Annotated in this window: 107 protein-coding genes, 5 tRNA genes and 1 riboswitch (2 of these 113 running past the window's edge); of the genes, 48 read left to right on the forward strand and 64 right to left on the reverse strand. The window is 69.7% G+C overall.

Annotation, left to right across the window (positions count from 1 at the left end; genetic code table 11):
- The 4 genes from ACFO6S_RS07375 to ACFO6S_RS07390 form a co-directional block, all read right to left on the reverse strand.
- Positions 1-701, reverse strand: partial view of a DUF6226 family protein gene (locus tag ACFO6S_RS07375; RefSeq protein ID WP_378415539.1) — the 5' portion only. It extends 40 nt beyond the left edge of the window; only the first 701 of its 741 coding nucleotides appear in the window; the start codon lies at positions 699-701; the stop codon falls past the left edge of the window.
- Positions 702-1,000: 299 nt separating this feature from the next.
- Positions 1,001-1,207: a hypothetical protein gene (locus tag ACFO6S_RS07380; RefSeq protein WP_378415541.1), complete on the reverse strand. Its 207-nt coding sequence runs from the start codon at positions 1,205-1,207 to the stop codon at positions 1,001-1,003.
- 339 nt (positions 1,208-1,546) lie between these two features.
- On the reverse strand, positions 1,547-2,668 hold the full coding sequence (locus ACFO6S_RS07385; protein WP_378415542.1) for an LGFP repeat-containing protein: 1,122 nt from the start codon (positions 2,666-2,668) through the stop codon (positions 1,547-1,549).
- Between the two features lie 1,270 nt (positions 2,669-3,938).
- A complete protein-coding gene (locus ACFO6S_RS07390; protein ID WP_378415544.1) occupies positions 3,939-4,559 on the reverse strand; it encodes a TetR/AcrR family transcriptional regulator in 621 nt (206 codons plus the stop codon).
- A 125-nt stretch (positions 4,560-4,684) separates the two neighbouring features.
- Between ACFO6S_RS07390 and ACFO6S_RS07395 the strand changes: the two genes are divergently transcribed.
- The 4 genes from ACFO6S_RS07395 (at position 4,685) to ACFO6S_RS07410 (ending at position 9,032) form a co-directional block, all read left to right on the forward strand.
- Entirely contained in the window at positions 4,685-5,866 is a 1,182-nt protein-coding gene (locus tag ACFO6S_RS07395; RefSeq protein ID WP_378415546.1) for a phosphotransferase family protein, read from the forward strand.
- The gene (locus ACFO6S_RS07400; protein WP_378415547.1) at positions 5,863-7,026 is read left to right on the forward strand and encodes an Rv3169 family protein; all 1,164 of its coding nucleotides are present in this window, start codon (positions 5,863-5,865) and stop codon (positions 7,024-7,026) included. The genes ACFO6S_RS07395 and ACFO6S_RS07400 overlap by 4 nt, the downstream gene beginning before the upstream one ends.
- 85 nt (positions 7,027-7,111) lie before the next feature.
- Positions 7,112-8,059, forward strand: coding sequence for a tyrosine-protein phosphatase (locus ACFO6S_RS07405; RefSeq protein WP_378415549.1), 948 nt, complete (start codon positions 7,112-7,114; stop codon positions 8,057-8,059).
- A gap of 538 nt (positions 8,060-8,597) precedes the next feature.
- Entirely contained in the window at positions 8,598-9,032 is a 435-nt protein-coding gene (locus ACFO6S_RS07410; RefSeq protein ID WP_378415551.1) for a DUF6632 domain-containing protein, read from the forward strand.
- 92 nt (positions 9,033-9,124) lie between these two features.
- Here ACFO6S_RS07410 and ACFO6S_RS07415 read toward each other — a convergent pair whose 3' ends face one another.
- A complete protein-coding gene (locus tag ACFO6S_RS07415; protein ID WP_378415552.1) occupies positions 9,125-10,258 on the reverse strand; it encodes a nitronate monooxygenase in 1,134 nt (377 codons plus the stop codon).
- Between the two features lie 314 nt (positions 10,259-10,572).
- Here ACFO6S_RS07415 and ACFO6S_RS07420 point away from each other — a divergent pair, with 314 nt between their 5' ends.
- From ACFO6S_RS07420 to ACFO6S_RS07440, 5 genes are all read left to right on the forward strand, one after another.
- Positions 10,573-11,658, forward strand: coding sequence for an alpha/beta fold hydrolase (locus ACFO6S_RS07420; RefSeq protein ID WP_378415554.1), 1,086 nt, complete (start codon positions 10,573-10,575; stop codon positions 11,656-11,658).
- A gap of 170 nt (positions 11,659-11,828) precedes the next feature.
- Positions 11,829-12,266: a MarR family winged helix-turn-helix transcriptional regulator gene (locus tag ACFO6S_RS07425; RefSeq protein ID WP_378415556.1), complete on the forward strand. Its 438-nt coding sequence runs from the start codon at positions 11,829-11,831 to the stop codon at positions 12,264-12,266.
- A 60-nt stretch (positions 12,267-12,326) separates the two neighbouring features.
- Positions 12,327-12,755 (forward strand): organic hydroperoxide resistance protein, encoded by a 429-nt coding sequence (locus ACFO6S_RS07430; RefSeq protein WP_378415558.1) that lies wholly within the window; start codon positions 12,327-12,329, stop codon positions 12,753-12,755.
- Positions 12,752-13,753: an NADP-dependent oxidoreductase gene (locus ACFO6S_RS07435; protein ID WP_378415560.1), complete on the forward strand. Its 1,002-nt coding sequence runs from the start codon at positions 12,752-12,754 to the stop codon at positions 13,751-13,753. The genes ACFO6S_RS07430 and ACFO6S_RS07435 overlap by 4 nt, the downstream gene beginning before the upstream one ends.
- An 86-nt stretch (positions 13,754-13,839) precedes the next feature.
- Positions 13,840-14,781 (forward strand): oxygenase MpaB family protein, encoded by a 942-nt coding sequence (locus tag ACFO6S_RS07440; RefSeq protein WP_378415562.1) that lies wholly within the window; start codon positions 13,840-13,842, stop codon positions 14,779-14,781.
- 10 nt (positions 14,782-14,791) lie between these two features.
- Here ACFO6S_RS07440 and ACFO6S_RS07445 read toward each other — a convergent pair whose 3' ends face one another.
- The 3 genes from ACFO6S_RS07445 to ACFO6S_RS07455 all read right to left on the reverse strand — a co-directional run bounded on the left by ACFO6S_RS07445 (position 14,792) and on the right by ACFO6S_RS07455 (position 16,748).
- Positions 14,792-15,322, reverse strand: a complete 531-nt coding sequence (locus ACFO6S_RS07445; protein ID WP_378415563.1) for a VOC family protein — start codon at positions 15,320-15,322, stop codon at positions 14,792-14,794.
- Positions 15,323-15,420: 98 nt separating this feature from the next.
- Positions 15,421-15,666 (reverse strand): hypothetical protein, encoded by a 246-nt coding sequence (locus tag ACFO6S_RS07450; protein ID WP_378415564.1) that lies wholly within the window; start codon positions 15,664-15,666, stop codon positions 15,421-15,423.
- Between the two features lie 203 nt (positions 15,667-15,869).
- Positions 15,870-16,748, reverse strand: coding sequence for an oxidoreductase (locus tag ACFO6S_RS07455; protein ID WP_378415566.1), 879 nt, complete (start codon positions 16,746-16,748; stop codon positions 15,870-15,872).
- Between the two features lie 900 nt (positions 16,749-17,648).
- On the opposite strand from ACFO6S_RS07455, the gene ACFO6S_RS07460 reads away from it, so the two are divergent.
- From ACFO6S_RS07460 to ACFO6S_RS07470, 3 genes are all read left to right on the forward strand, one after another.
- Positions 17,649-18,746 carry a Gfo/Idh/MocA family protein gene (locus ACFO6S_RS07460; RefSeq protein ID WP_378415567.1) on the forward strand — a complete coding sequence of 366 codons (1,098 nt, stop codon included), beginning with the start codon at positions 17,649-17,651 and terminating at the stop codon, positions 18,744-18,746.
- Positions 18,747-18,805: 59 nt separating this feature from the next.
- Positions 18,806-19,708 carry an RluA family pseudouridine synthase gene (locus ACFO6S_RS07465; RefSeq protein ID WP_378415569.1) on the forward strand — a complete coding sequence of 301 codons (903 nt, stop codon included), beginning with the start codon at positions 18,806-18,808 and terminating at the stop codon, positions 19,706-19,708.
- 92 nt (positions 19,709-19,800) lie between these two features.
- Positions 19,801-21,024, forward strand: coding sequence for a globin domain-containing protein (locus ACFO6S_RS07470; protein WP_378415571.1), 1,224 nt, complete (start codon positions 19,801-19,803; stop codon positions 21,022-21,024).
- A gap of 82 nt (positions 21,025-21,106) precedes the next feature.
- Here ACFO6S_RS07470 and ACFO6S_RS07475 read toward each other — a convergent pair whose 3' ends face one another.
- The 6 genes from ACFO6S_RS07475 to ACFO6S_RS07500 all read right to left on the reverse strand — a co-directional run bounded on the left by ACFO6S_RS07475 (position 21,107) and on the right by ACFO6S_RS07500 (position 22,965).
- A complete protein-coding gene (locus ACFO6S_RS07475) occupies positions 21,107-21,406 on the reverse strand; it encodes a hypothetical protein (RefSeq protein ID WP_378415573.1) in 300 nt (99 codons plus the stop codon).
- 213 nt (positions 21,407-21,619) lie between these two features.
- A tRNA-Asp gene (locus ACFO6S_RS07480) sits at positions 21,620-21,693 on the reverse strand.
- Between the two features lie 92 nt (positions 21,694-21,785).
- A tRNA-Phe gene (locus ACFO6S_RS07485) sits at positions 21,786-21,862 on the reverse strand.
- 37 nt (positions 21,863-21,899) lie between these two features.
- Positions 21,900-21,973 (reverse strand) — tRNA-Asp (locus ACFO6S_RS07490).
- 78 nt (positions 21,974-22,051) lie between these two features.
- Positions 22,052-22,124, reverse strand: a tRNA-Glu gene (locus ACFO6S_RS07495).
- Positions 22,125-22,242: 118 nt separating this feature from the next.
- Positions 22,243-22,965, reverse strand: a complete 723-nt coding sequence (locus tag ACFO6S_RS07500; protein ID WP_378415575.1) for a TetR family transcriptional regulator — start codon at positions 22,963-22,965, stop codon at positions 22,243-22,245.
- A 313-nt stretch (positions 22,966-23,278) separates the two neighbouring features.
- On the opposite strand from ACFO6S_RS07500, the gene ACFO6S_RS07505 reads away from it, so the two are divergent.
- The 3 genes from ACFO6S_RS07505 (at position 23,279) to ACFO6S_RS07515 (ending at position 24,705) form a co-directional block, all read left to right on the forward strand.
- A tRNA-Lys gene (locus ACFO6S_RS07505) sits at positions 23,279-23,351 on the forward strand.
- Positions 23,352-23,788: 437 nt separating this feature from the next.
- Positions 23,789-24,154 carry a hypothetical protein gene (locus ACFO6S_RS07510; protein WP_378415576.1) on the forward strand — a complete coding sequence of 122 codons (366 nt, stop codon included), beginning with the start codon at positions 23,789-23,791 and terminating at the stop codon, positions 24,152-24,154.
- Between the two features lie 131 nt (positions 24,155-24,285).
- Positions 24,286-24,705, forward strand: coding sequence for an SPW repeat domain-containing protein (locus ACFO6S_RS07515; RefSeq protein ID WP_378415578.1), 420 nt, complete (start codon positions 24,286-24,288; stop codon positions 24,703-24,705).
- A 1-nt stretch (position 24,706) separates the two neighbouring features.
- Here ACFO6S_RS07515 and ACFO6S_RS07520 read toward each other — a convergent pair whose 3' ends face one another.
- Positions 24,707-25,294, reverse strand: coding sequence for a hypothetical protein (locus ACFO6S_RS07520; RefSeq protein ID WP_378415580.1), 588 nt, complete (start codon positions 25,292-25,294; stop codon positions 24,707-24,709).
- 136 nt (positions 25,295-25,430) lie between these two features.
- On the opposite strand from ACFO6S_RS07520, the gene ACFO6S_RS07525 reads away from it, so the two are divergent.
- The 5 genes from ACFO6S_RS07525 to phoU all read left to right on the forward strand — a co-directional run bounded on the left by ACFO6S_RS07525 (position 25,431) and on the right by phoU (position 31,267).
- Positions 25,431-26,033, forward strand: a complete 603-nt coding sequence (locus tag ACFO6S_RS07525) for a DUF937 domain-containing protein (protein ID WP_378415582.1) — start codon at positions 25,431-25,433, stop codon at positions 26,031-26,033.
- Between the two features lie 244 nt (positions 26,034-26,277).
- A complete protein-coding gene (locus ACFO6S_RS07530; protein ID WP_378415584.1) occupies positions 26,278-27,231 on the forward strand; it encodes an acyl-ACP desaturase in 954 nt (317 codons plus the stop codon).
- A gap of 69 nt (positions 27,232-27,300) precedes the next feature.
- Positions 27,301-28,443, forward strand: coding sequence for a tRNA dihydrouridine synthase DusB (dusB, locus tag ACFO6S_RS07535; RefSeq protein ID WP_378415585.1), 1,143 nt, complete (start codon positions 27,301-27,303; stop codon positions 28,441-28,443).
- A gap of 105 nt (positions 28,444-28,548) precedes the next feature.
- A complete protein-coding gene (locus ACFO6S_RS07540; protein WP_378415587.1) occupies positions 28,549-30,474 on the forward strand; it encodes an LCP family protein in 1,926 nt (641 codons plus the stop codon).
- Between the two features lie 118 nt (positions 30,475-30,592).
- Entirely contained in the window at positions 30,593-31,267 is a 675-nt protein-coding gene (phoU, locus tag ACFO6S_RS07545) for a phosphate signaling complex protein PhoU (RefSeq protein WP_378415589.1), read from the forward strand.
- A gap of 70 nt (positions 31,268-31,337) precedes the next feature.
- Here phoU and ACFO6S_RS07550 read toward each other — a convergent pair whose 3' ends face one another.
- The 8 genes from ACFO6S_RS07550 to ACFO6S_RS07585 all read right to left on the reverse strand — a co-directional run bounded on the left by ACFO6S_RS07550 (position 31,338) and on the right by ACFO6S_RS07585 (position 39,208).
- Positions 31,338-32,549 carry a trans-sulfuration enzyme family protein gene (locus tag ACFO6S_RS07550; RefSeq protein WP_378415591.1) on the reverse strand — a complete coding sequence of 404 codons (1,212 nt, stop codon included), beginning with the start codon at positions 32,547-32,549 and terminating at the stop codon, positions 31,338-31,340.
- Positions 32,550-32,656: 107 nt separating this feature from the next.
- A complete protein-coding gene (gene pstB / locus ACFO6S_RS07555) occupies positions 32,657-33,433 on the reverse strand; it encodes a phosphate ABC transporter ATP-binding protein PstB (protein ID WP_378415593.1) in 777 nt (258 codons plus the stop codon).
- Between the two features lie 41 nt (positions 33,434-33,474).
- Positions 33,475-34,380, reverse strand: coding sequence for a phosphate ABC transporter permease PstA (pstA, locus tag ACFO6S_RS07560; RefSeq protein WP_378415594.1), 906 nt, complete (start codon positions 34,378-34,380; stop codon positions 33,475-33,477).
- A 1-nt stretch (position 34,381) separates the two neighbouring features.
- Positions 34,382-35,431, reverse strand: a complete 1,050-nt coding sequence (gene pstC, locus ACFO6S_RS07565; protein ID WP_378415596.1) for a phosphate ABC transporter permease subunit PstC — start codon at positions 35,429-35,431, stop codon at positions 34,382-34,384.
- A 55-nt stretch (positions 35,432-35,486) separates the two neighbouring features.
- The gene (pstS, locus tag ACFO6S_RS07570; protein ID WP_378415598.1) at positions 35,487-36,611 is read right to left on the reverse strand and encodes a phosphate ABC transporter substrate-binding protein PstS; all 1,125 of its coding nucleotides are present in this window, start codon (positions 36,609-36,611) and stop codon (positions 35,487-35,489) included.
- A 168-nt stretch (positions 36,612-36,779) separates the two neighbouring features.
- Positions 36,780-37,490 (reverse strand): lysophospholipid acyltransferase family protein, encoded by a 711-nt coding sequence (locus tag ACFO6S_RS07575; RefSeq protein ID WP_378415600.1) that lies wholly within the window; start codon positions 37,488-37,490, stop codon positions 36,780-36,782.
- Positions 37,491-37,498: 8 nt separating this feature from the next.
- Positions 37,499-38,416, reverse strand: a complete 918-nt coding sequence (gene mshD, locus ACFO6S_RS07580) for a mycothiol synthase (protein ID WP_378415602.1) — start codon at positions 38,414-38,416, stop codon at positions 37,499-37,501.
- 18 nt (positions 38,417-38,434) lie between these two features.
- Entirely contained in the window at positions 38,435-39,208 is a 774-nt protein-coding gene (locus ACFO6S_RS07585) for a winged helix-turn-helix transcriptional regulator (RefSeq protein ID WP_378415604.1), read from the reverse strand.
- A 150-nt stretch (positions 39,209-39,358) separates the two neighbouring features.
- On the opposite strand from ACFO6S_RS07585, the gene ACFO6S_RS07590 reads away from it, so the two are divergent.
- The 7 genes from ACFO6S_RS07590 to ACFO6S_RS07620 all read left to right on the forward strand — a co-directional run bounded on the left by ACFO6S_RS07590 (position 39,359) and on the right by ACFO6S_RS07620 (position 43,488).
- Positions 39,359-40,138, forward strand: coding sequence for an LmeA family phospholipid-binding protein (locus tag ACFO6S_RS07590; protein ID WP_378415606.1), 780 nt, complete (start codon positions 39,359-39,361; stop codon positions 40,136-40,138).
- Complete coding sequence (locus ACFO6S_RS07595; protein WP_378415608.1) at positions 40,135-40,605, forward strand: thioredoxin family protein; 471 nt, start codon at positions 40,135-40,137, stop codon at positions 40,603-40,605. The genes ACFO6S_RS07590 and ACFO6S_RS07595 overlap by 4 nt, the downstream gene beginning before the upstream one ends.
- A 22-nt stretch (positions 40,606-40,627) precedes the next feature.
- On the forward strand, positions 40,628-40,714 hold the full coding sequence (locus ACFO6S_RS07600; protein WP_378416109.1) for a putative leader peptide: 87 nt from the start codon (positions 40,628-40,630) through the stop codon (positions 40,712-40,714).
- A 130-nt stretch (positions 40,715-40,844) separates the two neighbouring features.
- Positions 40,845-41,330 (forward strand): DUF4395 domain-containing protein, encoded by a 486-nt coding sequence (locus tag ACFO6S_RS07605; protein WP_378415610.1) that lies wholly within the window; start codon positions 40,845-40,847, stop codon positions 41,328-41,330.
- 71 nt (positions 41,331-41,401) lie between these two features.
- Positions 41,402-42,235: a sulfurtransferase gene (locus ACFO6S_RS07610; protein ID WP_378415612.1), complete on the forward strand. Its 834-nt coding sequence runs from the start codon at positions 41,402-41,404 to the stop codon at positions 42,233-42,235.
- A 2-nt stretch (positions 42,236-42,237) separates the two neighbouring features.
- Entirely contained in the window at positions 42,238-42,543 is a 306-nt protein-coding gene (locus ACFO6S_RS07615; RefSeq protein ID WP_072843030.1) for a DUF1416 domain-containing protein, read from the forward strand.
- Positions 42,544-42,798: 255 nt separating this feature from the next.
- Complete coding sequence (locus ACFO6S_RS07620; protein WP_378415614.1) at positions 42,799-43,488, forward strand: heme-binding beta-barrel domain-containing protein; 690 nt, start codon at positions 42,799-42,801, stop codon at positions 43,486-43,488.
- Between the two features lie 300 nt (positions 43,489-43,788).
- Here ACFO6S_RS07620 and cydC read toward each other — a convergent pair whose 3' ends face one another.
- From cydC to ACFO6S_RS07645, 5 genes are all read right to left on the reverse strand, one after another.
- A complete protein-coding gene (cydC, locus tag ACFO6S_RS07625) occupies positions 43,789-45,471 on the reverse strand; it encodes a thiol reductant ABC exporter subunit CydC (RefSeq protein WP_378415616.1) in 1,683 nt (560 codons plus the stop codon).
- Positions 45,468-47,180, reverse strand: coding sequence for a thiol reductant ABC exporter subunit CydD (cydD, locus tag ACFO6S_RS07630; RefSeq protein ID WP_378415618.1), 1,713 nt, complete (start codon positions 47,178-47,180; stop codon positions 45,468-45,470). Before cydD ends, cydC begins: the two co-directional genes overlap by 4 nt.
- Positions 47,181-48,224 (reverse strand): cytochrome d ubiquinol oxidase subunit II, encoded by a 1,044-nt coding sequence (cydB, locus tag ACFO6S_RS07635; RefSeq protein ID WP_378415620.1) that lies wholly within the window; start codon positions 48,222-48,224, stop codon positions 47,181-47,183. It abuts the gene before it with no gap.
- Between the two features lie 9 nt (positions 48,225-48,233).
- Positions 48,234-49,736 carry a cytochrome ubiquinol oxidase subunit I gene (locus tag ACFO6S_RS07640; RefSeq protein WP_378415622.1) on the reverse strand — a complete coding sequence of 501 codons (1,503 nt, stop codon included), beginning with the start codon at positions 49,734-49,736 and terminating at the stop codon, positions 48,234-48,236.
- Positions 49,737-49,892: 156 nt separating this feature from the next.
- Entirely contained in the window at positions 49,893-50,765 is an 873-nt protein-coding gene (locus ACFO6S_RS07645; protein WP_378415623.1) for an aminodeoxychorismate lyase, read from the reverse strand.
- 67 nt (positions 50,766-50,832) lie between these two features.
- On the opposite strand from ACFO6S_RS07645, the gene ygfZ reads away from it, so the two are divergent.
- From ygfZ to ACFO6S_RS07665, 4 genes are all read left to right on the forward strand, one after another.
- A complete protein-coding gene (gene ygfZ / locus ACFO6S_RS07650) occupies positions 50,833-51,960 on the forward strand; it encodes a CAF17-like 4Fe-4S cluster assembly/insertion protein YgfZ (protein WP_378415625.1) in 1,128 nt (375 codons plus the stop codon).
- On the forward strand, positions 51,957-52,640 hold the full coding sequence (locus ACFO6S_RS07655) for an MOSC domain-containing protein (RefSeq protein WP_378415627.1): 684 nt from the start codon (positions 51,957-51,959) through the stop codon (positions 52,638-52,640). Before ygfZ ends, ACFO6S_RS07655 begins: the two co-directional genes overlap by 4 nt.
- Positions 52,637-53,593, forward strand: a complete 957-nt coding sequence (locus ACFO6S_RS07660) for an asparaginase (RefSeq protein ID WP_378415629.1) — start codon at positions 52,637-52,639, stop codon at positions 53,591-53,593. Before ACFO6S_RS07655 ends, ACFO6S_RS07660 begins: the two co-directional genes overlap by 4 nt.
- A 137-nt stretch (positions 53,594-53,730) precedes the next feature.
- A complete protein-coding gene (locus ACFO6S_RS07665; RefSeq protein WP_378415631.1) occupies positions 53,731-53,940 on the forward strand; it encodes a DUF3073 domain-containing protein in 210 nt (69 codons plus the stop codon).
- Between the two features lie 235 nt (positions 53,941-54,175).
- On the opposite strand, the gene purM is transcribed toward ACFO6S_RS07665, so the two are convergent.
- The 9 genes from purM to ACFO6S_RS07710 all read right to left on the reverse strand — a co-directional run bounded on the left by purM (position 54,176) and on the right by ACFO6S_RS07710 (position 65,656).
- Positions 54,176-55,264 (reverse strand): phosphoribosylformylglycinamidine cyclo-ligase, encoded by a 1,089-nt coding sequence (purM, locus tag ACFO6S_RS07670; RefSeq protein WP_378415633.1) that lies wholly within the window; start codon positions 55,262-55,264, stop codon positions 54,176-54,178.
- A gap of 130 nt (positions 55,265-55,394) precedes the next feature.
- A complete protein-coding gene (gene purF / locus ACFO6S_RS07675; RefSeq protein ID WP_378415635.1) occupies positions 55,395-56,996 on the reverse strand; it encodes an amidophosphoribosyltransferase in 1,602 nt (533 codons plus the stop codon).
- Between the two features lie 116 nt (positions 56,997-57,112).
- Positions 57,113-57,502, reverse strand: coding sequence for a sterol carrier family protein (locus ACFO6S_RS07680; protein WP_378415636.1), 390 nt, complete (start codon positions 57,500-57,502; stop codon positions 57,113-57,115).
- Positions 57,499-58,137, reverse strand: coding sequence for a CPBP family intramembrane glutamic endopeptidase (locus ACFO6S_RS07685; protein WP_378415638.1), 639 nt, complete (start codon positions 58,135-58,137; stop codon positions 57,499-57,501). Before ACFO6S_RS07685 ends, ACFO6S_RS07680 begins: the two co-directional genes overlap by 4 nt.
- A gap of 13 nt (positions 58,138-58,150) precedes the next feature.
- Entirely contained in the window at positions 58,151-59,917 is a 1,767-nt protein-coding gene (locus ACFO6S_RS07690) for an alpha/beta hydrolase (RefSeq protein WP_378416111.1), read from the reverse strand.
- A gap of 21 nt (positions 59,918-59,938) precedes the next feature.
- Entirely contained in the window at positions 59,939-62,212 is a 2,274-nt protein-coding gene (purL, locus tag ACFO6S_RS07695; RefSeq protein ID WP_378415640.1) for a phosphoribosylformylglycinamidine synthase subunit PurL, read from the reverse strand.
- A gap of 181 nt (positions 62,213-62,393) precedes the next feature.
- On the reverse strand, positions 62,394-63,653 hold the full coding sequence (locus ACFO6S_RS07700; protein ID WP_378416113.1) for a DUF4185 domain-containing protein: 1,260 nt from the start codon (positions 63,651-63,653) through the stop codon (positions 62,394-62,396).
- A gap of 308 nt (positions 63,654-63,961) precedes the next feature.
- Positions 63,962-65,248, reverse strand: coding sequence for a M18 family aminopeptidase (locus ACFO6S_RS07705; protein ID WP_378415642.1), 1,287 nt, complete (start codon positions 65,246-65,248; stop codon positions 63,962-63,964).
- Between the two features lie 54 nt (positions 65,249-65,302).
- The gene (locus ACFO6S_RS07710) at positions 65,303-65,656 is read right to left on the reverse strand and encodes a VOC family protein (protein ID WP_378415644.1); all 354 of its coding nucleotides are present in this window, start codon (positions 65,654-65,656) and stop codon (positions 65,303-65,305) included.
- 139 nt (positions 65,657-65,795) lie between these two features.
- Between ACFO6S_RS07710 and ACFO6S_RS07715 the strand changes: the two genes are divergently transcribed.
- Positions 65,796-66,734, forward strand: coding sequence for a Dyp-type peroxidase (locus ACFO6S_RS07715; protein WP_378415646.1), 939 nt, complete (start codon positions 65,796-65,798; stop codon positions 66,732-66,734).
- A gap of 139 nt (positions 66,735-66,873) precedes the next feature.
- On the opposite strand, the gene ACFO6S_RS07720 is transcribed toward ACFO6S_RS07715, so the two are convergent.
- The 4 genes from ACFO6S_RS07720 to purS all read right to left on the reverse strand — a co-directional run bounded on the left by ACFO6S_RS07720 (position 66,874) and on the right by purS (position 69,465).
- On the reverse strand, positions 66,874-67,353 hold the full coding sequence (locus ACFO6S_RS07720) for a carboxymuconolactone decarboxylase family protein (protein WP_378415648.1): 480 nt from the start codon (positions 67,351-67,353) through the stop codon (positions 66,874-66,876).
- Entirely contained in the window at positions 67,350-68,429 is a 1,080-nt protein-coding gene (locus ACFO6S_RS07725) for an NAD(P)H-dependent amine dehydrogenase family protein (protein WP_378415650.1), read from the reverse strand. The genes ACFO6S_RS07720 and ACFO6S_RS07725 overlap by 4 nt, the downstream gene beginning before the upstream one ends.
- Positions 68,430-68,554: 125 nt before the next feature.
- Positions 68,555-69,232 carry a phosphoribosylformylglycinamidine synthase subunit PurQ gene (gene purQ, locus ACFO6S_RS07730; protein WP_378415652.1) on the reverse strand — a complete coding sequence of 226 codons (678 nt, stop codon included), beginning with the start codon at positions 69,230-69,232 and terminating at the stop codon, positions 68,555-68,557.
- The gene (gene purS, locus ACFO6S_RS07735) at positions 69,229-69,465 is read right to left on the reverse strand and encodes a phosphoribosylformylglycinamidine synthase subunit PurS (RefSeq protein WP_378415654.1); all 237 of its coding nucleotides are present in this window, start codon (positions 69,463-69,465) and stop codon (positions 69,229-69,231) included. Before purS ends, purQ begins: the two co-directional genes overlap by 4 nt.
- Positions 69,466-69,739: 274 nt before the next feature.
- On the opposite strand from purS, the gene ACFO6S_RS07740 reads away from it, so the two are divergent.
- Positions 69,740-70,387 carry an MBL fold metallo-hydrolase gene (locus tag ACFO6S_RS07740; RefSeq protein WP_378415656.1) on the forward strand — a complete coding sequence of 216 codons (648 nt, stop codon included), beginning with the start codon at positions 69,740-69,742 and terminating at the stop codon, positions 70,385-70,387.
- 28 nt (positions 70,388-70,415) lie between these two features.
- On the opposite strand, the gene ACFO6S_RS07745 is transcribed toward ACFO6S_RS07740, so the two are convergent.
- The 3 genes from ACFO6S_RS07745 to ACFO6S_RS07755 form a co-directional block, all read right to left on the reverse strand.
- A complete protein-coding gene (locus ACFO6S_RS07745) occupies positions 70,416-71,117 on the reverse strand; it encodes a DUF2334 domain-containing protein (protein WP_378415658.1) in 702 nt (233 codons plus the stop codon).
- A 118-nt stretch (positions 71,118-71,235) separates the two neighbouring features.
- Entirely contained in the window at positions 71,236-71,730 is a 495-nt protein-coding gene (locus ACFO6S_RS07750) for a glutathione peroxidase (RefSeq protein ID WP_378415660.1), read from the reverse strand.
- A 42-nt stretch (positions 71,731-71,772) separates the two neighbouring features.
- Positions 71,773-73,158, reverse strand: coding sequence for a cation:dicarboxylate symporter family transporter (locus tag ACFO6S_RS07755; RefSeq protein ID WP_378415662.1), 1,386 nt, complete (start codon positions 73,156-73,158; stop codon positions 71,773-71,775).
- Positions 73,159-73,306: 148 nt separating this feature from the next.
- Here ACFO6S_RS07755 and ACFO6S_RS07760 point away from each other — a divergent pair, with 148 nt between their 5' ends.
- Complete coding sequence (locus tag ACFO6S_RS07760) at positions 73,307-74,875, forward strand: sensor histidine kinase (RefSeq protein ID WP_378415664.1); 1,569 nt, start codon at positions 73,307-73,309, stop codon at positions 74,873-74,875.
- On the forward strand, positions 74,872-75,561 hold the full coding sequence (locus tag ACFO6S_RS07765; RefSeq protein ID WP_378415666.1) for a response regulator: 690 nt from the start codon (positions 74,872-74,874) through the stop codon (positions 75,559-75,561). Before ACFO6S_RS07760 ends, ACFO6S_RS07765 begins: the two co-directional genes overlap by 4 nt.
- Positions 75,562-75,572: 11 nt before the next feature.
- On the opposite strand, the gene ACFO6S_RS07770 is transcribed toward ACFO6S_RS07765, so the two are convergent.
- On the reverse strand, positions 75,573-76,640 hold the full coding sequence (locus ACFO6S_RS07770) for an NAD(P)H-dependent amine dehydrogenase family protein (RefSeq protein ID WP_378415668.1): 1,068 nt from the start codon (positions 76,638-76,640) through the stop codon (positions 75,573-75,575).
- Positions 76,641-76,689: 49 nt separating this feature from the next.
- On the reverse strand, positions 76,690-77,472 hold the full coding sequence (locus tag ACFO6S_RS07775; RefSeq protein ID WP_378415670.1) for an SDR family oxidoreductase: 783 nt from the start codon (positions 77,470-77,472) through the stop codon (positions 76,690-76,692).
- Between the two features lie 86 nt (positions 77,473-77,558).
- On the opposite strand from ACFO6S_RS07775, the gene ACFO6S_RS07780 reads away from it, so the two are divergent.
- Entirely contained in the window at positions 77,559-78,188 is a 630-nt protein-coding gene (locus ACFO6S_RS07780) for a TetR/AcrR family transcriptional regulator (RefSeq protein WP_378415672.1), read from the forward strand.
- Between the two features lie 14 nt (positions 78,189-78,202).
- On the opposite strand, the gene ACFO6S_RS07785 is transcribed toward ACFO6S_RS07780, so the two are convergent.
- From ACFO6S_RS07785 to ACFO6S_RS07800, 4 genes are read right to left on the reverse strand one after another with little or no spacing between them, the layout of a single operon-like run.
- Positions 78,203-79,378, reverse strand: a complete 1,176-nt coding sequence (locus tag ACFO6S_RS07785) for a PrsW family intramembrane metalloprotease (protein ID WP_378415674.1) — start codon at positions 79,376-79,378, stop codon at positions 78,203-78,205.
- Positions 79,375-80,043 carry a hypothetical protein gene (locus ACFO6S_RS07790; protein WP_378415676.1) on the reverse strand — a complete coding sequence of 223 codons (669 nt, stop codon included), beginning with the start codon at positions 80,041-80,043 and terminating at the stop codon, positions 79,375-79,377. Before ACFO6S_RS07790 ends, ACFO6S_RS07785 begins: the two co-directional genes overlap by 4 nt.
- Positions 80,044-80,072: 29 nt before the next feature.
- Positions 80,073-82,211, reverse strand: coding sequence for a S9 family peptidase (locus ACFO6S_RS07795; protein ID WP_378415678.1), 2,139 nt, complete (start codon positions 82,209-82,211; stop codon positions 80,073-80,075).
- A gap of 36 nt (positions 82,212-82,247) precedes the next feature.
- Positions 82,248-83,129 (reverse strand): phosphoribosylaminoimidazolesuccinocarboxamide synthase, encoded by an 882-nt coding sequence (locus ACFO6S_RS07800; RefSeq protein ID WP_378415680.1) that lies wholly within the window; start codon positions 83,127-83,129, stop codon positions 82,248-82,250.
- Between the two features lie 68 nt (positions 83,130-83,197).
- Positions 83,198-83,381, forward strand: a riboswitch (cobalamin riboswitch).
- A 31-nt stretch (positions 83,382-83,412) separates the two neighbouring features.
- Between ACFO6S_RS07800 and ACFO6S_RS07805 the strand changes: the two genes are divergently transcribed.
- The 7 genes from ACFO6S_RS07805 (at position 83,413) to ACFO6S_RS07835 (ending at position 90,698) form a co-directional block, all read left to right on the forward strand.
- Complete coding sequence (locus ACFO6S_RS07805) at positions 83,413-84,399, forward strand: ABC transporter substrate-binding protein (protein WP_378415682.1); 987 nt, start codon at positions 83,413-83,415, stop codon at positions 84,397-84,399.
- Complete coding sequence (locus ACFO6S_RS07810; protein ID WP_378415684.1) at positions 84,396-85,454, forward strand: FecCD family ABC transporter permease; 1,059 nt, start codon at positions 84,396-84,398, stop codon at positions 85,452-85,454. Before ACFO6S_RS07805 ends, ACFO6S_RS07810 begins: the two co-directional genes overlap by 4 nt.
- Positions 85,451-86,263: an ABC transporter ATP-binding protein gene (locus tag ACFO6S_RS07815; RefSeq protein ID WP_378415686.1), complete on the forward strand. Its 813-nt coding sequence runs from the start codon at positions 85,451-85,453 to the stop codon at positions 86,261-86,263. Before ACFO6S_RS07810 ends, ACFO6S_RS07815 begins: the two co-directional genes overlap by 4 nt.
- Positions 86,260-87,006: a (2Fe-2S) ferredoxin domain-containing protein gene (locus ACFO6S_RS07820; protein WP_378415688.1), complete on the forward strand. Its 747-nt coding sequence runs from the start codon at positions 86,260-86,262 to the stop codon at positions 87,004-87,006. Before ACFO6S_RS07815 ends, ACFO6S_RS07820 begins: the two co-directional genes overlap by 4 nt.
- Entirely contained in the window at positions 87,003-87,290 is a 288-nt protein-coding gene (locus tag ACFO6S_RS07825; RefSeq protein WP_378415689.1) for an Rdx family protein, read from the forward strand. Before ACFO6S_RS07820 ends, ACFO6S_RS07825 begins: the two co-directional genes overlap by 4 nt.
- 180 nt (positions 87,291-87,470) lie before the next feature.
- A complete protein-coding gene (locus ACFO6S_RS07830) occupies positions 87,471-88,883 on the forward strand; it encodes an aldehyde dehydrogenase family protein (RefSeq protein ID WP_378415691.1) in 1,413 nt (470 codons plus the stop codon).
- Positions 88,884-88,916: 33 nt separating this feature from the next.
- Positions 88,917-90,698 (forward strand): AMP-dependent synthetase/ligase, encoded by a 1,782-nt coding sequence (locus ACFO6S_RS07835; protein ID WP_378415693.1) that lies wholly within the window; start codon positions 88,917-88,919, stop codon positions 90,696-90,698.
- Between the two features lie 6 nt (positions 90,699-90,704).
- Here the strand turns inward: ACFO6S_RS07835 and ACFO6S_RS07840 are convergent, their stop codons facing one another.
- Entirely contained in the window at positions 90,705-91,715 is a 1,011-nt protein-coding gene (locus tag ACFO6S_RS07840) for a 1-aminocyclopropane-1-carboxylate deaminase/D-cysteine desulfhydrase (RefSeq protein ID WP_378415695.1), read from the reverse strand.
- Entirely contained in the window at positions 91,712-92,176 is a 465-nt protein-coding gene (locus tag ACFO6S_RS07845) for an HIT family protein (RefSeq protein WP_378415697.1), read from the reverse strand. The genes ACFO6S_RS07840 and ACFO6S_RS07845 overlap by 4 nt, the downstream gene beginning before the upstream one ends.
- Before the next feature lie 109 nt (positions 92,177-92,285).
- Between ACFO6S_RS07845 and ACFO6S_RS07850 the strand changes: the two genes are divergently transcribed.
- Complete coding sequence (locus ACFO6S_RS07850) at positions 92,286-93,758, forward strand: FAD-dependent oxidoreductase (protein WP_378415699.1); 1,473 nt, start codon at positions 92,286-92,288, stop codon at positions 93,756-93,758.
- Between the two features lie 13 nt (positions 93,759-93,771).
- Here ACFO6S_RS07850 and ACFO6S_RS07855 read toward each other — a convergent pair whose 3' ends face one another.
- On the reverse strand, positions 93,772-95,637 hold the full coding sequence (locus tag ACFO6S_RS07855; RefSeq protein ID WP_378415700.1) for an ABC transporter ATP-binding protein: 1,866 nt from the start codon (positions 95,635-95,637) through the stop codon (positions 93,772-93,774).
- A gap of 119 nt (positions 95,638-95,756) precedes the next feature.
- On the opposite strand from ACFO6S_RS07855, the gene ACFO6S_RS07860 reads away from it, so the two are divergent.
- Positions 95,757-96,200: a MarR family winged helix-turn-helix transcriptional regulator gene (locus tag ACFO6S_RS07860; protein WP_378415702.1), complete on the forward strand. Its 444-nt coding sequence runs from the start codon at positions 95,757-95,759 to the stop codon at positions 96,198-96,200.
- A gap of 85 nt (positions 96,201-96,285) precedes the next feature.
- On the opposite strand, the gene purB is transcribed toward ACFO6S_RS07860, so the two are convergent.
- The 7 genes from purB to ACFO6S_RS07895 all read right to left on the reverse strand — a co-directional run bounded on the left by purB (position 96,286) and on the right by ACFO6S_RS07895 (position 106,222).
- Positions 96,286-97,707, reverse strand: a complete 1,422-nt coding sequence (gene purB / locus ACFO6S_RS07865; RefSeq protein WP_378415704.1) for an adenylosuccinate lyase — start codon at positions 97,705-97,707, stop codon at positions 96,286-96,288.
- 17 nt (positions 97,708-97,724) lie between these two features.
- On the reverse strand, positions 97,725-98,336 hold the full coding sequence (locus tag ACFO6S_RS07870; protein WP_378415706.1) for a TetR/AcrR family transcriptional regulator: 612 nt from the start codon (positions 98,334-98,336) through the stop codon (positions 97,725-97,727).
- Positions 98,337-98,384: 48 nt separating this feature from the next.
- Complete coding sequence (locus ACFO6S_RS07875) at positions 98,385-99,554, reverse strand: pyridoxal phosphate-dependent aminotransferase (protein ID WP_378415708.1); 1,170 nt, start codon at positions 99,552-99,554, stop codon at positions 98,385-98,387.
- A 92-nt stretch (positions 99,555-99,646) separates the two neighbouring features.
- A complete protein-coding gene (locus ACFO6S_RS07880) occupies positions 99,647-101,224 on the reverse strand; it encodes a GMC oxidoreductase (protein WP_378415710.1) in 1,578 nt (525 codons plus the stop codon).
- 375 nt (positions 101,225-101,599) lie between these two features.
- Positions 101,600-102,853: a phosphoribosylamine--glycine ligase gene (purD, locus tag ACFO6S_RS07885; RefSeq protein WP_378415712.1), complete on the reverse strand. Its 1,254-nt coding sequence runs from the start codon at positions 102,851-102,853 to the stop codon at positions 101,600-101,602.
- Positions 102,854-102,863: 10 nt separating this feature from the next.
- On the reverse strand, positions 102,864-104,990 hold the full coding sequence (locus tag ACFO6S_RS07890; RefSeq protein ID WP_378415714.1) for a glycosyltransferase family 39 protein: 2,127 nt from the start codon (positions 104,988-104,990) through the stop codon (positions 102,864-102,866).
- Positions 104,987-106,222 carry a bifunctional glycosyltransferase family 2/GtrA family protein gene (locus tag ACFO6S_RS07895; protein ID WP_378415715.1) on the reverse strand — a complete coding sequence of 412 codons (1,236 nt, stop codon included), beginning with the start codon at positions 106,220-106,222 and terminating at the stop codon, positions 104,987-104,989. The genes ACFO6S_RS07890 and ACFO6S_RS07895 overlap by 4 nt, the downstream gene beginning before the upstream one ends.
- A 190-nt stretch (positions 106,223-106,412) precedes the next feature.
- On the opposite strand from ACFO6S_RS07895, the gene ACFO6S_RS07900 reads away from it, so the two are divergent.
- The 3 genes from ACFO6S_RS07900 to ACFO6S_RS07910 are packed head-to-tail and all read left to right on the forward strand — an operon-like array spanning position 106,413 to position 108,343.
- Positions 106,413-107,249 (forward strand): alpha/beta fold hydrolase, encoded by an 837-nt coding sequence (locus ACFO6S_RS07900; protein WP_378415716.1) that lies wholly within the window; start codon positions 106,413-106,415, stop codon positions 107,247-107,249.
- A gap of 37 nt (positions 107,250-107,286) precedes the next feature.
- Complete coding sequence (locus ACFO6S_RS07905; RefSeq protein WP_378415718.1) at positions 107,287-107,910, forward strand: dihydrofolate reductase family protein; 624 nt, start codon at positions 107,287-107,289, stop codon at positions 107,908-107,910.
- Between the two features lie 7 nt (positions 107,911-107,917).
- Positions 107,918-108,343: an HIT family protein gene (locus tag ACFO6S_RS07910; RefSeq protein WP_378415720.1), complete on the forward strand. Its 426-nt coding sequence runs from the start codon at positions 107,918-107,920 to the stop codon at positions 108,341-108,343.
- Between the two features lie 75 nt (positions 108,344-108,418).
- Here the strand turns inward: ACFO6S_RS07910 and ACFO6S_RS07915 are convergent, their stop codons facing one another.
- The 4 genes in view from ACFO6S_RS07915 to ACFO6S_RS07930 are tightly spaced (at most 6 nt apart) and all read right to left on the reverse strand, a layout consistent with a single transcriptional unit that may run on beyond the window.
- Entirely contained in the window at positions 108,419-109,159 is a 741-nt protein-coding gene (locus ACFO6S_RS07915) for an ABC transporter ATP-binding protein (protein WP_378415722.1), read from the reverse strand.
- Entirely contained in the window at positions 109,159-110,961 is a 1,803-nt protein-coding gene (locus ACFO6S_RS07920) for a branched-chain amino acid ABC transporter ATP-binding protein/permease (RefSeq protein WP_378415723.1), read from the reverse strand. Before ACFO6S_RS07920 ends, ACFO6S_RS07915 begins: the two co-directional genes overlap by 1 nt.
- A gap of 2 nt (positions 110,962-110,963) precedes the next feature.
- The gene (locus ACFO6S_RS07925; protein WP_378415725.1) at positions 110,964-111,821 is read right to left on the reverse strand and encodes a branched-chain amino acid ABC transporter permease; all 858 of its coding nucleotides are present in this window, start codon (positions 111,819-111,821) and stop codon (positions 110,964-110,966) included.
- 6 nt (positions 111,822-111,827) lie between these two features.
- Positions 111,828-112,853: the 3' portion of an ABC transporter substrate-binding protein gene (locus ACFO6S_RS07930; RefSeq protein ID WP_378415727.1), read on the reverse strand. It continues 189 nt past the right edge of the window; only the last 1,026 of its 1,215 coding nucleotides appear in the window; its start codon lies beyond the right edge, outside the window; its stop codon occupies positions 111,828-111,830.

The raw sequence follows: 112,853 nt of genomic DNA on the forward strand, positions 1-112,853 counted from the left end.
GTCCAATTTGGGGGCCATGGTGCGGCCGTGAATGCCGACGGTACGCGGCGACCCTGGATTCCCCCGCCTTTGACATTGAACGATGTGCGTACCCAGTAGCGGTCGTCTCCAACGTCAACGTCGAGGGAACCGTCGACGACAGACAGGACAAGCATGTCCATGTACTTGAGCAGACCAGCGGACCCGCTGTCGCATCCGTCGCATGCACAGTCGGGGACTGTGTCCAACCGCACCGCAGGGTCGCCCGCGGCGATCGTGATGTTGAAGGGATGGTCGCTGTCCATGGGTGTATGGGTCGTCAACACCAGTGGAACCGCGCCGTCGGCGGCAGGCTGGAGGACTGTGTCTGCTCCACCGAGCTCCATGGGAGGAAGCGCCCAGTCCACATGCGATGCTTCTCGCGCCCAGCCGCGGTCGAGAAGTACCTGAGTCCAAGCCTGCGCTCTGGCCACCACGATCCGGAACTTGTCGGGGTTGCTAGAACGCTCGTACGCCGCTTCGTCTGGGCCGGGGCCATCCTTGTAGGGGTTCGGCCACCCAGGAGTGTTCGCCCCGGTGACCGAGAAGGCCGCGTCGACGTCATCGAGCAGTTCGCGCATCTGTCGTGAGAGCAACGGCGCTTCCCCGCCCCAGCCGCTTTCGCGCGAGCGCAGAATATTTTCGTTGAAGCTTTCCCACCACGACTTTTCAACATGTGTCACCACGTAGACGCTACCGGCGCGTGATAGATCACGCAATCGCAATTACGGACACAGCGGGTTAACTCCGGCTGCGATTTTCACAGCAGACAGTCGCTGGAATGGGACTTCATAGGCGGATGTTCGGTCGTTAGCGTAATGCACTAGTTCGCGAAAACCTCCTCGCCACAATTAGCTGGAAGGATTATCCAGTCCCTTGCGGCGAGGAGGTCTTCGTGGCTTAATCTATGCGAAACGCGTCTGGTTGATTGCATCCACTAGCCCGGATGATTCCGAGGCTCGGACCGAATTCAGGCGCGCCTTCATACCTCGCAGTTGAAGGACTTTTGTGGGGGATAGACGATCGCCCAGTAGTTCTTACCCATGTAGCTGATCTTGCCGGTGACGACACCCCAGAAAAGGGTTTTGACTTCACCTGTGCAGGCGTGGGCTACATTCTTTGACTCCAGAAAGGTCGCAGATTGTCCGGGCAGGGAATTTTCGAAATCGGTTATCCCCGAGGTCGTCATCCACACAGTGTAGTACTTGTACTTCAACTGCGTTTCGTGGGTGATAGACGCTACCGGCATCGTGCAATCAGTCGTGGGCTTGAACCCGACCACCCCGTAGCCCTTCCCTGGGCCACTCTTGGTCCGCCAATGAATCCAATTTGGCTTGAGTTCACAGGGGCCGAGATTTATCCCCATCGGGCTGAGTTTCTCTGGCTGCGGCGCGCCAGGATCAGATTGTCCGTTTTGGAGGCCCCCGAAATATGCCACCGCCTCTTCGCGGGTGTCGAATTGAACGTATTCAACTGGAGGGGGACTGACGGGTACACTGATCTCGCCCGCGGCTGATCCATTGCTGAATTATTGCGTGAACCATCCAGTTCCGTCGCCAATTCCCTCGTTCGTCGGGTACCCGTAAGTGCTCTTTTCGTACCCGGCCAGGGCCCACTGTGTGAGTATGTCGCCACGGACTGAATGCGCTCCGGTGGCGGGAGACCAATAGATGACACCATTTTGGAATCGGTTCATCCGGCCTTCGCCGTTGTGGCCGACCACAAGTTCATCTTCCGTGGGCCAGCCGAGCCAGCCGCCCTCCCAACCCGTCTGAGCCCACCGGTCACGGATAGCGCCGCCAACAGGGTGCGCGCCCGTGAGTACGGTCCAGTAGATGGTCGCTCCCTGGAAGTCTTGGAGTCGGCCCCCGTTGAGGACGACCTCGTCGGTCTTCGGATAGCCGAGGAACCCGCCCTCCCAGCCCTTTTCGCCCCACTTCTGATGGAAGACGTTGACGACCGGATGCGCGCCGGTGGCGGCCGACCAGTAGATAGGTCCGTTGGCAAAGTGACTTCTGCGTCCAAATCCGTCCGGGTTGACCAGCTCATGGGATGTCGGGAGGAGCAGGAAGCTCAGGGGTCCACCGAGAGCGTTGTACTTGTCGCGGATGGCGCCGCACACGTTCCAGTCTGTCGGCCAGTAGTTCTCGCATCCCGGAGGCGGCACCCCGAGCAGGCCACCACGAGCCGTTCGCTCCTGCTTCTGCGTCCGGGCTTCCTTCATCTCGGCCTTGTCGGCCTGTTCCTTGGTGTAGCCCCCGGGGATCTCCTCGCGATCAGACCGCATCTTGCCCGGGACGATGGTCTCGTTCGGATTCTCGGTCGGCTTGCCTGTGTACGGGATCTTCTTCCCGTTCGCCGCCGGTGCTGTGGCAGCACTAGGCGTCGGCTCGGGCGTCGTCGTGGCCGGCGCATTGGTCTCGAGTTGAGCACTCGCCGAAGGCTCGGGGGGCACGGTCCGCGGGGAGGCGGTCGGCGCGGTGGTCGTTTCCCCGACCACGGGATCGGTTACCTCAGTGGTGGGGGCCAGCACCGTGGTGGTGGTGGTTGTTGTTGTCGGGGCTGCCGATGATGTTGTCTCAGCAGTTTCCTCAACCGCGGAGGGTGTCGGCGTCGGCGTGGTGGAGGGGGCGGCGGACGCGGTGCTCATCCCGGTGATCGCGACGGTTGCCGCTACGGCGATGGCTCCGAGCGCCCGTGCGGCGCCCCTCCGATGTCGGCGCCGGCATTCCTGCCCGCGCCATGAACTTTGGTTCAACCTGCACCTGCTTCCTGGGAAATTCCTGGGAGCTAGCTGTGAACGGGATCGTTCATTGCTGAACCTAAAGGTCAACTTCGCATTTCGGACTCAGGTAACAAGTCTCGTTTTGGTCACAAAAGATACTGGTCGGTACTTTGAGGTGGAATTCCAATTTGGCGAGGGCCGTCCTTGGGTTCGGAAACGGTATGCCGTCCCGCCTTCCCCCGACGCGATCCGTTCAACCGGGGCAGCGGCAAACAACTCGACGAAGCCCTGATGCCGGGCACAGCTTCGCTGACCGTGCTCCCCTGCGGACGGTGTCTCGCATCGCCGGGTTCGGCGAAAATAGGGAGGCCACCGCCGAGGCATGGCGGAGGGTGTTCACGTTCTTCGGCGACCACCTGCGGTAGCCGGGGTTCCGGTAGTCACGGCGCAGACGACAAGAAGCTCGCGTAGCGGCTGGTCGGGGTGATTTGCCGTTTCGCCGGTCCAGTCGACAGCAAACAGCGCCCTCGGACCTGGAGGGACTGCCCCCGCTTCGGGTGATTGGCACCTCAGCAAGATCTTCTCCAAGCGTAACCGCGCGCAGCCAGCTTCAGCGTTGACGCGGTCTCACACTCCGAGGGTATCCCTGCGCGTCAGGGTGAGTTGAGTCCCGCGGTTCACAGCAACCCCGCCCGCAGGGGCGAGATACGGATCAACCCGACGATGACGATTTCCGGCCTGGCCGTAGCCGGGATGTCATCTTCGGCGCCACCTGACGATGTGAAATCACCGCCACCTATCGCCGTGATTCACACATGGTTCGGCCAACGAACGGCCGCGAACAATTGCCAACTATCCTGACAACGATTGCGATCGGTCGTGGTCAGGATAGTTGTCACACCGCAGGTCAAAGCGTCGGCAACTGCCAACTATGTTGGCGATTCACACCGCCTGCGAACGGTCACCGTAGATGGCCAATTTGCCAACCAGTTGGCACGGCTGTCACCTCAGTTTGGCAATTTGCCAGATCCGTGACGAACGATGACCGAACAACGATCCAGTTCGAACCCACAGGTGTCGCGCCCGGCCCCGAGGTGTCCGGCGGCGCAGCTTCGCATACTTCTCGTGGCGCTCGCGGCCGGAGAGCGCACGCAACCGCTTCCTGATCCCGACGGGCTCGGCGCCCGCCCTCACCCTACGCGGGGGGCAGAATGCCGCGCAGGACGATGTCAGCCAGCGAGTCCGCGAACGGCCCGGGCTCGCCGACATCGCGAACGGACATCGCGAAGATGGCCGCGCCCGCCAAGATGTCGAGGAGGGTGTCGGCGTCGACCCCGTCCCGGATCTCGCCCCGTTCCCTCGCCGCGTCGAGGCGGCGCTTCAGCTCGATCCGGACCCCGGCGAGCTGACGCACGACCAGGATCTCACGCAACTCCTCATTGGTCCGGACCTCGCTCATCAATGCCGGGGCCGCAACTCGGGTGGCCGGGGCGGCGAAGAGGTCGACCGCGCCGCGGACCAACGTGAGGATCTGCTCGTCCATCGCAACCTCGGAGCCGAGTTCGGTGCCGATGTCAGCACCCTGCTGCGCGTCCAACAACGGGTAGATCGCGTCGTTGACGATGTGCGCCTTCGACGGCCACCGACGGTAGATCGCCTGGCGCCCAACTCCCGCGCGGGTGGCGATGCCATCGATCGACGTCCCGGCGTACCCCTTCTCCATGAGCAATTGCCTGGTGGTCTCCAGAACGGCCGCGTCGATCGCAGGGTTTCGCAGCGGACCGAGCCGATGCTGGGCCTCGGATTCCTTCGTCATTCTCTCCAAACCCCTTGCGTCCTCGAGTGATGGCCGTTACATTCTGTCACGGCTCTAGTCCATACAAAGTGTATGGACTAACGCCTTGTGCGCACCGGCGCCACCCGATCCACCAAGGAGTGGTGATGACCCCTGAAACCGTCGGAGCAGATCCCGACTACGCCGAACTCGCCCGCCCCGGGGAGTCCCGCAACGACCCCGCCGAGATGCTGGCAAGCCTCGAGCGCTGGCTCGGTACCGTGCTCGATCTCGGCGCGAACCCCGAGGTGACGTCTCTCGATGTCCCGTCGGCGAACGGAATGTCCAACGAGACCGTGCTGTTCGATGCGACCTGGACCGAGAACGGCACCCGATCCGAGCACCGCCTGGTGGCCCGGATCGCGCCGCCGGCCAGCGCGGCACCGCTCTTCCCGTCCTACGACCTGGACCAGCAGTTCCAGGTGATGCGGGCCGTCGCCGCCCACACGTCGGTGCCGATCCCCCGGGTGTACTGGTCGGAGTCCACGTCCGATGCGCTCGGCGGCGAGTTCTTCGTCATGGAACGGCTCGACGGGGAGGTCCCGCCCGACGTCATGCCGTACACCTTCGGATCATGGCTGTCCGAGGCCCCCGCCGAGGACCGGGCCCGCCTCCAGCACGCATCGGTCCGGGTACTCGCCGAACTGCACGCCATGGCCGACCCGCACCGCGCGTGCCCGAGCCTGGCCACCACCGACAGCGAACCGACCGGCGCCTCGGCGTTGCGCGCCCACGTGGAGGGGCAACGGCGCTACTACGAGTGGGCCACCGCCGACGGACCGCGGTCCCCGCTGATCGAGCGGGGACTCGACTGGATCGAGGCGAACCTGCCCTCCGACGCCGGGCCGGCGGTGCTGTGCTGGGGCGACTCCCGGATCGGCAACATCATGTACCGGGACTTCGAGCCGGCGGCCGTGCTCGACTGGGAGATGGCGACGATCGGGCCGCGCGAACTCGACCTCGGCTGGATGATCTTCCTGCACAGGTTCTTCGAGGACCTCGCAGCCATGGCGGGCCTGCCCGGCATGCCCGACTTCCTGCGCCGCGAGGACGTGGCCCGCAGCTACCTGGAGCTGACCGGTCACCGGCCCGAAAACCTGGACTTCTACACCCTCTACGCCGCCCTGCGGCACGCCGTGATCATGTTCCGCGTGCAGTGCCGCGCTGTCGTGTTCGGCCAGGCCGAGCTGCCCGCGAACCCGGACGAGATGATCCTGCACCGCGCGACGCTCGAGGCCATGCTCAACGGCACCTACTGGGCGTCGATCACCAAGGGAGACACCGAATGACGCTGTCACCGCTCGACGACTACCCGGTGCACCAGATCGCCGAGACGATCCGGCACGTCGGCACCTCCGATCGCAACTTCTACGACCGGTACTACTTCAACTGCCACGCAGGCGTCAACGGCGACGCCGACCCGCTGTTCCTCATCATCGGGCTCGGCCAGTACCCCAATCTCGGTGTGTGCGACGGCTTTGCGGTGCTTCGGCGCGGCGACGACCACATCGTCTTCCGGGCCTCCCGGGCGCTGGGCGACGATCGTATGGACCTGTCCGTCGGGCCGCTGCGGATCGAGATCCTCGAGGGCCTGCACAGCCTGCGGGTGGTGCTGGACCCGAGTACCGAGGCACCCGACCTGAGCTTCGACCTCCTCTTCGAGTCCGACGGGCCCGCCAACCTCGAGGCCCGGCACTTCCACCGCCAGCTCGAGCGGGTCACGTTCGACACCCAGCGGTTCGTGCAGACCGGCACGTGGTCCGGGTCCCTCACCGTCGACGGCGAGGTCCGGCCCGTCACCCCGGACACCTGGCGCGGCAACCGTGACCGCTCGTGGGGTGTCCGACCGGTCGGTGAGGCGGAACCGCCTGGGCGCAAGGCGGATCCGGAGTTGGCCGGGAGCCAGAACTTCTTCTGGATCTACTCGATAATGCAGTTCGGCGACTACAGCATCGTCACGGTCATCCAGGAGGACCAGCAGGGCCGCCGCATCGTCGAGGACGCGACCCGGGTCTGGTCCGACCGCGCCCGGGAATCGGAGTGGCTGGGCCGACCCGACCACGAGCTGACCTTCACTCCGGGCACCCGAGAGGTCGCCACCGGAACTCTGCACTTCCGACGCCCGGGCGCACCCGGCGAGCCGGACCTGGTCCTTTCCGTCGCCTGCGAACCGGTGCTGCCGCACTACCTGGGTGTCGGCACCGGCTACGGCCTCGAGCAGGACTGGCGCCACGGCATGTGGCAGGGCGAGCTGGTGGTCCAGGGGCTGCGGGAGAAGGTCTCGGAGATCGAGCCATGGAAGAAGATGCTGTGCCCAGTCGACAACCTCGCCCGGTTCACAGTCACCGAGGACGGCGGAACCCGCACCGGGGCAGGCCTCTTCGAGGTCGCGGTCATCGGCCCCCACCAGCGTTACGGCTTCACCGGAATCGGTGACGTCGCCCCCTGACCGGCTCCGGCCCTCGCCGGGTACGACAACCGTCCGTCAATCCCTTCGGTCGGTTCGTTCCATGCAGACAGAGAGGTTCCGTCACATGTCCACACGATCCCGAACGCTGTCCACCCGTACCGCGAGGGCCGCCGCCCTACTCGTCGCAGGCGGTCTGCTGTTCACCGCTCCCGCCACCGCGGGCGCCGTCGACCTCAGCTCGATCGACACCGGCTCACTCGGCGGGTCGCTCGACCTGGGTTCGAGCAACCCGGTCCTCGCCCCGACGCCGAGGCTGGCGTCCGTGGACAACTTCCGCGACGTGGCGGGCAACGTCGGCGCCGGCTACGCCACCGCCGACGGCAGGCACCTCAAGCGCGGCGCCATCTACCGATCCAACGCGCTCACCAAGACCAGCGAGACCGACAAGGCGACCCTCACCACCCTCGGCCTGGCCGACGTCTACGACCTGCGTGGCGTGGCCGAGATCGCGAACCCACTGGTCGGCGGCGCGGACAAGCTGCCTGACGGAGCCACGTACAAGAGCATCCCGATCGAGTTCGTGGACCTGGTCCAGCTCGCCCAGACCATCCAGTCACCCGAACAGGGCCGCCAGTTCATGGTGGACACCAACCGAAGCTTCGTCACCGACCCCGCGCGTCGGGCGGGCTTCGCACAGGTGCTGACGGACATCGCCAGCGGCGACGGCGCGCAGCTCTTCCACTGCACCTCGGGCAAGGACCGCACCGGCTGGACCGCCATGCTGCTGCAGTCGATCGCCGGGGTCCCCGCCGCCACCGTCATGGACGACTACCTGCTGAGCAACAGCTACCTCGAGGTGACCAACCAGAAGACCTTGGCGCAGATCACCGCGGCCCTGGGCGCGCAGGCCGCCGCCAACCTGACTCCTGTCCTCGGTGTCGACCAGAGCTTCCTGGAGGCCGGGCTCGACCAGATCACCGCCGACTACGGCACCGTCGGCAACTACCTGGCCGAAGGCCTCGGCCTGGGCTCGGCGACCATTACCGCACTGAAGGCGAAGCTGGTCGGCTGATCTGAGTTGAGTCAGTCCTTCACGAACACCTCCGGGGGTGTCAGGACGGGAACGTCCAAAGTTCCCCTCCGAGGAGTGGAGCGTTGCCGCGCTTCGGTTCTCGCTGACACCGCCGGAGGTATTTGCGTCTGTGCATGCCTGACCCGGATGGGGCGATATCGCCACTGGCAAATTCCAGCGTGGTTGTTCCGGCGGGTGTTCCGCATCAACACGTCGGTGGTGCCGCCGGCCGGCAGCGAACCGCTGGGTGCCGGACCGATCGAGGAAGCACTTCCCGGTCGGCACTCACGGCTGGTGGTCGACCTCGAGGCGATCGGCCAGGAGAGCAACCCTCCGTTGGATGAGCGACTCATTCGGTACCGCCTGCGAACGGTCACCCGGGCGTCTCAGCCCCTACGTTGCGTAGGTGACGGGTCGCGAACCCCGAGCCGTCTGCCCTCGCGCCGACGCTGTGCTGCGCGATACTGTGAATTGCACTTTTGCCGTGGAAGTTCTGGAAACGGAACCCGCTTGGAGCCCAAATCCCTGGGAGCACGCAATGGCACACTCATACACCTACAGACTCCTGCAGATCGCTCTCGTGGTCTTCGGCGCGGTGATGGTTCTGCTCTATCCGCTGGCCGTGGTGTGGCCCTCGGGATGGGCGTGGCATTCCGGCGCTCCCTACCAGTCCGACTACTTCATGATGATCGTCGGCCTGTACGCGACGCTGGGCGTCTTCCTCTGGAATGCGGCGCGATGCCCCGAGAACAATCTCAGCCTGATCTGGTTCACCGTGTGCTCAAGCGTCGTCCACGCCGCGGTGATGGCGGTGCAGTCCTTCGGCAGCGGCCATCACATGGGACATCTGTGGGGAGATGTCCCAGCGCTGCTTCTTGCGGCAATCGTGCTGGCGGTCCTCGTACGGTCGTCCGGGCTCGAGCATCGTCCGCCCGACCGAGTTACGGACCACGTGGCCGGTGGTCAGATCTGAGGGTCCGGCGCCGAGTTCGACGTCCGTGACCGTGCACCGATCGGGGAGGATCGCGGTGACACGACCCCGACTCCTCCCCGGTCGAGCATGCGTCAGGCGTTCGCGGCAGCGTTCAACTGCTCGAGGGTGCCGGTCGCCTCGAGGTACTCCCCCACCCAGCGTTCGATGACCGCAGAGGTCTTCTCGACCTTGGTGAATTGGCCGACGACCTGGCCGACCGGGTTGAACGCCACGTCGACGGTCTCGTCCGGGTACTTGTGGGTGGCCGCCACGGCCATCCCGGAGACCATGTACTGCAGCGGCATGCCGAGGGGCTCGGGGTTGCCGTCCTCCTCCCACGCCTCGGTCCAGTCGTTACGCAGCATCCGGCACGGCTTGCCGGTGAACGAGCGACTGCGCACCGTGTCGCGGCTGGACGCATCGATATACGCCTGCTGCTGGACGGTGGTGTTCTCGGCTTCTTCGACCATCAGCCACTGCGAGCCGGACCAGGCGCCCTGCGTGCCCAACGCGAGTGCCGCGGCAATCTGCTGGCCGCTGCCGATACCGCCCGCCGCGAGCACGGGGACGGGTGCGACCTCCTTGACCACCTGCGGCCACAGCACGATCGAGCCGACCTCGCCGCAGTGTCCGCCACCCTCGCCGCCCTGCGCGATGATGATGTCGACGCCGGCGTCCGCGTGCTTGCGGGCCTGGTACGGCGAACCGCACAGCGCCGCGACCTTGCGGCCGGCGGCGTGGATGTGCGCGATCATGTCTGCCGGCGGGGTGCCGAGCGCGTTGGCGATGAGCGTCACCTTGGGATGCTGCAGTGCGACCTCGACCTGCGGGGTGGCGGTCGCCTCGGTCCAGCCCAAGAGCTGCAACGCGTTCTCGCTGCCGTCATCGGGCAGCGGCACGCCGTGGTCCGTCAGGATCTTGCGGCCGAAGTCGAGGGTCTCCTTGGGCACCATGTTCTGCAGCATCGTGGTGAGTTCGTCGGCGGACAGGTTCGAATCCATGCCCTCGTACTTGTTCGGGATGACGATGTCGACGCCGTACGGATGGTCGCCGATGTGCTCGTCGATCCAGTTCAGCTCGATCTCGAGCTCCTCGGGCGTGAAGCCGACCGCGCCGAGGACGCCGAAGCCTCCCGCCTTGCTGACGGCCACCACGACGTCGCGGCAATGGGTGAACGCGAAGATGGGGAATTCGATGCCCAAGTCGTCGCAAAGGGGGGTGTGCATGCGGCACTCCTACACTGTGAGCGGGGAAAAACCGTAACAAGTTCCACCATAAGTGGGAGCGTCCCGATATGTGGCCGACTACCGAATCGCGCGATCGGACCGGGTCGAGACGGAGCCCCGCACGCTCTGACATCCGCAGAGAGGTCACGCCTTTCGGCCACGGGCAACCACTCCGGTCGCCACAGCCCGGCCGCTGCCGTACCGCCCTGTCGCACACACACTCCATCAATTACTACGCATTGTAGTAAAATCCCGCGCCATGCGAGAGGCGTCGGTTACGTTGACCGCATGGGGAGTACCGAGGGCATGATCCGATGACCGTCGACATGGAATCGGGAGGGCAGACCGACGACCGTCGGCTGAGCGGAGGGCCGGGTTCGACGCCCCCGAAGCCGCGGCGCCGGGCGCTTCGCGTCGTGCGCTGGATCTCCGTCGGCCTGGTCTCGGCAGTCGTTGCCGTGATTGCGATTTCAGCAGGCTTCCACTGGTGGCAGACGCCTCGCGACAAGGCCGCCATCGAGGAGGAGATCGGATCCGTCCACCGCTATGTCGAGGTGGACGGGCACCGGATGAGCGTCGCGGTCCAGGGATCCGGTTCGCGGACCATCGTCCTGATGCCGGGCCTGGGCACCCCGGAACCGATCCTCGGCTTTGCCCCGCTCGCGCAGCGCCTGGCGGAGCAGAACACGGTCGTCACCGTCGAGCCCTTCGGGCTGGGCCTCAGCGACGGCACCGACGCCCCGCGCACCAGCGAGGCGATCGTCGACGAGACCCGGTCGGCGCTCCGAGAACTGGGACTGGGCGGCCCCTACGTCCTGATGCCCCACTCGATCTCGGGGCTGTACGCGATGCGGTGGGCCACCCACCACCCGGACGAGGTCGCCGCAGTGGTCGGCCTGGACGACGAGCGCTACACCTCCGATGGCGCCCAGGGCACTCCGGACTGGCCGAGTTGGATGTCCGCCGTCACGGCGGCCGGCGGCCTCCGGGACCTGATCGCCGTGGACAAGAGTACCGACTACCTGGGCCTGGTGGCCGACTACCGAGAGAGCCTCGGCCAGTCCGCCGACTACACCCCGGACCAGCAGGACCTGTACCTGCGGGCGTACTCGTGGGTGTTGAACCCGACAGTGCTGGACGAGATAGCCCGCGGGGCGGAGAACGTGCGGGCGGCCGAGGGCGCGGTATTCCCGCCGACGTTGCCGGCCCTGTCCATCCTCGCCGACTCCTCGCTCGAGGTCGAAGCGGAATGGGAGTCCTCGCACCACGCGGCGATCAGCAACCCGGCGATCCAGCAGGTCACGATCATGGACGGCCACCACTACCTGTTCCACGCCCACGCCGAGGCGATTGCCGAGAAGACACAGAGGTTCCTCGACGAGCAGGTACCGGCTCAATAGCGCTGGGCGAGTTCAGGTTCGGGACGGACGTCGCGGCGTGCCGTCAGCCGATGCTGCACACGGTTCGGCATCCTGGAGCGCTGGCGATTCACGCCGCCTCGGGCAACCCCACGGTGTGCGACTGCACACATAGGTTGCACACAACTTAACTGGGCACTACCTTTGTTCTGGTGACCAACGATCTCGCACTCGACCGACAGGTGTGCTTCGCCCTCTACTCGGCCTCGCGGGCGGCGACCGCGGCGTACCGGCCGCTGCTCGACGACCTGGGCGTCACCTACCCGCAGTACCTGGTGCTCCTGGTCCTCTGGGAGCGCGACGGCCGCGGGGTGCGCGAGATCTGCGACGAGCTGGGTCTCGACACCGGCACTCTCTCGCCGCTGCTCAAACGGCTCGACGGCCTCGGCCTGGTCGAGCGGCGACGCCTGAGCAGCGACGAGCGACGCGTCGAGATCCACCTCACCGACGTCGGCGCGGCACTGCAGGCGCGCGCAGCGGACATTCCCGGCAAGCTCGCGGCAGCCACCGGCATGTCGGAGGAGGAGCTACTGGAGCTCCGCCGGTCCCTGCTCCGGGTCGTCGCGGCCCTGCACGGCTCCACCTCCTGATCGCCTGCCGGCACACAGATTGCACTACCAACACCGAATCCCCCATCAAGGAGAAACACCATGAAGGCTCTCTACACCGCGGAGGCACTCGCCACCGGTGACGGCCGCAACGGGCACGCACGCTCGTCCGACGGCCGGCTCGACTTCGACCTCGCGATCCCGGTCGCGATGGGCGGCACCGGCGACGGCACCAACCCCGAGCAACTGTTCGCAGCCGGCTACGCCGCCTGCTTCCACTCCGCACTGCAGGTGGTCGCGCGCCAGGCCAAGGCGAACGTCGCCGACTCCGCGGTCGGCGCCCGGGTGGGCATCGGCTCGCTCGAAGGCGGCGGATTCGGCCTCGAGGTCACCCTCGAGGTGTCCCTGCCGCATCTCGCCCCCGCCGAGGCCGAGGAACTCGCGGCCAAGGCCCACCAGGTGTGCCCGTACTCGAACGCCACCCGCGGCAACATCGACGTCACCCTCGTGATTGCGGAGGCCGGCGAATGAGCATCACCAGCAAGGAAATCCAGCTCGCCTCCCGGCCTCAGGGCTGGCCGACGGCGGAAAACTTCCGGCTCACGGAGACCGTCATCCCCGAGCTCGAGGACGGCCAGGTCCTGGTCCGCAACATCGTGATGTCGGTCGACCCGTACATGCGCGGACGGATGAACGACGTCAAGTCCTACCTTCCCCCCTTCGCGCTCGACGCCCCGCTCGACGGCGGTGCGGTCGGCGAGGTGATTGCCTCCCGCGCCGAGTCGCACCCGGTCGGCACCACCGTCGTCCACGGCCTGGGCTGGCGCGAGCTGGCGGTGGTCCCCGCGGCGACCGCCCGTCCGGTGGACGTCACCGTGGCGCCCGCCTCCGCCTACCTCGGTGCGCTCGGTATGACCGGACTCACCGCGTATGCGGGGCTGACCTCGATCGCCCAGTTCCGTGAGGGCGACACTGTCTTCGTCTCCGGCGCCGCCGGAGCGGTCGGCTCCCTCGTCGGTCAGATGGCCAAGCTTCTCGGTGCCTCCCGCGTGATCGGCAGTGCCGGCTCCCCCGCCAAGGTGGCGCGCCTGCTCGAACTCGGCTTCGACGCGGCCTTCGACTACCACGACGGCCCGGTCGCGGACCAGCTCGCGGCGGCGGCCCCGGACGGGATCGACGTCTACTTCGACAACGTCGGCGGCGAGCATCTCGAGGCAGCCATCGGCGCGATGAACCACGGCGGACGCATCGCCATGTGTGGCGCGATCGCCCAGTACAACAGCACCGAGCCCCCGGCGGCGCCGCGCAATCTCGCCGCGGTGATCGGAAGGGAGCTCACCCTGCGCGGCTTCCTGGTCGGCACCCAGCAGCACCTCGCCCCGGAGTTCCGCGACCACATGACGCGGTGGCTGACCGAGGGCCGGATCCGGTTCGACGAGACCGCCGTGCACGGACTCGAGAACGCGCCCGCCGCGTTCATCGGACTCATGCGGGGCGAGAACACCGGGAAGATGGTCGTCACCCTCTGACGAGGCACCCGACCGCCGGCCCCGCCCGCCATTGACAACACACGTTGTCACTCCTAGCGTCGAGCCCGTCGAGGGTCGGACCGAACATGGGAGTGTCGATGGCGCACGGGGCCGCGGTACCGCTGGACGAGACGTCGCTGACCTGGAAGTACTTCGGCGACTGGCGGGGCATCCTGCTCGGGCTGTGGGCCGGCTCGATGCAGAACATGCACCCCCAGCTCGGCGCGGGCGTGGAGGAGCACTCGCTCTTCTTCGATGAACGCTGGGAACGGCTCTACCGCTCGCTCTACCCGATCTACGGCGTGGTCTACGACGGCGAACGGGCCGAGCAGACGGCCCTGGAGATCCGCGGCTACCACCGCACCATCAAGGGGATCGACAAGGCGGGCCGGCCGTACAGCGCGCTCAACCCCGAGACGTTCTTCTGGGCGCATTCGACCTTCGCGATGGGACCGATCGCGGTCAACCGGTACTTCGGCGACCGGCTCACCGAGTCGGACAAGGAGCGGCTCTACGCGGAGAGCATCCAGTGGTACCGGCTGTACGGCATGACGATGCGCAACGTCCCGCCGGACTGGAAGTCCTTCCAGGACTACTGGAACGACATGTGCGCCAACGTACTCGAGGACAACAAGGCCACCCGCGACGTCCTCGACATCTGCCGGCTCGAGCGCCCGCCGTTCCTGCCCTGGCTGCCCCACCCCCTGTGGCGCCTGGTCCGCATCCCGGTGGCCCGCGGCTACGTCTGGCTCACCGTCGGGATGTACCCGGATCCAGTGCGTAAGCGGTTGGGCTACAAGTGGTCCCGCGCCGACGAGCTGGTACTGGTCGCACTCGGCCGGGTGGTGGCGTGGTCCTGGAAGCTGCTGCCCACCGACCGACGCTTCCACCCGCGGGCCCGGGCGGCGTGGCGGCGCTCGCGCGGCGAGCTACCGGCCGGCGCACTACTGGTCCAGACCCCGGCCCGCAACCTGCCGCCGGTCGAGCGTCGCGACCTGCCCCAGCACTACTCGCCGACGCTGCCGTGATCGGCCGCACCTAGCGTCCGGCGAACAACCTCGCCCACACCGCGTGGTCGGTGCGCGGGCCGCTCGGGGTGTCCGCGCCGTACCGGGCGATCTCGGCGGCGATGTCGAGCGGTCGGGTCGGCGGCATCCCGGGCACCAGTTCCTCCTCGATGCGGCTGTCCGGAACCAGCCAGCACACCTCGAAGTCGATGCCGTCGGGATCCTTGGCGTACAGCGCCTTGGTGGATCCGTGGTTGCTCGCGCCCACCAGCGCCCCTGCCGCGGAAAGTCTTTCGTGCATCGCGGCGAGGTCGGTCAGGGTGTCCACCTCCCACGCCAGGTGGTAGAGGCCGACGTCGCCCTGACGCGCCCGGCTCGGCCCGTTGGGGCTCTGAAACAGGCCGAGGTCGTGGTCGTTGGCCGAGTTCGCGGCCTGCAGGAAGGCCGCGCCGGGGAATCCTCCCGGCAGCGGACGGAAGCCGAGCACCTCGACGTAGAACGCGAGACTGCGCTCGAGGTCGGCGACGAACAGCACAGCGTGGTTCAGGCGACGGATCGACATGCGCTCAGCATACGTCTCGGCGCGGGCAGGGACCCTCTCAAATCCGTGCCCGCGCCGGAACATACAACGGGGCGAGCAAGCCGCCCCAGCAGAGATCTCTAGCCCGTAAGCGACTCGAACAGCGCCGTGAAATCGGCGAGATCAAGACCGACGATGCTCGAGCCGTTACCCACTTCCCCATTCACGTCCGTGCTGCAGCTCAATCCGTTCTCGGTCTTTGTCTCGCCGGACCCGCAAACCACCTGGCCGGGTCCCGACACCTCCGCCGAGGCAATGCCGACTGCGGGCGCCAACAAAATTCCCGCGGTCACAACCATCACACCCGCAGCAAGACGACGACTCATCAGCTATCTCCCCTAAATCTGTCCGATGCCGACAATCAGCACCGGCTCCCGGAGCACGGATGCTACCCCAGCGAGCTATGCAGTTCAGAAGAACTAAAACATCGTCACCCCAACACTTTTGATGGAATCATTTGACGATAGTCATGAATCTCCGAGCGTGAATATTCAAGAATTCGAATCCGCCGCGCCCACCGGGTCGGCGCTCAGCTTCCGAACCCGTAGGTGACGCCTGTCATCGACTCGGACTCCGCCCACAGCGCGCGTGCCACCGACCGGTCCCGAGACCTACCACTCGATCCCACCACCCTCGGGTAACCTCGCAGCCCGAACGGCCCGCGCGGACCTATGTAGCTGCCACCGGCCACGTCGGGCACCGTCGCCGCGTACAGCTCCGGGAGCGCACCGATCTTCGCGCGCTGCGTGAACAGGTGGCCCACGCCGATCACCAGCCCCCAGAACGACTCCGTGTGCGTCTGCAGGTTGGTCGACGCGTAGCCCGGGTGTGCGGCAACGGATTTGATCTCCGATCCTGCCGCCGAGAGCCTGCGCTGCAATTCGTACGCGAACATCAAGTTGGCGAGCTTCGACTGCGCGTACGCCGACGAGCGCCGGTAGCGCCGGTGCTCGAAATTCGGATCGTCCAGATTGATCCGGCCGAACCGGTGAAGCAGGCTGGACACGGTGACCACCCGATCCGTGACCCGGTCGAGCAACAGTCCCGTGAGCGCGAAGTGTCCGAGATGGTTTGTGCCGAAATGCATCTCGAATCCGTCCGCGGTGGAGCGCTTCGGCACCGCCATCACGCCGGCATTGTTCACCAGCACGTCGACCCTGTCGATCCCCGCGGCGAACTCACGCACCGAATCCAGGTCGGCGAGGTCGACTCGGCGCACCTCGGCGTTGCCGCCTATCTCGGCGGCCACCGCCGCACCCTTCTCGACGTCCCGACACGCCAGCACGACGTGCGCACCGGCCGAGCCGAGCGCCCGAGCCGCCACCGCGCCGAGGCCACTGTTCGCGCCGGTGACGACGAAGGTCCGGCCCTGCTGGTCGACGATGTCCCGCGCTGTCCACTTCGGCATTGGCTCAGACTACGACGAGCGCGGCCGCACATTCGAGTGGAATGGCGGTGGAAGTGTTGCCAACTCCCTCGTTCTCCGAGGTCAACTCCGTGGATGAACCGGATCCGACAGCACGTTCATCCTCGCGCTGGCCACACTCAGCACATGCCCTCACTAGAAGCGGCCGTCACGCTGCGGCACCGTGCGTCTCGGCGCGGGCAGAGATCCATTCGGATCCGCGCCCGCGCCGAGACAGGCCGAAGTACGAATCACCCCACCTGCCGCAGCTAGCTGACAACCGACTCGAGTAGCGACACCAAGTTGTGTCCGCCCTGACCGACCAAACCCGGACAGCCCACCGTGTCCGCCCCGAAGACGGGCGTGGGTGCAGATCCAACGGATCTACCCCCGGCCCTTCCTCCGGTTGCAGCCAGTTCCCTGAATTTAGCCAACCAGGGAGTTGATCAGCACCTCGATCTCACCGAGACCGAAACTGCTGGAACCGCTGTTGACCCCATCGTTGACCGACGTCGGGGTCGATGTGGACCCCTTTCCACAGCCAATCCCGCTCTGGGTTGGGGTGTTGACAGAGGTGCAGCCGTCAACAATCTGCGTGTCTGCCTGTGCAACTGCGGGCGCCATCAGCATTCCAGCGGTAGCGATCATGAGGGCCACAACGAGTCGCCGATTCATCCATATCTCCAATGCAGTCGTATTCGGCGCCAATCCGGCACCGACTCTCGATTCGCGGACGCTACATCAATCTCAAATGACTCAAATTGACTTTGCGAATACCGTTACGCCGCAATAATTCCGGGCGTCGTACACTACGGAGAACACCGAGGTCCATCGCCCGAGTTGCCAAGACGATGACCGTCCGGTGAGAGCCTCCGCAATCTACCGAAGTCAGGCAGGATGGACATGACAGACAAATCGCTGGGACTGGCCGTGATCGGTACCGGATTCGGCTGCATTACACACGTACCCGCATTCCGCGATGCCGGGTTCGAGGTGCGCGCTCTGGTGGGCCGCGACCGCGTCCGTACGACGGAGCGGGCAGAGCGAATGGACATCGCACACGCGGTGACCTCGCTGGACGAGGCACTCGCCGCCACCGACATCGACGCGGTCACCATCGCCACTCCCCCGCACACCCACGCCGCCCTGGCCATCGAGGCCGCCGAGCGCGGCCTGCACGTGGTCTGCGAGAAGCCGTTCGCGGCCAACCTCACCGAGGCCACCGCGATGCTCGATGCCGTCGAGCGTGCCGGCGTCGTGCACCAGATCGGCACCGAGTTCCGCTACGCCACCGAGCAGGCGTTGCTGCGCCGCCAGATCGCCGACGGGGCGATCGGCACCCCGAAGCTGGCGACCCTCCTGATGCACCTGCCGATGTTCGCGGACGCCTCCAGCCAGGCCCCCGACTGGTGGACCGACGCCGCCGACGGCGGCGGCTGGCTGGGCGCACAGGGCACTCACATGATCGACCAGATCCGCAGTGCTCTGGGCGAGTTCGAGATGGTCAGCGCCGGCCTGCCGGTGGTAGCCGACCGCAACCAGAGCGCCGAGGACAGCTTCACCGTGCACTTCCGGACCACCTCCGGCGTGGACGGCGTGCTGCAGAGCACGGTCGGCGCGTGGGGCCCGATGATGATGACGACCCGAATCTCGGGCACCGCAGGCACCCTGTGGATCGACGGCCGCACGCTGCGCCGCGCCGATGCCGGCGGCGACCGGGAGGTGCCGGTGCCCGCGGACCTGGTCAACCCGGCACCCGTGCCGCCGCCGCACGACCTCTTCGCGACCGCCTACGACTGGATGCACGCCTCCGGGCTGGACCGTGCCCCGTACACCCGGCTCGCGGACACGTTCCGGCGGCGGATCCTCGGTGAGACGATCGCCGCGGACGAGCCGCGCCCGGCCACCTTCCACGACGGCGTCGCCGGCCAGGCGGTGCTCGATGCGATCCGACTCTCGGCCGCGGAGGGGCGGTCGGTCCGGCTGGACGAGATCGGCTGACCCGACCCGAGCGCCGTGGGCGTGGCGCCGACGACGGCGACCACGCCTACGGTTGCAGGGTGCCCACCGCTCCGCTGCCCGTCCGCGACGGACTCAACCCCACCCGACTGAGGCTGCCCGGCGACGACTCCTGGTCGACGGTCCTCGAGTACCTGCTGGCGCGCTTTCCCGACGACACCACCCGCCTGCTCGAGAAGGTGGCCGCCGCCGAGGTGGTCGACGGCGCCGGGCGTCCGGTCACCGCCACCACCGTCTTCCGGCCGCACACCTTCGTCTTCCTGTACCGCGACCCGCCGGTCGAGGCCCGCGTGCCGTTCGAGGTGACGGTGCTGCATCGCGACGAGAACCTGCTGGTGGTCGACAAACCGCACTTTCTCGCGAGCACCCCGCGAGGCCGGTACGTCGCCGAGTCCGCGCTGGTCCGCCTGCGCCGCGACCTGGACCTGCCGGAGCTGACGCCGGCGCACCGGCTGGACCGGGTGACGGCCGGAGTGCTGGTCTTCACCGTCCGCGCGCAGGTGCGCGGGGCGTACCAGTCACTGTTCGAACAGCACCTGGTGTCCAAGGAGTACGAGGCCGTCGCCGGACACGATCCCGCGCTGGCCCTGCCGCGCACGGTACGCAGCCGGATCGTCAAGGAACGCGGATCGATCCAGGCCGTCGAGGTCCCCGGTGAACCGAACGCCGAGACCCGGATCGAACTGCTCGAGGTGTCGGGCCACCGGGCGAGGTACCGACTACTGCCCCGCACCGGGAAGATGCACCAATTGCGCGTGCACCTGAGCTCGCTGGGTATCCCGATCGTCGGCGACGACTTCTACCCGGACCTGCACGACGTACCGCCCGACGACTACTCGAACCCGCTGCAACTCCTGGCCAGGTCGCTGACCTTCGACGACCCGCTGACCGGCGAGGGTCGGACGTTCACCAGCGCCCGTCGCCTGACCGGCATGGACCAGTAGCACAACCCCGCCGAATCCGTGTCTACTACAGCGCGTAGTGGACTGCGTCACATTAAATAGACTCTTAGATTCCAATTAAATACATTCGGCTCATGAGCCTCTCCGCAGCGTCCACCGAAGTCATCCGCGCCACCCTTCCCGCCGTCGGCGCGGCCATCGAAGACATCACCACGCTCTTCTACCGGAAGCTGTTCGCCGCCCACCCCGAGCTGCTGCGCGACCTGTTCAACCGCGGCAACCAGAAGCAGGGCGAGCAGCAGAAGGCACTGGCCGGCTCGATTGCCGCGTTCGCGACACTGCAGATCGGCCCCGACGCGGACCGCAGCGAGGAGATCCTCTCCCGCATCGCCCACAAGCACGCCACCCTCGGCATCACCGCGGACCAGTACGAGATCGTGCACAAGTACCTCTTCGAGGCCATCGTCGAGGTCCTCGGCGATGCCGTGACGCCCGAGGTCGGCGCCGCCTGGGACGAGGTCTACTGGAAGATGGCCACGATGCTGATCAAGATCGAGTCCGACCTCTACGCCGAGGCCGGCGTGGCGGCGGGCAAGGTCTGGCGGACGGTGGCCGTGAGCCGTCGGGTGCTGCAGTCCGCGGAGACGGTGTCGTTCGTGCTCACCTCCACCGACGGTGAGGCGCTGCCGTCCTACCGCCCCGGCCAGTACATCTCGGTGAGCGTGCCGCTGCCCGACGGCGCGAACCAGATCCGCCAGTACAGCCTGGTCGGGACGCCGTCGGCCACCGAGTGGCAGATCAGCGTGAAGGCCGTACCGGGCTCTGTCGCCGACGACGGCACCGAGATTCCGGCCGGCGAGGTGTCAAACTTCCTGTACCACAACGTGTTCGAAGGTGACACCCTGTCCGTCTCGCACCCGTTCGGCGACCTGGTGCTCGGCGAGGACCAGTCCCCCGTGCTTCTGGTGTCCGCGGGCATCGGCTGCACGCCGATGATCGGCATGCTCAACCACCTGGCAGACACCGACGACCGGCGGCGGGTCTCCGTCCTGCACGCCGACCGTTCACCCGCACAGCACGCGCACCGGGCCGAGCTGTCCGACCTGGTCGAGCGCCTCCCCTCCGCGGTGATGCACCGTTGGTACGAGGATCTCGGTGCCCGCGAGCCCGCCGGCACGACGTACACCGGGCGAGCAGACCTGTCCACGGTCGAGATCGAGGACGGCACCAAGGTGTACCTGTGCGGCCCGATGCCGTTCATGCTCTCGGTCCGCGAATCGCTGCTCGAGCGCGACGTGCCCGCCTCCTCGATCCACTACGAGGTGTTCGGTCCGGACAGCTGGGCCGCGGCGCGGTAGCCCGCACCCGCTGAACATTGCAGATGCCCCGGCTCACGTGAGCCGGGGCATCTGCATGTTCAGCGCTCCCGCACGTCCCCGCTCAGGAACCCCAGGTCCACGGAGCCAGCCGGGCCGGGTCGAAGACCACGTTGTACCAGGCCCGGGCCGGGGGATCGAAGCGGCACCCCACCAGGACCGTCATCTGCCAGCTCGGTGCCATGGCACTGGCCTTGTCACACATGTAGTGCCCGGACTCCCCCGAGTACTCCGCCCGGAAGACGGGGCCCACCTGCCAGGGCGCCGCGTTCGCGGAACCCGCCCCCAGAGTTGCCCCGACGACGATCGGTGCGGCCAGCAATCCCAGGACCGCCACGCTCCTGCGAATCTTTCCCTCGGACATGTCCGCTCTCCTCGCGCTGGCCGGTGTACCTGCACACCGTGTCGTACCGACCGGTCCATTCGTTACCGGAGCTGTCGCGCGGGCCTGGGTGCGGCGGATCACACACGCACCGACCCCGGATACAAGAAAACCCGAGATCACAGTTTCCTGGACCTCGGGCATGTTGTCGATCTTCGCCGCCGGGCACCCGAACCGAATGCCTGGACAGTAGAGCGACCCTGACGGGACTCGAACCCGCGACCTCCGCCGTGACAGGGCGGCGCGCTAACCAACTGCGCCACAGGGCCTTGCTAGTGCTTGTGTCAGAAGCACTTGTTGTGATCGATAGAAACAAAAACCCGAGATCCAGTTTTCCTGAACCTCGGGTGTCCATCGATCGTGGTGGCCAGGGCCGGGATCGAACCGGCGACCTTCCGCTTTTCAGGCGGACGCTCGTACCAACTGAGCTACCTGGCCGGGCGGCACCCGAACCGAATGCCTAGGCAATACAAAGCGACCCTGACGGGACTCGAACCCGCGACCTCCGCCGTGACAGGGCGGCGCGCTAACCAACTGCGCCACAGGGCCTTGCTAGTGCTTGTGTCAGAAGCACTCGATGTAACCGGTAGAGAATGTATCAGGTGAAGCGTCTAACTTGTTAATCCGTACCCCCTACGGGATTCGAACCCGCGCTACCGCCTTGAAAGGGCGGCGTCCTAGGCCGCTAGACGAAGGGGGCGCCGCCGGATCTCTCCGGCAAGTACCCTCAACGGCTGTCCGTTGGGAGCTGGGATAGCTTAAGGCACATCCCGAGAGAAACTCAAATCGTCTGGTCAGGCACGGTTTTCCGTGCCGACTCAGATGGTCGGCACGGCCGCAACCTCGCGCAGGTCCTGCCAACCCTCGCGATGCCACCGCTCGAGCCACTGCGGTGCCGCCATCGCCTCGAGCACGACCGCGAGCGCCTCCTCGAACCGCTCCGCCAGCCCGGTGGTGTCGGTGGTCAGGTCGAGCATGTAGCGCTGGCCGGCCAGCGCGGCACCGAGCACCCGGGTGAAGCTGCCCGGGTCGGCGCCCTCGCGCAGCTGGCCGGCCAGCGCGGCACCGAGCACCCGGGTGAAGCTGCCCGGGTCGGCGCCCTCGCGCAGCAGGCCCTCCGCCTCGGCCTTGAGAACCAGCGAGTGCGCCGTATGCCCCCACACCTGACTGCCACCCGAGCGCACTTCCCGGAAGAACTCGGGTTCGACGATGAGCCGGAACTCCGCCTGCACGATGACGTCGCGGGCGAAGCGGTCCGCGAGTTCGACGATGATGCCGTGCAGGACCTGGAAGGGGTCCGCGTCGACGCGCGTCCATCGCTCGGTGGTCTCCGTGTAGCGCTCGAGCGCGACCCTCAGCACCGCGCGAGCCAACTCTTCCTTCGACTCGAAGTGGAAGTACATCGCACCCTTGGTGGCGTGCGAGCCCTCGAGGATGGCGTTGACCGAAGCCGCCGCGTAACCGCGGCGGGCGAACTCTGTCGCCGCCGCCTCGACAATCGCGGCGCGCGTCTTGCGCGCGCGTTCCTGTTGACGTGCCATGTGAGCTTGTCTCGCCTCCGAAACTGCTGCCGTACCCCTGCCCCCGACAGGCCACCCGAGACCCCTGTGGCCACCCTAGCCCGAATGGGTGCGAATTCCGCCAACCGGAAGGGCCCTGACCCCGGCGGCGAGCCCGGAAGAGCCCGGGAGAACACACCGGGTGGTACGCTTTGAACCGGCTCGGGTGCGGCGCAGGGGGTGCGCACCCGGGCCACTCACGTCTCACGTCGCCACAGGGACGGTCCGTTCACGCCCGCGTCGACGCCCAGGCGCGCCGCTTCTTCCGGGCGCCCATTAGACTGCCTCTCCGCCAGCCCCTTTAGCTCAGTTGGTAGAGCTTCGGACTTTTAATCCGCAGGTCCTCGGTTCGAGCCCGAGAGGGGGCACCGACAACGTCCCGTCAGGCCCCGGCCTGGCGGGACGTTCTGCTGTCCCGGCACCGCGACCACCGCCTGCGGACGACGACACGACCAAGGTTCGCACGTGTGCCGAGTGTCACATTCCGGACACAATCCCCGCTCGCCCCGCCCCGTCGCGACTGCGCCCGTCGTGCGCGCCGAAAAGGCCCCTGACGAGCACGGTTCGAGCCCCGAACCAGCCCGACGCCGGGCGTCCGCGGCCTGCACCTGAGGCGAATTCCTGATCACCGAAGCCGTATCGAGACTCCTCGCCCGCGCCGGACGGTTCCCACGGGGCCGACGCTCTGATACCACTTAGGGGGTAACACCAGTAGAGAAACGGCCACTTCTATTATTTGCCAACAAGATTCACCTTTCGCCAACTGAACAACCGACCAGCAGGAACCGGAAAGGCGGTGCGGATCATGAGGCTCTCCGACGTCAGGCTCCACCCCACCAGGACCACGCGTCTGGATTCGACGCCTCTCCCCCGGGTCCGGCCCGCCAACCAGGAACGAACCCGCACCAGCGACATCGAGCTCGGCCACATCACCTTCTGCACGCTCGAGAACCTCGACCAGTCCACCCTGACCAACGAACACGCCGCTGGCCTCGGCCGCCTGGTCCGCAAGATCGTCAGCAGTCAGTCCGGACTTCCCGACGGCTTCACCAGCGTCGAAGACCTCTCCCGCGCCTACCTGGACGCCATTCGCAGCCGTCCGAGCCCCGCACAGACGCGCGCCGCGGCCGCAGACACCGTCGCCAACCTGCGTTCCAGCGGCCACCGCTAGACGTCGGCAGGCACCCCGCCCGGCGACTGTCGGGTCGACATCGGACCCGGTCCGGGCACAGAATGGAATCAACACGGGTCCGACTCAGGGAGGCCGTCATGTTGGATGTCGTCAATTCGGATGTCGCCACGGTGAATTCGGAACACACCCGTGAGGTGCGTCGGGACGTCCTCGTGGTGGTCACCGGCGCGGCCCTCATCCTGCTCAGCACGTGGCTGCCGAACAAGGGCGACGAGCAGATCACCGGCGTCATCCTGATCGTCGGCATGCTGGCGTACATCGCCGGCCTGTGGGCGATGACCACGGAGTCCCGGTCGAGCCACTGGGCACTGGTCGCACTCGGGCTCTTCCTGATCGCCGCACCGATCCTGATGGATCGACCGAGCGGCACCACCACCGCGGCCACCACCGCAATGGTGGCCGGCGTGATCGTCGCGGGGGTGGGCACGGTCGGCCTGCTGCGCGCGTCGTCATCGTCAACCACGGCCACCACCGGTCCCCGGCACCGCCTGGACGACCGGCAGCGCCGGCCTGAGTCAGTGACTCAGTAGCTCAGTTCCCGGCCTCGTCCTGCACCTTGGCCGCCTGCTCCCGGGCCCGCTCCTCGTTCCGCCGCTCGGCCAGTTCCTCACCACGGCGTCGGTACTTCCAACTCGCCCAGACCAGTATCACGAAGGCGAGCGCCCCGATGACGGCGCCGACCAGTGACGACGCCCGGAATCCCGGCGCGTCCACGTCCATGATCCGGTCACCGGCACTCGCGGCACTGCTGGTGCCGAGCACCACCGTCAGCGTCAGCAGGTTCGGCAGGGCCAGCAGCACGCCGAGCACCACCGAGCCGATCTGCGCGACCCGCCGGTACTTCCAACCGCGTGCCCGCCAGGCCAGCCGGAACAACAGCAACGGCAACAGGGTGCAGAGCACGCCGTACAGCAGCCCCCATGCGATCCCGCGGGTGAAGCTGCCCGACGACAGGGACCCCGCCTGCTGGGCCCACCACCTCGGCAGGAACGCGGCCAACGCGAAGTAGACGACGACCAGGACGACGGCAATCACCAGGCCCGCGGCCGCCTTCCGCGCCCACCCGGTCCAGTCGGCACCGCCGCGCGAGGCCGGATCGGTCGCGTTCGCTTCACTCATGTGTGCATCCTTGGGCAACCGCCGAACTTGTGCCAGCCAACACGCCCCGTCGGTCCCCCAGATCTCGGCTACTGGTGGTTATGGTCACCGAATCGGGCGTTCACATGACGAACGCCCCTGGAAAGGGCGGACCCTCATGGCTTCCATTGACGACCTTCTGTCACAGATCCCGATCGGCCAGATCGCGGCGAAGCTCGGCGTAGACGAGGCGACCGCGGAGACCGCGGTCCGGACCGCAATCCCGACGCTCGTCGGTGGACTCGAAGCCAACTCGCAGGATCCGGCGGGCGCCGCCTCACTGCAGTCCGCACTCGCCAAGCACGCCGACGACAGCCTTCTCGACGGTGGAGTCGACATCGACCAGGTCGACGCCGCCGACGGCGAGAAGATCGTCAGCAACGTGTTCGGCGACAACGCCAACCAGGTTGTCAGCACCCTCGGCGGCGTCGGCGGCGCAGGCGGCAGCTCCCTGGTGAGCAAGCTGCTCCCGATTCTCGCGCCGATCGTGCTCGCCTACGTCGCCAAGCAGTTCACCGGCGGCGGCGCGGCACAGGGTGCACAGGCACAGTCCGGCGGCGGCGGAATCGGCGACCTGCTCGGCGGCCTGCTCGGCGGCGGCGGCTCACAGGCCGGCGGACTGGGCGAGGTGCTGGGCGGCCTGCTCGGCGGTGGCGGCGGCGGCGGGGCCGGCGGCATCGGCGACCTGCTCGGCGGCCTGCTCGGCGGCGGCCGCAAGTAGTCTTCGCGACGCATCCGCGAACGGCGGCACCGTGCTTCGGTGCCGCCGTTCGCGTTCGGTGTGTCCACCCCCCGGCTGAGGTAACGATTCGACCCTCTGCTCCGATTCAGGCAGGTAGTAGTGAAGTCGACTACACGGGCGGCGACGGTCCGGGCACTGGCCGATTCGACCAAATGTCCGCGAAGTTACGGTGCCGTAGGCTAGCTTTTGAGCCAATTTCCGCGGATGCATGGAGGCAAGTTAAATGGCCAGAGATTTGACCCAGCTGGAGCTGCTGACGGAACTGCAGCCCGTAGCCGAAGCCAATCTCAACCGACACCTGTCCATGACAAAGGACTGGCACCCGCACGATTACGTCCCGTGGGACGAGGGCCGGAACTTCGAGTTCCTCGGCGGCGAGGACTGGGATCCGTCGCAGTCACGCCTCGACGAGGTCGCCAAGGCCGCGATGATCACCAACCTCCTCACCGAGGACAACCTGCCGTCGTACCACCGCGAGATCGCCCAGAACTTCTCCCGCGACGGCGCCTGGGGCACCTGGGTGGGCCGCTGGACCGCCGAGGAGAACCGTCACGGAATCGTGATGCGCGACTACCTCGTCGTGACGCGCAGCGTGGACCCGGTCGCCCTCGAGGAGGCCCGGATGATCCACATGACCAACGGCTACGCCTCCCCCGGCGACACCGAAGGCCTGCTGCACTCGGTCGCCTACGTGACCTTCCAGGAGCTCGCCACTCGCGTCTCCCACCGCAACACCGGCAAGGCCTGCAACGACGACATCGCCGACAAGATGCTCGCCCGCATCGCCGCCGACGAGAACCTGCACATGATCTTCTACCGCAACATCTGCGGTGCCGCCCTCGACGTGTCCCCCGACCAGGCCATGGCCGCGGTGACCGACGTGCTCACGCACTTCGAGATGCCCGGCGCCGGCATGCCCAACTTCCGGCGCAACGGTGTCCTGATGGCCAAGCACGGCATCTACGACCTTCGTCAGCACCTCGACGAGGTGGTGCAGCCGGTGCTGCGCAAGTGGAACATCTTCGAGCGCGACGACTTCTCCGACGTGGGCGAGCGCGCCCGCGACGAGCTCGCGGTCTTCCTCGAGGACCTCGCCGGCCAGGCGACGAAGTTCGAGGAGCAGCGCGACCGGATGCTCGCCCGCGAGCAGGCCAAGCGCGAACGGCAGGCTTCCTGACGCAGCCAGCTATCCTGTGCCCGGTACCGAACTCGGTACCGGGCACAGCTTTTTCCTATCGAGGTACACATGTCTTCACTCAAGATCGGCTCACTGGAGCTGCGTAGTCCCGTCGTGCTCGCGCCCATGGCGGGTATCACGAACGTCGCCTTCCGCACCCTGTGCCGCGAGCTGGAGACCGCACGCGCCGGCAGCACCTCCGGCCTGTACGTCTGCGAGATGGTCACCGCGCGGGCCCTCGTCGAGCGTCAACCGGCCACCCTGCACATGACCACCTTCGGGCCGACCGAGTCGCCGCGGTCCCTGCAGCTGTACACCGTGGACCCGGACACCACGTACGCCGCCGCGAAGATGATCGTCGACGAGAACATGGCCGACCACATCGACATGAACTTCGGCTGCCCGGTCCCCAAGGTCACCAGCAAGGGTGGCGGGGCGGCACTGCCGTACAAGCGCACCCTGTTCGGCCGGATCGTCGCGGCCGCGGTCAAGGCCACGGAGGGCACGAACATCCCGGTCACCGTGAAGTTCCGGGTCGGCATCGACGACGAACACCACACCCACCTGGACGCCGGGCGAATCGCCGCCGGCGAGGGCGCCGCGGCGGTCGCGCTGCACGCCCGCACCGCCGCACAGCGCTACTCCGGCACCGCGGACTGGGGCGAGATCGCCCGGCTCAAGGAACACGTCACCGATGTCCCGGTGCTCGGCAACGGCGACATCTTCGCCGCCGAGGACGCCGTCCGGATGATGGCCGAGACCGGCTGCGACGGGGTCGTCGTCGGTCGCGGCTGCCTCGGCAGGCCCTGGCTCTTCGCCGAGCTCAGCGCCGCACTGAACGGGACGCCCGAGCCGACGCCCCCCACCCTCGGCGAGGTCGCCGTCATCATCCGGCGCCACGCCGAGCTCCTCGCCGACCACCACGGCGAGGGCAAGGGCCTGCGCGAGCTGCGCAAGCACGTCGCCTGGTACCTGCGCGGCTTCCCGGCAGGCTCGGACATGCGGGTGGCGATGGCCATGGTCTCGACGCTCGACGAACTCGACGGGCTGCTCGTCCAGCTGCCCACGGATGTCCCGTTCCCGAAGGACGCCGAGGGCCCGCGCGGCCGCCAGGGCTCGCCCGGCAAGGTCTCGCTGCCCGAAGGCTGGCTCGACGACCCCGAGGACTGCCTGGTCCCGGCGGGCGCCGACCTCATGCATTCGGGAGGCTGACCGGCGATCGGCAATCCTGACTGGAACCCTCAGCTCCGGTCAGTATCATGTTGGAACCCAGTACGGGTCGAGACGAGTGTTCACGTGAGAGGCGAGGATCCATAGGTGGGTGACGATCAGAATCCGGGCCCCGCGCCCGAGGGTCGTGCCCCCTGGGAAAGACCTATCTCCCACCTCACCGGATCCGTGCACCGCCCGCCGCCGCCACGGCCGCCGACCCCGCCGCCTGCCGATCGCCCCCCGCCGGGCCGGGGCCAGGGCGGCGGACGCACCGGTGAGCCCAGCGACCGACTGTCCGTCGCGGACCTGACGAACAAGCTCGGCCGAGGCGGCACCCGAGCACCGGTCGCGGGCCCCGCCGACCTGCCGCCGGCCCACCCCCGCGACCCCGAGCCTGCCAGCGACCAACTCCACCGCGCCGAGCCGACGCTCGTCGTCCCGGACGGCCCGACCGCGGTCGGCGCCGCCAGCACCCGACTGGCCGCGAGCAAGCAGCGCAAGCAGCATCGCCTGAAACTGGTCGGGCGCAGCGCCGTCGCGCTGGTCGCGGTGATGTCCCTGGTCATGACCGGCATCGTCTGGGGCTACATGAAATCCACGGACAGCGGATTCCTCCAGGTCGCCGCGCTCGACCCGGACAGCACCGACGTCATCGACCCGGGCGGGCAGTACGGCGACGAGACCTACCTGATCGTCGGCACCGACACCCGGGCCGGCGTCAACAGCAATCTCGGTGCCGGTTCGGTGGCCGACGCCGAGGGCGCCCGCTCGGACACCGTCATCCTCGTCAACATCCCCGCCGACCGCAGCCGCGTCGTGGCGGTGTCCTTTCCCCGGGACCTCGCCATCGTCAGGCCCAGCTGCCAGGCCTGGGACAACGACAAGGGCCAGTACACCAACGAGATCAACCCCGGCGCCGACAACGACAAGCTGAACTCCGCGTACGCTCTCGGCGGGCCGAAGTGCCTGGTCAAGGTGATCCAGAAGCTGTCCGGCATGAAGATCGGCCACTTCATCGGGATGGACTTCTCCGGATTCGAGACCATCGTCAACCAGATCGGCGGCGTGGAGGTCTGCACGACCACCCCGCTGATCGACGACGAGCTGGGCGCCGTGCTGCCGAACGCGGGCCGGCAGACCGTCGACGGCGCGACCGCGTTGAACTACGTGCGGGCCCGCAAGGTGGAGGCCGAGGGCAACGGCGACTACGGCCGGATCAAGCGTCAGCAGATCTTCCTCTCGTCGCTGCTGCGGTCGTCGCTGTCGAACAAGGTGCTCCTGGACCCGGGCAAGCTCAACGGGTTCATCAACGCGTTCACCCGGGAGACGTTCGTGCAGAACGTCGACACCAAGTCGCTGGTGACGCTGGGCCGGTCGCTGCAGAAGGTGGACGCCGGCGCGATCACGTTCCTGACCGTCCCGACCGACGGCACCGACGAGCTGGGCAACGAGGTCCCCCGACTCGACGACATCAAGTCGATCTTCCGGGCGATCATCGACGACGAGCCGCTGCCCGGCGAGTCCCGCAAGGAACCCGAGGTCAAGCAGGACGAGGCGGCCGCCGGGCCGTCCACTGCGACCACCCCGCCGCCCGCGCCGCGACTGCTCTCGGTGGACACGAGCGGGGTGTCCCTGCAGGTCTCCAACGCCTCCGGCGTGACGGGCGTGGCCGCGACCGCGGCCGAGTCGCTCGGCGCCGAGGGCTTCCAGATCTACAGCGTCGGCAACTACAGCGGAACCAGTGCCAACACCCTGATCCGCTACGCCCCCGGACAGGCCGCGGAGGCCGCGACGGTGGCCGCCTCGATTCCCGGCGCCCTCCTGCTGGAGACCTCGACCGAGGAACTCGGCGGCATGATCGACGTGGTGCTCGGCACCACGTTCACCGGCACCGTCATCCCGGCGAAGCCCGCGGACACCGAACTGCACCCGACGCTGGCGCCGAAGAGCACCGTCATCTCCGGCACCACCGTCGAGGAGCTCCCGGCGGACCTGGCGTTCACCAACGCGGGGGACGACACCTGCACCTGACGCCTGTCCGAAGCCCCGCCCCGAACCGGCGGACAACGCCCTGACGTGCGCCGTCATTCACCCGGTGTTCACCCGCTACTGGTGACGTGGTCCCCCGCACGACGTAGGCTGTGGCCTCATGCGCGTGGCTTACAACGAACAGATGACCGGGCTCGCCGACATGCTCGGGGAGATGGCCGGCCTCGCCGGGACCGCAATGGAGGTGGCGACCCGATCGCTGCTGGAAGCGGACCTCTCGCTCGCCGAGCAGGTGATCAGCGACCACGACCAGATCACCGAGCTGAGTGTTCTGTGTGAGGAGCGGGCCTTCGCCCTGCTCGCCCTGCAGGCGCCCGTCGCCGGTGACCTCCGCTCGGTGGTCAGCGGGATCCAGATCGTCGCGGACATCGACCGGATGGGCGCGCTCGCGCTGCACGTGGCGAAGATCGCCCGCCGTCGGCACCCGAACCACGTCCTCCCCGAGGAGGTCAACGGCTACTTCGCCGAGATGGGCCGGCTCGCGGTGACCCTCGGCGCCGGCGCCAAGGAGGTCCTCGAGACCCGCGATCCCGAGCGTGCCGCGCGGCTCCGCGAGGAGGACGACGCGATGGACGACCTGCACCGGCACCTGTTCAGCGTCCTGATGGACCGCGAGTGGAAGCACGGGGTGGCCGCGGCCGTCGACGTCACGCTGCTCGGCCGCTTCTACGAGCGCTTCGCCGACCACGCCGTCGAGGTCGCCCGCCGGGTGATCTTCCTGGTCACCGGGAAGATGCCGGTCGACCCGGAGGAGAAGGACGCCCTCGAGTCCTGACCCGCACGACGCCTCGAACCCGACGCCCCGACCGGAACCTCCGGCCGGGGCGTCGTCGTCGTGCCTGGCGTCAGAACGTCGCGTCCAACGCCGCCCGGAGGTCGGCGATGATGTCCTCGGAGTCCTCGAGCCCCACCGAGAAGCGCAGGTGTCCCAGGGTCCGGAACTCCTCCGGGTACGCAGGCACCCGCGGACCGGTGTTCGACACGTGCACGATCAGGGATTCGTCGTGGCCCAGGGACACCGCCGAGGTGATCACCCGGAGGTTCGAGACGAACCGGTTGTGGTCGTCCGGGTCGCCCCGCAGCGCGAAGGCGAGCATCCCGCCGAACCCGCCCCGCATCTGCCGCGCCGCCAACTCGTGCTGGGGGTGTGAGGGCAACCCCGGGTAGGCCACGAACGCGACCCTCGGATCGGACTCGAGGAACTCCGCCACGGCCTGCGCGTTGGCATTGTGCTGACGCATGCGCAGCGGCAGGGTGACCATGCCGCGGTTGATCAGCCAGGCGTTGAACGGGCTCATCACCCCGCCCACGTCGACCATCGCCTCGGTCTTGATCTTCTCGATCAGCTCCCGCGACCCGGAGACCGATCCGCCCATCGCGTCGCCGTGGCCGTTGACGTACTTGGTCAGCGAGTGCACCGACAGGTCGGCGCCGAGTTCGAGCGGCCGCAGCAACAGCGGCGTCGCGAAGGTGGCGTCGACCGACAGCAGCGCGCCGACGCCGTGCGCCAGCTCGGCAATGGCCGCCACGTCGGCGATCCGGGTGGTGGGATTCGCCGGGGTCTCGATGTGCACCAGCGCGGTCTCCGGGCGCAGCGCGGCACGCACCGCATCCAGGTCGGTGGTGTCGACGAAGCTCACGTCGATGCCGTACTTGGTGGGCAGCAGTTCCGTGAACATCCGGAACACGGCCTCGTAGGTGACGTCGGCGACGACCACGTGGTCCCCGGTCTTGAGGAAGGTGAAGAACACCGCGTGCAGCGCCGCGACGCCGCTGGCCAGGACGACCGCGTCCTCGGCGCCCTCGAGCACCGCGAGCTTGCGCTGCAGCGCCACCTGGTTGACCCCGCCGTTGCGCGTGTAGAAGAGCACGTCGGTGGCCGACCAGTTCATCTGCGAGGGATCGTCGGGCAGCGCGTACGAGTTCGCCAGCACCAGCGGGGTCCGCACGGCACCGGTGCCGGGGTCGATCTGGTTCCCGACGTGCACGCTCTGCGTCATCACGCCGAGGGTCTCGGGGCTGTGCTTGTCGGGTCGGGACCGGTCGGCGTTCGTCATCGCTCCAACCTACGTCCGGCCCGGACGACGACGAACGGGCGGTTGCCGGAGCGTCGCCCGAGAGCGAAACCCGACAACCGCCCGTTCGACGGAACGGTTGGCAGTGCCTATCCGAAGCGGCCCGAGATGTAGTCCTCGGTGGCCTTCTGCGTCGGGTTGGAGAAGATCTTCTCGGTGTCGTCGATCTCGACGAGCCGGCCCGGCTTGCCGGTGGCCTCGAGGTTGAAGAACGCGGTCTGGTCGCTCACCCGCGCAGCCTGCTGCATGTTGTGCGTGACGATCACGATGGTGAAGTCCTTCTTCAGCTCCGTGATCAGGTCCTCGATCGCCAGCGTCGAGATCGGGTCCAACGCCGAACACGGCTCGTCCATCAGCAGCACGTCCGGGGAGACCGCGATCGCGCGCGCGATGCACAGACGCTGCTGCTGGCCACCCGAGAGCCCGCCGCCCGGCTTGTCGAGGCGGTCCTTGACCTCGTTCCACAGGTTGGCGCCGCGCAGCGACCGCTCGGCGATGTCGTTGAGCTCGCCCTTGTTGCGCATCCCCTGCAGCTTCAGCCCGGCGACCACGTTGTCGCGGATCGACATGGTGGGGAACGGGTTGGGCCGCTGGAACACCATGCCGATGGTCCGCCGCACCCCCACCGGGTCCACCGTCGAGCCGTAGATGTCCTCGCCGTCGAGCAGGATCGCGCCCTCGACCCGGGCACCCGGGGTGACCTCGTGCATGCGGTTGAGCGAGCGCAGCACCGTGGACTTGCCGCAGCCGGACGGGCCGATGAAGGCGGTCACGTTGCGCGGCGGCACGGACAGGCCTACGTCCGCGACGGCGTGGAACTTGCCGTAGTAGATGTTGACGTCTTTGAGGTCAAGACGCTTGGCCATGGTGGCTCCCTCGGAAATCGGTGATCGAGAAGGTCATTGGGTCACTTGCTCCGCACGCGGGACAGGTGCCCGATCGCCTTGGCCGCGATGTTGAGCACCGCGATGAGCAGGATGAGGGTCAGGGCGGCGCCCCAGATCCGGTTGGCGCCTGCGGGCGTCGGGTTGTTCATCTCGGCGACCATCACGCCGGGCAGCGAGCCCATCTCGCCGTTGAACATGTCGAAGTTGATGAACGGCGCGTAGCCGACCAGGATCAGCAGCGGCGCGGTCTCGCCGAGCACCCGGGCCAGCGCCAGCATGACGCCGGTGATGATGCCGGGCAGCGCGGTCGGGATCACGATCCGCATGATCGTCTTCCACTTCGGCACGCCCAACGCGAACGACGCCTCGCGCAGGTCCTGCGGGACGATCCGCAGCATCTCCTCGGTGCTGCGGATGACGACCGGCACCATCAGCAGCACCAGCGCCAACGACACCGCGAACGCGGACTTCGGGAACCCGAACGTCGCGATCCAGAGCGCGTAGATGAACAGCGCCGCCACGATCGACGGGACACCGCTGAGGATGTCGACCATGAAGGTGGTCAGCCGGCCGAGCCGCGAACCGTTCGCGTACTCCACCAGGTACACCGCGACGAACAGGCCGATCGGGATCGAGAGCACCGCGCACACCAGTCCCTGCAGGATGGTGCCGATCAACGCGTGGTAGATGCCGCCGCCCTCGGCCGACGCCGACAGCCCGTTGAGGGAGTTGGTGAACCAGGTGGCGCTCGTCAGCGCGGGCAGGCCCTTGGCGATCACGGTGACCAGCACCCACACCAGCGGCACCAGCGCCAGCAGCACCGAGCCGGTGACCAGCACGCGGGCCATCACGTCGGTGACGCGGCGCCGACCGCTGACGCCCTGGAAGGTGGGCTTCTTGACCGGACGGTCCAGAGTCGCCGTCATGTCAGTCCTTCTTTCCGGCGATGGCGGCGCGGGCCGCGGCGTTGACCAGGAAGGTCAGCACGAACAGCACCAGACCCGCCGCGATGTAGGCGCCGGCCTGGATGTTGTTGTTGAACTCCGCGTAGCCGAGGGCGATCTTCGAGGCGAGGGTGGAGCCGGTGTCGAACAGCGACCAGCCGAACTCCTTCGAGGTGGTGCGCAGGATCATGTACAGCGCCATCGTCTCGCCGAGGGCGCGGCCCAGTCCGAGCATCGAGCCGCTGACGTAGCCGGACTTGCCGAACGGGATCACGGTGGTCTTGACGACCTCCCACTTGGTCGCGCCCAGCGCCAGTGCCGCCTCGATGTGCGCGGTCGGGGTCTGGGTGAACACCTCGCGGGTGACCGCGGTGATGATCGGCAGGATCATCACCGCCAGCACGATGCCCGCGGTGAAGATGGTGCCGCCGCCGCGGACCGAGCCGGAACCGGTGGCGAACAGCGGGATCCAGGCCAGGTTCTCGTTGAGCCAGACCGCCAGCGGCCGGATCGCGGGCGCGAAGATCAGCATGCCCCAGAGTCCGTAGACGATCGACGGCACCGCCGCGAGCAGGTCGATCACGTAGGCCAGCGGCCTGGCCAGCCGCTTGGGCGAGTACTGGGTCAGGAAGATCGCGATGCCCAACGCCACCGGCATCGCCAGCACCAGTGCGAACAGCGACACCAGCACGGTGACCTGGAGCAGGTCCAGGATGCCGAACGCCATGTGGGCGATGTTGTCGGTGTTCCAGACGCTGCTGGTGAGGAAGTTCGCCTCGTTGCGCGAGAGCGCGGGCACCGCCCGCCAGATCAGGAACACCCCGATCGCACCGATCAGGACCGTGATGAACACCGCCGACCCCGACGCCAGCGTGGTGAAGATCCGGTCGCCCGGACGGGTCACCGTCTTTGCGGGGGCCTTGGGTGACGAAGTGATCGGATCCTCCGGTGTTCCGTGCGGACCCCCCACCCCGGCCCCGGCGTCACCGGGGCCGGGGGCGAGAGGTGCCGACTGGGCTGGCGCGTCGCTCATCTGCGCTCGCAATCTTCCTGTTGTGAATATAGAGCGGAGTCCGATTCGGGGAAACTCAGCCGATGGCGGCGATGGACGCGGTCAGCTTGTCCTGCACCGTGGCGGGCAGCGGAACGTAGCCCTGCGCGGCCAGGTCGGCCTGTCCCTCACCGGCGGCGCTGGTCAGGAACGACTTCACGGCCGCCGAGGTGTCGGCGTCGTAGCCCTTCGAGCAGACGATCTCGTAGGTCGCCAGCACCAGCGGGTACGCACCCGGCTCGGAGGTGCCGAAGATCGAGTTCAGGTCGAGCGACAGGTCGCCGGTGCCCTCGTTCTTGAACGTGGCGCCGCTGATCGCCTTGCCCGCGGTCTCCTCGGTCAGCGCGACCGGGCCCGCGCCGGTGTCGATCTGCGCCTTCGCCAGCTTGTTCTGGTCCGCGAAGGACTTCTCGACGTAGGTGATCGAGCCGGGCGCGCCTGCCACGGCCTGCGACACACCCGCCGAGCCCTTCGCGCCCTCGCCGACGCCGCCGACGAAGTCGGAGCCGGCACCCTTGGTCCACGCGCCGCCCGAGGCGGTGGTCAGGTACTGCTGGAAGTTGTCGGTGGTGCCCGAGGAGTCCGAGCGGACGATCGGGACGATCGGCTCGTCCGGCAGGCTGACGCCGCTGTTGAGGGCGGCGATCGCCGGGTCGTTCCACTTGGTGATGCCGCCGCTGAAGATCTTGGCGAGCGTCTCGCCGTTGAGGGTCAGGTCCTCTACGCCGTCGAGGTTGTAGGCGATCGCGACGGGGCCGAAGACCAGCGGCAGGTTCCAGGCGTCGTTGCCGGCGCACCGCTCCTTGGCCGCCGCGGCCTGATCGCCCTTGATGGCGGAGTCCGAACCGGCGAAGTCGATCTGCTTGGCGATGAACTGGGTGCGCCCGTCGCCCGAACCGCTGGGGTTGTAGGCGACCTTGACGTCCTTGCCCTTGTCCGTGCACACCGCGATGTAGGTCGAGGCGAAGGCGTCCATCGCGTTCTTCTGGGCGGACGAGCCGGCGGCGGACAGCGTGCTCTTGCCCTCACAGCTGGCGTTCGAGGCCGCGCTGTTCACCGTGGTGGTGTTGCTGGCGGAGTTGTTGTCACTGCCGCACGCGGTCAGGGCCATGGCTCCGATCGCCACCGCGCCGAGTACCGCACCACTGCGCTTGAAGTTCACGCTGAATCCTCCGGGGACCATCACGCCCTGTCGGGCGTCAGACTCGAGGCGCAGTTCGATGCACCGGGCAGCGTGTCGCTGCCCACCGAGAAAGTTAGGGGGTGGTGGTGGCCAGCCGGACCCGGCGAGGTGAACGCAAGGTGAACACCTGCCGGGCGGTGTCGCAGATCACGCCGCGGACGGGCGCGCCCCCTCGACATCGTCGGGCTTCGCGTTCTTCAGCGAGGACGCGTAGACGTCGACGTACTCCTGCCCGGACATCTGCATCAGCTCGTACATCACCTCGTCGGTGACCGCGCGCTCCACCCAACGGTTGCCGCTCATGCCCTCGAAGCGAGAGAAGTCGAGGGGCGCGCCGAACTTGATCTGCACCCGGCGACGACGCCAGCGGAACGGTCCGGGAGGGCAGACCTCCCCGGTGCCGATGACCGCCACCGGGATCACCGGGATGCCGGTGGCCAGTGCCACCCGGGCCATCCCGGTCTTGCCCTTGTACAGCCGGCCGTCCGGGGAGCGGGTGCCCTCCGGGAACAGGCCCACCAGCTTGCCCTGGTCGAGCAGCCCTCGCGCGGTGGCGAGCGCCGACTGCGCGGCATCGGCGCCGCTGCGGTCGATCGGCACCTGGCCGGCGCCGCTGTAGAACCAGCGCTGCAGGGTGCCCTTGAATCCGGGGGTCGTGAAGTACTCGCTCTTGGCCAGGTAGGTGATCCGCCGCGGCGACGCCAGCGGGGCGAACAGCCAGTCCGCGACGGAGAGGTGGTTACCTGCCAGGATCGCGGGGCCGTCGGTCGGGATGTTCTCCACCCCTTCGACTTTCGGTCGATTGATCAGTGCGATCAACGGCCCGATGAACACGTACTTCAACAACCAGTAGAACATCAGAGCATCTACTCCCCTTCGGAGTCGGTGTACGCGACGTCCACGTGGAAGCGACCGAAGGCGAGTCGGTCGTACGTGTGCAGAGCCGCGGCATTGTCGGCCTCGGTGTACAGCAGCACAGAACCGAGCCCGCGCTCGCGAAGGTACCGCAGCCCGGCCACGGTGAGCAGACGCCCTAGGCCACGGCCCTGCGCTGCCGGATCGATTGCCACCACGTAGACCTCGCCGATCGCCGGACCGTCCGCGGACGCCGGATGCACCTTCGTCCAGTGGAAGCCGAGCATCGCGCCGGTTCCGGCATCGGCGGCGATGAACAACCCCGCCGGGTCGAACCACGGCTCGGCCACCCGCTCGTCGATCTCGCTCTGCGTCCACGCGCCCTGCTCGGGATGCCAGTCGAAGGCGGCGGCGTTGACCCGCAGCAGCTCCGCGTCGTCGGCGGACCCCGCATAGGTGCGCAGGACGACGCCGTCGGGTGTCGGCACGTCGGGCAGCTCCGGGGCGTCGAGCGCTCGACGCAGCTGCAACAGCTCGCGGGCCGGCCTGAGGCCGAGCCGCGACGCGACCGCGCGGGCGGCAGGCAGGTCGCCGTGCGCCCACACCCGGGTGCCGTCGCCACCCGCGGCCAGCGCGGCGGCGACCAGCGCCCGGCCGATCCCACGGCCGCGGAAGTCGGGGTCGACGGCGACCTCGGCCATCGCCGGGTGCTCGTCGCGGGCCGGCTCGATCCCCGCGTAGCCGACGACCACCCCGGCGCGGTCGGCCAGCAGGTGCCCGACCGGCGGGTCTGCGGCCAGGTTGTGCACCGCCTGCTCGGAGACCGGCGCGGTGCCGTCGACCGCGGTGGCCCGGTCGAGCAACGCGCGAACCTGCGCCTGCTGCTCGCTCGAGAGCCTGGGCGGGCTGCTGAGGTCGAACTCGTCCATGTGCCGCGGTCTCCGTCTCTACTGCGCCGTCTCGGTTGCCTGCGTCGGCTCGGCGATCTGCACGTTCTCCTCGAACTCGGCGGCCGCCACGGCGCCCTCCGCGCCTGCGTCGACGCCGGACTTCCGGCTGGGCCGGACCGCCTTGTAGCCGACGTTGCGGACGGTGCCGATCAGCGCCTCGTACTCCGGTCCGAGCTTGGCGCGCAGCCGTCGCACGTGCACGTCGACCGTACGGGTGCCGCCGAAGAAGTCGTAGCCCCACACCTCCTGCAGCAGTTGCGCCCGGGTGAAGACCCGGCCGGAATGCTGCGCGAGGTACTTGAGCAGCTCGAACTCCTTGTAGGTGAGGTCGAGCGGCCGGCCCCGCAGTCGTGCGGTGTAGGTGCCCTCGTCGATCGTCAGCTCGCCGAGCGTGATCTTGCCCGCGGCCTCCGGGCTGACCAGCCCGCCGCTGCGGCCGACCAGCAGGCGCAGCCGCGCGTCGAGTTCGGCGGGTCCGGTCCCCGGCAGCAGGATGTCGTCCAGACCCCACTCCGGACTCACCGCGACCAGGCCGCCCTCGGTGACCACGGCGACCACCGGGATCGCCGTGCCGGTGCTGCCGAGCAGCCGACACAGTCCACGGGCGGCCGCCAGGTCGGTGCGGGCGTCCACCAGGGCCACATCCGCGGACCCCGCCTCCAGGAGAGACGACACCGCGGTCGGGGCCGGACGGAGCGTGTGCGCCAGCAGCGCGAGCGAGGGCAGGACGGCTTCCGGATTCGGGTCGGAGGTCAACAGGAGTAGCTCCATGCGGACTTCCCCTCTCGTCGTTCATGTGCCTGAGCACGTTGATGTGCCGAGCACGCGACGACAGTGGCGCGTTACCTTCGGGACAGACTAGCGCGCCCGACGCCATGGGCACTGCCACCAGCACCACGCGGGGTCCGTCACAATGGTGCGGTGCGCAAACTGATACTCGCCGTCGTGAGCCTGCTGGCGCTCCTCGTGATCGTCGACTTCGGCGCGGCCGCCTACTCCGAGTACCGGGTGTCCCGAGCGCTGCGCGCAGGCGGGGAGCTCACCGCCGACCCCTCCGTGACCATCACCGGGTTCCCGTTCCTCACCCAGGCGGCGTCCGGCAAGTACTCGAACGTGGAGATCCGCGCCCAGGACGTGAACAGCAACGTCGTCGGCGAGGTCACCGTCGAGGCGAACCTGCGCGGCGTCCGGATCCCGATGTCCGACCTGATCGACGGCACCGTCACGACGGTGCCCGTCGACCACCTCGACGGCCGGGTCCTGATCGACGCCACCGAACTCGGCACCTTCCTGGGCATCCCTGACCTGCAGGTCTCCGCGCCGCCCGCCGACCGGTCCGACGGCACCGGCGGCTCGGGCGGCTCCGGGATGACCACCTCCGGCGGCGTCGTGCTCACCGGCACCGTGCCGGTCGGTCCGGTGCGCGCCAGCGTCAGCGTGCAGGCCGACCTGGTCCTCGACGGCTCGAACGTCAAGGTCGTCGCCACCGACCTCTACTTCGGCCCCGAGGGCCGCGTCGACTTCACGGTCCCGCAGGTGCTCAAGCCGACGGTGCTCGGACTGTTCACCCGGACCATCGACTCGCAGCAGCTGCCGTTCGGCGTGGTCCCGAACAAGGTGTACGCCGAAGGTTCCCAGCTGGTGATCGAGGGTGCCGGCGAGAACGTCGTGATCGGCCTCGACGAGTTGCAGACGCCGTGACCGCGATCGTGGTGCTGGTGGCGGTCCTGGTGGCCGCCCTGGTGGTCGGGGCCCTGCTGCGGGCCCGAGCCGGCACCGTGCGCGAGACCGAAGCCGCCCCGGCGGTCAGCGAGAACCGGCGCACGCTGCTCACCGAGGCCGGGGTCCTCGGCGGCGCAGGCCCGACGGTGCTGCACTTCTCCGCCGACTGGTGCGGTCCGTGCGCGGCGGTGCGACGGGTGATCCACCAGGTGCTGGGGAACCTCGACACCCGCCTGGCGCCGAACCTCGCCCGGGCCGTCGAGGTCGAGGTGGACATCGACAAGAACCCGGCCCTGGCAAAGGAACTCGGCGTACTGTCACTGCCGACGACCTTCCTCTTCGACTCCGCGCTGACGCAGCGGTACCGGGTGTCCGGGGTGCCGGCGGCCACCGATCTCGAGGCTGCGCTTACACCGCTGTGCGACCCCGGGACTTCGAATCCCTGAAAAAACAGGTAAGGTCGTGACCGTGCACACACGCCAAGAGCTGATGCTCACCCGACGCCGCGCAGTAGACCTGTGCCGCCTCGGGGGCTGTTGCTGTCCCTGCCACTGATCGCACGGGCTATCGCGTTCTCGCTCATTTCCCGGCAGTTCCTGCCCTGAGCCTCGCGCCGTGATGATTGGAACTTCGCCCTGGTTTCGCAATTCTCGAGGCAACCGTTAGAGCGCAGGAGCAACCTTCGATGCCCACCTCCACCACCCGTCCCACCACCGCACCGACCGCCGCAGGCGTCGACGTCCGGGGACCCCGTTTCGCCGCCTGGGTGACCACCGCCGTGCTGGTGGCGGTCCTGGCGCTGTCCACCGTTTCCGCGGTCGCGGCCGGCCTGCTGCTCGCCGCGCAGGCCGTGGTCTTCGGACTCGGCGCCGCCCTCGGCCCGCGCCGCAGCCCGTACGGTGCGCTCTTCGCCCGACTGGTCGCACCGCGACTGTCCCCGGCCACCGAACGCGAACCGGCGGCCCCGCTGAAGTTCGCCCAACTGGTCGGCCTCGCCTTCGCCGTCGTCGGTGTCGCCGGTTTCCTGACCGGCCTGACGCTGCTCGGCACGGTGGCAACCGGCTTCGCGCTCTTCGCCGCGCTGCTCAACGCCGCCTTCGGCGTGTGCCTCGGCTGCCAGCTCTACCCACTCGTGGCCCGCTTCCGCGGGCCGGCCAGGCCCGCTGCCTAGACCCCGACCACCCGTCCCGGCACAGCCCGCGCCACCCCACAGACCCAAGTAGAAGAACCGAAAGGAAAACCATGGCTCGCTCCGACGTCCTGGTCTCAGCCGACTGGGCCGAGCAGAATCTCTCCGCACCGAAGACGGTCTTCGTCGAGGTCGACGAAGACGCCTCGGCCTACGACGGCGGCCACATCGAAGGCGCGGTCAAGCTCGACTGGCGCAAGGACCTGCAGGACGCCGTCCGTCGCGACTTCCTCAACCGTGAGCAGTTCTCGGAGCTGCTCTCGGCCAAGGGAATCGCCAACGACGACACCGTCGTGCTGTACGGCGGCAACAACAACTGGTTCGCGGCGTACGCGTACTGGTACTTCAAGCTGTACGGCCACCAGGACATCAAGCTGATCGACGGCGGTCGCAAGAAGTGGGAGCTCGACGGACGTCCGCTCTCCGCCGCCACCGTGACCCGCGAGGCCACCGACTACAAGGCCGCCGAGCCGGACACCTCGATCCGCGCGTTCCGCGACGAGGTCATCAACGCCATCGGCACCAAGAACCTGGTCGACGTGCGCTCCCCCGACGAGTTCTCCGGCAAGATCCTCGCGCCGGCGCACCTGCCGCAGGAGCAGGCGCAGCAGCGCGGCCACGTCCCCGGGGCCATCAACATCCCGTGGAGCACCACTGCCAACGAGGACGGCACCTTCAAGTCGGACGACGACCTGGCGAAGCTGTACGCGGACAAGGGTTTCGACGACAGCCGCGAGACCATCGCCTACTGCCGCATCGGCGAGCGCTCGAGCCACACCTGGTTCGTGTTGCAGGAGATCCTCGGCAAGAGCAATGTCAAGAACTACGACGGCAGCTGGGTCGAGTACGGCTCTCTCGTCGGCGCACCGATCGAATTGGGAGCATAAATATGTGCGGAGCACCTGTTCAGGGTCAGACCCTGCCTTCCGGCGTGAACGTCGAGAAGGAAACCGTCATCACCGGTCGCGTGCTGAGCGCTGACGGCCAGCCCGTCGGCGGCGCATTCGTCCGCCTGCTCGACGGCACCGGCGAGTTCACCGCCGAGGTCGTCGCGTCCGGCACCGGCGACTTCCGCTTCTTCGCCGCCCCCGGAACCTGGACCGTGCGCGCACTGTCCAGCACCGGCAACGGCGACACCACCCTCTCCCCCGAGGGCAGCGGAATCCACAACGTGGACATCACCGTCAGCAAGTAGGACGGCCCGTTCGTCACGGCCCCGCCCCGGTTCCTCCGGTGCGGGGCCGTGCTGCGTCGTGGGTCACCCGCGCGGGCGCGCGATTTGGCCGCCGGCGGGGTCGGCGCGCACGGCCGACCCTCGTCGGGCGAGTCCGGCGCCGAGGGCTAGAATCACCCTCGTGGTCATTTTCTTTGAGGTGCTGCTGGTGCTCGCAGCCATTCTGATTACCTGGTTCTCGCTCTACGTCGTGTACCGAGTGGTCACCGACGGGTCATGAGTCCCGCCGACGTTCCCGAGGACGGTTCGTCTCCCGACGAACTGTCGGTTCAGCGCGGCTCCGGTGACCGGGCCGTGTCCGAGGCCATCGAGCGTGCCAAGGACACCGCCGGGCGCAACATCCCGGTGCTGCCCGGCCTGCCGCTGCCCGAGGACACCGCGAACCTGCGGCTCGGCCCCGACCTGCACCCGGGCCTGCTCGCGCTGCTGCCGCTGGTCGGCGTGTGGCGCGGCGAGGGCGAGGGAAACGACCTCGACGGCGAGTACCGCTTCGGTCAGCAGGTCGTGGTCTCGCACGACGGCGGGAACTACCTCTCCTGGGAGTCCCGCTCCTGGCGGCTGGATCTCGACGGCCAGTACACCGTCCCGGACCTGCGCGAGAGCGGGTTCTGGCGGGTCAGCGGCGACGGCATCCCCGGCAGCGTCGACGAGGAGACCGTCGAACTGCTGCTCACCCACGCCTCCGGAGTCGTCGAGCTGTACTACGGCCAGGCGCTCACCCAGTCCAGCTGGGAACTGGCCACCGACGTGGTCATCCGCAGCAAGCACGGGGCGATGGTCGGCGGCGCCAAGCGCCTCTACGGCATTGTCGAGGGCGGCGACCTCGCCTACGTCGAGGAGCGCATCCTCGCCGACGGCCCGCTCAAGCCGCACCTCTCCGCCCGGCTCGCCCGCTACATCGGCTGACCAGCCCGCACCTCTCGGCCCGCGGGTCCTGGCCCCGTCACGACCCGCGCCTGCCGACCCCGTGGCCCCGACATGGAGCGGCCCCCGGGCCGTACCGCGACGGACGCTTGTCGTCACGGTCCCGGTCGGACTCGACCGGGGGCTCGGGGGCCGGGTGGCTGCCTGGGATTCGCCGGCCGCTCTCGCGGGGGTCGAACTCCGTCAGCGACAAGCGGCTAGCTGGCAGTCACCTCACGCGTCCTTGTCATACTCAACTTCAGACCACCTCCTCTCTCGTGTACCGCCGAAGGTACGCCGAGGTCAGCGGACCGGCAATCGATTTATCGCCTCGACCCGCAGCACCGCGTCCGCGACGGTGTCCGACGGCAGCTGATGGGTCACCACCACCACCGTGCGGTCCGGCGCCACCAGCTCCGAGTCCCGGTCCAGCAGCCCGTGCAGCAGCGCCGCACCCTCCGCCGCGTCGAGATGCTCGGTCGGCTCGTCGAGCAGCAGCACCCGGGCCGGTGAGAGGAGCGCCCGCGCCAGCAGCAGCCGTCGCCGTTGCCCGCCGGACAGCGACCGGCCGCCCGCCGCGAGCACGGTGTGCAGGCCGTCCGGCAGCTCCGCGACCCACGGACCCAGGCCGACCGACTCGAGCGTCGCCGTCGCCTCGGCCTCGCCGACGTCGCCGCGCGCCACCCGCAGGTTCTCGAGCAGCGAGGTCTCGAACAGGTGCGCGTCCTCGGCGAAGAACCCGACGGCCGCGCGCAGCTGCGCCTGGTCGAGCTCGGCGGCGGGCACCGAGTTGACGGTCACGGCACCCGAAACCGGGGCGAGCAGGCCGGCGAGGGTCATCAGCAGGGTCGTCTTGCCTGCGCCGCTGGGCCCGACCACCGCGACGCGGGATCCCGGCGGCAGGTCCAGGTCCAACGCGTCGGTGGGGATGCCGCCCGGCCAGCCGCTGCGCAGGGCGGTCGCCCGGAGGTGCACCGGTGGGGTCACCGGGACGCCACCAGCGGCCGGGGCGTCACCCGCCCGGTCCAGCAGCGCCATGATCCGGCCCGACGCGATCCGCGCCCGGGTCAACGCCACCGCCGCGGCGGGCAACGCGCCCGTCGCCTCGAACGCGGCGAGCGGCAACAGCACCAGGATCGCCAGCGACATCGGCGTCATCTCGCCCGGCGCTCCGCCGTCCGGGCCGTACGCGACGATGCCGATCAGCAGCGCCCCGAGCACACTCGCCCCGATCGCGAGCGGCGTCGCGGCGGCGGCGAAGGCGGACGGCACCGCGGCCCGGTCGGTCGCCCGGATCTCGCGCCGTTCCCAGTCGCCGGCCCGGCGCACCGTCTCCGCCAGCCGGCCGGCCACCCGCAGTTCCGCGGCGTGGTCGAGCGCGAGCACCGCGGTCTCGCTGAACCGCGCGGACGCGAGCGCGCCGTCCGCCTCCGCCATTCTCGCCGCCCGCGCCGAGAGCACCGGTGCGGCCACCCCCGAGACCGCCAGCGCGACCGCCAGCAGGAGCGCGGCGGCAGGCGAGATCAGCGCCAACCCACCGACGGCGGTGAGCGCGAGCACCACGGCGACGGCGATCGGGATCAGCGCACGCACCACCACGTCCCCGAGCGCGTCGACGTCGCCGCCGGTGCGCGCGAGCAGGTCCCCGCGACGCAGCCCGGCCGACGCGGCCGGGTCGCCCTCGGACAGCCGTCGGTAGATCGCCGCCCGCGCCGACACCGTGCCGCGCAGGGCCGCGTCGTGGGTGGCCAACCGCTCCAGGTACCGGAACACCCCTCGTGAGATGCCGAGCGCCCGCACCGCGACCACCGCGACCGTCAGGTCCAGCACCGGCGGCATCTGCCAGGCCCGGGTGATCAGCCAGGCCGACAGCGCGGCGAGCGCCAGTGCGCTGCCCAGCGTCGCCACCCCGGCCGCCACCGCGTAGAGCACCCGCCGCGGGCTCAGCTCGAGCAGCCGCAGCGCCCGCACCAGTGGATCGCTCATGCGGACACCTCCTCGGGCGCCGTGACGTCGGCCCGGACCGTCACCACGGCGTCGCCGGCCGCCCGGACCGCCGGGCGGTGCCCGACCACCAGCACGGCCGCACCGCGGGCCGCCTGGGCGCGCAACGACGCCAGCACCTTCGCCTCCGTCGCCGCGTCGAGGTGGGCGGTCGGCTCGTCGAGCAGCAGGACCGGCGCCGGGGAGAGCAGCACCCGGGTCAGCGCCAGTCGTTGCCGCTGGCCCACCGACAGTCCCAGTCCCCCGGTCCCCACCACGGTGTCCCAGCCGTCCGGCAGCTCCTCGAGAACCTCGTCGAAACCGGTTGCCGCGCAGGACTTCACAAGATCCGCCTCGCTCGCGGCGACCGGGCCGGTGAGTTCGAGATTCTCCCGCAGCGTGCCCGGGATCAGCACCGGATGCTGGGGCAACCAGCCCACCCGGCGCCACCAGTCCGCGGCGTCGAGGTCGCGCACCGGCGTCGCGCCCACCAACACCTCGCCCTCGTCGGCGTCCGCCAGCCCGAGGATCAGTTGCAGGGCAGTCGACTTGCCGGAGCCGTTCGCACCGGTCAGCACGGTCACCCGACCGGGTTCCGCGGTCACGTCCAGGCCCCGAGGGGCCCAGCCGCCACGGGAGCGAACGCCCACCCCTCGCAGCGTGACCGCGCCCGACGCCGCAGGCACCGAGCCGCCGACCGGGGCGGCGCGCTGCTCGTCGAGCACGCCGAACGCCTTGTCCGCGGCCGCCTTTCCGTCCTCGGCGGCGTGGAACTGGGCGCCGACCATCCGCAGCGGCAGGTACACCTCGGGGGCCAGGATCAGCGCGACCACCCCGTCGCGCAGGCCCATGTTCCCGTACACCAGCCGCAGCCCGATGCTCACCGCGATCAGCGCGACGCTGAGGGTGGCCAGCAGTTCGAGCACCATCGAGGACAGGAATGCCACCCGCAGCGACGCCATCGTGGTGCGCCGGTGCGCGTCGCCGAGTTCACGCACCCGGTCGGCAGGCCCGCGCTCGCGGCCAAGCGCCCGCAGCGTCGGCAGGCCGGCGAGCAGGTCCAGCAACTGCCCGGACAGCGCGGTCATGGTGCGGAGCGAGGCATCGGCCTTGCCGCGGGTCAGCAGCCCGATCAGGATCATGAAGACCGGGATCAGCGGCAGCGTCACCACCACGATCACCGCGGAGGTGACGTCGGTCAGCGCGATCACCAGCAACGCCACCGGGGTGACGGTGACCGCGAGCAGCAGCGCCGGCAGGTAGCCGGTGAGGTAGTCCCGCAGCCCCTCGATCCCGCGGGTCAGCACCGTCGCCAACTCGTCGCGGCGCGGATCCAGCTCGCGCGGCGACATCTCCGTCGCCACCCCGAGCACCTCGCCCTTGAGTTCGCCGATCACCCGGGACGCCGACCGGTGCGCGAATCGTGCATGCGCCCAGGTGGATCCGGTCCGCACCAGCACCGCGGCGGCCAGCACGGCCAGTTCGGTGCGCCACGCTCCGACGGTGCGGGCGCCCGGGTCGGTGATCACCCCGGCCAGCACCGTCCCGATCATCACCGCGGAGACGATCACCGTGGCCGCGGTGACCAGGGCGAGCCCGACGGTAAGCAACAGGTAGCCCCGGGCGGAGCGCGAGTAGCGCCACAGGCGCGGATCCACCGGGCCGCGCCGGCGTGGTGAGCTCTCGGGCGCGGCCTCGGTGTCGACCGACATCTAGCGCGACTTCAGTGGCAGACCGATCGACGGCGGGATGTGCGCAGTCGAGATCCGCTGACGGAACACCCAGTACGTCCAGGCCTGGTAGGCGAGCACCACCGGCAGCATGAACGCCGCGGCCCAGGTCATCACCTTCAGCGTGTACGGGCTCGACGACGCGTTGGTGACGGTCAGGCTGTAGGCGTCGTCGATGGTGGACGGCATCAGGTACGGGTACAGGGAGCCGAAGAGCAACCCGACCGCACCGATCACCGCGACCGTGGTGAGCACGAACGCCCAGCCCTCCCGCTCGACCGAGGTGAGCGCGACCACCCCGATCAGTGACGCGGCCGCCGCCGCGACCAGGATCCACGTCCAGCCCTTGCCGTGCGCCAACTGCGTCCACAGCACGAACGAGCCGGCCACCACCACCGCCGGAATCGACAGTCGGGAAGCGAGTTTCACCGCGTCCTCGCGGACCTCACCCGTGGTCTTGAGGGCGATGAAGACCGCGCCGTGCAGCGCGAACACGATGGCCGTGGTCGCGCCGCCGAGCAGCGCGTACGGGTTGAGCAGGTCGAAGAAGCCGGAGACGACCTTCTTGTTCTCGTCGATCGCGACGCCGCGGACGATGTTCGCGAACGCGACACCCCAGAGCACCGCGGGCACCCACGACCCAATCGCGATGCCGACGTCGCAGCGGGCCCGCCAGCGCGGGTCGTCGATCTTGCCGCGGTACTCGATGGCGCAGATCCGCACGATCAGCGCCACCAGGATCAGCAGCAGCGGCAGGTAGAAGCCCGAGAACAGCGTCGCGTACCAGTCGGGGAACGCCGCGAACAACGCGCCGCCACCGGTGATCAGCCAGACCTCGTTGCCGTCCCAGACCGGACCGATGGTGTTGAGCACCGCGCGACGGCGGGTGTCCGGCGAGGCCGACCCCTTCTTGCCCCGCGCCAGCACCGGCATCAGCATGCCGACCCCGAAGTCGAAGCCCTCGAGCACGAAGTAGCCGATGAACAGCACCGCGATGAGGATGAACCAGAGTTCCTGAAGTCCCATGACCGTCTCCTAGTACGCGAACGACAGCTGCGTGGGGGTGCCCGTGTCGTCCGGGCCGCCGGTTTCGTCGTCGTCACCCGGTGGATGCGCGTCGTGCGGTAGCGGGCCCGCGATCGTGTAGCGGCGGATCAGCCAGAACCAGACCACGCCGAGCCCGGCGTACACGAGCGTGAAGGTGATCAGCGACGCCCACACCAGCGCGGTCGGGTGGTCGGAGACGCCCTGGTCGACGGTGAGCCGGATCATGTCCACGCCTGTCGGGTTCGGGTGCACCACCCAGGGCTGACGCCCCATCTCGGTGAAGATCCAGCCGGCGCTGTTGGCCAGGAAGGGCGTGGGGATGGCGATGATGCTCAACCAGCCGAACCACTTCTGGTCCGGCACCCGGCCGCGCCGGGTGACCCAGAGCCCGACGACGGCGAGGATGGCCGAGCCGGCGGCCAGACCGATCATCGCGCGGAACGACCAGTAGGTGACGAACAGGTTGGGCCGGTAGTTGCCGGGGCCGAACTGCTGCTCGTACTGCACCTGGAGGTCCTCGACGCCCTGCAGGGTGACGCCGCTGAACTTCCCCTCCGCGAGGAACGGCAGCACGTAGGGCACCTCGATGACCCGACTGACGCCGTCGCAGTTGTTGTGGGTGCCGACGGTCAGCACCGAGAAGCTCGGGTCGGTCTCGGTGTGGCACAGCGACTCCGCCGACGCCATCTTCATCGGCTGCTGCTCGAACATCAGCTTGGCCTGGATGTCACCGGTGACGATGAGCGCGACGCCGGAGGCGATCATCACCCACATGCCGATCATGGCCGCGGGCCGGAACATGTTGCCCGCCTCCGACTTCAGCCGCTCGGCCTCGGCCGGCGCCGCGGTCTTGGCGTTGCGCATGTTCCGCACCATCCACCAGCCGGCGATGCCCGCGACGAACGTCGCCGCGGTCAGGAACGCGCCCGCGACCACGTGCGGAAATGCCGCCATCGCAGTGTTGTTCGTCAGCAGCGCCCAGATACTGGTCAGCTCGGCGCGGCCACGCTCCTCGTTGTAGACCGCACCCACGGGGTGCTGCATGAACGAGTTGGCGGCGATGATGAAGTAGGCCGACGCGTTGACGCCGATCGCAACGAGCCAGATGGTCGCCAGGTGAAGCATTTTCGGGAGCCGGCCCCAGCCGAAGATCCAGAGTCCGATGAAGGTCGACTCGAGGAAGAACGCCACCAGGCCCTCGAGGGCGAGCGGGGCGCCGAACACGTCGCCGACGAACCGGGAGTACTCACTCCAGTTCATCCCGAACTGGAACTCCTGCACGATTCCGGTGGCCACGCCGAGGGCGAAGTTGATCAGGAAGAGCTTGCCGAAGAACTTGGTGAGCCGGTACCAGTGGTCCTTCTTGGTGATCACCCACATCGTCTGCATGACGGCGATCAGCGGGGCGAGCCCGATCGTCAGCGGGACGAGAATGAAGTGGTAGACGGTCGTGATCCCGAACTGCCATCTCGAAACATCCAGTGCGTCCATCGACAACTCCCAGACCGGGCCCTTGGACAGGCTGCCGGGACTGAGGTCGTGGGCTGACGCCCCAGTCCCGTATCAAAAGGTATCTCTCACGGCGGGACGCCGCAGCCCTTATCTACTACTAGTTGTAGTAGGTATGTCAAACAGCCACTTCGGCCCTCAGGCCGCGTCCAACTCCGCCCCGACCGTCTCCGCGGCCAGCCCGACCAGCGCCGACAGCTCGTCCGCGATCTCCGGGACCGGCAGGGTGAGCTTGTCGAGGGTGTGCACCCGTGCGGCGAGCGTCACACTCGACAGCAGCCAAACCCCGTCCGCCAGAATCAGATCCGCCGGCCGCAGGGTCTCGATCTCGCACTGGAACCGGTGCGCACCGGCCACCTCGAACAGCGCCTGGACGGTGGTGCCGGACAGGATTCCGTGCTCGACAGGAGGGGTGAGCAGGGTCCGCCCCCGTGAGATCAACACGCTCGACCGCGGTCCCTCGAGGACGAGCCCCTCACTGCTGGTGAAGATCACGTCGTCGGCACCGCGCGCATGCGCGTGCCGCAGCGCGGCCATGTTGGTCGCATAGGAGAGGGTCTTGGCCCCCAACAACTGCCACGGCGCCTGGGCCGCGACATCCACCGAGTAGCCGCGAGCGAGCGTCAATGCCGAGACCCCGTCCCGGCGGGCGTCGGCGACCCGGTCCGCGACGGGCCCGACCATGACGTACCCCGTCGGCACGCCACTGTGCTCACGGCCGCGGCTGAACACCAGGCGCATGATGCCCTCGCGCGCGGCGCCCCACTCGTCGAGCGCGATGCCGATGACGATCCGCCACTCGTCCAGGTCCGGCTCCGGGAGCTCCAACGCCGCCGCGGACGTCCGCAGCCGCGCCAGGTGCAGCTCGATCGTGCACGGCGATCCGCCGCGGACCAACACCGTCTCGAAGACTCCGTCGCCCCGCACCGCGGCCAGGTCGTCCGCGTGGAGCAGCGGCACGTCGGGGTCGTGTACGACGCCGTCCAGCGTCACCAGCACCTGATCAACCATGGCCCCAGCCTATCGACGAGCCCCCTGGCCGGGCCGACGGCGCGCGCGGCGCTCCTAGAATGGAGTTGTGTCCGAGCCCCTGAGCACCACAACGAGTCCACTGCTCACCTTCCCCGGCGCCGTGCCCGCCGTCGACGACTCCCCCGACGTGGGCGTCGCCTGGCACTACGGCGACCCGCTGCGCGAGCAGCGGCACGCCGAGACGGGGGCGGCGGTCGTCGACCGCTCCAACCGGTACGTGCTCTCCATCGCCGGCGCCGAGCGCCTGACCTGGCTGCACTCCATCTCCAGCCAGCACGTCGCGAACCTGCCGGACGGCCAGTCTGCGGAGAACCTGAGCCTGGACCTGCAGGGCCGGATCGAGCACCACTTCGTGCTGACCGACCTCGGCGAGGTGACCTGGATCGACACCGAGCCGACCCACGGCCCCGACCTGCTCGCCTTCCTGCAGAAGATGGTGTTCTGGGCGAAGGCCGAACCCAAGCCGGCGCCCGACATGGCGGTGCTCACCCTGCTCGGCCCCGACGTGCGGCGGCCGCGCCTGCTCGAAGCGCTCGGCGTCGGCGAACTGCCCGGCGTCTACGGCGCGGTCGCGCTGCCCGGCGGCGGCTTCCTGCGGACCATGCCGTGGCCGGGCGAGCACGCCTGGGACCTGGTCGTGCCCCGGGACCGTCTCGGCCACTGGTGGCAGGTCCTGACCGAGGCCGGTGCCGCACCGGCGGGCAGCTGGGCCTTCGAGGCCCTGCGCGTCGCGGCCCTGCGCCCGCGGATCGGCCTCGACACCGACGACCGCACCATCCCGCACGAGGTGCGCTGGATCGGCGGCGTCACCGAGCACGGCGCGGTGCACCTGGACAAGGGCTGCTACCGCGGTCAGGAGACCGTCGCGCGCGTCCACAACCTGGGCAAGCCGCCGCGCCACCTGGTGCTGCTGCACCTCGACGGTTCGGCCGACGCGCTGCCCGAGACCGGCGACACCGTCACCGCCGACGGTCGCGCGGTCGGCCTCGTCGGCACCGTCGTCAACCACCACGAACTCGGGCCCATCGCGCTGGCACTGGTCAAGCGCGCCGTGCCTGCGGAGACGCCGCTGGTCGCGGGCGGCACCCCGGCGGCGATCGACGCCGACTCGGTCCCCAGCTACGACGCCGTCCAGGCGGGGCGCGCGGCCATCGACCGGCTCCGCGGCCGGTGACCGCCGCGCAGCCGTCCGGGGCCGGCCTGGTCGAGGCGGTCTGCGTGCTGTTCGCCGAGCGCGACAGCGGGACCAGGCGGGTGCCGCGCACCGCGATCGACAAGCGACCCGCCACCGGCCCCGTCCGGATCCACCCCGGCGGCCTCGAGGGCGACCGCGTCTGCGACACCGAGCACCACGGCGGCCCCTTCAAGGCCGTCTACGCGTACTCCGACGAGGAGGCCCGGCGCTGGGCGGCCGAACTGGGCCGGGACCTGCCGCCCGGCTGGTTCGGCGAGAACCTGCGGGTGCGCGGGATCGCCACCAGCGACGCGGTGATCGGCGAGCGTTGGCGACTCGGCGACCGTGACGACGCGGCCGAGCTGGAGGTGACCGGACCACGGACCCCGTGCGGCACCTTCGGCGTGTGGTCGGCGGAGCCGCGCTGGGTCAAGCGGTTCGCCGAGCGCGGCGACACCGGCGCCTACCTGAAGGTGGTCCGCGGCGGCCTCGTCGCCGCGGGCGACGCCGTCACCCGCGTCCACCTCCCGGCGCACGGCGTCACCGTCCGCGACCTGTTCACCGGCCGGGACCCGCGCCGCCTGGCGGAATTGCTCGCGCAGCAGCCCGGTCTCTCGCCTAGTGTCGAGGACAAGGCACGCAGACGTATCGCCGGGCAGGATGTGCAGGTGGAGTATTGAGCGTCGAACTGGTCGAGGTGGTCCGCTCGGGTGTCCGCGAGTGCGTGCACCGCGGTTCCGCGGTGCTCCTGGACCCGAACGGCGAGCCGATCCTCGCGGTCGGCGAGGTCCACACCCCGCTCTACCCCCGCTCGGCGAACAAGCCCATGCAGGCGGTCGCGATGCTGCGCGCCGGGTTCGAGCCGGCCGACAGCCGGGAACTGGCGCTGGCGACCGCCTCCCACCACGGTGAGCCGGCACACGTCGCGGTGGTCCACGAACTGCTCCGGCGCACCGGACTCGACGAGCACCGGCTCCTGTGCCCGCCTGATCTGCCTGCCGACGAGGTCGCCCGCGCCCGGATCCTCTCGTCCGGCGGACTCCGCCGGTCCATCTTCATGAACTGCTCCGGCAAGCACGCGGCGATGCTCGCGGTGTGCTCGGCCCGCGGCTGGCCCCTCGACAGCTACCTCGAACCCGCGCACCCGATCCAACGGACGGTCCTCGACACCGTCGAGGAGCTCGCCGGCGAGATCGAGTCCGACCACGGGATCGACGGCTGCGGCCTGCCGACCATCCCGCTGTCGCTGACCGCGCTCGCCCGGTCGTTCACCGTGCTGGCGACCGCCCCGGCGGGCCGGCCCGAGCGCGCGGTCGCGGACGCGATCCGGGAACACCCGTGGCTCATCTCGGGCACCGGCGCCGACGACGCCCGCCTGCTCGCGGCGGTGCCGGGGCTGATCTGCAAGACCGGTGCCGACGGCATCCACGCGGGGGCGCTGCCCGACGGCTCCGCCTTCGCGCTCAAGATCGACGACGGTCACGAGCGGGCCCGGCTGCCGCTCACCGTGGCGCTGCTGGCGCACCTGAACGTCGAGTGGACCGAGGATCTGGCGGAGTTGGCGGCGCCGCCGGTACTCGGTGGAGGCGCTCGAGTCGGCACAATTCGGGTCATTCCCGGCGTCCTGAGATAAATCAGACACCCCAGACTGCCAGGGGAGGGCGCAACAAATCCTTTCTCAGGCTAGAGTGTGGGTCAGGAAGAAACACACACTCAAACGGGGCCGCCAAATTCCCCAGGCCGCCCCGCGAAAGCGCGAGGGGGTTAGCCATGGGCCGCGGCCGGGCTAAGGCAAAGCAGACCAAGGTTGCGCGTGAGCTCAAGTACAGCTCGCCGTCCACGGACTTCTCTAGCCTTCAGCAAGAACTGTCGGGAAGCTCGTCCAGCTCGCATCGGACCGGGGTCGGCACCGACTCCCGCTCCGACTCGGATGGTCGTTCGCGCTGGGACGACGACGACTCCGACGACTGGCGCCGCTGACCGACGCAGCTGACACGTGAGGGGAGCCACCAGCTCCCCTCATTTCCGCGTAAGGCGGCAGCCGCGACCCTCAGTGGCGTCGAATCTCCACCCCGGATAAGAACAACGGTCCGGCCAACCCGACGGGAAACGGGATGGCCGGACCTGCTTGTTTCTGACGAACCGGTACAGCTGGAACACAGACAAGCCCGCCGGCGACCGTGAGGTCGCCGGCGGGCTTGTCTGTGTCTGTGGTCTAGAAGCGCGGGTGGTCGCCGACCAGCACGGCCTGGCCGGAGCCGTCCTGCTTGTCCGACGCCTTGCCGACGGTGCCCATGGTCCAGCAGTCGATGTGGCGGGCGGTGAGCACGGCCAGCGCGCGGTCCACGTCCTCCGGCGCCACGATCGCGACCATGCCGACGCCCATGTTGAAGGTCTGCTCCATCTCGGCCCGCTCGACGCGGCCGCGCTGGGCGATCATCGAGAACACCGGAGCCGGGCTCCAGCTGCTGCGGTCGAGCTCGGCGACCAGACCCTTGGGCATCACCCGGGCCAGGTTGTTCGCCAGTCCGCCGCCGGTGACGTGGCAGAAGGTGCGCACGTCGGTCTCGGCGATCAGCGCCAGGCAGTCCTTGGCGTAGATCTTGGTGGGCTCGAGCAGCTCCTCGCCGAGGGTGCGGCCGAACTCCTCGACGTGCCCGGTCAGCGGCATCCGGTCGATCTCGAGCAGCACCTTGCGGGCCAGCGAGTAGCCGTTGGAGTGCAGGCCCGAGGAGCCCATGCCGATCACCACGTCGCCGGGGCGCACCCGGTCCGGACCCAGCACCGAGTCGGCCTCGACGACGCCGACGCCGGTGGCGGACAGGTCGTAGTCGCCGTCCGCCATCAGTCCGGGGTGCTCCGCGGTCTCGCCGCCGAGCAGTGCGCAGCCGGCGATGATGCAGCCGTCGGCGATGCCCTTGACCAGCTCGGCGACCCGCTCGGGCACGACCTTGCCGACCGCGATGTAGTCCTGCAGGAACAGCGGCTCGGCGCCGCACACGACGAGGTCGTCGACGACCATCGCGACCAGGTCCAGGCCCAGCGTGTCGTGCTTGTCCATCGCCTGCGCAACCGCGATCTTGGTGCCAACCCCGTCAGTGGAGGCGGCCAGGAGCGGCTCCCGGTAGCCACCCTTGAGGGCGAACAGACCGGCGAAGCCGCCGAGTCCACCGAGCACCTCGGGGCGGCTGGCCCTCTTTGCGAGCGGCGCGAACAGCTCGACGGCGCGGTCGCCCGCGGCGATGTCGACACCCGCCGCCGCGTAGGAAGCGCCGGTGGGGCGGGTGTTCTGGTCCTCGGTCATCGCGTTCTGACTCCAGCTGTGTTCTCGACAGTGCCGTCGGAGCACTGTAAATGGGCTAGCACTGTTGATCCCAGCGCTGTGGTTGAACTCTGCGTGACGCTGCCGCAAGGTATGCGGCCGCGACACAGGTCTAGGGCCGACTCAGCGCGCTCGCGTTGTCGTTGTCCTGCTTCACCGCGCCTGCCGTGGCGTCGAGCATGCCCTCCAGCACGTTCTTGCCGAGGGAGGTCTCCTTGGGCAGCGCGATCGGGTAGTTGCCGTCGAAGCAGGCCGAGCACAGCCGGGACGCCGGCTGTTCCGTCGCGGCAACCATACTGTCGATCGAGACGTATCCGAGGGTGTCCGCACCGATCGACCGGCGCACGCCCTCGAGCATCTCGTCGAAGCTCGCGGCACCGCCCGCGGCCTCGCTGACACCGGCGCCGTTGGCGATCAGCTCCGCCGGGGAGGCGAAGTCGATGCCGTAGAAGCACGGCCACTTGACCGGCGGGGAGGCGATGCGCACGTGGATCTCCAGCGCACCCGCCTCGCGGAGCATCCGGATCAGCGCCCGCTGGGTGTTGCCGCGGACGATCGAGTCGTCCACCACGATCAGCCGCTTGCCGCGGATGACCTCCTTGAGCGGGTTCAGCTTGAGCCGGATGCCGAGCTGACGGATCGTCTGCGACGGCTGGATGAAGGTGCGGCCCACGTAGGCGTTCTTCATCAGGCCCTGGCCGTACGGAATGCCCGAGCCCTGCGCGTAGCCGACCGCGGCGGGGGTGCCCGACTCCGGGACCGGGATCACCAGGTCGCCGTCGACCGGATGCTCCTTGGCCAGCCGGCGACCGATCTCGACACGGGTCGAGTGCACCGAACGGCCGCCGATGACGCTGTCCGGACGGGCCAGGTAGACGTACTCGAAGACGCAGCCCTTCGGCGTCGGGTTCGCGAAACGCGAGGAACGGACGCCGTCGGCGTCGATCGCCAGCAGCTCGCCGGGCTCGATGTCGCGGACGAAGGACGCGCCGACGATGTCGAGGGCAGCGGTCTCACTCGCGACCACCCAGCCGCGGTCGAGGCGACCGAGGCACAGCGGGCGGACGCCGTGCGGGTCCCGCGCCGCGTACAGGGTGTGCTCGTCCATGAAGGTCAGGCAGAACGCGCCGCGCAGGGTCGGCAGCAGTTCCATCGCGGCCTGCTCGACGGTGCGGTCCGCGACCGCGTGCGCCAGCAGCGCACCGACGATGTCCGAGTCCGAGGTGGCGCCGCCGGGCCGCTTGTCGTTGACCAGTCCCGCCTCGCGGGCCCGGACCTGCAGTTCGGCGGTGTTGACCAGGTTGCCGTTGTGGCCCAGCGCGATGCCGCTGCCTGCCGCGGTGGTCCGGAAGATCGGCTGCGCGTTCTCCCAGGTGGTCGATCCGGTGGTCGAGTACCGGCAGTGGCCGATGGCGACGTGGCCGGACATCGCGCCCAGGGTCTGCTCGTCGAAGACCTGACTGACCAGGCCGAGATCCTTGAACACGAGCACCTGCGAGCCGTCGGCGACCGCGATTCCGGCGGCCTCCTGACCGCGGTGCTGCAGCGCGTAGAGACCGTAGTATGTGAGCTTCGCCACATCCTCGCCGGGAGCCCAGACGCCGAAGACGCCGCACTCCTCGCGGGGTGGTTGCTCGTCCTGATCGGACATGCCCGACGGAGGCACGGCGGCGAGGAGATTCGGACTGTTGACCGACAATTCGGCTGAAGTCACCGGGGTTGCTCCCTTGGGGACGGGTGTGGGGGCCAATGCCAGTCTACGGCCCTTTCACGGGTGCTCGTACCACCGGTGCGTCACACCCGGACCGCAGTCGTTCCCGTCACACCAGCTCACAGCCGCAGCAGCGGCAGCCAGTGCGCGATCTCGGCGGCCCGGACGCCGGACGTGGACAGCGAACCCGCCGCGGCCGCCTCCTCGAAGGTCACCGCGCCGGTCACCAGCAGGAGCCAGGTACGCGGATCGGTCTCGACCACGTTCGGCGGGGTGCCACGGGTGTGCCGCGGACCCGCGATGCACTGCACGGCGACGAACGGCGGCACCCGGACCTCGACCGACGCCCCGGGTGCGATGTTCTCCAGCGTGCGAGCGCTCAGCCGCACCGCGGCGGCGAGGTCCGCGCGGGCCGGCGCCACCGCCGGCTCGGGGGCCAGCAGCCAGTCCCGGACGGCCGTCAACGCGGCCCGCAGTTGCACGGGGTCGATCTTGCGGCGAGCGGTCACCGCGCCAACCTACCGGCCGCCCACCGGGCCGCCACCGCACCGCCGACGTTCACCGACAGGTGCAGCAGTGCGGGCGCCGCGACGCCGCCCTCCCGGCGCAGCCGGTCGAACAGCAGCGAGGACGCGGCGGTCACCGCCACCGTGACCGCGACCGACTCGGCGGCGACCCGGGCCGGACGCACGTGCCACAGCCCGAAGGCCAACGCCCCGACCACTCCCCCGGCGCGCGGCCAAGCGCGCCGGACCGCCGCGTACAGCAGCGACCGGAAGAACAGCTCCTCGGCGAGCACCGTGCCGATCGGGATCCGCACGCCCACCCAGCGCGCGAACTCACCCGACCCGAGGCCCGGACCGGCCGCCAACCGCGCCCGCACCGCCGGGACCGCCAGCGCCGCCGAGTACCCGAGGACCGGCACGGCCGCCACCGCCGCCGCGCGCCGCAACCCCGGCCCGGGTTCGAGCCCCAGTTCCGACCGGGACGCGTCGGTGCGGAGCGCGACGGCGGTGAGCGCGACCGCCAGCGCACCGTTCGTCGCCGCCCGGGCGTCGGGGCCGAGCCGCATCGCAGGCAGCAGCCAGTTGCTCCACCCGATCAGCGCGACCGCGGCACCGACCGCCCGGACCCGGGCACTCACCGCGCCCGATCCGTCACTTCTCCGGCCCCTGGGTGCCCGCGGTCGCGACCAGCACGGCGCGGACGCGGTCGGTGTCGGCCTGGGTCCAGCCGTCGGGTGCGGCGATGGCGATCCAGCCGTCGAGCACGCTGGTGCCGTAGTTGTGTCCGTGCCCGTCGGGCACCCCGGCGGCGTTGGCCAGGTCCGCCGACACCTGCCAGAACGTGACGATCGGGAACCAGCGCATCTGCGGGAGGCGGTCGTATCCGGGCGGCTCCGAGAGCCAGTCCGGTCGGTTGAAGATCAGGTCCGGGTTCCACCAGACGACGGGGTCCGAGGGGTGCTGGATATAGAGCACCCGCGGGTCGAGCCACGGCCCGAGCGGCTGCGAGATGTCCGCGGCGCTGTCGGCGAACCGCACCACCAGCCCGTCCGCGTACACCGGCGCCACCTCCGGGGTTCCGGGGTCGCGGCGGGTGACCAGTTGACGCCACAGCGTGTTGGCGTTCGGCGGGCCCACCCACAGCACTCCGTCGACCGTCTCCCGGATCTCGGCCAGGCTGTCGAACGCGCCCTCACCCGCCTGGGTGCCGAGGCTCTCGCCGTAGACGTAGAGCTCGGGTCGGGTCTCCGGCGGCTTGGTCAGCCAGCGTTCGTGCACCTTGTCGACCAGGGCCTTGCCCGCGTCGGCGGCCTTCTGCCGGTCCGCGATGAAGGAGATCCAGCTGGGCAGGTAGGAGTACTGGGCGGCGACCAGCGCGGTGTCGCCGTTGTGCACCAGCTCGATCGCCTCGGCCGCGGTCGGGTTCACCCACCCGGTGCCGGTGGTGGGGATGACGACCAGCACCTTGCGGTCGAACGCGCCGGTGCGTTCGAGCTCGTCGACCACCACGTCGATCCGTTCGTCGGTGGTCGGGGCGGTCTCGAGGCCGGCGTAGACCCGGATCGGCTCCTCGGCCGGCGCCCCGTTCGCGGCGGTCAGCTGCGCGGCGGTCAGCCCCCGGGCGACGAAGTTGCGGCCCTCGAAGCCGAGGGTGTCCCAGGGCGCCAGCGACTGCGGGCTGCCGGACCGCTCGGGGTCCAGCGGCCGCAGGACGCCGTCGCGGGTGGAGTTGTTCTGCAGGCTGAAAGCCGAGTTGGCCAGCGAGTACAGCCCGTTCAGCAGCACGCCCGTGACCAGGGTGTACGCGAGGAAGGCCACGACCGCGACCCCGACCGGGAAGGCCGCGTTCCGGGGCACCCTCAGCCAGCGGTTGAGGTACCGGGCCACCAGCCGGACCAGGTCACGCAGGACCCGCCACAGCGAGATCGCGGCGCCCGCCACCAGCAGACTCAGGCCGCCGGTGCGGATGTACCCGGAGGTGGTGGTGCCCTCGGCGTCCATCAGCACCGCCAGCTCGCGCTGCCAGCCCGCGGAGTACACCAGCATCACCACGGAGGCGACGACCGCGCCGACCACGACACCGATCTTCGCCGCCAGCAGGATTCGCGGCGCGGGCGGCCACCAGGACTTGGTGGCAAGGAAGTAGCGGTACACGGCCCAGCCGACGGCGGTGCCCACCCCGTAGCCGATCGCGGCGTTGAGGCCGCCGATCAGGCCCTGGAACAACCAGTCGCGGGGCAGCAGCGACGGCGTCAGCGACCAGCCGAAGAACAGCGCCCCGAAGGCGATGCCGGTGAAGTCGAGGTGGAGCAGCCCCCAGGCCCACACCACGAACGGGTGCCGCGCGGCAAGCTCGTCGTGACGTGACAGGACCCCGGGAGCCGCAGCCTCGTGCTGCGCGCTCCCGGGGTCCTGGATCTGATCGGCCTCGGTCAATCGCTACCCGAACAGCGCCGGCAGGGTGCCCTCGTGCGCCGCCCGGAGCTCGGCCAGGGTGACGGAGAACTGGCCCTGCACCTCGATCGAGTCGGAGCCCTCGTCGACGACGCCGATCCGGGTCCACGGCAGGCCGCGGGCGGAGCACATGCCGGTGAAGCGGGTCTCCTCGGTGCGCGGCACCGCGACCAGCACGCGGCCGGCCGACTCGGAGAACAGGGTCACGAACGGGTCCGCGCCCTCGGGCAGCAGGATCCGGCAGCCGGTCTCGCCGGCCAGCGCCGCCTCGACGACGGCCTGCGCGAGGCCGCCCTCGGAGAGGTCGTGCGCGGCCGAGACCAGTCCGTCGCGGGAGCTGGCCAGCAGGATGTCGGCCAGCAGCTGCTCGCGCGCCAGGTCGACCTTCGGCGGCACGCCACCGAGGTGGTCGTGCTCGACCTGCGCCCAGATCGAGCCGTCCAGCTCGTCGTGGGTGTCGCCGAGCAGGATCAGCGTCTCGCCGGGCTCGAGGCCGAGTCCGGTCGGGATGCGGCGCTGCACGTCGTCGATCACACCGAGCACGGCGACGACCGGCGTCGGCAGGATCGCGGTGGCACCGGTCTGGTTGTAGAAGCTGACGTTGCCGCCGGTGACCGGGATGCCGAGGGCGGCGCAGCCGTCCGCGAGGCCGCGCACGGCCTGCTGGAACTGCCACATGACGGCCGGGTCCTCGGGGGAACCGAAGTTGAGGCAGTTGCTCACGGCCTGCGGGGTCGCGCCGGTGACCGCGACGTTGCGGAACGCCTCGGCCAGGGCCAGCTGCGCGCCGGTGTAGGGGTCCAGCGCGGTGTAGCGGCCGGACGCGTCGGTGGCCAGCGCGATGCCGCGACCGGTCTTCTCGTCGACGCGGATCACGCCCGAGTCGGCGTTCTCGGCCAGCACCGTGTTGCCCCGGACGTACCGGTCGTACTGCTCGGTGATCCACCGGCGGCTGCACAGCTGCGGCGAGGAGATCATCTTCAGCAGCGTCGCCTGCAGCTCGTCCGCGGTCGACGGGCGGGCCAGTCCGGCGGTGGTGTTCGCGATCAGCGCGTCCTGGGTGTCCGGGCGCTGGACGGGACGGGTGTAGACCGGGCCGTCGTGCGCGACGGTGCGCGGCGGCACGTCGACGACGGTCTCGCCGTGCCAGTTGATGACCAGGTTGGTGCCGTCGGTGACCTCACCGATGACGGTGGCCAGCACGTCCCACTTCTTGCAGACGGCCATGAAGGCGTCGACGTTCTCCGGGGTGACGACCGCGCACATGCGCTCCTGCGACTCGCTGGAGAGCACCTCGGCCGGCGTCATGCCTGCGGCGCGCAGCGGCACCTGGTCGAGGTCGATGTGCATGCCGCCGTCGCCGGCCGCGGCCAGCTCGGAGGTCGCGCAGGACAGGCCGGCGCCGCCGAGGTCCTGGATGCCGACGACCAGCTTGGCCGCGTACAGGTCGAGGCAGGCCTCGATCAGCACCTTCTCGGTGAACGGGTCGCCGACCTGAACCGCCGGGAGCTTCTTGGGACGGCCGCCCGAGGTGTCGTCGAAGGTCTCCGACGCCAGCACGGACACGCCGCCGATGCCGTCGAGTCCGGTGCGGGCACCGAACAGGATGATCTTGTTGCCCTTGCCGGACGCGAAGGCCAGGTGCAGGTCCTCGACCCGCATCACACCGGCGCACAGCGCGTTGACCAGGGGGTTGCCGGCGTACGACGCGTCGAAGACGGTCTCGCCACCGATGTTCGGCAGGCCGAGCGAGTTGCCGTAGCCGCCGACACCGCGGACCACGCCGTCGACCACGCGACGGGTGTCGGGGGCGTCCGCCGCACCGAACCGCAGCTGGTCCATGACGGCGACCGGGCGGGCGCCCATGGCCATGATGTCGCGGACGATGCCGCCGACGCCGGTGGCCGCGCCCTGGTAGGGCTCGATGTACGAGGGGTGGTTGTGCGACTCGACCTTGAAGGTCACCGCCCAGCCGTCGCCGATGTCGACGACGCCTGCGTTCTCGCCGATGCCGGCGAGCATGGTGGACCGCATCTCGTCGGTGGTGGTCTCACCGAAGTACTTCAGGTGCACCTTGGAGGACTTGTAGGAGCAGTGCTCGCTCCACATCACCGAGTACATCGCCAGCTCGGCGTCGGTGGGGCGACGGCCGAGGATCTCGCGGATGCGCGCGTACTCGTCGTCCTTGAGGCCCAGTTCCCGGTGGGGCTGGGCGATATCCGGGGTCGCTACGGCGTTGTTGACGGTATCGACCTGCACGGCGCGCGTTCCTGAAGACACTGGAAGTGGGTCCCTTCCCGGGAGAAGTCAGAGCGGCAGCCGGCGGGCGCTGCCAGGGCAAAGTCTAACCGGGCGCGCCGACACCTCATGCATTGGCAGAGCCGAGCGCGGCCCACCCCTCGATCGGAGTGGGCCGCGCCACCTCAGCCCGGTCGGTGCGTCACCTCTCCGCGGGCGCCTCATCGGGGAAGTCGGTACCGATCCGCTGTGCCTCACCGGTGGTCGCCGGGTCCGGCCGGTCCACCTGGTCGGTGGCCGCCATCTGCAGGCCGTTCAGGTCGGTGCGCATGTAGATGACGTTGTAGCGGTCCCAGGTGGTGACCACCGACTCGAGGTAGCGGCCACTCGCCCACGGGTGCATGAAGCCGCCGTAGACCGAGGGCAGCAGCACGCCGCTGATGATGGTCTGGGTGCCGCTCCACGGGCCCTGCGGGTTGTCGGCCTGCCGGATGACCAGACCGTTCAGGTCCGTGTACATGGCGACGTACTTGTTCAGGTAGTCGTTCCACTGCACCGACAGCTCGCTGACCGGCGCGGGCATCACCGCCTTGGCCGCCGCCTGCTCCGGCACCCAGCCGGTGCCGTTCCAGTACTCGTAGGCGGACGGGTCGAGCAGCTGCGCGCCGTGCACCCGGGCCAGCAGCGCGTCGCCGAACCTGCCCGACGGCGTCCCGTACTCGTAGATGTAGCCGTCGCCGCGGCCGGTCAGGAACGCGCTCTGCTGCCAGTCCTTGTTGCTCGGCGCGATGGCCGGGATGCCCTCGATGCCGATCCCCTCGGTGTTCGCCCGCACCGTGCCGGCCTGGTTGACCCAGTTCTCGCCGTTGTCGGTCGAGGTGGCGATGGCCGAGTAGTTGGTGGTCCAGTTGCCCGGGGTGTCCCAGGACCGCACCGACATGTAGCGGACGTACTGGGTGCCGCCGTAGGACACCGCGCCGGTCGGGATGGTGGTGTACTCCCCGGGAATCGCGAAGCCCGGGATGATCTCCTTCGAGTGGTTCGGCGCGTCCAGCGGCGAGCTGTCGATCCGCATGCCGTCGGCCAGGGTGGTGTCCGCGCTGCGGAAGAGCACGTTGCTGCGCCAGTCGTCGCCCTCGGAGCCGCAGACGCCCACCGTGTCGCCGAACGCGATCAGCGTGTCGTGCTCGGCGCCGGGCAGGCCGTTGTCCCACATGATGCCGAGGTCGGTGCCGGAGACGTTGAACCGGTTGATGGTGTCGTTCGGGCTGCCGGGCCCGGTCACCATCTCGATCGCCTTGGTCCGGCCGGTCAGCCGGGGCAGGGCGCCGTCCGGCGAGCCCGTGATCCACGGGAGGGCTTTGCCCAGCGAGCCCGTGGCACTGCCGGAGCTACCCGAACTACCGGAACCGTTCCCGCCCTGTCCGCAGGGGCCGCCGGCCGCCGCAGCGGGCGGGGCCATCACCACCGACAGTGACACGGTGACCGCGGCAGCGGACAACGCCGCAGACCATGAACGTCTCTTCGAGTGCACAGGCAATTCCCCTTCAGCTGGGCGGACGGCGATACTGGGTCCCCCGACTGGTGCCGCCGCTTCGTCCGCGACCGCACACCACGGGGCTAATCACGGACGCGCGGCAACCCTGCCACGCCGTCCGGACCGTTGCAGTCTCTTTGGGAATCTTTGGGAAATTTTTATATAGCGTCCAAATTCTGCCTAGTCGTGCCTTCGACCGACAATGTCGACGACGCAGGGTTGGTCACACGCCGTCAGTCGACCGGCGTCAGGAAGGCCGCGAGCGCGTCCGCGTAGAACCCGACGTCGGCCGCGCCCATCAGCTCCCGAGCCGAGTGCATCGCCAGCTGCGGCGCTCCCACGTCGACGGTGGACAGGCCCGTCCGCGACGCCGTGATGGGGCCGATCGTCGACCCGCAGGGCAGGTCGGCGCGGTGCACGTACCGCTGCAACGGCACCCCGGCCCGGTCGCAGGCCAGTGCGAAGGCGCCCGCCCCGGCCGCGTCGGTGGCGTACCGCAGGTTCTGGTTCACCTTGAGCACGGGACCGCCGTTGACCTCGATCCGGTGCGCCGGCTCGTGCCGGTCCGGGTAGTTCGGGTGAGTGGCGTGCGCCATGTCCCCGGACGCGCACACCGAGCCGGCGAGTGCCCGCAGGAAGTCCTCCCGGCCGCCGCCGCGGGCCAGCACGATCCGCTCGAGCACCGAGTTCAGCAGGTCCGAGAAGGCGCCGCGGTCGGACATGCTGCCGACCTCCTCGTGGTCGAACAGCGCCAGCACGGGGATCGCCTCGCCCGGTTCCGAGACCGCCGCCAGCAACGCCTGCGTGCCCGCGTAGCAGGTGCCCTGGTTGTCCAGCCGCGGCGCGCTGACCAGCTCGTCGTGCAGCCCGACCAGCGCACTCGGCGCGAGGTCGTGGGTCATCAGCTCCCAGCCGAGCACCGCGTCCTCGGCAACCCCCGCCTGATCGGCGAGGTAGCCGAGGAACGAGGTCGGCGAGTTCCCGACGCCCCAGATCGCGTTGACGTGCCGCTGCGGGTCGAGCTGGACCCCCTTGCGCTCCTCGGACAGGTGGATCGCCAGCTGCGGCACCCGAAGGATCGGCTGGTCCACCCGAATCAGTTTCTGCACCAGCGTGTTTCCCACCCGCACGCTGAGCCGGCCGGAGATGCCGAGGTCGCGGTCGAGCCACGAGTTCAGCCAGGCACCGCCGTACGGCTCGAGTCCCACCAGCTGCCAGCCCGCGGACTGCAGGTCCGGATGCTGCTTGACCCGCAGGTTCGGACTGTCGGTGTGGCCACCGACGATCCGGAACGGCGCGTCGCCGTGGCCCGAGTCCTCGGTGCTCCAGGCCACCAGCGAGCCGCCCCGGACCAGGAAGTAGCGTCCGGGTGCGGACGGCCAGGTGTCCGTCTCGAGCAGTTCCACGAAACCGGCCTCGGTCAGTTCTGCGGCGACCGTCGCGCACACGTGGAACGGGGACGGCGAGGCGTCGACGAAGGCACAGAGGCCGGAGGCGGTGGCGTCGGTCAGCGAGGGCATGGCCTCGATCCTAGGACCGCCGACACCGCCCCGGGCCCGTCGTTCGGTGTTCGCTCAGTGCTCGCCGCCTGCGACACAGAAACGGTTGCCGTCCGGATCGGTCAGGGTCACCCAGCGGAACCCGTCCATGTCGTGCCGCTCGTACTCGGTGGCGCCCGCCGCGACGAGCCGCTCGACCTCCGCGTCCAGGTCCGGCGCGGACAGGTCGAGGTGGATGCGGTTCTTGCCCGGCGTCGGGTCCTCCACCTTCTGGAAGGCCAGCTTGAACGGCGCCCCCGGCGCACCGACCATGTAGAAGAAGCCCTCGTTGTCGGCTTCGATGCGGCCGCCGATCTGCTCGGCCCACCAGGCGGCGAGGGGACCGGGGTCGGCGCTGTCAACGGTGATCATGCCCAGAGTCAGTGTCATGGCGGCACGCTACCGCCGGGCACCGACATCCCGCCCGGCCCGCGATCCGGCTCCCGACGTGGCCGCGCACCCGCACTAGGGTTGACCCGAGTAGAGCAACCTCGCCGGCGTCGATGCGGCGCCGCACGATTGGAGTCCGATGCTGCCCGAGTCCCAGCCCGTTGCCACGCCGCTGACCCCGGCCGCGGTGTTCATGGTCGTCACCGTCGAGCCGGGCGGCGAGGCCGCCACCCGGGCCGTGCTCGCCGACGCCGCGGGGTTGTGTCGGTCCGTCGCACTGCGGGTCCCTGGCTCGGGACTGGACCTGGTCGTCGGGGTCGGCTCGACTGCCTGGGACCGGTTGTTCGACGGACCGCGGCCCGCCGAGCTGCACGAGTTCACCGAGCTCCAGGGCGCGACCCACCGCGCGCCGTCCACCCCCGGCGACCTGTTGTTCCACATCCGCGCGATGAGCATGGACGCCTGCTTCGAGCTGGCCCACCAGATCACCAAGCGGCTCGCCGGCGCGGCCACCGTCGTCGAGGAGGTGCACGGCTTCCAGTACTTCGAGAACCGCGACCTGATCGGGTTTGTCGACGGCACCGAGAACCCGACCGGCGCCCAGGCCGTCGCGGCGGTCACCGTCGGCGACGAGGACCCGGGTTTCGCCGGCGGTTCGTACGTGCACGTGCAGCGGTACGTGCACGAGATGAACTCGTGGGAGGCGCTGGAAGTCCCCGAACAGGAGCGGATCATCGGACGCAGCAAGGTCGACGACATCGAGATGACCGCCGAGGTCAAGCCCGCCAACTCACATGTCGCGTTGAACGCGATCAAGGACGAGGACGGCCGGTCACTCGAGATTCTGCGCGCGAACATGCCCTACGGCCAGGCCGGCGGCGAGATGGGCACCTTCTTCATCGGCTACTGCCGCACCCCGTCGATCACCGAACGGATGCTCGAGAACATGTTCCTCGGCAGCCCTCTCGGCAATCACGATCGGCTGCTGGACTTCTCGACCGCGGTCAGCGGATCGCTGTACTTCGTGCCGAGTGCGGACTTCCTCGACGCGCTGCCCGCAGCGCCGGAACCGCGCTGAGCCTGCCCTCCCCGTCGCAACCCGGCCGCGGTGGGGCGGTCGACGCCTCACCCGGGCAGCACCACGCGGTCGGTGGACGCCCCACCACCGACCGCGTAGGCATGGCTGACCGGGCGGACCACCGGCCGGAGGGTCTTGCTCAGATGTTGGGCAGCGCGCAGACGGCGTCGAGGCCGAAGACACGGTTGAGCCTGCCGAACGCCAGCCATGCCCCGATGCTCATCGACAGTTCGACGGCCTCGGCCTGGGTGTAGTGCTCGTACATCCGCTCGAAGAACTCGTCGTCGAGGCTGTGGTGGTCGAGCGCGTAGCGCTCGGCGTACTCGGCGGCGAGCCGGGTGCGGTCGTCGAAGACGTCGGTGGTCCGCCAGTTGGTGACCGCCTCGTCGAACCCGTCCGCGACCTTCTGCCCGTCCCGCTCGGTCCGCCAGTCCTGGCAGATGATGCAGCCGTTGATCTGCGCAATCCGCAACCTGGCGGCCTCGAACGCCTGCAGGTCGATGGTCGAGTGCTCGTACACGGACAGCGAGAACTGCGAGGCGGGGATCCCGATGCCGGGCACCATCTCGCCCCACACGTAGCCGATCGGGTCCTTGCCCTCGGGAATGTCGATGTTCATGACTGCTTCCTTCCAAGTTTTCCGACTGCAGGGCGCAGCGGGACGTCGAGCGCGTCGTAGATTCCGGGTTCCGCGTCCACCAGCCAGTCGATGGCACTCACCAGCCGGCCGACCGCGGTGGCGTTGCCGCCTGCGGACCGACTGCCGCCCTCGTCGGTGCACTCGACGGACACCTCGATGCGCGGGCGGCCCTCGATGATCACCCGGTGGGCGCCGTCGCCGTCCGGCGGCATCGGCCAGTCGGTGGCGCAGGTCGGGTGGATGCGGGTGACGTGTTCGACGATGATCCGGGGCTCGCCGTCGACGATGCCCTGCACCTCGAACCGCACCGCCCCCTGGGTGCCCGCCTCGAAGTCGCCCATCGTGGCGGTGCTGACGGTCGCGTCGAGCGCGCGCCGGTCCAGGGTCTCGCGGATCTCGTCGAGTTCGACGCCCAGCGCCCGGGCCATCATCCGGACCTGTCCGCCCCACACCATGGTCGGGATCGTCGGCGCGATCATCGGCGGCAGGTAGTCCATCGGCTGGCCCATGCCGACCAGGTAGCGCACCGAGTCCGGCTGGTCGTAGGTGGAGTAGTCGAAGATCTCCTGGCAGCGGATCACGTCGACGGTGCTGCCGAGCCCGCTGAGCAGCAGCGGCAGCACGTCGTTGCCCCAGCCGGGGTCCACGCCGGACGCGAACAGCGACCCGCCGCCCTCGGCGATCGCGGCGAGCACCGGGTCCCGGAGTTCGGGCGGGGCGTTGGTCGGGTCGTAGAGCGGGTACAGGGCGGGGCTGACGACGACGGCGCCGGCGCGGATCGCGCGGCAGATGTCGGCCAGGGCGTCGTCGGGCCGGATGTCGCCGGACGCCGCGTACACCACGGCCGCGGGGCCTGCGGCCAGCACCGCCTCGATGTCGTCGGTCGCGAGGACGTCGAGGTTGCAGCCGAGGCCCGACAGGTCGCCCGCGTCGCGGCCGACCTTCTCGGGGTTGTTGACGATCACGTTTTTGAGCTCGAGCAGGGGGTGCGCATCGACGGCGCGGATGGCCGCGCGCCCGACATTTCCGGTACCCCAGACAACCGTTGAGATCATGGCGGGAGGATACCGACCTGGAATACGTTCTCGTGGCGGTTCCGGCCACGCAGACCCGTTCGAGGCGACAAAAAAGGACGGACCGGGGGTGACCGGTCCGTCCTCTTTGTCGTGTGCGGCTGGACTCAGGCGGTGAGGACCGCGTCCAGTGCCGAGTAGAACAGGCCGAGGCCGTCGTCACTGGGGCCGGTGAGGGCCTCGGTGGCGTGCTCGGGGTGCGGCATCAGGCCGACGACGCGGCCGTTGGCCGAGGCGATGCCCGCGATGCCGCGCTTGGAGCCGTTCGGGTTGTCGCCCGCGTAGCGGAAGACCACGCGACCCTCGCCCTCGAGCTCGTCGAGGACCTCCTCCGATGCCTGGTAGCGGCCCTCGCCGGACTTGAGCGGGACCAGGATCTCGGCGCCGACCTCGTACCGCGAGGACCAGGCCGTCGCGTTGGACTCGACCTTGAGCCACTGGTCGCGGCAGATGAAGTGCAGGCCCTCGTTGCGGGTCAGCGCGCCCGGGAGCAGGCCCGCCTCGCACAGCACCTGGAAGCCGTTGCAGATGCCGAGCACCGGCATGCCGCCCTGCGCCGCCTTGACGACCTCGCCCATCACCGGGGCGAACCGGGCGATGGCGCCGCAGCGCAGGTAGTCGCCGTAGGAGAAGCCGCCGGGCACGATGACCGCGTCGACACCCTTGAGGTCGGCGTCGCCGTGCCAGAGGTTGACGGCCTCGCCGCCGGCCAGGTTGACCGCGCGCACCGCGTCGATGTCGTCGAGGGTGCCCGGGAAGGTGATGACTCCGATGCGGGTGCTCACTGGACTCGGGTGACCTTCCAGTCCTCGATCACCGTGTTCGCCAGCAGCGACTCGGCGATCTCCGAGAGCTCGGCGTCGGTGACGGTGTCGTCGACCTCGAGCTCGAACCGCTTGCCCTGGCGCACATCCGCGACACCGGCGTGCCCGAGGCGTCCGAGGGCACCGACAATGGCCTGGCCTTGCGGATCGAGAATCTCGGTCTTGGGCATGACATCGACAACGACACGGGCCACGTGCTGCTCCTCGCTAGGTGCTCCGGTACCGCCCGGCACAGACCACCGGGCAACTGGCAGTTTACCGGTCCGCCCCGCCACACTCCGCATCGAGTGAACGGTCCGTTCATTCGACCGCATCGAATGAACGGAAGCGTTCATTCGATTGCATCGAATGAACGTGCCGTTCAGTCGCGACGACAGTCGCCGAGCCGCGCACGGCGACACCGCGAAGAACGGTGCGACGGGCAGGCATTCGCGCGGCACACCCGGGCTCCGGCGCATACTCGACACCATGCGACTGACCCACTTCGGCCATTCCTGCGTGCTCGTCGAACTGGCAGGCAAGACCGTCCTGTTCGACCCCGGGAACTTCTCGCACGGCTTCGAGGGCATCACCGGGCTCGACGCCATCATGATCACCCACCAGCACCCGGACCACGCGGATCCGATGCGGCTGGGCGAGCTGATCAACGCGAACCCGGGCGCGACGCTGTACTCCGACCCGCAGACCGCCGCCCTGCTCGGCCGGTCGTGGACCGGGGTGCACGCCGGCGACGTCTTCACCATCGGCGACCTCCAGGTCACCGGCGTCGGCGGCACGCACGCGGTGATCCACCCGGAAATCCCGACCATCGACAACACCGGCTACCTGCTGGGCAGCGCGGACCGGCCGGGCCAGTTCCTGCATCCCGGCGACTCGCTGTTCGTCCCGGAGCAGGCGGTGGACGTGCTCGCCATCCCCGCCGTCGCACCGTGGATGAAGATCTCCGAGACCGTCGACTACCTGCGGGCCGTCGCGCCGCGGATGGCGGTGCCGATCCACCAGGGCATCATCAACGACCCGGCGTCCGGCATCTACTACGGCCGGCTCAACGAGATGGGCCCGGACGGCACCGAGTTCCGGGTGCTGCCGACCGAGGACGCCACCGAGGTCGCCTGACCGGCGCTCCACAGCTCGCGCAGCCGGCTCAGGCCGCACCCCGACCGAGTCTCCGCTCCCAGCGGTAGGCGGTCGGGGTGGCCTGGTGGTGCAGGGCCAGGTCGACGGCGTCGAGCACGGCCTGACGCGGGCCCGGCGCGGCCAGCTTCCTGGCCGAGATCGTCAGCCGCACCAGTCCCCCGCGGCGGGCCGTCCGGCCTGCCCCGAGCACCATCGCCCGACACCACCACGGCTCCGCGCGGAACCCCTCGCCGATGCCCGTCACCCGGCCCCGCACGGCGGTGCCCCGTTCGAGGTCGTGGATCGCGGTGGCCCCGGCGAGCAGCCGGAAGCCGGCACCCGGCAGCGCCCGGACCGCGCCGGGCGAGGCCAGCCACCGCGGCGGCGCGAACGCCCGGGTGCGCAGTCCGGTCTGCTCGAGCACCCGGTCCGCGGCCGTCAGCCGCAGCGCGGCCTCGTGTTCGGGGAGCGCGGCGAACTCTGCGCGCCGACTCTTGGTGGCGGCCTGGTCGTAGCCGTGCAGCACGATTGCGTCGCCGTGGTCCTGCCGCTCGCGCAGCCACTGCTGCGTCGGGGCGTCGCGGCTGAGCCGGTACTTGTCCTTCAGCCGGGGCGCGACGAGCAGCGAGAGCGGCACCCCGCGGCCGTCCATCTCGCGCGCGAACGCGTCCACCAGCTCGGTGGTCTCGTCGCGGATTCCCGATACCGACACGATCAGCTGTCCGGTCACGAACCCCAGCATGAGCCCCGAACGTGAACGCCCGCTGACACCCACCGAAACGTTGAACGGGGGTTCCCGGCTCGCGTGAGACGAGCAGGCAACCCCCGTTCGACGGGTGGGGTGACGGTCAGCTGGGCAGCACGGCCTCGATGGCCGCGACGACCTCCGGCGCGTCGGGCTCGGTGCGCGGGCGGAACCGGTTCACCACGGTGCCGTCCGGCGCGATCAGGAACTTCTCGAAGTTCCACTGGATGTCGCCCGCGGCGCCGTCCGCATCGGCGGCGGTGGTCAGCTCGGCGTACAGCGGGTGCCGGCCCTCGCCGTTGACCTCGATCTTCTCCAGCAGCGGGAAGGTGACGCCGTAGGTGGTGGAGCAGAACGTCTCGATCTCCTCCGCGGTGCCCGGCTCCTGGCCCATGAACTGGTTGCACGGCACGCCGACGACGGTCAGACCACGGTCCGCGTACTCGGTGGCCAGCTTCTCCAGCGCCGAGTACTGCGGGGTCAGGCCGCACTTGGACGCGACGTTGACCACCAGGACCGCGCGGCCGTCGAACTCGCCCAGCGAGGTGGCGACGCCGCCGAGGGTGTTGATGCCGATGTTCTGTACGGGAGTTGTCATGGCACCAAGGTAGCGACGCCGGCCCCGCGGCGGCAGCCGGGCTCAGCTGTGGACGAGCGGGCGCGCGGGCTCGGGCGCCGGGGCACCGTGTCCGTCGCCCTCGTCGAGCATCGTCTCCTCGTCGAACGGCAGCCTGCCGTCGAGCACCGCCTTGACCCGGTCCCCGTCGACGGTCTTGGTCCACGTCCCGATCAGCAGCGTCGCGACGGCGTTGCCGGAGAAGTTGGTGACGGCACGCGCCTCGGACATGAACCGGTCGATGCCGACGATGATGCCGACGCCGTCGACCAGGTCGGGGCGGTGACTCTGCAGGCCGCCGGCCAGGGTGGCCAGTCCGGCGCCGGTGACCCCGGCGGCGCCCTTGGACGCGACGATCATGAACACCAGCAGCGAGAGCTGCTCGGTCAGGCCCAGCGGCTGCCCCATCGCGTCGGCGATGAAGATCGAGGCCATGGTCAGGTAGATGGCGGTGCCGTCGAGGTTGAACGAGTACCCGGTGGGGACGACGACGCCGACGGTGGTGCGCTGCACGCCGACGTGCTCCATCTTGGCGATCAGCCGCGGCAGCGCGGACTCCGAGGAGGAGGTCGCGAAGATCAGCAGGTACTCCCGGGCCAGGTACTTGACCAGCTTGAAGATCGAGAAGCCGGTGGCCAGCCGCAGCAGCGCGCCGAGTACGCCGAAGACGAAGATCAGGCAGGTCAGGTAGAAGCCGACCATCAGCACGCCCAGCTGCGTGACCGCGGACAGGCCGGTCTGGGCGACCACGTTGGCGATCGCGCCGAACGCGCCGATCGGGGCCAGCCACAGCACCATCGACAGGATCTTGAAGACCAGCTTCTGCGCGTACCCGACGCCCCGGAGGATGGGCTCGCCCTGCGCGCCGAGTGCCTGCAGGCCGAAGCCCACCAGCAACGCCACGAACAGCGTCTGCAGCACACTGCCGGAGGTCAGGGCGGAGAGCAGCGACGTCGGGATGATCGAGGCGACGAAGTCCATCGTCCCGCCCGCGGAGTGCGCCTGCTCGGCCAGTGCCGCCCCGGTGCCTGCGGAGACCCCGCTCAGGTCCAGACCGCTGCCCGGGTCGAGCAGGTTGCCGACGACCAGGCCGATGCCCAGCGCCACCGTGGACATGCCGATGAAGTAGGTCAACGCCAGCCCGCCGACCCTGCCGACCGAGGCCGCGGCCTTGACCGACCCGATGCCGAGCACGATCGTGCAGAAGATGACCGGGCTGATCATCATCTTGATCAGGTCCACGAACAGCGTGCCGAGCACGCCGAAGGACTTGGCGACGCCCGGGGCCAGCCAGCCGACCAGGATGCCCGCGACGACGGCGATCACCACACCGATGTACAGCCAGTGGGTGCGGTCGCGCTTCTTGGGCGGCTGCGCCTGGGCGGCGTGGTCCTGCGGGCTCGCGCTCATCGGTGTCCTCTGGATCGATTGGCAGCGAAGTGATGGCGATCACCTCGAGTCGAGGGAAGATTCTTCTAGCGCTCGCGGTTCCGACGAAGATTGTGTTCATTACGTTCAGGAGAGGAGACCGGTGGCGCACCGATCGCGGCGACGGCCGATGAGCCTCGCCCGCCAACTCCTGCTCCTGCAGGTCGCGGTGTTGGCACTGGTCATCGCCGCGGGCACGGCGCTGGGCATCGTCGACCAGCTCCGCGACAGCGACGACGCCAACCGGCGCGAGGTGACGGCGGTCGCACAGACCCTGGCGCTGTCGGACTCGACCGCCGCCGCGCTGCGCTCCCCCGACCCGACGGCAATGCTGCAGCCGGAGACCGAACGCATCCGGGGTGCCACCGGCGTCGACTTCGTGGTGGTGATGGCACCGGACCGCACCCGGTACACCCACACCAACCCCGCCCTGATCGGACAGCCGTTCGACGGGAACATCGACCGCGCCCTCGCAGGCGAGACGTTCACCGAGACCTACGCCGGCTCGCTGGGCCCGTCTGTCCGGGCAGTGACGCCGGTATACGACGACGGCACCCTCGTCGGCCTGGTCTCGGTCGGCGTCACCCGCGCCCGGGTGGGCGCGGAGGTCGCGGCCGGCCTGCCCCTGCTCTTCACGCTCGCAGGCGCGGGCCTGGTGGCGTCGACCCTCGGCGCCCTGCTGCTCAGCCGCCGGCTGCGCCGCCAGACGCTGGGACTGGCGCCGGACGAGCTGCGCCGGCTCTACGAGCACCACGACGCGGTGCTGCACTCCATCGGCGAGGGCCTGGTGGTGCTCGGGCGGGGCCGGTCCGGCGACGGGGAGTTCGTGGAACTGGTCAACGACGAGGCCCGGCGGCTGCTCGATCTGCCCGACGGCCCGGTCCGGCTGGCGGACCTGCCGGAGTCCCTGCGCAGCGCCGACCCGGACGAGCCCGCCGACGCGGGCGACGAGGTGCACCTGACCGCGAACCGGGTGCTGGTGGTGGGCCGGCACCCGGTGGACTGGGAGCGCCGGCGCATCGGCACGGTGCTGACCGTCCGGGACCACACCGAACTGCGGGAGGTACTCGGCGAGCTCGACTCCGCCCGCGGGTTCGCCGAGACGCTGCGCTCGCAGGCCCACGAGTCGGCGAACCGGCTGCACACCATCGTCACCATGGTCGAGCTCGGCCGCTACGACGAGGCCGTCGCCTTCGCCACCGACGAGCTGCGGCTCTCCCAGCACCTCATCGACCGGCTGATGTCGACGGTCGAGGAACCCGCGCTGGCGGCACTGCTGCTGGGCAAGGTCGGCGAGGCCGCCGAGCGGGGCGTCGAACTGACCGTCACCGAGGACACCGCGCTGGGCCCGGTCGCCACCATGCGACCGCGGGAACTGGTGACGCTGGTGGGCAACCTCGTCGACAACGCCGTCGACGCCGCCCGCGACACCGACAACCCGTGGGTGGAAGTCTCGGTGCGGCAGGAGGACTCGATGCTGGTGGTCCGGGTCGCCGACAGCGGGCCCGGCCTGACCCCCGACGCCCTCGCCCGCGCCACCGCCCGCGGTTACTCGACCAAGTCCGGTTCGCGCGGGCTGGGCCTCGCCCTGGTCGCGCAGGTGGTCTCCCGGCACCGCGGTTCGGTGCGCACCGAACCGTCGGCGGGCTCGATGCTGGTCGTCGAGATCCCGCTGGCCCCCGTGGCGGGGGACGCATGATCCGGGTGCTGATCGTCGAGGACGAGCCGCTGATCGCGCAGGCGCACCGCTCCTACGTCGAGCGGGTACCGGGGTTCGCCGTGCACGGCGTGGTGCACACCGGCAACGACGCCGTCCGCGCCGTGGTCGCGGCCGGCCGCACCGACGAGCCGGTCGACCTGGTGCTGCTCGACTTCGGTCTGCCGGACTCCAGCGGACTCGACGTCGCGGCCGCGCTGTCCGGGCTGCGACCCAGCCCGGACGTCATCGCCGTCACCTCGGCGCGCGACCTCGAGGTGGTGCGCACCGCGGTGGCCAGGGGCATCGCCCAGTACCTGCTCAAGCCGTTCACCTTCGCCGCGTTCCGCGACAAGCTCGAGCGGTACCTCGAGTTCCGCGAGGCCCTGCCCGCCGGGCAGTCCGCCGCAGGCCAGCACGACATCGACCGCGCGATGGCGGCGCTGCGCGGCACCAGCACCCGCCCCGTCACCCCGAAAGGCGTTGCGCCCCTGACCCTCGGCCTCGTCGCGTCCGGCATCCGCGACGCCGACCGGGCGTTGACCGCCGCCGAGGTCGCGGCGGCGGTCGGGGTGTCCCGGGTGACCGCGTGGCGCTACCTGGAACGGATGGCGGAAGACGGCCTGGTCGACCGGCGCACCGAGTACGGGCGCGCCGGCCGGCCCCAGGTCCGGTACGCCTGGCGCTGAGGGCGGTCCGGCTACGACCGGATGGTGCCCCGACCCGGGATCACCGGCAGGTCGAGCGCGGACAGCAGCCCGGGCTTGGCGTCCCCGAGGAACGGGATCGCGTTGATCGCGCGCATCCCGGTGGCCAGGCACCCGCCGGTGATCGGGTTGTCGTCGAGTTCACCGCGGAAGACGGTCTCCTGGGTGATGTTCGGGCTGCCCTTGATGATCACCCGGTACACGTCGTTGTCCACCGAGGTGGCCCGCGGCCAGTGCGTGGCCGCCGCGTTGGTGATCCGGTTGACGTGCTCGATGACGATCTTCGCCTCGCCGCCCACCCAGCCACGGATCTCGAATCGCACCGCGGCGCACTGGCCGGGTTCGATGACGCCGAACTTGTACTCGATCGGCTCGGTGGCCGCCCACTTCTCGTAGACGGTGTCGATCCGGTCCAGCTTCACGCCCACCGCATCGGCGATCATCGGAATGGTGTGACCCCACGCGAAGATCAGCACCTCCGGGATCTCGAGCACCGCCGCCTGCTCGATCGGCGCGCCGATTCCCATGGTCGGGCCGTAGTCGCCCTCGTAGGTGGCGTAGTCCAGCAGTTCCTGCACCCGCACGCTGTCCACCCGCCCGCAGACGCCCATCAACGTCATCGGGAACAGGTCGTTGGCGAAACCGGGGTCGATCCCGGTGGTGAAGCAGGACTTTCCGCTCTCCTGGCAGGCCTGCTCGAGCGCGACCTTCATCTCCGGCGGGCACGGCTCGGGGTAGACCAGCGGCGTCATCGAGGTGGACACCACGTGCTTGCCCGACCGCAGCGCGGCGGTCATGTTGTCGATGTTCGCCACCGCGTACTCGGCGGTGGGGCCGTAGTAGGCGACCGCGTCGGCGTCGACCCGCAGGGCCGCCTCCCAGTCCGTGGTGGCGGCGAGCCCGAACGGCTCGGCACCGATCAGGGTGCCGACGTCGACGCCGTCCTTGTCCGGGTCGTGCACGATGACGCCGACGAGCTCGAACTCCGGGTGGTCGAGGAGCTCACGGATGACGAGCTTGCCGACGACGCCGGTGCCCCAGACGATGACCTTGTGCTTCATGCCTTACTGCCTTTCAAGAATTCGGTGTGTGTCAACAGGTTCCGAGACTTCAGCGGAAGTACTCGCCCGCGTTGACGAAGAGGGTCTGGCCGGTGAGCATCCGCGCGCGGTCGGAGGCGAAGAACACCACCGAGTTGGCCACGTCGTCGTCGGCCGGGATCTCGCCGAGCGGCATGTTCTTGGTGATCTCGCCGATCACGGTCTCCTCGGAGACGTCGCGCTGCTTGGCGGACAACGCCACGTACAGCTCGATCGGCGGGCCCCACATCCAGGTGGGGACGACGGTGTTCACCCGGATCTTGTGCGGGCCGAGTTCGGTTGCCAGCGACCACATTGCCGCGTGCAGCGCCCCCTTCGAGGTCGCGTAGGCCGACTGCGGGAGCTGCGGGTGGAACATCGCCTGCGAACCGATCAGCACCACCGACCCGCCCCGCTTCTTCAGCTCCGGCAGCGCGGCCTGCGTCAGGGTGAGCGTGCCGATCACGTTCGCGTCGAGCATCGCCTTCCAGGCGTCGAGGTCGGCGCCCTCGAGCCCGCCGAAGACGTCCTCCTTCGCGGCCACGTTCACCAGGGCGTCCACTCCCCCGAAACGCTCCGCGGCCGTGCCGATCAGCCCCGCGCAGGCCTCCTTGTCGAGGATGTCGGTGACCGCGTACGCGACCCGCTCACCGGTGGGGTCGACCTCGTCGGCCACCGACTTCAGGTTCGCCTCGGTCCGCGCGCCGAGCACCACGTTCGCCCCGTCGCGGTACGCGGCCAGTGCGATCTCCCGCCCGAGCCCGTTGCCGACCCCCGAGACCACGACTGTCTTGCCTTCCAACAGCTCCGCCATATCCAGCTCCCTCCGGTGCGATGCAGGCCTTTACGTAACGTCGGGTTACGTATTTTGCAAAATAACACCGGGATACGCTGTCGACAGTGACTTCCGGCGAAGAGACGACAGAGACGGCCACCGAGCGCAGGCGCGGACGCCCGCGGAGCGCGGCGATCGACGGCGCCGCGCTGGCCGCGACGCGCGAGCTGCTGGCCGAGGTCGGCTGGGACCAGACCACCATGGTGGCGATCGCCGACCGCGCCGGCGTCGGCAAACCCGCCCTCTACCGGCGCTGGCCGTCCAAGACGCACCTCGTGTTCGAGGCGGTCTTCGGCTGGGTCGACGAGTCCACCCCGGTCGCCGACGCGACGGACGCCGCGGACTGGATCCGGCGGTCCTGCGGGTACTCCCTCGAACTCTTCGGCCGTCCCGAGGTGAAGGCCGCGCTCCCCGGACTACTGGCCGCGTTCGGCGACCGCGCCGACCTGCTGACCACGCTGTGGACCGACTTCGGCGGCCCGGGTGTCGGGATGCTGGCCGACGCCCTCCGCGGCGGCGAGAGGCCGGGCGAGGACGACGGCGCGGCCCTGGACGCGCAGGCCACCATGCTGTTCATCGTCGGGGGCGCCATGGTGCTGCGCCTGATGATGGCGGACGCGGACGCCGCCGGCGTCGCCGCCCGGATGCCGGACATCCTGCTCGGCGGCGTTGCCGGCCGGCCACCTGCGAAGTAGCGGCCGCACCGAGGTCAGCGGAGCCGGGCGACCTCGGATCGGGCGAAGTCGGTGGCGGGCGTCTCGCGTCCGCCGTCCTCCGCGATCTGTTCGGCGAGTTCGCCCGCCGCGGTCAGCACGTGTCGCGCACGCCTGCGGCCGGCGTGATCCCCCGCGGCCTTGACGAATGCCTTGCGTTCGCGGCCGGTGCCGCTCACCGCGGCCAGTTCGGGTCCGGTGAGGACCCCGCGGTCGACTTCTGGGGTGAGGATGGCGCGAACCCAGGCGCGCTCGGGCACGGCGGCCCGGCGCAGCCCGACCACGAGCAGGGTGAACATCACGATCGGCACCAGGATCCAGACAGCGAGAACGCCGATGAACGTGCCGTGCGCCAGCGCGGCCGCGCTGTCCCAGGCGCCATGCATCAGCATGGCCCCCAGCACGAGTACCAGGCCTCGGCCGACGCGACGGGGCTCGTCCGACCTGCCGATCAGCCACACCAGGCCCATGCAGAAGATCGCGCTGAAGACGGTGTGGGAGGCGATGCCGGTGGCGGCACGCATGACGATCACCTGCACGACGGCGGGCCCCTGCTCCGCGCCGAACGCCCCGGCAGCGGCGGAGACCGCGTAGAGCAGGTCCTCGAAGACCTGGAAGCCGAGTCCGATGAAGGCGCCGACGACGGCCCCGTCGAAGGCGGTCCGCACCACCCGCGGCGCGAGCAGCAGGATCAGGACGAACCCGGCCCCCTTCGCGATCTCCTCGGTGAACGGCGCGGTCAGTGCGGCGCTCCAGTCCAGGGCGAAGGCCTGGCCGTAGACCTTGGTGTAGATCGCGCGGATCGGGTCGTTGGCCGCGATCACCATGCCGAAGGTGGCACCGATCCCGCCCCAGAGGAAGGCCAGGACGCGCACCTTGACGGGCACGCTCCTGAACCGGTCGACATGACTGATGATCAGCCAGAACGGCACCGTGTAGAGCGTGAACACGACCACCCCGGAGACCAGCGCGGTGGTCAGCACGGGTGCCCCCGGGACCAGGTTCTGCAGCAACCGGACCACGCCTGCCGCCATGATCAGCCAGTACACCCAGAACGCGAGGTTGCGCGGCTGGTAGATCCGGTAGGGGCGGCCGTAGCCGGACCGTGCGATCGCGGTCAGCTGCCGCCGCTTGTCCGCATCGGGCGTCACGTCACCTGTGAGGGCGGTCATTCGGTGGCCTCCTGGCGCTCGAACCGGATGCTGCGCATCGTGGTCTCGACGTCGGCGTTGTCGGCGATGACGTCGCCGGGCAGTCCCACTCCGGTGATCGTGACGGCGGTCCCGTCGTCGACGAAGGCCGCGAAGAAACCCTCCCGGTTGGCTTCGGTGAACTTCTCGACGACGCCCCGAGTGCCCGCGCCGGAGTAGATCTCCTGCCGCTCCCCGGTGAGCCTCAGTCCCTCCGCGCGATTCATCCCCTCGCTGCGGCCGGCGGCCTCGTCGAGCAGCGCGTCGACCGACCCACCGAAATCGGTGGCGCTCATCGACAGGACCATCGTCCCGCTGCCGAACACCGCGTCGGTGCCCTTGATGCCACTGGTGGTGGTGTCGGTGGCGCGCAGGCCCGACACGAGATTCCACCCGTCCGGCGGGTCCACGGTCACCCCGTCCGCGAGCACCAGCACCTCACCCGCCGCGACCGGGTCGTCGTAGGCGATCGACCGGTCGATCGCCGGGACCACCGTGGCGTACAGGAACGCCAGCAACAGAATTCCCAGGGCAGGCAACAGGGTTCGGCGGTCGAGGCCGAGGATCCTGCGATCGACCGGCACCCAGTCGTCCCGTTCCTCCCTCGGCACCGGGTCGCGGTGGTGACGGGTCACTGCGTCGGTCATGGGACGAGATTAGTCCTTACGTGCGCGAACTACCCCGCCGCACCAACCGTGTCGAGCACCCACGCGTACTCGAACGCAACCTCTTTCCACTTCTCGTAGCGACCGCTGACGCCGCCGTGCCCGGCGCTCATCTCGGTGCGCAGCAGCAGCGGGGCGTCGCCGGTCTTGGTTGCCCGCAGCGCCGCAACCCACTTGGCCGGCTCGACGTACAGCACCCGGGTGTCGTTGATGCTGGTGATCGCGAGGATGGCGGGGTAGTCCTGCGCTGTGACATTCTCGTACGGCGAGTACGAGCGCATGTAGTCGTAGACTTCCTTGTCCGCCAACGGGTTTCCCCACTCGTCCCACTCGATCACCGTGAGCGGCAGGGAGGGGTCGAGGATCGAGGTGAGCGGGTCCACGAACGGCACGTTCGCGAGGATCCCGGCGAACAGCTCCGGCGCCAGGTTCGCCACCGCACCCACCAGCAACCCGCCCGCGCTGCCGCCGTCCGCCACCAGCTGCGCCGGGGTGGTGCGGCCGGTGTCGATCAGGTGCCGGGCGCAGTCGACGAAGTCGGTGAAGGTGTTCTTCTTGGTGAGCATCTTGCCGTTCTCGTACCAGTGCCGGCCCATCTCGCCGCCGCCGCGCACGTGCGCGACCACGAAGACCACGCCCCGGTCCAGCAGCGACAGCCGCGCCACCGAGAAGCCCGGATCCATGCTGGCCTCGTAGGAGCCGTAGCCGTAGAGCAGAGTTGGCGCGGGGCCGTCGGCACCGTCCGGGCGGGTGCGCTGCACGATCGAGATCGGGATCCGGGTGCCGTCGCCCGCGGTCACCCAGTCCCGATGCTGCTCGTAGTCCGCCGGGTCGTACCCGCCGAGGACGGGCTGCGACTTGCGCAGCAGCAGCTCGCCCGTGGCCACCTCGTAGTCGTAGACCCGGCTCGGCGTCAGGAACGAGGTGTAGCCCAGTCGCAGCAGCGGTCCCGTCCACTCCGGGTTGGAGCCCACGCCCACCGAGTACAGCTCCTCGTCGAACTCCAGCTCGTGCATCTCGCCGTAGCCGTCGGCGGTCAGCGGCCACACCGCCAGCTGCGTCAGGGCCGCGCGCCGGTAGCTGAGCACCAGGTGCCCAGCGAACGCCTCGACCTCCTCGAGCCGCACGTCCTCGCGGTGCGCGAGCAGGGTGCGCTGGTCGGTCGGGTCGGCCACCGGGGCGTCGACCAGGGTGAAGTTCTCCGCCTTGGTCCCGTCCACGTCACCGTTGTGCAGGATCAGGAAGCGGTCCTCACCGGCCACCACGGCGTGCTCGACGCTGTACTCGACGCCGTCGACGCGGGGCAGCACCACCCGGAACTCGCCCTCGGGGTTCGCCGACTCGAGGCACAGGATCTCGGAGGTGATCTTGGAGCCGATCCAGATCATCAGGTACTTCTCGCTGCGGGTGGACCCGAAGCCCACCCAGAACCGCTCGTCCGGCTCGTGGAAGACCTTGACGTCGTCGCCCGGCGCCGCGCCGAGCCGGTGCCGCCACACGGTGTCGGGGCGCCAGGCATCGTCGACGGTCAGGTAGAAGACGTGCTCGTCGTCCACCGACCAGGTCACGCCCGGCGCGGTGTCGGGGATCTCGTCGGCGAGCAGCTCGCCGGTGCGCAGGTCCTTGAACCGCAGCGTGTACCGCTCGTCGCCGGCGGTGTCGACGGAGTAGGCCAGCAGGTTGCCGTCGAGGGTGACCGAGAACGCACCCAGCGAGAAGAACGCGTGGCCCTCCGCCAGCTCGTTGCCGTCGAGCAGCACCTGCTCACCGGGGATCTCCGCGTCCGCGGACAGCACCGGCGGCGTCCAGTCGTCCTCGGCCGAGATCGGGCAGCGGCACTGCACGCCGTACTGCTTGCCCTCGAAGCTGCGTGAGTAGTACCACCACTGTCCCATCCGGGACGGCACCGACAGGTCCGTCTCCTGGGTGCGGTTCTTGATCTCCTGGAACAGGGTGTCGCGCAGCGGCGCGAGGTGCTCGGTCCGCGACTGCGTGTAGGCGTTCTCCGCCTCGAGGTACGCGATGACCTCGGGGGACTCCTTGTCCCGCAGCCACTCGTAGTTGTCGACGAAGGTGTCGCCGTGATGAGTGCGTTCGTGCGGAATCTTCTTGGCGACCGGAGCGGTGACCGGGGTGACGGACGAAGTCATGGCGCCACCCTATGCGGTGGCGCCATGACGTGGCGATTACACCCAGTCGGCGAAGGACAGCCCGGAGATCCGCTCGTAGGCCTCGATGTAGCGGGCCCGGGTGGCGTCGACGATCTCCTGCGGCAGCGGCGGCGGCGGGGTGTCGGACGCCCGGTCCCAGCCGGACTCGGGGCTGGTCAGCCAGTTGCGGACGAACTGCTTGTCGAAGCTCGGCTGCACCCGGCCCGCCTCGTAGCCGTCCGCCGGCCAGTACCGCGACGAGTCCGGGGTGAGCACCTCGTCGGCGAGCACCAGGTTGCCGTCGGGGTCGAGACCGAACTCGAATTTGGTGTCGGCCAAAATGATTCCGCGGTCCGCGGCGAAGTTGGCGGCCCGGACGTAGATCTCCAGGGTGTCCTCGCGGAGCTTGACCGCGAGGTCCTGGCCGAGCTGCTCGACGACCGTCGCGAAGTCGACGTTCTCGTCGTGCTCACCCATCACGGCCTTGGTGGCCGGGGTGAAGATCGGCTCGGGCAGCTGGCTCGACTCGACCAGTCCCTCGGGCAGCGCGACCCCGCACACCGCACCGGTGCGCTGGTAGTCGGTCAGACCGGAGCCGGTCAGGTAGCCGCGGGCCACGCACTCGACGGGCACCATGTTCAGCTTGCGCACCACCAGGGCCCGGCCGAGCACCTCCTCCGGGATCCGCTCGTCGTCCGGCGGCCCTGCGAGGTGGTTGTACCCGCCGAGGGTGTCGAAGAAGAAGACGCTCATCGCGGTGAGCACCCGACCCTTGTCCGGGATCGGCGTGTCGAGCACGTGATCGTAGGCCGAGATCCGGTCGCTGGCGACGAGCAGCAGGTGCTCGTCGTCGATCGTGTACAGATCGCGGACCTTGCCGCCGGCCAGGTGGGCGTAGTCAGTCAGTGAGGGGCGCACGCGACAACCCTATCGGGTCGCTTCCCCGGGCAGGTCGGGGCCGATCACCGCCCGCACGCATGGACTATCCTCCCAATCGTTGTCACGGTGTTCGGGAAGTCCGGTGTGAAACCGGCGCGGTACTCGCCACTGTGAGCAGGTACGTCGACTACCCGGGGTTCGGCCCCAGCCACTGGATGCACGCATCCGGGAAGGCGTAGGCGACGGTTATCCCTGCTGAGCCAGGAGACCGGCCGTGACGCATACCTGCACGTTTTCCACGAGTCATGGAAGGCGGGTCGCTTTGCGCACCCCTGTTACACACCGAGTCATCGCCACCGCCGCGGCATCGATCGCTGCCGCGCTCACCCTGTCCGCGTGCGGCGGACCGTCCAACTCCGACGCCGACACCGCCGCGATCTCCCTGCAGAACTGCGGACGCACCGTCACCCTCGACGGCCCCGCCCAACGCGGCGTCACCCTCAACCAGGGCGCCACCGAGACCGCCCTGTCGATCGGCGCGCAGGACGCGATGGCCGGCACGGCCTACCTCGACGACACGATCGCCCCCCAGTGGCAGGCCGCGTACGCCGCCGTCCCGGCGCTGGACGAGAAGGACTTCCCCAGCCGGGAGGCGCTGCTCGCGGTCAAGCCCGACCTGGTGACGGCGTCGTACTCGAGCGCGTTCGACGACAAGGCCGTCGGCTCGCACGAGTCGTTCGACGAGCTCGGCGTCGCCACCTACGTCTCCCCCTTCGGTTGCAAGGACAAGTCGGCGCGACCCGCGGTCGCCTGGGACTCGATCGCGACCGAGATCACCGACTACGGGCTCATGTTCGGCCACGCGGGCGAGGCCGACGCGGTGGTCGCCCGGATGCGCGAGACGCTGACCGGCATCGAGGCGGCGGCGCCCGCGAAGGGCAAGAGCATTTTCTGGTACGACAGCAACACCGACACCCCGTACGTCGGCGGCAACGCCGGTGGACCGCAGCTGATCATCGACGCCGTCGGCGGCACCAACGTATTCGCCGGCACGGACGGATCCTGGGCCGACGGCAGCTGGGAGACGGTGCTGGCCGCGAACCCCGACGTCATCGTCCTCGCCGACGCGTCGTGGGACACGGCCGAGGAGAAGAAGAACTACCTGCGGAGCGACCCGGCCCTGAAGGATCTGAAGGCCGTGCGCGAGGACGCGTTCGTCGTCCTCCCGTTCTCGACGACCACGCCGGGTCCGCGGACCATCGAGGGCGCGACGCTCGTCGCCGAGCAGCTGGGCGGCGGCGGGGCGTGACCGCGTCCACCCGGGTACCGGTCCGGGCGGCCACCACGACCGGCGCCGCATGGTCGGCGATCCTGGTCGCGCTGCTCGCGGTGAGCTGTGCGGCCGGGGTCGCGATCGGCGCTGCCGACCTGTCGCTCGGCACGGTCGTCGAGTCGATCGCCGGACGCCTCGGCATCGGCCCGGGCACCGACCTGCTGACCACCCACATCGTCGTGGACCTGCGGTTGCCGCGGGTGCTGGCGGCCGCGGCGATCGGCGCGGGGCTCGCCCTGTGCGGCGCGGTGCTGCAGTCGCTCACCGGCAACCAGTTGGCCGACCCCTACCTGCTGGGCATGTCGGGAGGCGCGTCGTTGGGCGCGGTCCTGGCGCTCACCACCGGTGCGAGCGCGGTCGGCGCGCTGGGATTCGGCGCCGTCTCGACGGCCGCGTTCATCGGTGCGCTCGGCAGCCTGCTGCTGGTGTTCCTCATCGCGACGTCCCGGTCCGGGGTGCTGCTGCCCGGCCGGCTCGTCCTCGCCGGAATCGCCGTCGGGCAGCTCGCCGCGGCCCTGACGTCGGCGCTGGTGCTGCTCGGCGACCGGGACGCCGCCCACCGCGTGCTCAGTTGGACCCTCGGCTCGGTGGCGGGCGTGCGCTGGTCCGGTCTGGTCGGCATCCTGGTCGTCGTCGCGGTGACGATGGCGGTCGTCCTCGCCTACGGCCGAGTGCTGGACTCGTTCGCGTTCGGCGAGCGGGCGGCCGCGAGCCTGGGCACCAACGTCGAACGCTCCCGCTGGGTGCTCTACGCGGTGGCCTCGCTGTGCACGGCGGCACTGGTCGCGCAGGCCGGCATCATCGGCTTCGTCGGCCTCGTGGTCCCGCACGCCGCCCGGATCCTCGTCGGGCCGCTGCACGCGCGCCTGCTCCCGGTGGTGGCGCTGATGGGTGCGCTGCTGCTGGTGTGGGCGGACATCGCCGCACGCAGCATCCTGCCGGGACGGGAACTTCCGATCAGCATCGTCACCGCCATCGTCGGGGTGCCCGCGTTCGTGTGGCTGCTCCGGCGGCCGGGGGCTCGCGCATGAGCCACCACACTCCGGAGATCCGAGTCGAGGACGTCACCTGGTCGGCCGGGGGCAGCCGGATCCTCGACCGGGTGGCGTGCACGGCCCCGGCCGGGCGGGTCACCGGGCTGATCGGTCCGAACGGGTCGGGCAAGACGTCGTTGCTCTCGACCATCGCCCGCCTCGAACGTCCCGAGAACGGACGGGTGCTGCTCGGCGACGTCCCCGCGACCGAGATGCACCGGCGCGAATTCGCCCGGACCGTCGCGCTGGTGGAACAGCATTCGTCCACCGAACTGGACCTGACGGTGGAGCAGATCGTCGAACTCGGCGCGATCCCGCATCGCGGTGGCTGGGCCAGGCCGGCCGCCGTCGGCACCGCCGAGGTGGTCACCGAGGCCCTGGCGACCGCGGGCATCCCGGATCTGCGACACCGGTTGTGGCAGAGCCTGTCCGGCGGCGAGAAGCAGAAGACCCAGCTCGCCCGGGCGTTCGCGCAGCGGCCCTGTGTGCTGCTGCTCGACGAGCCCACCAATCACCTCGACGTGTCGGCGTCCGTCGAACTGCTCGACCTGATCCGCGCCCGTGGCCTGACGACGGTGGCGGCGATGCACGACCTGAACCTCGCCGCGATGTACTGCGACCACCTGGTGGTGCTGCGCAGTGGACGCGTGGTCACCGAGGGCCCGACGGAGTCGGTGCTCACCGCCGGCCTGCTGGCGGACGTCTACGGGATCGACGCACTCGTCCAACCGCACCCGCGGACCGGACGACCGATGGTGGTGCTGTGCGGCACCGCCGACGCAACACTCGAAAGGTCCGTCCCGTGAGCAAGACAGCGCGCTGGGTGATCGTCACCGCCCCGACCGACCGCGGCGACGACCCGCGCGACCAGGTGTCCGCGGCGCTCGCGACCCTGCGGAACCGCTACCCGGACACCGCATTCCGGACGGCGGTGCTCGGCGGATCGGGACCTGCCGTCGCCGGGGTGCTCGACGAGGCCGCCGCCGCGGGCGCCACCGAGATCGTCGTGGTCAGCGCCCAGACCGTGCTCGACCGCAAGGTCGACGCGTGGTTCCGGCGCGTGATCGGGCACTGGTTGCGCGGGCGCGGACCCGACGCGCCCGACGTCCGGCTGGCGCCGCCGCTCACCGCCACCGACACCTACGTCGACCTGCTCGACGCCGCGGTCTCGGGCGCCACCACGCCGGCCAGGTCCACCACCGCGCCGCTCGCCTCCCCCGCGTGGGACGAGGTGCCGGGCTTCGGGCGGCACGTACTGGTCTGCCGCGGCCCGCGCTGTTCGGCACAGGGCGGACCGGAGACCGCCCGGGCCCTCGACGAGGCCCTCGAAGAGCGCGGCCTGGGCGACGACGACGTGCTCGTCACCCAGACCGGTTGCTTGTTCCCCTGCTCGCAGGCGCCGGTGGTCGCGATCTACCCCGACAACACCTGGTACGCACGACTGCACGCGGACCGGGTCGTGCGATTTGTCGACGAGCACCTCGTCGAGGGACGTCCCGTCGACGAGTGGCGCGGGGCCCGTCGGGCATCTGCCACGCTGGAGGCATGACCTCCGACTCGCCCCGCGTCACCGTCACCTACTGCACGCAGTGCAACTGGCTGCTCCGCGCCGCCTGGGCCGCACAGGAGTTGCTGCAGACCTTCGGCACCGAGCTCGCCGAGGTCGCGCTGGTGCCCGGCACCGGCGGCGTATTCACCGTCACCGCCGGCGAGACGACCGTGTGGGACCGGACCCGGGACGGCGGGTTTCCCGACATCGTCGAGCTCAAGCGGCGGGTGCGCGACGCCGTCGTGCCGGACCGCGACCTCGGGCACGCGGACCGGTCCCGCTGACGCGCGGGCCCCGACGTCACCGCCCGGCCTTGACTGGGGCCGCTGAGGCGACAAGGGTTGACGACTAGGGGAAACAGCGGCCCTGACGCCCGCCGAACGGCTCACCGCCACTTCCCGGTCGGCCCCGATTACCTCTCATGCGATGACTCGAGCCGTGCCACCGCACGATCGAGGCGAGCCATGACTGCCTATCCGAGCACCGTCGGCACCGTCGGCACCGATTCCGCCGTCCCCGCGATCGTCGGGGCGCTGCGCGCGACGTACGACTCCGGCCGCACCAGACCCGCGGCGTGGCGGATCGAGCAACTGCGCGGCATCGAGCGGATGCTCGACGAGCGCGAGGACGAGATCGCGGCGGCACTCGCCGAGGATCTCGGGCGCGATGCCTTCGAGTCGTGGCTGGCCGACCTCGCCAGCGTCAAGATCGAGGCCGCCCATGCGCGCAGGCACCTCCGGTGGTGGATGCGTGCCCGGCCTCAGCGTCTGCCGCTCAACCAGATGCCCGCGCTGGGGTGGGTGCAGTACGAGCCGCTCGGCGTGGTGCTCGTCATCGCGCCGTGGAACTATCCCTTCGCACTGGCCCTGAATCCGTTGGTCGCGGCGCTGGCCGCCGGGAACTGCGCGGTGCTCAAGCCGTCCGAATTGACCCCGGCGACGTCGCACCTGTTGGCCCGCCTGCTCCCCGAGTACGTCGACGGTGAGGCCGTCGCCGTGGTCGAGGGCGACGGGCGCATCACCCAGGCGCTGCTCGCCCAGGGGTTCGATCACGCCTTCTTCACCGGCGGCACCGAGATCGGCCGGAAGGTCATGGCCGGGGCCGCGGCGCAACTGACCCCGGTGACCCTCGAACTGGGCGGCAAGTGCCCGGCGATCGTCATGCCGGACGCGGACCTCGACGTCGCCGCCCGGCGCATCGCCTGGACGAAGGTGCTGAACTCGGGCCAGACCTGCATCGCGGCGGACTACGTGCTGGTCGAGCACGCCGTCCGTGACGAACTTGTCGACCGGATAGTTCACAGCCTCAACGAGTTCCGCGCGGGCGAGCCGGCGCGCGGCGTGCGCGTCGTCAACGAGCGCCAGTTCGACCGGCTTGCCGGGTACCTCGCCCGCACCGAGGCGACGGTGGCGATCGGTGGCGGTTCCGACCGGGCCACGCTGACCGTCGAGCCGACCGTGCTGGTCGACCCGAGCCCCGACGAACCGGTCATGCGGGAGGAGATCTTCGGGCCGATCCTCCCGGTGCTCGGCGTCGACTCGCTGGACGAGGCGATCGCCTTCGTCAATGCACGGCCGAAGCCCCTGGCCGCCTACACCTTCACGAAGTCGGCCCACGCTCGCAGGCGGGTGCTGTCCGAGATCAGCTCGGGCGGCGCCGTGGTCAACCACCTGGTGTTGCACTACCTGGCACCGCAGTTGCCCTTCGGCGGCGTCGGGGCCAGCGGCATGGGTTCCTACAACGGCCACTGGGGATTCGAGACCCTCAGCCACCGAAAGGGCGTGCTGGTCAAGGCGTTCAAGCCCGATCCCCGGTTCTTCTACCCGCCGTACACCGACCGGGCCGCAAAGATGATGCGGCGGATGCTCCGGGTCTGAGTCGACACCCACGAACCCCCGAGGAGGTTCACGATGACCACCGGCAATGCGTCCCCGAACACCCTGTGCGAGGCCTTCCAGGACACCGTCGCCAGTCACGGCGACGCCGTCGCCCTCCGCACCCCCGGGGACGGCGTGGTGATCACCTGGCGCCAGTACGGCGAACGGGTCCGCCGGATCGCCGCGGGCCTGGCGAAACTCGGTGTCCGCCATGGTGACACCGTCGGCATCATGCTGACCAACCGGCCCGAGTTCCACCTGGTCGACACCGGGGCGCTGCACGCGGGCGCGACCCCGTTCTCGGTGTACAACACGCTCGCGCCGGAGCAGTTGAACTACGTGCTGACCAACGCCGGGAACAAGGTCATGGTCTGCGAGGAGCAGTTCCTGCCGGTGCTGCGAAAGGCGGTCGAGGGCACCGCGGTCGAGCACATCGTCTGCGTGGACGCGGACGCCGAGGGCGCCACGACCCTGCGGGAACTCGAGGCGGGCGGCGACCCGGGGTTCGACTTCGAGTCGACATGGCGGGCTGTCGAACCCGGCGACCTGGTCACGATCATCTACACCTCGGGCACCACCGGGCCGCCGAAAGGTGTGGAGCTCACGCATGCAAACCTGCTCGCGGAGCGGGACGCAGCCGTCGACTTCGCCGGAGACGTGACCGGTGACCGGGTCATCTCCTACCTGCCGGATGCACACATCGCCAACCGCATCGTCACGCATTACCTCGCCATCACCAACGCCGCTCAGGTAACCACGCTGGCGGACATCAAACAGGCGGTCACCGTGCTGCCGGAGGTCCGGCCGACGTTCTTCCTCGCGGTGCCGCAGGTCTGGTACAAGCTCAAGGCCGCGATCGAACTGGCGCTCGCCGAGGAGTCGAGCCCGATCAAGCGGAGGCTCGGGCAGTGGGCGATCGGTGTCGGGAGGCAGAGCGCACGCCTTGCCTCCGACGGCACAACGCCGCCCCGAACGCTGCTGCTCCAGCATTCGCTGGCGGACCGCTTGGTCCTGCGCGCGGTCCGGAAGAAGTTGGGGCTCGATCAGGTGCGATTGGCGGTGACGGGCGCCGCCCCGATCTCGCCGGACGTCGTCGAGTTCGTGCTGGGCCTCGGGATCCCGTGCTGCGAGGTCTGGGGCTTGTCCGAGACCTGTGCCGCCGCCACGATCAACCCCCCGGGCGCCATCCGGATCGGCACCGTCGGGAAGGCGGTTCGCGGCGTCAAGCTCCGGCTCGCCGACGACGGCGAGCTCCTGGTAGCCGGGCCGACGGTCATGAAGGGCTACCGCGGCGACCCCGCCAAGACCGCCGAGGCCATCGACGCCGACGGCTGGCTGCACACCGGCGACATCGGCACCATCGACGCCGACGGCTACGTCACGATCGTGGACCGGAAGAAGGAACTGATCGTCAACTCCTCGGGCAAGAACATGTCGCCGTCGAACATCGAGGGCACCATCCGCGCGGCCAGCCCGCTGATCGGCGGCGCGGTGGTGATCGGGAACGACCGCCCCTACGTCGTCGCCCTGCTCACGCTGGACCCCGACGCCGCGGCCGCCTTCGCCACCCGCAACGGAATCGGAAACGGCTCACCCGGCGACCTGGCGTCGAACCCCCTGGTGCGCACGGAGATCGACCGCGCCGTCGCGGCCGCCAACGCGAAACTCTCCCGGGTCGAGCAGGTCAAGAAGTCCACCCTGCTGCCGGCGACCTGGGAGCCGGGCGGCGACGAGTTCACCCCGACGATGAAGCTGCGACGCAAGCCCATCGACGCCAAGTACGCCCGCGAGATCGAGTCGTTGTACGCGGGCTGACTACCGTCAGTCCGGCCGCGGGCCGTAGGTGTCCAGCATGACGACGGGGCCCTCGCCCAGCCGCCGGTCGGCGTCCATCGCCAGCACCGCGGCGAACGCCTTCGCCGTGTAGACGGGGTCCAGGGTCAGCCCGTGCTCGGCGCCGATCCGCCGCGCCGCCGTGCCCTCCGGCGTCGGGTACCCGTATCCGGGACCGAGCCACTCCCCCGTCACCACCAGCGCACCCGGCTCGAACTCCACCGGCTCGACCGCGGCGCCGCGACTTCGCAGCAGCCGGTGCGCCCGCTGCGCGAGCGAGACCAGGTCCCGCTCGGCCAGCGGCAGCGTGTCGTTCACGACGACGCCGACCACCCGGGTGCGCAGGCCCGCGAGCCGCAGTCCCAACAGCAGCCCGGCCGCGGTGCCACCGGAGCCCACCGCCGTCACCACGTGCGTCGGCTCCGGCAGCACGCCGGCCTCGACCTGGGCGGCGAGCTCGAGGGCGACCTCGACGTACCCGAGGGTCCCGAGCGGCGACGACCCGCCCGCGGGCAGGTAGTAGGGCAGGTGCCGGCCGCGCAGGTGCCGGGCGTACAGCCAGGGCGCCGCCGCGACGGTCCGCGCCTTGGTCCGGGTGAAGTGCAGCGTCGCGCCGGCCCGCCGCAGCCGCTCCACCTGGGCGCGGACGTGCTCGTCCATCGGCTGGTCGATCAGCGCCAGAGCCGTGTCGATGCCCTGCTCGCGCGCGTAGAGGGCGGTGGCCAGGCCCCAGTTGGTGCCCTGGCCGCCGACGCTGAGGATCTGCCGACAGCCGCGCGCGCGGACGTCGGGCAGGATCCACTCCAGCTTGCGGACCTTGTTGCCGCCCCAGCCGCCCGAGCCGTAGGCGCCCTCGTCCTTGCACCACAGTCGGTTTCCGGTGCCCAGCCCGTCCAGGTGCACGATCGGCGTCGGGCCGGAGCCGAGCCGAAGGTACGGGGTGGTCGACTCGAGCTCGGGGAACATCCGGTGCAGCGCGGGGCCGCTCGCCTGGTTCATCCGGGCGCCTGGACCGAGCCGAGCCGGCGACGGAGCGCACCGGCCAGGTAGTCGAGGTCGGGTCGACGCGCGGTGACGGGGCGGCCACGGAGGCCGAACCCGTCGCCGGCGGTGCGCGGGACGACGTGCAGGTGCACGTGGAAGACCTCCTGGCCGGCGACGGCGCCGTCCGCGAGGTAGAGGTTCACCCCGTCCGCGCGCGGACCGTCTGCGGGCAAGCCCGCCCCGTGGGCGCCGTTGTCCCGCAATGCCGCCGCCAGTTTCTGCCCGACGGCGAAGATCCGGCCGCCGTCCTGGGGGTCGAGCTGTGCGAGCCCCGAGGCGTGCCGCTTCGGAACCACCAGCAGGTGCCCCGGAGTGAATGGGCGGATGTCCATGAACGCCACGGTGTGCTCGTCCTCGTGGACGAGGCTCGCCTCCGCTTCGCGCGCGATGATGGCACAGAAGATGCAGTGGCTCATGGGGATTGATGATAGGCCCACCAGCCTTCCCGGTGGACGGACAATGCCCCTACCGACGACGCCACCACGGCCCTACCGTGTGCCCACCGACAGCGAATGGGAGTTACGAATGAGTGCACACGGTCCGGTCGCGCCCCTCGATGCGGGCGACGTCGACCACTTCGACCACGTAACCGACGTCCTCGTCGTCGGCTACGGCTGCGCCGGCGCCGCCGCCACACTGGAGGCGACCGCCGCCGGCGCCGAGGTCATCGTCCTGGAGAAGGCGAGCGGAGGCGGCGGGTCGTCGGCGCTGTCAGGCGGCGAGATGTACCTGGGCGGCGGCACCGAGATCCAGCGGGCCTGCGGCTTCGAGGACACCGCGCAGGACATGGAGGCGTTCCTGCTGGCCGCCCTCGGACCCGACGGCGACAAGGAGAAGATCGGCATCTACAGCCGCGAGAGCGTCGCGCACTACCAGTGGCTGGTCGACCACGGGGTGCCGTTCAAGCCCTCGCTGTGGAACTCACCCACCTGGGTGCCGCCGACCGACGACGGACTGATGTGGATGGGCGAGAACTCCTACCCCTTCGCGGAACTTGCGAAGCCCGCGCCCCGAGGCCACCGCGTCACCTCCGACGGATTCGGCGGCAAGGTGCTGATGCAGAAGCTGTCCGAGGTTGTCGCGGCCACCGACGCCGCGGTGCACACCGACACCTACGCCACCCGGCTGATCGTGGAGGCAGGCGCGGTGGTCGGCCTCGTCGCCCGCCAGTACGGCAAGACCTACACCTACCGGGCGCGCCGCGGCGTGGTGCTCACCACCGGCGGGTTCGCCGACAACGCGGAGATGGTCGCGCAGCACGCCCCGCAGTTGGTGGGCCTCGGTGTCAACAGCGACGGCGGGGACGACGGCCGCGGCATCGTGATGGCCCAGGCCGTCGGCGCCGCCGTCAAGCACATGTCCGCCGGACAGGTCGGTATCTCGCTGGTCCCGGGGATGATGGTGCGCGGCATGATCGTCAACAGCGTCGGCCAGCGCTTCATCAACGAGGACGTCTACCCCGGCCTGGTCGGGCAGGCCGCCCTGTACAAGCATGGGCTGAAGGTGTGGGTGATCCTCGATGAGCAGGCCTACGAGGAAGTCCCGGTCGACGAACGCTGGGGCGTACAGCCGCATTTCGTGGCGGAGTCACTCGAGGAACTCGAACAGCAGATCGGCATGCCGCCCGGCGCATTGACCACCACCGTCGGCGAGTACAACCGGCACGCCGCTGAGGGCGAGGACCCGTACTTCCACAAGTCCTCGACGTGGCTGCGGCCGCTGGAGTCGCCCTTCGCCGCGATCGACGTCCAGCGCGGCATCGCGCCGCCGGAGTACGGCGAGGCGGGCCGCGGCGGCGCGGAGGTCTTCACCATCGGCGGCCTGGGTACCACCGTCGACGGGCACGTCCTCGACCTCGACGGCAACCCGATCCGCGGACTGTTCGCGGCGGGCCGCGCCACCTCGGGCCTGCACTCGTGGGGCTACATCAGCGGCACGTCGCTCGGCGACGGCACCTTCTTCGGCCGCCGGGCCGGGGTGTCCGCCGCCGGTCGCTGACGCGCGGTCGCGCTCAGCCGGCGAGGACCAGCGCGTCGGGCACGGTGGCCCCCGCCTTCGCCAGCAGCGTCGCGTAGCGCCCACCGACCGCGAGCAGCTCCTCGTGGGTGCCGCGCTCGGCGGTGCGCCCGTCGTCGAGGACCACGATCTGATCCGCGTCGCGGATGGTGGAGAGCCGGTGCGCGATGGTGATGGTGGTGCGGCCGAGGCTGACGTGGTCGAGCGCGTCCTGCACGGCGCGTTCGGTCTCGTTGTCGAGGGCGCTGGTGGCCTCGTCGAGGACCAGCACCCGCGGGTCGCGAAGGAGCGTCCGCGCGATGGCGATGCGCTGCTTCTCGCCGCCGGAGAACCGGTGGCCGCGCGCCCCGACCATCGTGTCGTAGCCCTGCGGCAGCGAGACGATCAGCTCGTGCACCTGGGCGGCGCGGGCCGCCGCCTCGATGTCGGCGTCGGTGGCCTCGGGCCGGGCGTGCCGCAGGTTGTCCCGGATCGTCGCGTGCAGCAGGTAGGTCTCCTGGGAGACGACGCCGACCAGTTCGGACAGCTCGATCAGCGGGATCGACCGCAGGTCCACCCCGTCGACGGTGACGCGGCCGGCGCTCGGGTCGTGCAGCCGGGCGACCAGCGAGGCCAGCGTGGTCTTGCCGGAACCCGTCTCGCCGACCAGGGCCAGCGACGACCCGGCGGGCACGTCGATGCTGACGGAGTCGAGCGCGAGCCGGTGGGCGCCGTCGTAGCGCAGGCTCACGTCCTCGAACCGGACCGCGCCGACCGCCTGCTCCCGCGGCAGGTGCACCGGATGCTCGGGGTCGTCGATCTCGACGACCAGGTCGAGGTACTCGAAGATGCGGCTGAACAGCGCCAGCGAGCTGGTCACCGAGACGCCGACGTCGAGCAGGCTCATCAGCGGCCGGAACAGCGCCGCCTGCAGGCCGGTGAACGCGACCAGGGTGCCGATGGTCATGCCGCCGGAGGTCGCGGGCAGGCCGGCGGCGAGGTAGAGCAGAGCCGGAATGGCCGCGAAGACGATGTTCATCGTCGCCATCCGCCAGCGGCCGGAGAGCTGGGAGCGGACCTCGAGGTCCGCGAGCAGGTGCGAGGTGTCGGCGAACCGCTCGGACATCATCGGGCCCGCGCCGAGGGTCTTGCCGAGTTGCACGCCGCTGATCGACAGCGACTCCTCGATCTGGGTCTGCATGTCCGCGAGGGTGCGCTGACGCGCGGTGGTGATCTCCCGACGCATCTGCGCGACCTTGCGGGTGAGCCAGATCGCGGGCGGCAGCACGATCAGCGAGAGCAGCGAGAGCCGCCAGCTGAGCACGGCCATCGCGGCCGCGGTGCCGACGACGGTGGTCACGTTCGCGGCGATCGACGTCGCGGTCGAGGTGACCACGGTCTGCATGCCGCCGATGTCGTTGGTCAGTCGGGACTGGATCTCGCCGCCGCGGGTGCGGGTGAAGAAGCCCAGCGACTGGCGCTGCAGGTGGGTGAACACCCGGGTGCGCAGGCTGTGCATGATGCGCTGGCCCACGGTGGTGGAGATCCAGGTCTGCACCACCCCGAGCACCGAGGCGGCGACGGTCACGGCGAGCATGCCCGCCACCAGGGCGACCAGCAGTGCGACGTCCTGCTCGGGAATGGCCCGGTCGATCGTGGCGCGGACCAGGAACGGGTTGGCCAGGGAGATCAGCGAGGACGCGACGATCAGCGCGACGACCAGGGCGATCTGCGGGCGGTAGGGGGCGAAGAGCGCGCCGATCCGGCGCAGGCTCACCGGGGACTCGTCGAGCTGGGCGCGGTCGGCGGGGTCGAGCTTGCGGACGCGTCCGCCGCCGTCCCTGCCACCACCTCCGGGTCCGGGGAACTGTGGGCTTGTCATGCAACCACCCCTCTCTGAGGTTCGGGGGCAAGCCGGGTGCCGGGCGTGGATCGTCACCGGCAACATGTTGAGGTTGCCTCACAATGAGGCGTATGTCAATGCCCGGTAGGCTGAGTCACATGACCGAGGGACGCCCCGACCCGCTCCGCGATCTGTTGATCACGGCCGCCCGCACCCTGCGCCGACGCTGGTTCACCGCGCTCGAGCCGTGGCAGCTCTCCCCGCACGAGTACCGCGCGCTACGGGTGATCGACCGCGGCCCCGCGGACTCCTGCCCGGGCGACCGACCGGAGGTGCCACGACTGGGCGATGTCGCGAAGGCCCTGCGCATCGCGCCGCGGTCGGCCACCGAGGTGGTCGACCGGCTCGAGGAGCGCGGCCTCGCCGAGCGGGTGCCCGACGCAGGCGACCGGAGGGCGGTCTGCGTGCGGCTGACCGCCGAGGGCCGTCGCGTCGTCGCCGAACTCGACACCGCCCGGGACGCGGACGCCGAGGACTACTTCGCGGCGCTGGACGAGCGCGACCGCGCCGAACTGCGCCGCATCCTCGACAAACTGCACTGACCCGACTAACGCCGAACGGGGGTCGGCGGCTCGTTTCGCGTGCGAAAGCGAGCCGTCGACCCCCGTCCAACGGGGTACGTGACGCCTAGAGGATCGGCGAGGGCGCGTAGCCGGCCGCGTCGGGGTACTGCTCGACGAGCAGCCCGACCCGGCGGACCACCGACGCCACCTGCGCCTCGGCGGCGCCGATGAACGCGGACTTGTCGGCCAGCGCGGCGTCGAGCCCGGCGCGGTCCAGCGGGAACCGCTCGTCGGCGGCGAGGCGGTCGAGCAGGTCCGGCTCACGGCCGTCCTCGCGCATCGCCAGTGCCACGGCGACCGCGTGCTCCTTGATGACCTCGTGCGCGGTCTCGCGTCCGGTGCCCGCACGCACGGCCGCCATCAGCATGCGGGTGGTCGCCAGGAACGGCAGGTAGCGGGTGAGCTCCTTCTCGATGACCGCCGGGTAGGCGCCGAACTCGTCGAGCACGGTCAGGAAGGTCTCGATCTGTCCGTCGATCGCGAAGAAGGCGTCCGGCAGCGCGACGCGGCGCACCACCGAGCAGAACACGTCGCCCTCGTTCCACTGGGCGCCTGCGAGCTCGGCGGCCATCGAGGCGTACCCGCGCAGGATCACCTGCAGGCCGTTGACCCGCTCGCACGAGCGGGTGTTCATCTTGTGCGGCATCGCCGAGCTGCCCACCTGGCCGGGCTGGAAGCCCTCGGTGACCAGCTCGTGGCCGGCCATCAGCCGGATGGTGTGCGCGAAGGACGACGGGCCTGCGCCGAGCTGGACCAGCGCGGAAAGCACGTCGTGGTCGAGCGAGCGGGGGTAGACCTGGCCGACGCTGGTGAAGACGTGTGCGAAGCCGAGGTGCTCGGCGACCTTCGCCTCCAGGAACTCGAGCTTCTCGGTGTCGCCGTCGAGCAGGTCGAGCATGTCCTGGGCGGTGCCCATCGGGCCCTTGATGCCGCGCAGCGGGTAGCGGTCGATCAGCTCGCGGAGCCGGGTCAGCGCGACGAGCATCTCGTCGGCGGCGGACGCGAAGCGCTTGCCCAGGGTGGTGGCCTGCGCAGCGACGTTGTGGCTGCGGCCGGCCATCACCAGCGATGAGTACTCGGCTGCCTTCTCCGCCAGCCGTGCGACCACCGCGACGCCGTGCGCGTGGATGTACTCGAGCGACCGCAGGACCTGCAGCTGCTCGACGTTCTCGGTGAGGTCGCGGCTGGTCAGCCCCTTGTGCACGTGCTCGTGGCCGGCGAGGGCGTTGAACTCCTCGATGCGGGCCTTGACGTCGTGGCGGGTCACCCGCTCGCGCTCGGCGATCGAGTCCAGCTCGACCTGCTCGAGCACCCGCTCGTAGTCGTCGAGGGCCTCGGCCGGGACGTCGATGCCGAGCTCCGCCTGAGCCCGCAGCACCGCCAGCCACAGCTGGCGCTCGAGCACGATCTTGTGCTCCGGCGACCACAGCGCGGTCAGGTCGGGGCTGGCGTATCTGGTGGCGAGGACATTGGGGATGCGGGTCACGGGTCGCCAGTTTACGGCTACCGTGCCGCCATCGGTGCCAGCACGTCGATGACCTGCACCAGCATGTCCCTGGCGAAGGCCATCGGATTCGCATCCGCCGCGCTCAGGGCCCCGACGGCCGCGCCGTCGACCACGCACACCAGCTGCCGCAGGTTGATCTGGTCGATCTCGCGACCGGACCGTCGAAGCGCCTCGATGATCAGGTCCTCGAGCTGCGCGCGGAGCCGGAGCTGGGTCTCGCGCAGCTCCGGGTGCCGCGCGAAGGTGACGAACCGCTCGCACCGGCTCACCAGCAGTTCACGAGTGCCGTCCTCGGACTCGAACACCCCGATCAGCATGTCCACAAGCACCTCGACGGTGGCGGTGACGCCCCGGTTCCGCTGGGTCACCTCGACCAGCCGCGACCGCATCAGGTCCAGCTCGCGGTTCCCGCAGGTCTCCACCGCCGCGGCGACCAGGTCGTCGAGGGACTCGAAGTAGTAGGTCGTCGACGCGAGCGGCAGCTCCGCGCGCGCCGCCACGGCGCGGTGCCGCACGGCATCGAGACCGCCCTCGAGCAACAGGTCCGCCGCGGCATCGACGAGCGCGCCACGGCGCCGCTCGCCCTTGGGTGTCACCGCTGCAGTCACCGTGCCATCCTGTCAGCGGCGCCGAGATTCACAGCACGAAACGCCGAACTACGCATGGATCAGTGCACTTCCGTTCATCCTCGCCAGTGCTTCCTCTATGTCCACGGTCGCCCCGGCGAACGAGAGCCGCATGGTGCGGTCGCCGCGGACGGTGTCGAAGTCGATGCCGGGCGCCACCGCGACCCCGGTCTCCCGGAGCAGGTCCGCGCACCAGGCCGTGGAGTTGTCGGTGAGGTGACCGATGTCCGCGTACACGTAGAACGCACCGTCGGCGGGTGCCAGGTCGGTGATGCCCAGGCGCGGCAGACCCGCCAGCAACACGTCCCGGTTCACCGCGTACCGACGCACGTGCCCGTCGAGCTCGGCCCGGGACTCGTCCGTGAACGCCGCCACCGCCGCGTACTGCGAGATCGCGGGCGGACAGACGGTCATGTTCGACGCCAGTCGCTGCAGCGCGCGCCGGAGCCCGGTGGGCACCAGCATCCAGCCCAGCCGCCAGCCGGTCATCGAGAAGTACTTGGACACCGACCCCACCACCACGGACTGGCGCGAGGTCTCCCATGCGCTGGACGTCGCCGTCTCCCCGGAACCGAACTCGATGCCGTGGTAGATCTCGTCGGAGACCAGCAGCGTGCCGTGCGCCTCGCACCAGCGGGCCAGGGCGGCCAGCTCCGCCGGGTCGATGACGGTTCCGGTGGGATTGGCGGGGCTCGCCACGATCAGTCCGGCGGGCGGGGCGTCGAGCCCCTCGAGCATCGCCACCGTCGGCTGGTACCGGGTCTGCGGACCGCAGTCCAGTTCGACCACGTTGCAACCGAGCGCGGCCAGGGTGTTGCGGTAGGCCGGGTAACCGGGCCGGGCCACCACCACGGTGTCGCCTGCGTCGAAGGCCGCCAGGAACAGCAGGGTGAACGCGCCGGACGATCCGGTGGTGACCACCACGTCATCGGCGTCGACGGCGATGGACGAACGCGCCGAGTGGTAGCCGGCGATGGCCTCCCGCAGCTCGGGAATGCCCAGGGTCTCGGTGTAGCCGAGCAGGTGCCCGTCGATCACCTCGCGGGCGGCCCGCAGCACCGGCTCCGGCGCCGGGGTGGACGGCTGCCCGGCCGCCAGCGTCAGCACGTCGCCGTGGGTGCGGGACCGGTCCGCGGCGGCCTTCCACACGTCCATCACGTGGAAGGTGGGGACCTGGGACCGCTGGGACTCTGTGCGCACAGATCCAGGTTAGCGACCCGGCGTCGAACGGGAGTTCACGGTGTCGGCGCCGACGCCGCGCCGTGAACTCCCGTTCGGTCGATCGTCGAGCCCTAGTGCAGGTCGTTCGCGACGATGTTCGCGATGTTGCGTTCGGCCAGCGCGGTGATGGTGACGAACGGGTTGACGCCCAGGTTGCCCGGCACCAGCGAACCGTCCATCACGTACAGGCCCGGATGCCCGTGCAGCCGGCCGTGGTTATCGGTGGCCTTGTTCAGGATGGCGCCGCCGAGGGGGTGGTACGTGAGGTTGTCGCCCCAGGTCTTGTAGACGCCGAACAGATCGGTGCGGTAGATCGTGCCCTCTTTGGAGTTGATCTTGTCGAAGATCCGCTTGGCCATGTTGATGGCGGGCTGGTTCTGCGAGGTCTGCCAGGACAGGCCGACCTTACCGGTCGACGAGTTGTACTGGAACTGCGCGCGTTCCGGGTTCTTGGTGATCGCCAGGTACAGGCTGACGTACATGTCCGCGCCGGTCGGGAACGGCGCGATCTCCGCGAACGCCGGTCCCCCGGCGTCGTCCCAGTTGTCGATTCCCATCGTGGGGATCGACGACTGCTTGTTGCCGGTGGCGTCCCACATGTGGTTGGCACGGCCGACCATGACGTTGCCGTTGTTGCCCCAGCCCTGGCCGACCTCGCCGGACAGGTTCGGCAGGTGGCCCTGCGCCTTCATCGCCACCAACAGCTTGCTGGTGCCGACGCTGCCCGCGGCGAAGAACACCTTGTCCGCGGTGACCGTCTTGGTCGCGATGACGTCGCCCTGCTCGTTGATCTGCTCCATCTCCACCGAGTAGCCGGCCCCGCTGGGCACGACCTTGGTGACGCGGTGCAGCGTCGTGATGGTGAGCTTGCCGGTCGACGCGGCCTCCGCGAGGTACGTCTTGGGCAGCGACTTCTTGCCCGCATGGTTGCCGAAGATGACCTCACCCGCCAGCGCGGACTTGGGCACCGAGCCGGCCGCCTCCTGCTTCATGTAGTTCATGTCGTACACGTTGGGCACGAACACCGTCTTGAATCCCGACCGCTGCGCGGTCTTGCGGCCAGTGCGCGCGAACTTGTACCACTCCGTCGACTCGAACCAGGCGGTGTCGATGTTGTTGACGCCCAGCGCGGCGTTCGCCTTGGGGAAGAAGACGTTGTACATCTCGGTGGAGTCGACCGAGGGCAGGAGCTCCTCGAAATAGCCGCGGCGGGGCGTGACGGCCATTCCGCCGTTGACCAGGGAACCGCCGCCGACGCCGCGACCCTGGTAGACGTTGACCCCGCCCATGTTCTCGCAGTCGAGGATTCCGACGTACTTCTCGATGTCCCTGTCGATCGAGCCACCGGAGAAGTGCGAGACCGGCTGCGCCGAGCGGTTCCTCAGCCAGAACGCGCGCTTGTCTGGCGCGGTGGTGTTGGCGAAGACCCCGGAGGCGGCCGTGCCCCAGTCCCTGCCCATCTCGACGATGTGGGCGTCGATGCCCGCCTGCGCCAGTCGCAGTGCGGTCACGGCGCCGCCGTAGCCACTGCCGATGATGAGGGCGGGTACCCGGTCGCCGGTGTTGATGGCGCGCCGCGGCGATGCCGCCGCGGCAACCCCGGCCGACGACAGGGCGACGGCGCCGGCGGCCAAGCCGGTTGCCGCCATGAACCTTCGACGGGAGAGCGGGGGATTGATCGACGCTGACTTGACTCGTGACTGCCGGTATTCGTTCAACGGAACCTCTCTGTTCACAGCCGTGCTGACGCGCTCGTTATACCGCTGTGACCCGGCGCTGCGGCCAAATACCGGTGAGTAATTCCATTGAATGATTAATCTGAATTGAATCCGTCGAATTTTGTCCGGTAAGTCACGCACGCCAGTAATGTCTGGCGACCCAATTGCAAACGGGCGCAGCGGACTGCGCCGGGACGCGCCGCCGCGCCGACACGAGAACACCCCGGACGGAGAGATCGCCCCCCAACATGACGACGCCCCCTCCGGCAGTTGCCGGAGGGGGCGTCAGAGGGCGTGAGACTCCCGTCAGATGCTGATGCGGCCCTCGACCGCGCCGAGCCCGATGTCGGTGCGGAAGTGACCGCCCGGCAGCTTGACGTCGGCCAGCCGGGCGTACGCGTCGGCGCGGGCCGCGGACAGGTCCGCGCCGGTGCCGACCACGCTGAGCACCCGGCCGCCGGACGACACCACCGCGCCGTCCTCGTCGTGGGCGGTGCCTGCGTGCAGCACGCCTGCCGCGTCGGCGCCGGTGATCTTGTCCCCGGTGCGCGGGGTTCCGGGGTAGTTCTCGGCGGCGAGCACCACGGTGACCGCGGCGCCGTCGGCCCACTGCAACGGGCCGACCTCGGCGAGGGTGCCGGTCGCGGTGGCGTTGAGCAGGGTGCCCACCGGCGACTCCAGCAGCGCCAGCACCGCCTGGGTCTCGGGATCACCGAAACGGCAGTTGAACTCGACCACGGCGGGGCCCTGCGCGCCCATGGCCAGTCCGGCGTAGAGCAGGCCGCTGAACGGGCAGCCGCGGCGAGCCATCTCGACCGCGACCGGGGTGACCACCTCGTCGACGATCTGCTGCACGGCGCCCTCGGGCAGCCAGGGCAGCGGCGTGTAGGCGCCCATGCCGCCGGTGTTCGGTCCGGTGTCGCCGTCGCCGACGCGCTTGTGGTCCTGCGCGGGCAGCAAGGGCACCACGGTCTCGCCGTCGACGAGGCAGAACAGCGACACCTCCGGGCCGTCCAGGAACGACTCCAGCAGCACCGGGTGGCCGCTCTCGAGCAGGTCCGCCGCGTGCGCGCGGGCCGCGCCGCGATCGGTGGTCACCACGACGCCCTTGCCCGCGGCCAGTCCGTCGTCCTTGACCACCCAGTTGGGGCCGAAGCGGTCCAGCGCCTCGTCGAGGTGCGCGGGGTTGTCCACGATTTCGCTGTGCGCGGTGCGCACGCCTGCTGCGGCCATCACGTCCTTGGCGAAGGCCTTGGAGCCCTCGATCCGGGCCGCGTCGGCGGACGGGCCGAAGCAGGCGAAGCCTGCCTCCCGCACCGCGTCGGCGACGCCGAGCACCAGCGGCACCTCGGGGCCGATCACCACCAGGTCGGCGTCGACCTGGCGGGCGAGGGCCGTCACGGCCTCGCCCGAGGCGACGTCGACGGGATGCTGCTCGGCGATCTTCGCGGTCCCGGCGTTACCGGGAGCGCAGATCAGCGCCGTCACGGACGGGTCGCGACCGAGGGCGAGGAGCAGGGCATGTTCACGGGCACCGGAGCCGATTACGAGTACGCGCACGGTCCTCAGACTACGGCCCCGCCTGCGGCTGGGGCTCGGTCAGGTCGTACAACGTGACGCCGTCGACGGTGCTGGGCGCGAAGTGCTGGGTCACCCACTCGGAGATCGCCGAGCTGGCGCCCTCCCCGAGGCCGCCCGCCATGGCGCCGCCGCCGATGAAGTAGTGGATCCGACCGGCCGCCACATCCTGCTGGAACCGGGCCAGCGTCGGCGACGGATCGCTGCCGTTGAACCCGCCGATCGGCAGCACCGGCAGCCCGGTCGCCAACTGGTAGCCGGACGCGCTGTTGGAGCCGACAGTCGCGGCCACCCAGGTGTAGCCGTCACCGCCGGACTCGAGCAGTGCGGTCAGTTCCGGACCCGGCTCGCTGCCCCGCAGCAGGTTGCCCGCCGCGCCGCCCGCGCCCTCGGTGGTGGCGCCCCGGCCGCGGCCGCCCGACCAGGGCGGAGTACCCGCGGGCATCCCGCCCGGCTGCGCGGCGCCACCCGGGAACATGCCGCCCGGGAACTCGCCCCGCCCGCCGCGTCCGCCGAACCCGCCCATTCCGCCGGCCACCGCGGGACCCGCGGTGTTCAACGCCCCGGTGTGCGGGGTCCCGATCGTGTCGACCGCGTAGGCCGTCGGACCGGCCAGGGCCGCCACCACCGCCGACGCCGCCGTCGCCGCCGCCAGCCTGCCGGTCAGCCGGGGCACCAGCAGTGCGACCGCCGCGACCACGCCGAGAACCAGCACCGCCCAGCGCAGCCACGGCAGGAACGACGGGCTGCGACCGAGCAGCTCCCACGACCACCACGCCGTCGCCAGCATGGTCAGCGCCGAGAGCCCGCGGACCCAGGTCCGTTCGCGTCCGCGCCACGCGAGCATCGCACCGCCGCCGACGAGTGCGGCGATCTGCGGGGCCAGCGCCACCGTGTAGTAGGAGTGGAAGATGCCGGCCATGAAGCTGAACACCAGGCCCGCGGTGAGCAGCCAGGAACCGAACAGCACCAGGACCGCCCGCGGCACGTCGACCCGGGTCAGCTTGCCCCGCAGGACGATTCCGAGAACCCCCAGGACCAGGGCCGCCGGGATCAGCCAGGCGATCTGCCCGCCCTGCGCGGGCTCGAACATCCGGGTGATGCCGGTGCTCCCCCACATCCCGCCGCCGCCCCCACCACCGGGCAGGCCCGCCGGTGCGCCTCCGGGCACGGCTCCGCCTGCGGCCGCCTCCGCCACGGCACCCGCGCCGGAGCGCCCGCCGCCGGTGACGCTGCCGCGCTCGTCGCCGTTGAGCCGGCCCAGGCCGTTGTAGCCCAGGGTCAGCTCCAGGATCGAGTTGTTCTGCGAGCCCCCGATCCACGGGCGCGACGAGGCAGGCCACAGCTCGACGGCCAGCAGCCACCAGCCGGCGGCGACCACCGCCGCGGCCAGCGCGGCAAACAGCTGCGCGATCCGTCGTCCGAGGCGCGGCGGACCGAACAGCAGGTAGGTCAGTGCGAGCGGCGGCACCACCAGCATCACCTGCAGCTGCTTGGTCAGGAACCCGAGGCCGACGAAGACGCCGGTGAGCACCAGCCAGCGGGTGCGCCCGTCCTGCACGCCACGCAGCAGCGCCCAGGCCGCGGCCAGGGTCAGCAGCACCAGCAGCGCGTCCGGGTTGTTGAACCGGAACATCAGCACCGCGACCGGGGTCAGCGCCAGCACCAGGCCTGCGATCAGACCTGCCGCCGCACCGAAGTACCGCCGGACGGTGGCCCACAGCAACGCGACGGAGGCCACCCCCATCAGCGCCTGCGGGACCAGGATGCTCCACGAGCTCAGGCCGAACGCCCGCACCGACAGCGCCATGACCCACAGCGAGGCGGGCGGCTTGTCGACGGTGATCGAGTTGGCCGCGTCGGACGAGCCGAAGAAGAAGGCCTTCCACGACACCGACCCGGCCTGCACCGCGGCGGAGTAGAACGAGTTGGCCCAGCCGGAGGAGCCCAGGCCCCACAGGTAGGCGACGGCGGTGCCGAGCAGCAGCGCCGCCAACGCCCACGGTTCCCAGCGGGGGCTGGGCGCCGGAGCGGGGACCCGCGGGGCCGCGTCGACGGCCGAGGCGTCCCCGGTCGAGCCGGGCGTGGTCGGGTCGGGACCGAGCTCGGTCGTGGTCACAGCGCGTCCTCCTGGTCGTGGCTCCGGAACACCCAGCGGAGGGCGACGAAACGGGTAAGTGTGGCAACGAGATTGGCGATCACCAGCACCGCGAGCTCGAGGTGCCGCGGCGCATCGGGCAGCCCGCGGTGCAGGACCAGCAGCGATCCGCCGGTGAGCAGCAAGCCGAACGCGAACACCGCCAGGCCCTGCAGCTGGTGCCGGGCCGCACCCACGCGGCCGCGGACCCCGAAGGTGAAGGACCGGTTGGCCGTGGTGTTGAACACGGCGGTGACGAGCAGCGCGAGGAAGTTCGCGGCCTGCGCGCCGACGAGGGGATGCAGGACCAGGTAGAGCAGCGCGTAGGCCAGCGTGGACACCACGCCGATCACGCCGAACCGGACCAGCTGCCCGACCATCCCGTGCGGCACCCCCGGCACCAGTGGCTCGCGGCCCAGGCTGCTGCGCAGCGCCGCGACGGGCAGCGTCCCGCCGGCCAGCGCCCGTCCCACGCGGGCCACACCCCTGAGGTCCGCGAGCGCGGTGGCGACGACGTCCACCGTCGAGTCCGGGTCGTCCACCCAGTCCACCGGCACCTCGTGGATCCGCAGGCCCACCCGCTCGGCGAGCACCAGCAGTTCGGTGTCGAAGAACCAGCCGGTGTCCTGCACCAGCGGCAGCAGCTGCCGGGCCACGTCGGTCCGGATCGCCTTGAACCCGCACTGCGCGTCGGAGAACTTCGCGCGCAGCACGCCCCGCAGGATCAGGTTGTAGCAGCGGGAGATCACCTCCCGCCGGGGCCCGCGGACCACCCGGGACGAGCGCGCCAACCGGGAGCCGATCGCCAGGTCGGAGTGTCCGGAGACCAGCGGCGCCACCAGGGGCAGCAGCGCATTGAGGTCGGTGGACAGGTCCACGTCTATGTACGCGACGACCGCGGCGTCCGAGGCGCCCCACACGGTGCGCAGCGCGCGACCACGTCCCTTCTCGTCGAGGTGCACCACCCGCACCGCGTCGATCTCGCCCGCCAGCCGGTCCGCGATGGCGAGCGTCGCGTCGGTGCTGGCGTTGTCCGCGACGGTGATCCGGCTCGGGTACGGGACGTGGGCCGCGAGGTGCTCGTGCAGTCGGCGCACGCAGCGTTCGAGGTCGCGTTCCTCGTTGTACACCGGCACCACCACGTCGAGCGCCACGGTCCGGATGTCCGGTGGCCGTTCCGGCGCCGTCTCGCCCCGGACCAGTGAGTTCGTCATGCGGCCCACCCTCGCGGCCGAACCTGTGGCGTTCCTGGACCGCGCCTGGCAACTTCCTGCGGAAGCGGAGACCTCCGGCGACTGTGACTCATGTCACATGTCGGTGGCGATGAGTGCCGAGTCCGGCCGCCGTCTCTATTGCTGAACCTGCCGCACGGTGGAAACAGCGTTCGACGAAAGGACACAGATCATGGAATCGGTCACCACGCCCGCCGGAATCACGCTCGCCTTCGACCGGTACGTCGGTGGCGACGCCGGAACGGTCATTCTCGTCGGTGGTGCATTCGGCTACCGCGCCTTCCCGAAGATGGTGGAGCTGGCCCAGAAGCTGGCCGACGAGTATCGGCTCACCGTCATCAACTACGACCGACGCGGCCGGGGCGACAGCACCGATTCGCCGGGCGTGTACGACGTCGAGAACGAAATCGACGACATCGCCGCACTGGTCGACGCGACCGGCGGGTCCGCCGCACTGTTCGGCTGGTCCTCCGGCGCGGGACTCGCGCTGCTGGCGGCCGCCTCGGGCCGGGTGGCCGGCATCACCAAGGTGATCGCCTTCGAACCGCCGTTCGTCGTCGATCGCGAGAACTTCGTTCCCTCCGCGAATCTTCATGTGACGCTGCACAAGCTGATCGCCGAGGACCGCCGCGCCGAGGTCGTGAAGTTCTACATGACCAACGCCATGGGCATGCCCCGCGCCTTCGTCGCCGTCATGCGATTCACGCCGTTCTGGAAGAGCATGAAGGCCACCGCTCCCTCGACCGCCCACGATTGGGCCGTCATGGGCGACTACATGCGCGGCGAACCGCTACGCACGGCGGACTGGGCAGACGTCACGGTGCCGACGTTGGTCATCTCCGGCGGAAAGAGCGACGACCTGCTGCGCACCGCCGCTCGCGCGATCACGGCGGTACTGCCCAACGGCCAGCACGTGGAACTGGCCAAGCTGAGCCACAACCCGAACATCGCACTCCTCACCCCACCCGCGGGCGAATTCCTCACCGGTACAGCAAAGTACGCCGTCTGATCCAGGCCACACCCGACAACACCGCCAGGAGTACTCCATGCGCAGAATCACCGCAGGCCTGTTCATTTCGCTCGACGGCGTCGTCGGCGAACCTCAGGACTGGCACTTCCCCTACTTCAACGACGAGATGGGCGCGGCCGTCGGTGCACAGCTCGCGTCGGCCGACACCGTGCTGCTCGGCCGCGAGACCTACGACAGCTTCGCCGGAGCCTGGCCGGGGCGGGAAGCCGCGGGCGGCGAGGACGCCGGCATGGCCAAGGCCCTCGGCGACGCCCGCAAGGTCGTCGTCTCCCGTCGGGATCTCGAATTCACCTGGCGCAACTCCGAACAGCTGAAGGGCGATCTGGTCGACGCCGTCACCGAGCTCAAGCAGGGGCCGGGCGCGACGGATATCGCCATGAGCGGGTCCCCGTCGATCGTCCAGCAACTGCTGGCCGCAGGGCTGATCGACGAACTGCACCTGTTCGTCCACCCCGTCGCACTGCGCAGCGGTACGCGGTTGTTCGAGGAGGGCGCGCCGATCCCGCTGCGCCTCATCTCCGCCCAGACGTTCACCACCGGGGTGCTGCACCTGATCTACACCTCCGCCGAAGCCGCGCGCTCCGCCGACTACGACGACGCCAAGGTGCATCTCGCCGCCGAAACGGCTCACCCGGCATAATCGCGGCATGGCATCCGTGTTCAGCATGATCATCGCCGGCGACCTCCCGGGCCGGTTCGTCTGGGAGGACGAGGACGTCGTCGCGTTCCTCACCATCAACCCGATCACCCAGGGGCACACGCTCGTCGTGCCCCGCGCGGAGATCGACCAGTGGCAGGACCTCGACGGCGAGGTCCTGGCCAAGTGCACCCGGGTCGCGCAGGTGATCGGCCAGGCGGTGCGCGCAGGCTTCGACGCACCGCGTGCCGGCCTGCTGATCGCCGGGATGGAGGTGCCGCACCTGCACCTGCACGTGTTCCCCGCGTTCACCCTTCACGACTTCAACATCTCGGGGGCGGACCCGTCGCCGACGCCGGAGTCCCTCGACGAGGCACAGGCGACGATCAAGGCCGCGCTGCGCGAGGCCGGTCACGGCGCACACGTCCCCGCCTGACCGAATCCCGCACTCAGACAACGCGACCCCGCCCGGCTGCTGCCGGGCGGGGTCGCGTGCGTCGTGGGACTTGCCTCAGGTCACCGTCGACATGTCCGCGCGGCCGAGGTAGGCCTCGCGCAGACTGTCCCGGTTCGTGATCGCCGCCACCGGCTTGTCCATCACGACCTTGCCCATGTCGATCACCGTCACGTGGTCGGCGACCGACAGGGCGGTGTCTACCTCCTGCTCGACCAGGAGCACCGCCAGCCCGCGGGCCTTGAGCGCCTCGACCTGCCGCAGCACGTCCTTGACGATGACCGGGGCCAGGCCGCCGGACGGCTCGTCGAGCAGCAGCACCTTCGGCTGCGACATCAGCGCCTGCCCGATCGCCAGCATCTGCTGCTGACCGCCGGACATGGCCCCCGCCAACAGGTTCTTCCGCTCGGCGAGCATCGGGAACATGTCGTAGACGTCGTCGAGCGAGTCCGCCAGCTTGCGCCGGCCCAGCCCGCGAGAGAAGCCGCCGAGCACCAGGTTCTGGTCCACGGTCTGCTCCCGGAACACCTTCTTGCCTTCCTGCACGTAGGCGAGGCCTGCGCCGACTCGCTTGTGTGCGGGCATCGACGTGATGTCCTTGCCCTCGAGCCGGACCGTGCCTGCGTTCGCCTTGTTCAGCCCGGTGATCGCCCGCAGCGTGGTCGACTTGCCCGCGCCATTGCGGCCCAGCAGGGCGGTGATCTGCCCCGGGACCACCCGCAGGCTCACGTCGGTGACCACCCGGATGTCCCCGTAGCCGGTGGCCAGCCGCTCGACCGTCAAACCCTGTTCCGACATCAGGACGACACCTCCTCCACGCTGATCCCGAGGTACTCGGTGAGCACCCGCGGGTTGGTCTCGATCTCTTCCGGCGGACCCTGGGCGATGACCTCGCCCCGCGCCAGCACGTAGATGACGTCCGCGAGCTTGAGCACCAGGTCGAAGTTGTGCTCGACCAGCACCACCGTGCCGCCGGACGCCCGGATCTGGCGCACCAGCTCGGCCAGGCGGAGGATCTCGTCCTCGTCGAGTCCCGACGCGATCTCGTCGAGCAGCAACAGCGCGGGCCGCGCCACCACCGCACGGGCGAGCTCGAGCAGGCGACGGTTGCCCAGCGGCAGGTCCGAGGCCTTCTCGTTGGCCTGATCGGCCAGCCCCACGAGGTCGAGCACCCGCATGGCCTCGGCGCGGTCCTCACGAACGACCCTGCGGTACTTGGGCAGTCGCAGGATGGCGCTGACCATGGAGACCCGGTCGGTGCTGTACCGCCCGGTCTGCACGGACTCGAGGACGGTGATGTCCTCGGGGATGTTCGGGGTCTGGAAGGTGCGGGCCACGCCGCGACGCGCGACCGCGTCGGAGGTCAGGGTCTGCAACTCGCCGTCGCCGAGCGCGATGACGCCGGCGTCGGAGCGGTAGAAGCCGCCGATCATGTTCATCAGCGTGGTCTTGCCGGATCCGTTGGGCCCGATCAACGCGGTCACCTCGCCCGGGCGGGCCGTCAGGTTCACCCCGTTGAGCGCCTTGTTCCCGCCGAACGCCTTCTCCAGCCCGTCGACAACCAGGAGCTGACCGTCGATTTGTCCGCCGTCGGCGCCGGCCGCGGCCGGGTCGACGGACGGTTTCGGCGGCACGTACCCCGCGCGACGGTCCAGCTTCTCGATGGCCAGCTTGCCGAACTTCGCCAGGCCGCCACTGAGCAGCACCCCGCCGATGATCAGGAAGATGCCGTAGAAGATCAGGGCGTAGTCCTGGAACTCGGTGGACTGGTTGGGACCGAACTGCATGATCACCGCGCCTGCCAGCGCGCCGTAGATGCTGGCCGAGCCGCCGAGGATGCTCGCCGCCAGCACGGTCATCGCGAAGGTGAAGCCGAACGACATCGGCGAGATGTAGAGGTCGGTGTTGGCGAACAGCGCACCGGCCAGGCCGGCCGGGATGGCGCCGATGGCGTAGCCGGTCAGCTTCATCCGGTAGACCGAGATGCCCTGTGCCGACGCGAGAACCGGGCTCTGCTTGAGCGTCCGGAAGGCCACGCCGTGCCGCGAGAGGACCAGGTTCCGCAGCACCGCGAACCACGCGATCATGACCACGACCACGATCACGTAGAAGCTCTCGGAGTCGATCACAGAACCGAACAGGGTGGGCTGCGCCATCCCGCTGAGGCCGTTCCTGCCGCCGGTGGTCTCGCTGAAGATGGACAGGATGTCCGGGATGAGCAGCACCAGGAAGAACGACGTCATCGCCAGCGACCAGCTGCCCAGGCGCAGGCCCGGGATGCCGGTAAGCAGGCCGACCAGCAGCGCGACCGCGCCGGCCGCGACGATCTGGACGATCAGGTCGGTGTGGCCGTGCACGGAGAGCAGCCCGGCGGTGTAGGCGCCGGCCGCGTACATCGCGGCCTGGCCGAGGGCCAGCTCACCCGCGTAGCCGAGGCTGAGGTTCAGGCCGCTGACCACCAGCGCCAGGATGCAGGCCAGCTGCATGTTCCGGGTGGTGCTGTACCCGAGCCCGAAGGCCGGGAGGAAGATCAGCAGTACGCCGATCGCGAGCGGGAAGACCCAGCTGGGAATTCGCCGAATGGCTAGCCACGCGGACATGGTCACACCACCCTTTCCTTGACTTTGCCGAACAGGCCGGCGGGCCGGATCATCAGGATCACGATCAGCACGAAGAAGACCGTGAGGTTGCTGTACTCCGCGCCGAGCTGATAGGTCGCGACTGCCTCGATGACGCCGACGGACAGGCCGCCGATCAGCGCTCCGTAGAGCGAGCCGAAGCCACCGATCGCCAGCGCCACGAAGCCCTTGAGCGCCAACGACGTTCCGAGCGTCGCGACCGCGAAGGTCTTCGGCCCGACGAAGACGCCGAGCAGTCCGGCAATGGCACCGGAGAGCAGGAACGCGGCGAAGATGAAGGCGCGCACGTTGATTCCCTTGAGCTTGGCGGCCTCCTCGTCCTCGGAGATGCCGACCAGCGCGAGGCCGTAGCGACTCATCTTGGTGAAGCGGCTGAGCACCACCACCAGCACGACGGCGACCACGAGCAGCGCGATCTCGGCGGGATAGGTACGGCCGCCGAGGATCTCGACGACGTTGTTGCCGCCGGCGAAGGGCACGGCGAGCGGATCGCGGCCCCAGATCAGCTGGGTGATCCCGTCGAGCAGGATCGAGACACCGAGCGTTGTCACCAGCAGCGTTCGGTGATCGGTGACCGGCCGGATGGCCAGTACCTCCTCGAGCCCGGCCACCACGGTGACCACGAGCATGGCCATGATCACCACGACGACCACCGGCAGGTCCAGCGTGACCAGACCCGTGTAGGCGACGAACGTGCCGAGCATCATCAGCTGCGCGTGCGCGAAGTTGAAGGCCTTCGAGGAGATGTAGACGATGTTGTAGCCGATGGCCACCAGCGCATAGACCGCGCCGAGCGCGAGTCCTGACCACAGAAGTGTCATCGTCGGTCATGCCCCGCCGGCGGCCGGGTTCGCGAACTGCCCGTTGAGCAGCGGCGTGGGTGCGATGTACGTGAAGGTCGAGGCGTCGGGGTTCGAGCTGTGGCTCTCGGCGCTGTAGTTCGGCACCGGGATCATCGCGGTCTTCGCCTGCTTCTGCACCTCGATGTCCTCGATCGCGTCGACCAGCTTGTCGAGATCGGTGCCGCCCGCGCTCTCGGCGGCGGCGGCGACCATCGGGACGGCGTCGTAGGAGGCCGCGACGATCAGCGTCGAGGCAATGGTCCCCATGCCGGCCATCGTGTCGACCGCGGTGTTGACCAGCTCGTCCGCCGGGTCGTACGCGGTGCTGTGGAACATCTGCATGACCATGTCCTTGGTCTGCGGGACGCCGAGGAAGCCGCCGGGCGGCGGGGTCGCGATCGACGACGTGCCGGCGACGGAGTTGTTGCCGATCAGCGGGACGTCCCAGCCGAGTCGTTCGAGGCTCTGGATCAGGTAGCCGAGGGGCGCGCCGTAGGCGTCGACGACCAGGGCCTTGGTGCCGGCGTTCTTGAGCGACTGCAGCTGCGCGGTCATGTCCAGCGCCGCGGTGTCGTACTCCTTGCTCTCGGTGACCTTGACGCCCGCGGAGCCGAGTGCGGCGACCATCGCGTTGCCGAAGTTCTCGCCGTAGGTGCTGTTGCCGTGGATGATGCCGACGTCCTGGTACTGCTTGCCTGCGACGAAGGCCGCGATGCCCTTGGCGTACACCTCGGCACTGGGCGAGATGTCGAAGTTGTAGGGCGCGACCTTGGGATCGGCCCCGGATGCGGTGGGGCTCATCGTGAACGACAGGATCCGGTTCTGCGTCAGGATCGGCACGGTCGCGGTGCCGACCGTCGAGGAACCGGTGTTGACGTAGAGGTCGGGCTTGGTATCACCCGAGGCGATCTCCCGCAGCTTGGAGACCGCGATCGTCGGGTCGCCGCCGTCGTCGAGGACGGTGACCTTGATCTGCCTGCCGCCGATGCCGCCGGACTCGTTGGCGATCTT

The sequence above is a fragment of the Rhodococcus kronopolitis genome (assembly GCF_042654025.1).
GTDB lineage: Bacteria > Actinomycetota > Actinomycetes > Mycobacteriales > Mycobacteriaceae > Rhodococcus_G > Rhodococcus_G kronopolitis.

Excerpts from the sequence above, each read along its gene's own strand:
- ACFO6S_RS07520 (WP_378415580.1), bottom strand. The coding sequence starts at position 25,294 with ATGAGTGAAGCGAACGCGACCGATCCGGCCTCGCGCGGCGGTGCCGAC.
- ACFO6S_RS07775 (WP_378415670.1), bottom strand. The coding sequence starts at position 77,472 with ATGGCGGAGCTGTTGGAAGGCAAGACAGTCGTGGTCTCGGGGGTCGGC.
- ACFO6S_RS07665 (WP_378415631.1), top strand. The coding sequence starts at position 53,731 with ATGGGCCGCGGCCGGGCTAAGGCAAAGCAGACCAAGGTTGCGCGTGAG.
- ACFO6S_RS07850 (WP_378415699.1), top strand. The coding sequence starts at position 92,286 with ATGAGTGCACACGGTCCGGTCGCGCCCCTCGATGCGGGCGACGTCGAC.
- ACFO6S_RS07860 (WP_378415702.1), top strand. The coding sequence starts at position 95,757 with ATGACCGAGGGACGCCCCGACCCGCTCCGCGATCTGTTGATCACGGCC.
- pstB (WP_378415593.1), bottom strand. The coding sequence starts at position 33,433 with ATGGCCAAGCGTCTTGACCTCAAAGACGTCAACATCTACTACGGCAAG.
- ACFO6S_RS07410 (WP_378415551.1), top strand. The coding sequence starts at position 8,598 with ATGGCACACTCATACACCTACAGACTCCTGCAGATCGCTCTCGTGGTC.
- ACFO6S_RS07900 (WP_378415716.1), top strand. The coding sequence starts at position 106,413 with ATGGAATCGGTCACCACGCCCGCCGGAATCACGCTCGCCTTCGACCGG.
- ACFO6S_RS07390 (WP_378415544.1), bottom strand. The coding sequence starts at position 4,559 with ATGACGAAGGAATCCGAGGCCCAGCATCGGCTCGGTCCGCTGCGAAAC.
- mshD (WP_378415602.1), bottom strand. The coding sequence starts at position 38,416 with ATGGACGAGTTCGACCTCAGCAGCCCGCCCAGGCTCTCGAGCGAGCAG.
- ACFO6S_RS07435 (WP_378415560.1), top strand. The coding sequence starts at position 12,752 with ATGAGCATCACCAGCAAGGAAATCCAGCTCGCCTCCCGGCCTCAGGGC.
- ACFO6S_RS07815 (WP_378415686.1), top strand. The coding sequence starts at position 85,451 with ATGAGCCACCACACTCCGGAGATCCGAGTCGAGGACGTCACCTGGTCG.
- ACFO6S_RS07525 (WP_378415582.1), top strand. The coding sequence starts at position 25,431 with ATGGCTTCCATTGACGACCTTCTGTCACAGATCCCGATCGGCCAGATC.
- ACFO6S_RS07405 (WP_378415549.1), top strand. The coding sequence starts at position 7,112 with ATGTCCACACGATCCCGAACGCTGTCCACCCGTACCGCGAGGGCCGCC.
- ACFO6S_RS07395 (WP_378415546.1), top strand. The coding sequence starts at position 4,685 with ATGACCCCTGAAACCGTCGGAGCAGATCCCGACTACGCCGAACTCGCC.
- ACFO6S_RS07790 (WP_378415676.1), bottom strand. The coding sequence starts at position 80,043 with ATGACCGACGCAGTGACCCGTCACCACCGCGACCCGGTGCCGAGGGAG.
- ACFO6S_RS07455 (WP_378415566.1), bottom strand. The coding sequence starts at position 16,748 with ATGCCGAAGTGGACAGCGCGGGACATCGTCGACCAGCAGGGCCGGACC.
- ACFO6S_RS07645 (WP_378415623.1), bottom strand. The coding sequence starts at position 50,765 with ATGGTTGATCAGGTGCTGGTGACGCTGGACGGCGTCGTACACGACCCC.
- ACFO6S_RS07550 (WP_378415591.1), bottom strand. The coding sequence starts at position 32,549 with ATGACGAACGCCGACCGGTCCCGACCCGACAAGCACAGCCCCGAGACC.
- ACFO6S_RS07840 (WP_378415695.1), bottom strand. The coding sequence starts at position 91,715 with ATGAACCAGGCGAGCGGCCCCGCGCTGCACCGGATGTTCCCCGAGCTC.
- ACFO6S_RS07380 (WP_378415541.1), bottom strand. The coding sequence starts at position 1,207 with ATGACGACCTCGGGGATAACCGATTTCGAAAATTCCCTGCCCGGACAA.
- ACFO6S_RS07440 (WP_378415562.1), top strand. The coding sequence starts at position 13,840 with ATGGGAGTGTCGATGGCGCACGGGGCCGCGGTACCGCTGGACGAGACG.
- ACFO6S_RS07430 (WP_378415558.1), top strand. The coding sequence starts at position 12,327 with ATGAAGGCTCTCTACACCGCGGAGGCACTCGCCACCGGTGACGGCCGC.
- ACFO6S_RS07825 (WP_378415689.1), top strand. The coding sequence starts at position 87,003 with ATGACCTCCGACTCGCCCCGCGTCACCGTCACCTACTGCACGCAGTGC.
- ACFO6S_RS07835 (WP_378415693.1), top strand. The coding sequence starts at position 88,917 with ATGACCACCGGCAATGCGTCCCCGAACACCCTGTGCGAGGCCTTCCAG.
- ACFO6S_RS07640 (WP_378415622.1), bottom strand. The coding sequence starts at position 49,736 with ATGGACGCACTGGATGTTTCGAGATGGCAGTTCGGGATCACGACCGTC.
- ACFO6S_RS07830 (WP_378415691.1), top strand. The coding sequence starts at position 87,471 with ATGACTGCCTATCCGAGCACCGTCGGCACCGTCGGCACCGATTCCGCC.
- ACFO6S_RS07475 (WP_378415573.1), bottom strand. The coding sequence starts at position 21,406 with ATGTCCGAGGGAAAGATTCGCAGGAGCGTGGCGGTCCTGGGATTGCTG.
- ACFO6S_RS07445 (WP_378415563.1), bottom strand. The coding sequence starts at position 15,322 with ATGTCGATCCGTCGCCTGAACCACGCTGTGCTGTTCGTCGCCGACCTC.
- ACFO6S_RS07915 (WP_378415722.1), bottom strand. The coding sequence starts at position 109,159 with ATGTCGGAACAGGGTTTGACGGTCGAGCGGCTGGCCACCGGCTACGGG.
- ACFO6S_RS07750 (WP_378415660.1), bottom strand. The coding sequence starts at position 71,730 with ATGACAACTCCCGTACAGAACATCGGCATCAACACCCTCGGCGGCGTC.
- ACFO6S_RS07605 (WP_378415610.1), top strand. The coding sequence starts at position 40,845 with ATGCCCACCTCCACCACCCGTCCCACCACCGCACCGACCGCCGCAGGC.
- phoU (WP_378415589.1), top strand. The coding sequence starts at position 30,593 with ATGCGCGTGGCTTACAACGAACAGATGACCGGGCTCGCCGACATGCTC.
- ACFO6S_RS07880 (WP_378415710.1), bottom strand. The coding sequence starts at position 101,224 with ATGGCGGCAACCGGCTTGGCCGCCGGCGCCGTCGCCCTGTCGTCGGCC.
- ACFO6S_RS07925 (WP_378415725.1), bottom strand. The coding sequence starts at position 111,821 with ATGACACTTCTGTGGTCAGGACTCGCGCTCGGCGCGGTCTATGCGCTG.
- ACFO6S_RS07855 (WP_378415700.1), bottom strand. The coding sequence starts at position 95,637 with ATGACAAGCCCACAGTTCCCCGGACCCGGAGGTGGTGGCAGGGACGGC.
- ACFO6S_RS07510 (WP_378415576.1), top strand. The coding sequence starts at position 23,789 with ATGAGGCTCTCCGACGTCAGGCTCCACCCCACCAGGACCACGCGTCTG.
- ACFO6S_RS07910 (WP_378415720.1), top strand. The coding sequence starts at position 107,918 with ATGGCATCCGTGTTCAGCATGATCATCGCCGGCGACCTCCCGGGCCGG.
- ACFO6S_RS07765 (WP_378415666.1), top strand. The coding sequence starts at position 74,872 with ATGATCCGGGTGCTGATCGTCGAGGACGAGCCGCTGATCGCGCAGGCG.
- ACFO6S_RS07500 (WP_378415575.1), bottom strand. The coding sequence starts at position 22,965 with ATGGCACGTCAACAGGAACGCGCGCGCAAGACGCGCGCCGCGATTGTC.
- pstC (WP_378415596.1), bottom strand. The coding sequence starts at position 35,431 with ATGAGCGACGCGCCAGCCCAGTCGGCACCTCTCGCCCCCGGCCCCGGT.
- ACFO6S_RS07610 (WP_378415612.1), top strand. The coding sequence starts at position 41,402 with ATGGCTCGCTCCGACGTCCTGGTCTCAGCCGACTGGGCCGAGCAGAAT.
- ACFO6S_RS07700 (WP_378416113.1), bottom strand. The coding sequence starts at position 63,653 with ATGGCCCCGCCCGCTGCGGCGGCCGGCGGCCCCTGCGGACAGGGCGGG.
- ACFO6S_RS07415 (WP_378415552.1), bottom strand. The coding sequence starts at position 10,258 with ATGCACACCCCCCTTTGCGACGACTTGGGCATCGAATTCCCCATCTTC.
- ACFO6S_RS07895 (WP_378415715.1), bottom strand. The coding sequence starts at position 106,222 with ATGACGAACTCACTGGTCCGGGGCGAGACGGCGCCGGAACGGCCACCG.
- ACFO6S_RS07905 (WP_378415718.1), top strand. The coding sequence starts at position 107,287 with ATGCGCAGAATCACCGCAGGCCTGTTCATTTCGCTCGACGGCGTCGTC.
- ACFO6S_RS07400 (WP_378415547.1), top strand. The coding sequence starts at position 5,863 with ATGACGCTGTCACCGCTCGACGACTACCCGGTGCACCAGATCGCCGAG.
- ACFO6S_RS07755 (WP_378415662.1), bottom strand. The coding sequence starts at position 73,158 with ATGAGCGCGAGCCCGCAGGACCACGCCGCCCAGGCGCAGCCGCCCAAG.
- purM (WP_378415633.1), bottom strand. The coding sequence starts at position 55,264 with ATGACCGAGGACCAGAACACCCGCCCCACCGGCGCTTCCTACGCGGCG.
- ACFO6S_RS07715 (WP_378415646.1), top strand. The coding sequence starts at position 65,796 with ATGCTGCCCGAGTCCCAGCCCGTTGCCACGCCGCTGACCCCGGCCGCG.
- ACFO6S_RS07920 (WP_378415723.1), bottom strand. The coding sequence starts at position 110,961 with ATGTCCGCGTGGCTAGCCATTCGGCGAATTCCCAGCTGGGTCTTCCCG.
- ACFO6S_RS07770 (WP_378415668.1), bottom strand. The coding sequence starts at position 76,640 with ATGAAGCACAAGGTCATCGTCTGGGGCACCGGCGTCGTCGGCAAGCTC.
- ACFO6S_RS07720 (WP_378415648.1), bottom strand. The coding sequence starts at position 67,353 with ATGAACATCGACATTCCCGAGGGCAAGGACCCGATCGGCTACGTGTGG.
- cydD (WP_378415618.1), bottom strand. The coding sequence starts at position 47,180 with ATGTCGGTCGACACCGAGGCCGCGCCCGAGAGCTCACCACGCCGGCGC.
- ACFO6S_RS07575 (WP_378415600.1), bottom strand. The coding sequence starts at position 37,490 with ATGTTCTACTGGTTGTTGAAGTACGTGTTCATCGGGCCGTTGATCGCA.
- ACFO6S_RS07725 (WP_378415650.1), bottom strand. The coding sequence starts at position 68,429 with ATGATCTCAACGGTTGTCTGGGGTACCGGAAATGTCGGGCGCGCGGCC.
- ACFO6S_RS07585 (WP_378415604.1), bottom strand. The coding sequence starts at position 39,208 with ATGGAGCTACTCCTGTTGACCTCCGACCCGAATCCGGAAGCCGTCCTG.
- ACFO6S_RS07710 (WP_378415644.1), bottom strand. The coding sequence starts at position 65,656 with ATGACACTGACTCTGGGCATGATCACCGTTGACAGCGCCGACCCCGGT.
- ACFO6S_RS07620 (WP_378415614.1), top strand. The coding sequence starts at position 42,799 with ATGAGTCCCGCCGACGTTCCCGAGGACGGTTCGTCTCCCGACGAACTG.
- ACFO6S_RS07785 (WP_378415674.1), bottom strand. The coding sequence starts at position 79,378 with ATGACCGCCCTCACAGGTGACGTGACGCCCGATGCGGACAAGCGGCGG.
- ACFO6S_RS07470 (WP_378415571.1), top strand. The coding sequence starts at position 19,801 with ATGAGCCTCTCCGCAGCGTCCACCGAAGTCATCCGCGCCACCCTTCCC.
- ACFO6S_RS07615 (WP_072843030.1), top strand. The coding sequence starts at position 42,238 with ATGTGCGGAGCACCTGTTCAGGGTCAGACCCTGCCTTCCGGCGTGAAC.
- ACFO6S_RS07530 (WP_378415584.1), top strand. The coding sequence starts at position 26,278 with ATGGCCAGAGATTTGACCCAGCTGGAGCTGCTGACGGAACTGCAGCCC.
- ACFO6S_RS07760 (WP_378415664.1), top strand. The coding sequence starts at position 73,307 with ATGAGCCTCGCCCGCCAACTCCTGCTCCTGCAGGTCGCGGTGTTGGCA.
- ACFO6S_RS07740 (WP_378415656.1), top strand. The coding sequence starts at position 69,740 with ATGCGACTGACCCACTTCGGCCATTCCTGCGTGCTCGTCGAACTGGCA.
- ACFO6S_RS07795 (WP_378415678.1), bottom strand. The coding sequence starts at position 82,211 with ATGACTTCGTCCGTCACCCCGGTCACCGCTCCGGTCGCCAAGAAGATT.
- ACFO6S_RS07845 (WP_378415697.1), bottom strand. The coding sequence starts at position 92,176 with ATGAGCCACTGCATCTTCTGTGCCATCATCGCGCGCGAAGCGGAGGCG.
- cydC (WP_378415616.1), bottom strand. The coding sequence starts at position 45,471 with ATGAGCGATCCACTGGTGCGGGCGCTGCGGCTGCTCGAGCTGAGCCCG.
- dusB (WP_378415585.1), top strand. The coding sequence starts at position 27,301 with ATGTCTTCACTCAAGATCGGCTCACTGGAGCTGCGTAGTCCCGTCGTG.
- ACFO6S_RS07385 (WP_378415542.1), bottom strand. The coding sequence starts at position 2,668 with ATGAGCACCGCGTCCGCCGCCCCCTCCACCACGCCGACGCCGACACCC.
- ACFO6S_RS07420 (WP_378415554.1), top strand. The coding sequence starts at position 10,573 with ATGACCGTCGACATGGAATCGGGAGGGCAGACCGACGACCGTCGGCTG.
- ACFO6S_RS07705 (WP_378415642.1), bottom strand. The coding sequence starts at position 65,248 with ATGCCCTCGCTGACCGACGCCACCGCCTCCGGCCTCTGTGCCTTCGTC.
- ACFO6S_RS07460 (WP_378415567.1), top strand. The coding sequence starts at position 17,649 with ATGACAGACAAATCGCTGGGACTGGCCGTGATCGGTACCGGATTCGGC.
- pstA (WP_378415594.1), bottom strand. The coding sequence starts at position 34,380 with ATGACGGCGACTCTGGACCGTCCGGTCAAGAAGCCCACCTTCCAGGGC.
- ACFO6S_RS07450 (WP_378415564.1), bottom strand. The coding sequence starts at position 15,666 with ATGAGTCGTCGTCTTGCTGCGGGTGTGATGGTTGTGACCGCGGGAATT.
- cydB (WP_378415620.1), bottom strand. The coding sequence starts at position 48,224 with ATGGGACTTCAGGAACTCTGGTTCATCCTCATCGCGGTGCTGTTCATC.